At 43.2% G+C, this 115,343-nt stretch carries 102 protein-coding genes, 2 pseudogenes and 6 riboswitches (2 of these 110 cut by a window edge); of the genes and pseudogenes, 85 read left to right on the forward strand and 19 right to left on the reverse strand.

All coding sequences use genetic code 11. The features are described from left to right. On the forward strand, window positions 1-724 hold the 3' portion of the coding sequence (locus tag M8E35_RS04275; RefSeq protein WP_252467538.1) for an ABC transporter permease. Its footprint begins 422 nt before the window's first position; only the last 724 of its 1,146 coding nucleotides appear in the window; its start codon lies off the left edge, out of view; its stop codon occupies window positions 722-724. Window positions 725-867: 143 nt separating this feature from the next. Here M8E35_RS04275 and M8E35_RS04280 read toward each other — a convergent pair whose 3' ends face one another. Continuing rightward, window positions 868-2,106 carry an LL-diaminopimelate aminotransferase gene (locus tag M8E35_RS04280; RefSeq protein WP_252467539.1) on the reverse strand — a complete coding sequence of 413 codons (1,239 nt, stop codon included), beginning with the start codon at window positions 2,104-2,106 and terminating at the stop codon, window positions 868-870. Between the two features lie 299 nt (window positions 2,107-2,405). Between M8E35_RS04280 and M8E35_RS04285 the strand changes: the two genes are divergently transcribed. The 14 genes from M8E35_RS04285 (at window position 2,406) to fdhF (ending at window position 21,806) form a co-directional block, all read left to right on the forward strand. Beyond that, complete coding sequence (locus M8E35_RS04285; protein WP_252467540.1) at window positions 2,406-3,575, forward strand: aminotransferase class I/II-fold pyridoxal phosphate-dependent enzyme; 1,170 nt, start codon at window positions 2,406-2,408, stop codon at window positions 3,573-3,575. A 164-nt stretch (window positions 3,576-3,739) separates the two neighbouring features. Then, complete coding sequence (locus tag M8E35_RS04290; protein ID WP_252467541.1) at window positions 3,740-5,101, forward strand: MATE family efflux transporter; 1,362 nt, start codon at window positions 3,740-3,742, stop codon at window positions 5,099-5,101. 404 nt (window positions 5,102-5,505) lie between these two features. Further along, window positions 5,506-7,569, forward strand: coding sequence for a methyl-accepting chemotaxis protein (locus M8E35_RS04295; protein ID WP_252467542.1), 2,064 nt, complete (start codon window positions 5,506-5,508; stop codon window positions 7,567-7,569). Between the two features lie 347 nt (window positions 7,570-7,916). Further along, a riboswitch (cyclic di-GMP riboswitch) is annotated at window positions 7,917-8,008 on the forward strand. Between the two features lie 214 nt (window positions 8,009-8,222). Further along, window positions 8,223-8,924: a DUF2225 domain-containing protein gene (locus M8E35_RS04300; protein WP_252467543.1), complete on the forward strand. Its 702-nt coding sequence runs from the start codon at window positions 8,223-8,225 to the stop codon at window positions 8,922-8,924. 297 nt (window positions 8,925-9,221) lie between these two features. Continuing rightward, window positions 9,222-11,390, forward strand: a complete 2,169-nt coding sequence (locus M8E35_RS04305; RefSeq protein WP_252467544.1) for a Tex family protein — start codon at window positions 9,222-9,224, stop codon at window positions 11,388-11,390. 251 nt (window positions 11,391-11,641) lie between these two features. Continuing rightward, complete coding sequence (locus M8E35_RS04310; RefSeq protein ID WP_252467545.1) at window positions 11,642-12,811, forward strand: amidohydrolase; 1,170 nt, start codon at window positions 11,642-11,644, stop codon at window positions 12,809-12,811. Window positions 12,812-12,970: 159 nt separating this feature from the next. Further along, entirely contained in the window at window positions 12,971-13,444 is a 474-nt protein-coding gene (tsaE, locus tag M8E35_RS04315; RefSeq protein ID WP_252467546.1) for a tRNA (adenosine(37)-N6)-threonylcarbamoyltransferase complex ATPase subunit type 1 TsaE, read from the forward strand. 13 nt (window positions 13,445-13,457) lie between these two features. Further along, window positions 13,458-14,183: a tRNA (adenosine(37)-N6)-threonylcarbamoyltransferase complex dimerization subunit type 1 TsaB gene (gene tsaB, locus M8E35_RS04320; protein WP_252467547.1), complete on the forward strand. Its 726-nt coding sequence runs from the start codon at window positions 13,458-13,460 to the stop codon at window positions 14,181-14,183. Beyond that, on the forward strand, window positions 14,176-14,643 hold the full coding sequence (rimI, locus tag M8E35_RS04325; protein ID WP_252467548.1) for a ribosomal protein S18-alanine N-acetyltransferase: 468 nt from the start codon (window positions 14,176-14,178) through the stop codon (window positions 14,641-14,643). The genes tsaB and rimI overlap by 8 nt, the downstream gene beginning before the upstream one ends. Next, entirely contained in the window at window positions 14,640-15,668 is a 1,029-nt protein-coding gene (gene tsaD, locus M8E35_RS04330) for a tRNA (adenosine(37)-N6)-threonylcarbamoyltransferase complex transferase subunit TsaD (protein ID WP_252467549.1), read from the forward strand. The genes rimI and tsaD overlap by 4 nt, the downstream gene beginning before the upstream one ends. Window positions 15,669-16,170: 502 nt before the next feature. Then, on the forward strand, window positions 16,171-16,770 hold the full coding sequence (locus M8E35_RS04335; RefSeq protein WP_252467550.1) for a 5-formyltetrahydrofolate cyclo-ligase: 600 nt from the start codon (window positions 16,171-16,173) through the stop codon (window positions 16,768-16,770). Window positions 16,771-16,781: 11 nt separating this feature from the next. Beyond that, window positions 16,782-17,264 carry an NADH-quinone oxidoreductase subunit NuoE gene (gene nuoE / locus M8E35_RS04340; RefSeq protein ID WP_073029805.1) on the forward strand — a complete coding sequence of 161 codons (483 nt, stop codon included), beginning with the start codon at window positions 16,782-16,784 and terminating at the stop codon, window positions 17,262-17,264. Window positions 17,265-17,276: 12 nt separating this feature from the next. Beyond that, complete coding sequence (gene nuoF, locus M8E35_RS04345; RefSeq protein WP_252467551.1) at window positions 17,277-19,073, forward strand: NADH-quinone oxidoreductase subunit NuoF; 1,797 nt, start codon at window positions 17,277-17,279, stop codon at window positions 19,071-19,073. 54 nt (window positions 19,074-19,127) lie between these two features. Next, on the forward strand, window positions 19,128-21,806 hold the full coding sequence (gene fdhF / locus M8E35_RS04350) for a formate dehydrogenase subunit alpha (protein ID WP_252467552.1): 2,679 nt from the start codon (window positions 19,128-19,130) through the stop codon (window positions 21,804-21,806). A gap of 52 nt (window positions 21,807-21,858) precedes the next feature. On the opposite strand, the gene thiC (M8E35_RS04355) is transcribed toward fdhF, so the two are convergent. After that, window positions 21,859-23,136 (reverse strand): phosphomethylpyrimidine synthase ThiC, encoded by a 1,278-nt coding sequence (thiC, locus tag M8E35_RS04355; RefSeq protein WP_252467553.1) that lies wholly within the window; start codon window positions 23,134-23,136, stop codon window positions 21,859-21,861. A 254-nt stretch (window positions 23,137-23,390) separates the two neighbouring features. Further along, window positions 23,391-23,491, reverse strand: a riboswitch (TPP riboswitch). Window positions 23,492-23,701: 210 nt separating this feature from the next. Beyond that, window positions 23,702-24,010, reverse strand: coding sequence for a DUF6506 family protein (locus tag M8E35_RS04360; protein WP_252467555.1), 309 nt, complete (start codon window positions 24,008-24,010; stop codon window positions 23,702-23,704). 528 nt (window positions 24,011-24,538) lie between these two features. Here M8E35_RS04360 and M8E35_RS04365 point away from each other — a divergent pair. Both M8E35_RS04365 and M8E35_RS04370 read left to right on the forward strand, forming a co-directional pair. Next, the gene (locus tag M8E35_RS04365) at window positions 24,539-25,594 is read left to right on the forward strand and encodes a lipoyl protein ligase domain-containing protein (protein ID WP_252467556.1); all 1,056 of its coding nucleotides are present in this window, start codon (window positions 24,539-24,541) and stop codon (window positions 25,592-25,594) included. Then, entirely contained in the window at window positions 25,570-26,679 is a 1,110-nt protein-coding gene (locus tag M8E35_RS04370) for a geranylgeranyl reductase family protein (RefSeq protein WP_252467557.1), read from the forward strand. Before M8E35_RS04365 ends, M8E35_RS04370 begins: the two co-directional genes overlap by 25 nt. A gap of 36 nt (window positions 26,680-26,715) precedes the next feature. Here the strand turns inward: M8E35_RS04370 and M8E35_RS04375 are convergent, their stop codons facing one another. Then, on the reverse strand, window positions 26,716-27,762 hold the full coding sequence (locus M8E35_RS04375; RefSeq protein WP_252467558.1) for a lipoate--protein ligase family protein: 1,047 nt from the start codon (window positions 27,760-27,762) through the stop codon (window positions 26,716-26,718). A 121-nt stretch (window positions 27,763-27,883) separates the two neighbouring features. On the opposite strand from M8E35_RS04375, the gene M8E35_RS04380 reads away from it, so the two are divergent. The 19 genes and pseudogenes from M8E35_RS04380 to mobA all read left to right on the forward strand — a co-directional run bounded on the left by M8E35_RS04380 (window position 27,884) and on the right by mobA (window position 48,949). After that, window positions 27,884-29,857 carry a sigma-54-dependent Fis family transcriptional regulator gene (locus tag M8E35_RS04380; protein ID WP_252467559.1) on the forward strand — a complete coding sequence of 658 codons (1,974 nt, stop codon included), beginning with the start codon at window positions 27,884-27,886 and terminating at the stop codon, window positions 29,855-29,857. Window positions 29,858-30,072: 215 nt separating this feature from the next. Next, window positions 30,073-30,849, forward strand: coding sequence for an acetoin reductase (locus M8E35_RS04385; protein ID WP_252467560.1), 777 nt, complete (start codon window positions 30,073-30,075; stop codon window positions 30,847-30,849). 380 nt (window positions 30,850-31,229) lie between these two features. Next, entirely contained in the window at window positions 31,230-32,375 is a 1,146-nt protein-coding gene (locus M8E35_RS04390) for a hypothetical protein (protein WP_252467561.1), read from the forward strand. A gap of 48 nt (window positions 32,376-32,423) precedes the next feature. Next, window positions 32,424-33,482 (forward strand): 2,3-butanediol dehydrogenase, encoded by a 1,059-nt coding sequence (locus M8E35_RS04395; RefSeq protein WP_252467562.1) that lies wholly within the window; start codon window positions 32,424-32,426, stop codon window positions 33,480-33,482. Window positions 33,483-33,665: 183 nt separating this feature from the next. Then, window positions 33,666-34,247: a DUF116 domain-containing protein gene (locus M8E35_RS04400; RefSeq protein WP_252467563.1), complete on the forward strand. Its 582-nt coding sequence runs from the start codon at window positions 33,666-33,668 to the stop codon at window positions 34,245-34,247. 675 nt (window positions 34,248-34,922) lie between these two features. Next, window positions 34,923-35,885, forward strand: coding sequence for a thiamine pyrophosphate-dependent dehydrogenase E1 component subunit alpha (locus M8E35_RS04405; RefSeq protein WP_309446441.1), 963 nt, complete (start codon window positions 34,923-34,925; stop codon window positions 35,883-35,885). Window positions 35,886-35,909: 24 nt separating this feature from the next. Beyond that, entirely contained in the window at window positions 35,910-36,881 is a 972-nt protein-coding gene (locus M8E35_RS04410; protein ID WP_252467564.1) for an alpha-ketoacid dehydrogenase subunit beta, read from the forward strand. A gap of 80 nt (window positions 36,882-36,961) precedes the next feature. Beyond that, window positions 36,962-37,987, forward strand: a complete 1,026-nt coding sequence (locus tag M8E35_RS04415; protein WP_252467565.1) for an ATP-NAD kinase family protein — start codon at window positions 36,962-36,964, stop codon at window positions 37,985-37,987. A gap of 51 nt (window positions 37,988-38,038) precedes the next feature. Further along, window positions 38,039-39,631, forward strand: coding sequence for a 2-oxo acid dehydrogenase subunit E2 (locus M8E35_RS04420; protein WP_252467567.1), 1,593 nt, complete (start codon window positions 38,039-38,041; stop codon window positions 39,629-39,631). 18 nt (window positions 39,632-39,649) lie between these two features. Next, window positions 39,650-41,191, forward strand: coding sequence for a lipoyl synthase (gene lipA, locus M8E35_RS04425; RefSeq protein WP_252467569.1), 1,542 nt, complete (start codon window positions 39,650-39,652; stop codon window positions 41,189-41,191). Between the two features lie 14 nt (window positions 41,192-41,205). After that, window positions 41,206-41,640, forward strand: a complete 435-nt coding sequence (locus tag M8E35_RS04430) for a glycine cleavage system protein H (protein ID WP_252467570.1) — start codon at window positions 41,206-41,208, stop codon at window positions 41,638-41,640. 2 nt (window positions 41,641-41,642) lie between these two features. Beyond that, window positions 41,643-43,151, forward strand: coding sequence for an FAD-binding oxidoreductase (locus tag M8E35_RS04435; protein ID WP_252467571.1), 1,509 nt, complete (start codon window positions 41,643-41,645; stop codon window positions 43,149-43,151). Then, the gene (locus M8E35_RS04440; protein ID WP_252467572.1) at window positions 43,148-44,317 is read left to right on the forward strand and encodes a (Fe-S)-binding protein; all 1,170 of its coding nucleotides are present in this window, start codon (window positions 43,148-43,150) and stop codon (window positions 44,315-44,317) included. Before M8E35_RS04435 ends, M8E35_RS04440 begins: the two co-directional genes overlap by 4 nt. A 70-nt stretch (window positions 44,318-44,387) precedes the next feature. Beyond that, window positions 44,388-44,813, forward strand: coding sequence for a glycine cleavage system protein H (locus M8E35_RS04445; RefSeq protein WP_252467573.1), 426 nt, complete (start codon window positions 44,388-44,390; stop codon window positions 44,811-44,813). After that, entirely contained in the window at window positions 44,806-45,912 is a 1,107-nt protein-coding gene (locus M8E35_RS04450) for a radical SAM protein (RefSeq protein WP_252467574.1), read from the forward strand. Before M8E35_RS04445 ends, M8E35_RS04450 begins: the two co-directional genes overlap by 8 nt. A 96-nt stretch (window positions 45,913-46,008) precedes the next feature. After that, window positions 46,009-46,986, forward strand: a complete 978-nt coding sequence (locus M8E35_RS04455) for a radical SAM protein (protein ID WP_252467575.1) — start codon at window positions 46,009-46,011, stop codon at window positions 46,984-46,986. A gap of 39 nt (window positions 46,987-47,025) precedes the next feature. After that, window positions 47,026-47,700, forward strand: coding sequence for a class I SAM-dependent DNA methyltransferase (locus M8E35_RS04460; protein WP_252467576.1), 675 nt, complete (start codon window positions 47,026-47,028; stop codon window positions 47,698-47,700). A gap of 450 nt (window positions 47,701-48,150) precedes the next feature. Next, a pseudogene (locus M8E35_RS26845) lies at window positions 48,151-48,336 on the forward strand (glutaredoxin family protein); the annotation flags it as partial. After that, entirely contained in the window at window positions 48,311-48,949 is a 639-nt protein-coding gene (gene mobA / locus M8E35_RS04465) for a molybdenum cofactor guanylyltransferase (RefSeq protein WP_289710676.1), read from the forward strand. The pseudogene M8E35_RS26845 and the gene mobA, both read left to right, overlap by 26 nt. A gap of 19 nt (window positions 48,950-48,968) precedes the next feature. On the opposite strand, the gene fdhD is transcribed toward mobA, so the two are convergent. Then, entirely contained in the window at window positions 48,969-49,760 is a 792-nt protein-coding gene (gene fdhD, locus M8E35_RS04470) for a formate dehydrogenase accessory sulfurtransferase FdhD (RefSeq protein ID WP_252467578.1), read from the reverse strand. A 148-nt stretch (window positions 49,761-49,908) separates the two neighbouring features. Continuing rightward, window positions 49,909-50,039, forward strand: a riboswitch (molybdenum cofactor riboswitch). Window positions 50,040-50,113: 74 nt separating this feature from the next. Here fdhD and moaA point away from each other — a divergent pair. Genes moaA through mog form a run of 4 tightly spaced genes read left to right on the forward strand, consistent with a single transcriptional unit; the run spans window position 50,114 to window position 52,518 of the window. Further along, window positions 50,114-51,088 carry a GTP 3',8-cyclase MoaA gene (gene moaA, locus M8E35_RS04475; protein ID WP_252467579.1) on the forward strand — a complete coding sequence of 325 codons (975 nt, stop codon included), beginning with the start codon at window positions 50,114-50,116 and terminating at the stop codon, window positions 51,086-51,088. A 3-nt stretch (window positions 51,089-51,091) separates the two neighbouring features. Then, the gene (gene moaC, locus M8E35_RS04480) at window positions 51,092-51,559 is read left to right on the forward strand and encodes a cyclic pyranopterin monophosphate synthase MoaC (RefSeq protein WP_073029814.1); all 468 of its coding nucleotides are present in this window, start codon (window positions 51,092-51,094) and stop codon (window positions 51,557-51,559) included. A 30-nt stretch (window positions 51,560-51,589) separates the two neighbouring features. Beyond that, window positions 51,590-52,024, forward strand: coding sequence for an MOSC domain-containing protein (locus tag M8E35_RS04485; protein ID WP_252467580.1), 435 nt, complete (start codon window positions 51,590-51,592; stop codon window positions 52,022-52,024). Next, window positions 52,024-52,518: a molybdopterin adenylyltransferase gene (mog, locus tag M8E35_RS04490; protein WP_252467582.1), complete on the forward strand. Its 495-nt coding sequence runs from the start codon at window positions 52,024-52,026 to the stop codon at window positions 52,516-52,518. The genes M8E35_RS04485 and mog overlap by 1 nt, the downstream gene beginning before the upstream one ends. A 128-nt stretch (window positions 52,519-52,646) precedes the next feature. Here mog and M8E35_RS04495 read toward each other — a convergent pair whose 3' ends face one another. Continuing rightward, window positions 52,647-53,594 (reverse strand): DMT family transporter, encoded by a 948-nt coding sequence (locus M8E35_RS04495; RefSeq protein WP_252467584.1) that lies wholly within the window; start codon window positions 53,592-53,594, stop codon window positions 52,647-52,649. 169 nt (window positions 53,595-53,763) lie between these two features. Here M8E35_RS04495 and M8E35_RS04500 point away from each other — a divergent pair, with 169 nt between their 5' ends. The 3 genes from M8E35_RS04500 (at window position 53,764) to groL (ending at window position 56,836) form a co-directional block, all read left to right on the forward strand. After that, on the forward strand, window positions 53,764-54,588 hold the full coding sequence (locus tag M8E35_RS04500) for an NYN domain-containing protein (RefSeq protein WP_252467829.1): 825 nt from the start codon (window positions 53,764-53,766) through the stop codon (window positions 54,586-54,588). 281 nt (window positions 54,589-54,869) lie between these two features. Then, a complete protein-coding gene (gene groES, locus M8E35_RS04505; protein WP_252467585.1) occupies window positions 54,870-55,154 on the forward strand; it encodes a co-chaperone GroES in 285 nt (94 codons plus the stop codon). Window positions 55,155-55,189: 35 nt separating this feature from the next. Further along, the gene (groL, locus tag M8E35_RS04510; RefSeq protein WP_252467587.1) at window positions 55,190-56,836 is read left to right on the forward strand and encodes a chaperonin GroEL; all 1,647 of its coding nucleotides are present in this window, start codon (window positions 55,190-55,192) and stop codon (window positions 56,834-56,836) included. A 322-nt stretch (window positions 56,837-57,158) separates the two neighbouring features. Here groL and M8E35_RS04515 read toward each other — a convergent pair whose 3' ends face one another. Continuing rightward, a complete protein-coding gene (locus M8E35_RS04515; RefSeq protein ID WP_252467589.1) occupies window positions 57,159-57,506 on the reverse strand; it encodes a glutaredoxin family protein in 348 nt (115 codons plus the stop codon). Between the two features lie 706 nt (window positions 57,507-58,212). Then, a complete protein-coding gene (locus M8E35_RS04520; RefSeq protein WP_252467591.1) occupies window positions 58,213-58,800 on the reverse strand; it encodes a DUF4405 domain-containing protein in 588 nt (195 codons plus the stop codon). A 336-nt stretch (window positions 58,801-59,136) separates the two neighbouring features. On the opposite strand from M8E35_RS04520, the gene M8E35_RS04525 reads away from it, so the two are divergent. From M8E35_RS04525 to M8E35_RS04540, 4 genes are all read left to right on the forward strand, one after another. Beyond that, window positions 59,137-59,799 carry a hypothetical protein gene (locus M8E35_RS04525; protein WP_252467592.1) on the forward strand — a complete coding sequence of 221 codons (663 nt, stop codon included), beginning with the start codon at window positions 59,137-59,139 and terminating at the stop codon, window positions 59,797-59,799. A gap of 277 nt (window positions 59,800-60,076) precedes the next feature. Beyond that, the gene (hpt, locus tag M8E35_RS04530; protein WP_073029822.1) at window positions 60,077-60,619 is read left to right on the forward strand and encodes a hypoxanthine phosphoribosyltransferase; all 543 of its coding nucleotides are present in this window, start codon (window positions 60,077-60,079) and stop codon (window positions 60,617-60,619) included. Between the two features lie 25 nt (window positions 60,620-60,644). Beyond that, on the forward strand, window positions 60,645-62,177 hold the full coding sequence (gene guaA / locus M8E35_RS04535; protein ID WP_301998846.1) for a glutamine-hydrolyzing GMP synthase: 1,533 nt from the start codon (window positions 60,645-60,647) through the stop codon (window positions 62,175-62,177). Window positions 62,178-62,693: 516 nt separating this feature from the next. Further along, the gene (locus tag M8E35_RS04540) at window positions 62,694-62,864 is read left to right on the forward strand and encodes an aspartyl-phosphate phosphatase Spo0E family protein (RefSeq protein WP_252467594.1); all 171 of its coding nucleotides are present in this window, start codon (window positions 62,694-62,696) and stop codon (window positions 62,862-62,864) included. A gap of 60 nt (window positions 62,865-62,924) precedes the next feature. Here the strand turns inward: M8E35_RS04540 and M8E35_RS04545 are convergent, their stop codons facing one another. Beyond that, on the reverse strand, window positions 62,925-65,558 hold the full coding sequence (locus M8E35_RS04545) for a calcium-transporting P-type ATPase, PMR1-type (RefSeq protein ID WP_252467595.1): 2,634 nt from the start codon (window positions 65,556-65,558) through the stop codon (window positions 62,925-62,927). A 271-nt stretch (window positions 65,559-65,829) separates the two neighbouring features. On the opposite strand from M8E35_RS04545, the gene M8E35_RS04550 reads away from it, so the two are divergent. The 8 genes from M8E35_RS04550 (at window position 65,830) to M8E35_RS04585 (ending at window position 76,197) form a co-directional block, all read left to right on the forward strand. Then, entirely contained in the window at window positions 65,830-66,657 is an 828-nt protein-coding gene (locus M8E35_RS04550; RefSeq protein ID WP_252467596.1) for a 3'-5' exonuclease, read from the forward strand. 116 nt (window positions 66,658-66,773) lie between these two features. Next, window positions 66,774-66,954: riboswitch (cobalamin riboswitch) on the forward strand. A 145-nt stretch (window positions 66,955-67,099) separates the two neighbouring features. Continuing rightward, entirely contained in the window at window positions 67,100-68,386 is a 1,287-nt protein-coding gene (gene thiC, locus M8E35_RS04555) for a phosphomethylpyrimidine synthase ThiC (protein ID WP_373887420.1), read from the forward strand. 112 nt (window positions 68,387-68,498) lie between these two features. Further along, window positions 68,499-69,797, forward strand: a complete 1,299-nt coding sequence (bzaB, locus tag M8E35_RS04560; RefSeq protein WP_252467597.1) for a B12 lower ligand biosynthesis ThiC-like protein BzaB — start codon at window positions 68,499-68,501, stop codon at window positions 69,795-69,797. A gap of 31 nt (window positions 69,798-69,828) precedes the next feature. After that, a complete protein-coding gene (gene purE / locus M8E35_RS04565) occupies window positions 69,829-70,320 on the forward strand; it encodes a 5-(carboxyamino)imidazole ribonucleotide mutase (protein WP_252467598.1) in 492 nt (163 codons plus the stop codon). Window positions 70,321-70,358: 38 nt separating this feature from the next. Beyond that, complete coding sequence (gene purF / locus M8E35_RS04570) at window positions 70,359-71,753, forward strand: amidophosphoribosyltransferase (RefSeq protein WP_252467599.1); 1,395 nt, start codon at window positions 70,359-70,361, stop codon at window positions 71,751-71,753. 50 nt (window positions 71,754-71,803) lie between these two features. Further along, the gene (locus tag M8E35_RS04575) at window positions 71,804-73,366 is read left to right on the forward strand and encodes a DUF2284 domain-containing protein (RefSeq protein WP_252467600.1); all 1,563 of its coding nucleotides are present in this window, start codon (window positions 71,804-71,806) and stop codon (window positions 73,364-73,366) included. A 6-nt stretch (window positions 73,367-73,372) separates the two neighbouring features. Next, the gene (bzaD, locus tag M8E35_RS04580; protein ID WP_252467601.1) at window positions 73,373-74,707 is read left to right on the forward strand and encodes a B12 lower ligand biosynthesis radical SAM protein BzaD; all 1,335 of its coding nucleotides are present in this window, start codon (window positions 73,373-73,375) and stop codon (window positions 74,705-74,707) included. Then, a complete protein-coding gene (locus tag M8E35_RS04585; RefSeq protein ID WP_252467602.1) occupies window positions 74,704-76,197 on the forward strand; it encodes a B12-binding domain-containing radical SAM protein in 1,494 nt (497 codons plus the stop codon). Before bzaD ends, M8E35_RS04585 begins: the two co-directional genes overlap by 4 nt. Window positions 76,198-76,239: 42 nt before the next feature. On the opposite strand, the pseudogene M8E35_RS04590 reads toward M8E35_RS04585, so the two are convergent. Further along, a pseudogene (locus M8E35_RS04590) lies at window positions 76,240-76,683 on the reverse strand (acyltransferase family protein); the annotation flags it as partial. Between the two features lie 486 nt (window positions 76,684-77,169). Between M8E35_RS04590 and M8E35_RS04595 the strand changes: the two are divergent. After that, window positions 77,170-77,307 carry a hypothetical protein gene (locus M8E35_RS04595; protein ID WP_508012049.1) on the forward strand — a complete coding sequence of 46 codons (138 nt, stop codon included), beginning with the start codon at window positions 77,170-77,172 and terminating at the stop codon, window positions 77,305-77,307. 157 nt (window positions 77,308-77,464) lie between these two features. Here the strand turns inward: M8E35_RS04595 and M8E35_RS04600 are convergent, their stop codons facing one another. Beyond that, window positions 77,465-77,941 carry a hypothetical protein gene (locus M8E35_RS04600; protein WP_252467603.1) on the reverse strand — a complete coding sequence of 159 codons (477 nt, stop codon included), beginning with the start codon at window positions 77,939-77,941 and terminating at the stop codon, window positions 77,465-77,467. Between the two features lie 241 nt (window positions 77,942-78,182). After that, window positions 78,183-78,284, forward strand: a riboswitch (purine riboswitch). A gap of 185 nt (window positions 78,285-78,469) precedes the next feature. Here M8E35_RS04600 and purE (M8E35_RS04605) point away from each other — a divergent pair. The 9 genes from purE (M8E35_RS04605) to M8E35_RS04645 all read left to right on the forward strand — a co-directional run bounded on the left by purE (M8E35_RS04605) (window position 78,470) and on the right by M8E35_RS04645 (window position 88,458). Next, window positions 78,470-78,967 (forward strand): 5-(carboxyamino)imidazole ribonucleotide mutase, encoded by a 498-nt coding sequence (gene purE / locus M8E35_RS04605; RefSeq protein WP_252467604.1) that lies wholly within the window; start codon window positions 78,470-78,472, stop codon window positions 78,965-78,967. Between the two features lie 14 nt (window positions 78,968-78,981). Then, window positions 78,982-80,277 carry an adenylosuccinate lyase gene (gene purB, locus M8E35_RS04610; RefSeq protein WP_252467605.1) on the forward strand — a complete coding sequence of 432 codons (1,296 nt, stop codon included), beginning with the start codon at window positions 78,982-78,984 and terminating at the stop codon, window positions 80,275-80,277. Between the two features lie 112 nt (window positions 80,278-80,389). Beyond that, complete coding sequence (gene purC, locus M8E35_RS04615; protein WP_252467606.1) at window positions 80,390-81,103, forward strand: phosphoribosylaminoimidazolesuccinocarboxamide synthase; 714 nt, start codon at window positions 80,390-80,392, stop codon at window positions 81,101-81,103. 153 nt (window positions 81,104-81,256) lie between these two features. Further along, on the forward strand, window positions 81,257-82,675 hold the full coding sequence (gene purF / locus M8E35_RS04620) for an amidophosphoribosyltransferase (RefSeq protein ID WP_073029831.1): 1,419 nt from the start codon (window positions 81,257-81,259) through the stop codon (window positions 82,673-82,675). A gap of 28 nt (window positions 82,676-82,703) precedes the next feature. Continuing rightward, window positions 82,704-83,750: a phosphoribosylformylglycinamidine cyclo-ligase gene (gene purM, locus M8E35_RS04625; RefSeq protein WP_252467833.1), complete on the forward strand. Its 1,047-nt coding sequence runs from the start codon at window positions 82,704-82,706 to the stop codon at window positions 83,748-83,750. Continuing rightward, window positions 83,713-84,330 carry a phosphoribosylglycinamide formyltransferase gene (purN, locus tag M8E35_RS04630; RefSeq protein WP_252467607.1) on the forward strand — a complete coding sequence of 206 codons (618 nt, stop codon included), beginning with the start codon at window positions 83,713-83,715 and terminating at the stop codon, window positions 84,328-84,330. The genes purM and purN overlap by 38 nt, the downstream gene beginning before the upstream one ends. Then, window positions 84,327-85,871 (forward strand): bifunctional phosphoribosylaminoimidazolecarboxamide formyltransferase/IMP cyclohydrolase, encoded by a 1,545-nt coding sequence (gene purH, locus M8E35_RS04635; RefSeq protein WP_252467608.1) that lies wholly within the window; start codon window positions 84,327-84,329, stop codon window positions 85,869-85,871. The genes purN and purH overlap by 4 nt, the downstream gene beginning before the upstream one ends. A 12-nt stretch (window positions 85,872-85,883) precedes the next feature. After that, complete coding sequence (gene purD, locus M8E35_RS04640; RefSeq protein ID WP_252467609.1) at window positions 85,884-87,179, forward strand: phosphoribosylamine--glycine ligase; 1,296 nt, start codon at window positions 85,884-85,886, stop codon at window positions 87,177-87,179. A 724-nt stretch (window positions 87,180-87,903) separates the two neighbouring features. Then, on the forward strand, window positions 87,904-88,458 hold the full coding sequence (locus M8E35_RS04645) for a manganese catalase family protein (protein WP_252467610.1): 555 nt from the start codon (window positions 87,904-87,906) through the stop codon (window positions 88,456-88,458). A 59-nt stretch (window positions 88,459-88,517) separates the two neighbouring features. Here the strand turns inward: M8E35_RS04645 and M8E35_RS04650 are convergent, their stop codons facing one another. After that, complete coding sequence (locus M8E35_RS04650; protein ID WP_252467612.1) at window positions 88,518-88,838, reverse strand: CC/Se motif family (seleno)protein; 321 nt, start codon at window positions 88,836-88,838, stop codon at window positions 88,518-88,520. Window positions 88,839-88,919: 81 nt separating this feature from the next. On the opposite strand from M8E35_RS04650, the gene M8E35_RS04655 reads away from it, so the two are divergent. The 4 genes from M8E35_RS04655 (at window position 88,920) to nudC (ending at window position 93,113) form a co-directional block, all read left to right on the forward strand. After that, window positions 88,920-90,116, forward strand: coding sequence for a helix-turn-helix transcriptional regulator (locus M8E35_RS04655; RefSeq protein WP_252467613.1), 1,197 nt, complete (start codon window positions 88,920-88,922; stop codon window positions 90,114-90,116). Continuing rightward, window positions 90,103-91,065 carry a helix-turn-helix transcriptional regulator gene (locus M8E35_RS04660; RefSeq protein ID WP_252467614.1) on the forward strand — a complete coding sequence of 321 codons (963 nt, stop codon included), beginning with the start codon at window positions 90,103-90,105 and terminating at the stop codon, window positions 91,063-91,065. The genes M8E35_RS04655 and M8E35_RS04660 overlap by 14 nt, the downstream gene beginning before the upstream one ends. Before the next feature lie 233 nt (window positions 91,066-91,298). After that, a complete protein-coding gene (locus M8E35_RS04665; protein ID WP_252467615.1) occupies window positions 91,299-92,228 on the forward strand; it encodes a 3'-5' exoribonuclease YhaM family protein in 930 nt (309 codons plus the stop codon). A 66-nt stretch (window positions 92,229-92,294) separates the two neighbouring features. Next, window positions 92,295-93,113, forward strand: a complete 819-nt coding sequence (gene nudC / locus M8E35_RS04670) for an NAD(+) diphosphatase (protein WP_252467616.1) — start codon at window positions 92,295-92,297, stop codon at window positions 93,111-93,113. A 19-nt stretch (window positions 93,114-93,132) separates the two neighbouring features. Here nudC and M8E35_RS04675 read toward each other — a convergent pair whose 3' ends face one another. Then, window positions 93,133-93,825 (reverse strand): hypothetical protein, encoded by a 693-nt coding sequence (locus tag M8E35_RS04675; protein WP_252467618.1) that lies wholly within the window; start codon window positions 93,823-93,825, stop codon window positions 93,133-93,135. Window positions 93,826-94,094: 269 nt separating this feature from the next. Between M8E35_RS04675 and M8E35_RS04680 the strand changes: the two genes are divergently transcribed. Further along, complete coding sequence (locus M8E35_RS04680; protein WP_252467619.1) at window positions 94,095-94,526, forward strand: metal-dependent transcriptional regulator; 432 nt, start codon at window positions 94,095-94,097, stop codon at window positions 94,524-94,526. Window positions 94,527-94,537: 11 nt separating this feature from the next. Here M8E35_RS04680 and M8E35_RS04685 read toward each other — a convergent pair whose 3' ends face one another. Genes M8E35_RS04685 through M8E35_RS04695 form a run of 3 tightly spaced genes read right to left on the reverse strand, consistent with a single transcriptional unit; the run spans window position 94,538 to window position 96,941 of the window. After that, a complete protein-coding gene (locus M8E35_RS04685; RefSeq protein ID WP_252467620.1) occupies window positions 94,538-95,938 on the reverse strand; it encodes a nucleoside recognition domain-containing protein in 1,401 nt (466 codons plus the stop codon). Then, a complete protein-coding gene (locus M8E35_RS04690) occupies window positions 95,926-96,678 on the reverse strand; it encodes a FeoB small GTPase domain-containing protein (RefSeq protein WP_252467621.1) in 753 nt (250 codons plus the stop codon). Before M8E35_RS04690 ends, M8E35_RS04685 begins: the two co-directional genes overlap by 13 nt. Continuing rightward, complete coding sequence (locus M8E35_RS04695) at window positions 96,675-96,941, reverse strand: FeoA family protein (protein ID WP_252467622.1); 267 nt, start codon at window positions 96,939-96,941, stop codon at window positions 96,675-96,677. Before M8E35_RS04695 ends, M8E35_RS04690 begins: the two co-directional genes overlap by 4 nt. Window positions 96,942-97,256: 315 nt before the next feature. On the opposite strand from M8E35_RS04695, the gene M8E35_RS04700 reads away from it, so the two are divergent. From M8E35_RS04700 to M8E35_RS04715, 4 genes are all read left to right on the forward strand, one after another. Next, window positions 97,257-99,083 (forward strand): ABC transporter ATP-binding protein, encoded by a 1,827-nt coding sequence (locus M8E35_RS04700; protein ID WP_252467623.1) that lies wholly within the window; start codon window positions 97,257-97,259, stop codon window positions 99,081-99,083. Window positions 99,084-99,140: 57 nt separating this feature from the next. Beyond that, a complete protein-coding gene (locus M8E35_RS04705) occupies window positions 99,141-99,908 on the forward strand; it encodes an acyl-[acyl-carrier-protein] thioesterase (RefSeq protein WP_252467624.1) in 768 nt (255 codons plus the stop codon). A 104-nt stretch (window positions 99,909-100,012) separates the two neighbouring features. Further along, window positions 100,013-100,465: a pyridoxamine 5'-phosphate oxidase family protein gene (locus tag M8E35_RS04710; RefSeq protein ID WP_252467625.1), complete on the forward strand. Its 453-nt coding sequence runs from the start codon at window positions 100,013-100,015 to the stop codon at window positions 100,463-100,465. A 299-nt stretch (window positions 100,466-100,764) separates the two neighbouring features. After that, window positions 100,765-102,684, forward strand: a complete 1,920-nt coding sequence (locus M8E35_RS04715) for an ATP-binding protein (RefSeq protein WP_252467626.1) — start codon at window positions 100,765-100,767, stop codon at window positions 102,682-102,684. A gap of 83 nt (window positions 102,685-102,767) precedes the next feature. On the opposite strand, the gene M8E35_RS04720 is transcribed toward M8E35_RS04715, so the two are convergent. The 3 genes from M8E35_RS04720 to M8E35_RS04730 all read right to left on the reverse strand — a co-directional run bounded on the left by M8E35_RS04720 (window position 102,768) and on the right by M8E35_RS04730 (window position 105,424). After that, on the reverse strand, window positions 102,768-103,619 hold the full coding sequence (locus tag M8E35_RS04720) for a MetQ/NlpA family ABC transporter substrate-binding protein (protein WP_252467627.1): 852 nt from the start codon (window positions 103,617-103,619) through the stop codon (window positions 102,768-102,770). 103 nt (window positions 103,620-103,722) lie between these two features. Continuing rightward, complete coding sequence (locus M8E35_RS04725; RefSeq protein WP_252467628.1) at window positions 103,723-104,409, reverse strand: methionine ABC transporter permease; 687 nt, start codon at window positions 104,407-104,409, stop codon at window positions 103,723-103,725. Next, the gene (locus M8E35_RS04730; protein ID WP_252467630.1) at window positions 104,399-105,424 is read right to left on the reverse strand and encodes a methionine ABC transporter ATP-binding protein; all 1,026 of its coding nucleotides are present in this window, start codon (window positions 105,422-105,424) and stop codon (window positions 104,399-104,401) included. The genes M8E35_RS04725 and M8E35_RS04730 overlap by 11 nt, the downstream gene beginning before the upstream one ends. 186 nt (window positions 105,425-105,610) lie before the next feature. Then, window positions 105,611-105,709: riboswitch (SAM riboswitch) on the reverse strand. 178 nt (window positions 105,710-105,887) lie between these two features. Here M8E35_RS04730 and M8E35_RS04735 point away from each other — a divergent pair. The 11 genes from M8E35_RS04735 to hisF form a co-directional block, all read left to right on the forward strand. Further along, a complete protein-coding gene (locus M8E35_RS04735; RefSeq protein ID WP_252467631.1) occupies window positions 105,888-106,220 on the forward strand; it encodes a YerC/YecD family TrpR-related protein in 333 nt (110 codons plus the stop codon). Further along, window positions 106,220-107,371 (forward strand): ATP phosphoribosyltransferase regulatory subunit, encoded by a 1,152-nt coding sequence (gene hisZ, locus M8E35_RS04740; RefSeq protein ID WP_252467632.1) that lies wholly within the window; start codon window positions 106,220-106,222, stop codon window positions 107,369-107,371. The genes M8E35_RS04735 and hisZ overlap by 1 nt, the downstream gene beginning before the upstream one ends. A 172-nt stretch (window positions 107,372-107,543) precedes the next feature. Then, on the forward strand, window positions 107,544-108,623 hold the full coding sequence (locus tag M8E35_RS04745; RefSeq protein WP_252467633.1) for a 6-phosphofructokinase: 1,080 nt from the start codon (window positions 107,544-107,546) through the stop codon (window positions 108,621-108,623). Between the two features lie 25 nt (window positions 108,624-108,648). After that, the gene (locus M8E35_RS04750) at window positions 108,649-109,131 is read left to right on the forward strand and encodes a type I restriction-modification system subunit M N-terminal domain-containing protein (protein ID WP_252467634.1); all 483 of its coding nucleotides are present in this window, start codon (window positions 108,649-108,651) and stop codon (window positions 109,129-109,131) included. Between the two features lie 389 nt (window positions 109,132-109,520). Further along, window positions 109,521-110,195, forward strand: a complete 675-nt coding sequence (gene hisG / locus M8E35_RS04755; RefSeq protein ID WP_252467635.1) for an ATP phosphoribosyltransferase — start codon at window positions 109,521-109,523, stop codon at window positions 110,193-110,195. A gap of 7 nt (window positions 110,196-110,202) precedes the next feature. Beyond that, window positions 110,203-111,498, forward strand: coding sequence for a histidinol dehydrogenase (gene hisD, locus M8E35_RS04760; RefSeq protein ID WP_252467636.1), 1,296 nt, complete (start codon window positions 110,203-110,205; stop codon window positions 111,496-111,498). A 91-nt stretch (window positions 111,499-111,589) separates the two neighbouring features. Continuing rightward, window positions 111,590-112,666 (forward strand): histidinol-phosphate transaminase, encoded by a 1,077-nt coding sequence (gene hisC / locus M8E35_RS04765; RefSeq protein ID WP_252467637.1) that lies wholly within the window; start codon window positions 111,590-111,592, stop codon window positions 112,664-112,666. Between the two features lie 139 nt (window positions 112,667-112,805). Further along, entirely contained in the window at window positions 112,806-113,390 is a 585-nt protein-coding gene (hisB, locus tag M8E35_RS04770; protein WP_252467638.1) for an imidazoleglycerol-phosphate dehydratase HisB, read from the forward strand. Next, on the forward strand, window positions 113,391-114,026 hold the full coding sequence (hisH, locus tag M8E35_RS04775) for an imidazole glycerol phosphate synthase subunit HisH (RefSeq protein WP_252467639.1): 636 nt from the start codon (window positions 113,391-113,393) through the stop codon (window positions 114,024-114,026). Further along, a complete protein-coding gene (gene hisA / locus M8E35_RS04780) occupies window positions 113,998-114,786 on the forward strand; it encodes a 1-(5-phosphoribosyl)-5-[(5-phosphoribosylamino)methylideneamino]imidazole-4-carboxamide isomerase (RefSeq protein ID WP_252467641.1) in 789 nt (262 codons plus the stop codon). The genes hisH and hisA overlap by 29 nt, the downstream gene beginning before the upstream one ends. A gap of 14 nt (window positions 114,787-114,800) precedes the next feature. Continuing rightward, on the forward strand, window positions 114,801-115,343 hold the 5' portion of the coding sequence (hisF, locus tag M8E35_RS04785) for an imidazole glycerol phosphate synthase subunit HisF (RefSeq protein WP_252467642.1). The gene runs 219 nt beyond the window's last position; only the first 543 of its 762 coding nucleotides appear in the window; it begins with the start codon at window positions 114,801-114,803; the stop codon falls past the right edge of the window.

The raw sequence follows: 115,343 nt of genomic DNA on the forward strand, positions 1-115,343 counted from the left end.
TCAGATGCTTGGTCTCAATAAATCTCTGGAGATTCAAGGAGTACGTCTGGCCGCTAAGGGGGCAACTGCGGGTACGAACATGCCGCTTAATATCGAGACCAGAGTCTGGTATAATCCGGATATGAAATCGATGGTCTTTAACATTCCAGCCCTAATTGGTTTGATCTTGCAAAATGTAATTGCAATGTTAACTTCATTTTCGATTGTGAGAGAAAAGGAACGCGGTACCATGGAACAAGTGGTCGTGACTCCTATTCGTTCGCTTGAATTGCTGCTGGGCAAGTTGCTTCCGTTTGTGTTTATTGGGTTTGTCTCTCTGACCTTAATCCTTGCAACTGGGATCTTTTGGTTTGGAGTTATGCCGGCGGGAAGCATTCCTCTTTTAGTACTCTTATCCACCATCTTTTTGTTTACTATTCTAGCTATTGGGCTTTTGATTTCCAGTATTGCTAGAACTCAGCTTCAGGCTATGCAAATGACGTTCATCTTAATCTTGCCTTCTATCTTATTGTCTGGTTTCATCTTTCCACGGGAAACTATGCCGATTTTCTTAAAGATTTTGGGTGGATTATTTCCGTTAACTTATTTTCTGGAAATCGTGCGAGGAATCTTCCTGAAAGGGGTAGGGATGGAGTATCTTTGGCAGGACACACTCATCTTATGTGCGTTTGCGATTATCTTGGTGGGAATTGCAGCTAAGAAGTTTAAGAAGAATTTAGATTAATGGAGAAGGCGTGATGTTGCTCCGCTCACCCAAGGGAGACAGGTGGAGTACGCAGAACCTCGAGGTAAATTGAAAAATAATTATGATCATAAAAAACTGTCGTTAGGTATAACCTAACGACAGTTTTTTAACAGTTTTATGATTTAGCTGCCCATTTTTGTTTTGATTCGCTCGATGGCTTTTTCCGTATTCTCTCGGGTCCCAAAGGCCGTCAGGCGGAAGTATCCTTCGCCATTTGCTCCAAAGCCTGCTCCTGGCGTTCCTACTACATTTGCTTCTTTCATAAGCTTGTCGAAAAATTCCCAGGAGCCCATTTTATTGGGGGTTTTCATCCAGATGTAGGGGGCATTAATCCCGCCAAATACTTCATAGCCCGCCTTGGTTAGACCTTCTCGGATGATTCGAGCGTTTTCCATGTAGTAGTCGATGGTTTCCTTAACTTGCTTTTTCCCTTCTGGGCTGTATATGGCTGCTGCAGCGACTTGCACAGGATAAGAGACACCATTGAACTTTGTAGTCTGTCTTCTCAGCCATAACTTGTTTAGGCTATGAGGGTTACCCTCGGAATCATAGACCATAACTTCCTTTGGTACAACAGTATATGCGCAACGTGTCCCAGTAAAGCCTGCTGTCTTGGAGAAGCTTCTGAACTCTACTGCAACTTCACGAGCACCCTCGATCTCATAGATGGTGCGTGGAACTTCTTCTTCACGTATGTAAGCTTCATAAGCAGAGTCGTACAAAATTATCGATTTATTCTCCCGTGCGTAGTCAACCCATTGTTTTAGCTCTGCTCTGTTTAAGGTCATCCCTGTCGGATTGTTTGGGAAGCAAAGGTAAATCATATCTACATGAGTCGTAGGGAAGGCGGGTTTCATTTCATTTTCTTCGGTACACGGCAGATAGACAATACTTTCATACTGTCCTTTCTCAGAATTGAAATTTCCTGTACGTCCTGCCATCACGTTACTATCCACGTAAACAGGATAAACGGGGTCAGTGACTGCCATGATATTGCCTGTACCAAAAATCTCTTGGAAGTTTGCTGTATCGCTCTTCGCTCCGTCGCTGACATAGACTTCATCAAGAGAGAAATCTACTCCTCGGGTTTTATAATCGTTTTCTATGATTTTTTCGATTAAAAAGTCATACCCTTGCTCTGGTCCGTACCCTCTGAAGGTTTTAGCGTTCCCCATTTCGTCGACAGCTTTTTTCATTGCCTCTATGACTGCAGGAGGAAGTGGACGGGTTACATCCCCAATCCCTAATCTAATAATATCTGCATGCGGGTTTTCGTTTTTAAATTGTGTCACCCTGCGAGCAATTTCTGAAAACAAATAACTTCCAGGCAACCTTAGATAATTCTCATTCATTAGTGCCATAACTTGATTTGATCTCCCTTCTTAATACACATAGCTTTAAATCAAAGTATTCTCAAATAAAATAATTTCTAATATTATAGCATAATTTTATGGATCATTCAGATCTTCCGGCAAAAGGACGTAAGGAAATTTGTTGATTTTGCTTTATGAGCGTGCAGTTAACGTGATAAAATAAGTAGCATTCATTGATTAAATTAATGCTAAACTAGTAAGATGCTATTTTTGCTTCTGTTTAGCTATAAGAAAGTGATTTGAGTAGCTATAGTCATTAAGATAAGAATACAGAACGGAGTGTAAGAATGCAAATACCATCAATACGTCTGGAAAGTTTAGGTGCCTCTGTCTTTACAGAAATGGATAATTTGAAAAGAGAATTGGAAAAAGCGGGACATAATCTGATTAATCTTAGTATTGGAAGTCCAGACCGTGCCCCGGCCCTGGAAATTCGTAATGTTTTAAGTCAGGCAGTTCTTGATGATAACCAATATGGATATACCTTAACCCGCGGGACAGAAGAATTTCGAAAGGTCTGTGCCGAGTGGTATCAAGAACGGTTTGGAGTTATTTTGAATCCCGAAACAGAGGTTTTGCCGCTAATGGGTTCTCAGGATGGTCTGGCTCACATTTTTCTAGCTTATATCGATCCTGGTGATCTAGCCTTTATTCCTGATCCGGGATATCCAATTTATACGGCTGGTTTAATGCTCGCGGGAGGAGAGAAAGTTGCTATCCCGCTTCTGGAGGAGAATGGATACTTACCTGACTTAAAGCAGATTGATCCGGATCTGGCCCGCAAGGCGAAGCTTATGTTTTTGAATTATCCCAACAACCCAACGGCTGCTGTGGCAAGTCTATCCTTTTTTGAAAAGGTTGTAGATTTTGCAAAAGAGTATGATCTGCTGATCTGTCATGATGCAGCATATTCCGAACTGGCGTTTGAGGGTTTTAGGCCTGTAAGCTTTTTACAAGCGCGAGGGGCAAAAGAGGTCGGAATTGAGTTCCATTCTGTTTCAAAGACATATAATCTAGCGGGAGCGAGGTTGGGTTTTGCCGTAGGAAATGTGGATGTCATTGGAACCCTCTCACAACTCAAGTCAAATATTGATTATGGTGTCTTCGCTCCAGTATTGAGTGCGGGAGCTTATGCGCTCAATAATGGGCAAGAATCGATTGAAGAGAATCAGAGTGCATATCAGAGACGACGAGATCTTTTAATTGAAGGTTGTGCTTTAGCAGGGTGGAAAATGCCGATGCCACAAGGTTCAATGTTTGTCTGGGCGCCTGTTCCTACAGAACAAGACTCAGTATCCTTTGCCATGGATTTGGCTCGGGAAGCCGGGGTGATTGTAGTGCCGGGGGTGGCCTTTGGGGAACATGGCGAAGGATTTGTAAGGGTGGCTTTGGTTCAAGATGAAAAAGTACTGCAGGAAGCAGTAGAGCGAATTCAGCATTTTTTAAAGAAGGACTAGAAATTAAGCTGTAGGGATTGTTGCCTATAAAAAATAGGTGAGCTGCTTTGAGGTATGGCCACGGCTTAAAGTTGTGGTTATACCTCTTCTACTACTTGTGAAATGATGAAATACGGATATAATAACTAATCATTATACGTAGGAAGAGGATAAAGGAGATCAATATGAACCGCTCTCAACAACTTGGAGAAGAGCAGATAAGTAAACTGCTGCTTAAGTTTTCAGTCCCGGCAATTATCGGTATGTCAGTTAATGGTTTTTACAATATCGTGGACCGAATTTTTGTAGGTCAAGGCGTTGGCGCATTAGCGCTATCAGGTATTGCCATTAGTTTCCCTTTCACTCTCGCCATCATGGCTTTTGGCATGTTAATTGGAATAGGTGCAACCGCCGTAATCTCAATCCGATTAGGTCAACAGAAAAAAGAAGAAGCTGAACAGATTGTCGGTAACGCGTTTGTCTTGCTCCTTCTAATTTCATTGGGTATTAGCGTATTGAGTTATATTTTCATGGATTCACTTTTAATACTCTTTGGAGCGAGCAGTGAGGTTATCCCTTACGCCAAGCAATATCTTACTGTTCTCTTGTGGGGTGCCGTATTCCAAACAATCGGTTTTGGCATGAACAATTTTATTCGTGCAGAAGGAAATCCCAAGATAGCCATGTACACAATGGTTTTAGGGGCGGTCTTGAATACGATATTGAATCCAATATTCATTTTTTGGTTACATCTTGGTGTGGCGGGCTCCGCTCTTGCCACAGTTATTTCTCAATTTGTTACTGCGGTTTGGGTACTATACTACTTCCTCGGAAATCGGGCTTTGCTTAAACTTCACTTTCAAAACCTTAGACTCAAATGGATTTTTGTTAAAGATATTCTGGCGATTGGAGTTTCTCCCTTTTCCATGCAGTTAGTTGGCAGCATCGTGACTATCCTCTTAAATAAAACGCTAGTCAACTACGGCGGAGATTTGTCGATTGCAGCTATGGGTGTCATAAACAGTATTGCAATGCTCATATTTATGCCGATTTTTGGAATTGGGCAAGGGGCGCAACCGATTCTAGGATATAATTACGGAGCTAGAAGATATGATCGAGTTAAGCAGACGCTGAAATTATCTGTAATCGGTGCTACTGGTGTAATGACTTTAGGGTTTTTGGTTGTGGAGTTATTTCCGGTTGCTTTAATGACCCTTTTCAGCAAGGATCCGGAACTTATTGCTATAGGATCAAACGGATTGCGAATTTTTTTGGTGATGCTCCCGATTATTGGATTCCAAGTGACTGCGGTAAATTACTTTCAAGCTACGGGTAAGCCAAGAAAGTCGTTGTTTCTGAGTTTATCCCGCCAACTCATTTTCTTAGTGCCAATGCTTTTGATTTTACCTAAATTTTGGGGCCTGACGGGAGTTTGGTTAGCCGGTCCGGTGGCGGATTTTGCCTCTGCCGGTGTTACGGTTCTATGGTTAAGAAATGATCTTAAGCAGTTAGAACTGACAATTAAAGAAGGCTCGACAAAGGGTTGATTATAAGAATCCTTTTGGCGACATGACAATTTGTCAGTCGCTATTTTTTAATGCTTTAGTTATAGGGGGTATAAGAATTGAAAAACCATATATAAAAGGGAAATGAATTTTTTTGTGGAATTACCTAAAAATCCAAATAGTTCATAACGTTCACAACTTAAAATTCTTAGCCTATCGAAAAGTAGGGATGCTTGCAACGGATCTAAGGGTAGTTATTTCTATAAACGATAACTGGGTTGTAGAAGCGTACTTTCTAAATGTCTATCTGCTGAAAGTTCGGTAGGTAGGCATTTTTGTTTTAATATGATTGGAGGGATATTTATCATAAATTATTGTCGGTCTTTATGCTGTGAGTCGGTGTAAGACAATATTTAATCATTACATGTGAATGGGAGATGAAGGGTATGTTTAAGAGATTGTTTAATATTTCTAGCGTTAATGGGAAGACAATGATGACTATATTACCCTTGGTATTATTAACCCTAGTGGTCATGTCCGTGATTAGCTACAAATATTCAGAAACTCTACTCAAAGACGAGATTCAAAATAAAATGACTGCTCAGTTAAATGGAACGATCAACGATATTGAGAAACAATTAACCGCTCACGATACGTTACTTCAAGGCTTAGCACGCACTGTAGAATCCGTTGGAAATGGGATAACTGCAGACGAGTATGCTAGTTTGCTAAAGAAAATAATAACAGCTAATAATGTAACGTTTGGAGCGGGTGTGTGGTATGAACCTTATGCCTATAATAATGACACTCAATACTTCGGTCCCTATGTGTTTAAGGATAAAGATGGAAAAGTCGTGTTTACGAATGAATTTGCTGACCCTAAATATGACTTTCCAACTAAACCTTGGTACACGATTAGTAAAGGTATATCAGAGAAATCGATTTGGACTGATCCATATTATGATGAAGGTACCAATGCTACTATACTAACGGATAACGTCCCATTTTATGATGATAATGGGAACTTTAAGGGTACCATAACAGGTGGGATTGATTTCATCACTCTACAAAAATTAATTACGGATATTCACTTAGATATTGAATCAGATATTTATCTTATAAATAAAGAAGGTATGTATCTAGCGAATCCCAATCCGGAAAAGATCATGAATATTAAGATTACGGAAGAAGAGAACCTCAGCTTGCAGGAAGCAGCAAAGAACATGATGGTTGAGAAAACCGGGACGTTTAGTTATAATGGCAACGGGGCTAGGCAGGTTTACTATGAAGAAGTTCCGGAGTTTGGTTGGATTCTTGCAATTGATGTTTCGGAGACTGATTTATTGGCTCCGTTAAAGGCTTTATTAAATCGGATGTTGATTCTCATTGGACTGGCAATTATCGTAACTGGAACAGTACTTTTCCTATATAGTCGATATATCGTTAATAATATAAAAACGGTTAACCAGTTCGCAGCGGCTATTGTTCAAGGGGATCTCAGCCAAAATATAGTCGTTCGTTCGAACGATGAATTCGGACAAATGACAGAGAATCTCAACAAAATGATGGACAATTTCAAGGGAATTATTGAAGAAATTGTTAATAGCTCTCAACAATTAGCGGCCTCGGCGGAAGAGCTGACAGCAAGTGCGGATGAGGGCAGCAGAACAACTGAACAAATAGTATACTCCATTCAGGAGGTATCTGATGGTGTAAAGCAAAAACTGACAGGTGTTGATGCTACAGCAGATTCAGCTCAACAAGTTTCTGTGCATATGCAAATGATAACACAGGATATCCAAAAGGTTACGGAAGGGTCTCGGCAAACATCAGAAAAGGCTGCTATAGGTAATAGCGTAGTTAGAAAAGCGGTCAATGAGATGCAATCAATCGGAGATAAAGTCACTGAAGCCGCCGATGTTGTAAATATCCTTGGGGGGAAATCTGGAGAAATTGGTCAAATAGTAGCGCTAATTACCAATATTGCCGCCCAAACAAATCTACTGGCCTTGAATGCGGCAATTGAAGCAGCGCGGGCAGGGGAGCAGGGAAGAGGGTTTGCTGTTGTTGCAGAGGAGGTCCGAAAGCTTGCCGAACAATCAAGTGATGCGGCTGGAAAGATTAGTGCTTTGATTGATGAAATTCAAAAGGAAACAACGAAAGCAGTCATGACAATGAATGATGGAACTGTTGCAGTACATGAAGGGATTACAATGGTTAATTCGGCTGGCGAAGCATTCCGAGATATCTTGCAAGGAGTCAACGACTTTTCGAAACAGGCACAAGCTGTAGCCGATGTGGTTCAGAAAGTTGGGGCAAATACGGAGACTATTGTTGCATCTATCTTCGATGTTGCAAATATTCCTAAAGAAATATCAGGTAGCCTAGAAAATGTGGTCGCAGGTACTGAAGAACAGAGTGCTTCCATGGAGGAAATTCGTAGGTCAGCAACATCCCTTGCCCAAATGGCAACAGATTTTCAGGGCAGTGTAACGATGTTTAAATTATAAGTTTAGTGCCGCTTAGTAAATCATGTTATCCTAATGGGGAACTGTTTCCTAAAAAGTTTACTCAAAATATATCGTCCGAAAGTATGAGTCAAGACGCCGTCCTGACTCATACTTTTTTGTTAGAGCAGATATAAATAAATACAATTCATAATGTCAAGAATACTGAATTCAAAGTGGATAGGTGGAGGATAATGTTGAAAATTGTAGAATATTACTCTATAAGCAGGGAAGGTTTCTTGAGCGTTGAGGAACAAGATACATAAGGGAAATTTAGGAATCCTAAAGGAATACCGCTTTTACTGTCGAATGCTATAAAATATTGGATTTATATTAATAAAATCAATTACGAACATCATAGGCAAACCTATCGAAAGGTAGAGACGCAAAGCTACGGGTCTAAGGATGTACTTTGTACTTTCACGATAGCCGGGTTGCAGAAATGTGCATTTTAGATCTCTATCTGCCGGAGGTTTTGGTAGGTAGGCATGTTTTTGCTAAGAGGGGTTGAGGTTACAGACAGTGTAACAATGTTTAAACGATAAATCTTTTCTACGATGGAAGAATATAATCTGATTATTTTCTTATAAAGAGGACCGTCTCAAGTCATTCTCTAATTTTTCCAAAATATATCCTAGATACAAGGGGGCCTGTTAATGAATTCAGTCAAAGCGTTTTATGAGAAGAAACTAACTTGTATTTTCTGCGGTTCGCCGTTTATTTCCCAGAGAGTTCGTTCGCGTTTTGCAGTTCCATATCGAACCGACAGTGATTTTTGCCCTCATTTTCGAGAAGGAAATTACAATCCGCACTATTATTTCGTTAATGTTTGCCCTGAGTGTGGTTTCGCTTTTTCCGAAGAATTTTCAGAGCAATTTCCATTAGGTTCTAAAGAACTTATAAATTCTCGAATCACCAAGCATTGGAAAAAAAGGGACTTTGGTGAGGAAAGGGATCTTCAACAAGCCCTAGAATCCTATAAACTTGCTATTTTAGCGGGCACTCTCAAAAAAGAAAAAAATGCTGTGCTAGCAGGTCTTTGCTTGCGGTTAGCTTGGCTTTATCGGACTGAAGATAATACTGAGCAAGAAATGCGTTTCTTAGTCTTAGCACTTAAGGCTTATGAAGAATCCTTTGTTCACTCAGATTTTGCGGATACTTCAATGTCTGAAATAAGAGTTTTATTCATGATCGGTGAACTCAGCCGGCGTTTAGAACAGTACAAAAAGGCTGTTTCTTATTTTTCTAAAATCATTCAACATAAAAATGCTGATGGAGAACCGAAGATTGTTAATTTGGCGAGAGAACAGTGGAGAGAGGCCGCGGAAGAGCTTCGCAAGGAAAATCCAAAGTCATAGTGAACTCGTTCAGCAAAAGCTAAACATCGAGACTTCGGTGACGTAAGTCTCAAGACTATCGTCACCGAAGTAGAATAAGGAACACCCACTTACAAGCAGTGGGAGTATAGGAATTGATTAAACGAAATTGTTTAAAGCTGTGGCAGGGTATTAAGACTCTTCCACAGCTTTCTTTTTAGTAAACGCATCCCAAAAATTTGAATAGAAGTGTTTGAGATTTCTTCGGTTGGAGAACAATGGTATAATAGACAAGAATGTTTGTTAAGCTTGTAATTAGGTTTAGGGAGGAAGTTATCATTGGAGTTCAATCTTGTCATTGCTAAGGAACTAGGTCTGAAGATAAATCAAGTCAAAGAGGCTGTCAGCTTATTGGATGGGGGAAATACGATTCCTTTTATTGCCCGTTACCGTAAAGAGGCAACAGGTGAGCTTGATGAAAATGTGTTGCGTGATATCGTTGATCGTTTAGACTATTTACGACGCTTGGAACAGCGTAAAACGGAAGTGCTGCGCCTTATTGACGAGCAGGGGAAGCTTACAGAAGAACTGTCGACTCAAATTACTGGTGCGACGGTGCTTCAAGATGTCGAAGATCTCTATCGACCTTATAAGCAGAAGCGCCGCACACGGGCTACAATTGCCAAAGAGAAGGGCCTTGAACCTTTGGCGGAGTGGCTGTTAGTTCAATATACCAGAGGAGATCCTCAAGCAGAAGCGGAAAAGTACTTGAATGAGGAGTTAGAGGTTAATTCTACTGAGGAAGCTTTAGCTGGAGCGATGGATATTATAGCAGAAACCATTGCAGATGATGCTGCCTTGCGTAAAAGGATAAGGGAAGAAACCTTCAGAGTTGGGGATGTGGTAGCTGTTGCTGTAGCGAAGAAAGCCGAAGAGCGCTCTCCTTTTGAAATGTATTATGATTATCGGGAGCCTGTTCGAAAGATCCCTCCTCATCGGATTTTAGCTTTGAACCGTGGAGAGAAAGAAGAGTTTTTATCTGTCAAGATTGAAGTTCCGCTTGAAACTATACATAGAATTATTGAAATGCGATATGTCAAAACAGGACCATGTGCTTCTCTGGTCCAAAAAGCTGCCCTTGATTCATATAAGCGATTGATTGACTCTTCAATTGAGCGGGAAATGAGAGCTGAACTTTCTGCTCAAGCAGAAGAACAAGCCATAAAAGTCTTTGCTGCCAATCTGCGTCAGCTTTTACTTCAACCTCCCGTGCGCGGAAAAATGGTTTTAGGACTTGATCCTGGGTTTCGGACAGGGTGTAAGTGGGCGGTTGTGGATGAGACGGGAAAGTTACATCAAGTGGGTGTAATATATCCGCATACGGGAAAGGGCAAGCGTGAAGAGGCAAAAGCAATTTTGCGGAAGGCTATTCAAGAGCATGATGCCAATATAATTGCGATTGGGAATGGTACAGCTTCAAGGGAAACAGAAGAGGTTGTGGCAGAAATGATTCAGGAGGATGGGATTTCCGTTGAATTCACCTTGGTGAGTGAAGCAGGAGCATCTGTGTATTCTGCTTCGAAGTTGGCTGGAGAAGAGTTTCCAGACTTTGATCTTTCCTTACGGAGTGCAGTATCCATTGCCAGACGGCTGCAAGATCCCTTAGCAGAATTAGTAAAGATTGAACCGAAAGCGGTTGGAGTAGGGCAATATCAGCATGATGTCCAACCTAAACGTTTGGAGGAATCCCTGCACGGGGTCGTAGAATCCTGTGTTAATGTTGTAGGTGTTGATTTAAATACCGCCTCAGCGTCTCTGCTGCAATACGTGGCCGGGTTAAAGCCAGCGGTTGCTAAAAATATAGTTGCTTGGCGAGATGAAAATGGGAAATTCAGCCGGCGCGATCAACTCAAGAAAATTCCTCGACTCGGAGCTCAAACGTATATTCAGTGTGCTGGATTTATTCGTCTGCCGGATGGGGTTAATCCTTTGGAAAATACACCTGTTCATCCGGAATCTTATCAGTTGGCTGAAGACATCTTAAAAAGTATCGGGCATACCCCAGGGGATTTGAGAGATCGCCTCACTGAAGTCCGAAAGAAACTTTCTGTTTTAGATCCTCAAGAGCTTGCTGAAGAGTTCGGAGCGGGAGTTCCGACTGTTCGTGATATCTTAGATGCCTTACAAAGACCCGGCAGAGATCCCCGAGAGGATTTACCGCGACCGTTACTGCGGAGAGATGTCACTCATATGGAAGATCTTAATGAAGGGATGATTTTAGAGGGGACCGTTCGAAATGTCGTAGATTTTGGAGCGTTCGTAGATATCGGTGTTAAGCATGATGGTCTCGTTCATATTTCCCAGTTGAGTGATAAATTCATTAAACACCCCATGGAAGCTGTTGCGGTAGGTGATATTGTCAAGGTGCGTGTGATCGGACTTGATAAGGTGAGAGACCGAGTGAGTCTATCCATGCGGGATATTTTGGCGAACGTAACGTCCGTTTAATAGTTTGCAATAAGACGCTCGGTGAAAGCCAAGCGTCTTTATGATATCGCAAAAATGTTGCTCACAATCCCGTGTGTGATATGGACTTGAGTCTGTTATAATGATCAAATAAACGTTTTAGTTTTAGTATTATCTAGGCAAGTGTAGAATTTCACCCTGTAAGTCCAAAAGAGGGATGAAGGTCTACTAAGAGGTGAGATGGTTAAAAAGACGTTTTACTGAACACTTGCAAGTGGAAAGGTGACAATAAAATGAAGAGGCTTTTAATCAAAAACGGTCTGATTAAAACTATGGCCGGGCGGGAGTTTATGGGGTATATCCTAATCGAGGGAGCGAAAATAGCTGCACTCGGAGAAACTGCGGATATGGATGTTCCTGAAGATGCAACAGTGATCGATGCCAAAGGCTGCCTAGTGTTGCCAGGGATGATTGATGCACATTGTCATGTGGGAATTGGCGAAGAAATCTTCCGTTGGGAAGGGGAAGATTTTAATGAAATGACCGATCCGGTGACTCCGGACATGCGGGCGATTGATGGAATTAACCCAGAAGATGAAGGTTTTCGCGATGCACGTTTAGGTGGAGTGACGGCAGTATTTACTGTGCCTGGGAGTGCCAATGTGATCGGAGGAACAGGGGTAGTCATGAAGACAGCTGGGAAGATCGTGGATAAAATGATTATTCGTGATCCTGCCGGTATGAAAATAGCCTTTGGAGAAAATCCCAAAATGGTTTACGGTGAACAGAAGAAAATGCCCATGACTCGGATGGGAACTGCAGCATTACTTCGTCAGTCCTTAGTGGATGCTCAGACGTATAAGGATAAATTAGACCAAGGTAAATCAGATCCGGATAAACTTCCGGAGCGAGATTTGGGTTTAGAAGGACTTGTAAGGGTGATTAATCGTGAAATTCCTCTTCGGGCTCATGCTCATCGTGCAGATGATATTATGACTGCAATTCGTATTGCCCGTGAATTTGACGTGGACTTAGTTATTGAACATTGCACCGAAGGGCACAAAATTGCGGAGGAGCTTGCTGAACTGGGGTATCCGGCTGTGGTAGGGCCTTTGCTGACCAACCGTGCAAAAGTTGAGCTTAAGGATAAATCTTTCAAAACTCCTGGCATTTTAGCCGAAGCGGGAGTAAAGGTTGCGATTATGACCGATCATTCTGTCACACCAATTGAACAACTTCCCCTCTGTGCGGCCTTAGCGTGTAAGGCAGGGATGGATATAGAGGATGCATTACGAGCCATTACCATCAATTCGGCAGAAATCTTAGGTGTTTCCGACCGCATTGGGTCTCTTGAGGTTGGAAAAGATGCAGATATTGTTATTTGGTCAGAACATCCGTTTATAATCACGGCTAGCCCGCTCTACGTGATCGTAGACGGGAAGATTGTAAAACCTGAAGCTTAAACTGATAAGGTCGTGTAGTTTTTTTGGAACGGATTTATTCTGTGGAAAGCAGTTCGCTTGGTTTTAAGATGCGGCCATAGCTCCGTTTATTTTAGGAGTTTGGGGGACGAATGTCTTTGGATACAATAAATAGTGTTATTGTATCAGGAGGAATAGAAAATGGAATATAGAGTTACGAGTTTAACGGTTGAGCAAACCCACGAGTTGGGGAAACAACTAAGTGAGTGTTTGCTTGGTGGAGATGTGGTTGCGCTGACGGGGGATTTAGGTGCCGGGAAAACGGCCTTTGCCCAAGGAATTGGCAAGGGGTTAGGTGTCGTCGGCCCTATGACCAGCCCGACCTTCACTTTGATACATGAATATGAGTGTCTTATAAAAGGTACTAAGATCCGTTTAATTCACATGGATCTTTATCGATTGCGACACCCGGAAGAGGCAGAAGTCATTGGGATTGAAGATGCGTTCGTGGAAGATGCGATTTGTTTAATTGAATGGCCAGAAATTGCAGAGGATTATTTGCCGGATGACTGTTTAAATGTTGAGATTCATGGAAGTGGAGAAATGCCCCGTGAGATTATCTTTCATGCTAAAGACTCCAGTTGGGAGCAACGTTTAGAGTTTCTCTTCAAATAATAGGAGGATGCAGATGAAATACTTAACGATAGATACAACCACAAAAGTTACGGCTGTGGCTTTAGGTGAAGATAGAAGACTAGTTGGCGAGGGTTTTTTAAATACTACAAAGACGCATTCAGAGCGTATTATTCCTATGCTGGATCAACTGCTCACAGCTGCAGACTGGACACTTCAGGAATTAGATATGATCGGCGTAGTGCGTGGGCCCGGTTCGTTCACCGGTATTCGGATTGGAATCGCTACAGCACAGGGATTGGCACAGGTTCTGAAGCTCCCGCTGATTTCCGTAGTGTCTTTGGATGCCTTGGCTTGGGCTGGTAAGGGAAGAATGGAAGATGTTGTTCCCATTTTGGATGCACGCAAGAATGAATGGTATACTGCGCGTTATAACTGGACGCGAGGAGCAGAAAAGGCGGATTGTTTAACTCCGCCACAGGCCATGCCTATAGATAAATGGTTGGAATATCTAAAGGGATTAGACCGTTCCATTTGTTTCGTTGGAGATGCAGCGGAGAAAGCTAAGGGGCGTATAGAGGAAGTACTGGGCGAGCGAGCGGTGATTTTACCGGAGTACATAAGTTTACCTCGTGGTGCTTATGCTGTAAGTGCAGTATGGCAACGATGGCAAGAAACGGGCGAAGGAGAACAGGTTGAGCCTTATTACATCCGCTTTTCTGAGGCGGAGGTTAATTGGGCGAAGAAAGAGGAAGCGCGGAGGAGCGAGGGACATGAGTAACGGTATTATACGTCCCATGCTTATGGATGATCTCGAGGCAATTATGGAGATTGAGATTGCCTCTTTTTCTACGCCCTGGTCCTTGCAGGCCTTTAAAGCAGAACTAAAAGATAATGAGTATGCACGTTATGTTTGCTTGGAGTTGGATGATAAGGTAATTGGTTACATGGGATTATGGTTTATTTTGGATGAGGGTCATATTACAAACGTGGCTATTGCTCCAACCTATCGAGGAAAACATTGGGGAGAATTTCTAATGCGTTCCGTTATGGAGAAAATGATGCAGGAAGGTATGGAACGGATGACACTTGAAGTTCGGGAATCGAATAGCCCTGCACAGTCTTTATATAGTCGATTAGGTTTTGCCACAGCGGGAATTCGCAAAGGTTATTACGCCGATACTGGAGAAGATGCGCTGATAATGTGGGCTGATTTAGGAATGGAAGTGAATAAGATATGACGGAGAGTCAAAAGAGCAATGTTGTAATTTTGGGGATAGAAACGAGCTGTGATGAGACTTCAGCGGCCGTTTTGTTGAACGGAAGGGATTTGCGAAGTCATGTCATATCTTCGCAAATAACAACACATCAGAAGTATGGAGGGGTTGTGCCGGAAATTGCCTCGCGTGAACATAGCTTGCATTTTCAGCCAGTTGTGCAACAAGCTTTGGATGAAGCAAAGCTGACTTTTAGAGATTTATCGGCGATTGCGGTAACTTATGGCCCAGGGCTGGTCGGATCCCTATTGGTCGGGGTTTCAGGAGCTAAAGCAATGGCATATGCGGCTGGAGTTCCGCTGATTGGTATTAATCACCTGGAAGCGCACATCTATGCAAACTTTTTAGAGCATCAGGATTTAAAATTTCCGCTTCTAGCATTGTTAGTATCAGGAGGACATACTCATCTCATTTTATTTGAAGCCCACGGGCAATATAAGGTTTTAGGGCATACGCGGGATGATGCGGCTGGAGAAGCGCTGGATAAAGTGGCTAGAACCTTAGGATTGGGCTATCCTGGAGGTCCTCAGATTCAAAGAATCGCTCAAGAGGGGAATGCGGAAGCATTTAATTTCCCTCGCGCAATGTTAGAGCCAGGCAGTTTGGATTTCAGTTTCAGCGGTATGAAATCTGCTGTTTTAAATACCTTAAATTCTGCCCACATGCGGGGAGAGACGCTCAGTGTTCCGGATATTGCAGCTTCTTTCCAGCAAGCAGTGGTGGATGTTCTGGTTCGAAAGGCTTTGCTGGCTATCAAGGAAACTAGAGTCAAGACGTTGCTTTTAGCAGGGGGAGTTGCGGCCAATAGGTTGTTGCGTGAAACTCTGGACCAGAAGTTGGCTGAGAAAGGTGTTTGTTTGGTTTATCCTTCACCCATTTTCTGTACGGACAATGGGGCCATGATTGCAACAGCAGGGTATTATCATTATTTGAAAGGGGATTTTGCCCCTTGGACCCTTAACGCGGTTCCGGGGCTGGGACTTGTGTGAGACAATGCGCGATCTTCACGACGCAAACAAACTATCGTTCAAGCTCCTACATCAGGAGTTTGAACGATAGTTTGCTATTTTTCTTACGTAAAGACGTCGCGCTTATGTCACGTTGCGTCTTAGGCTGGGTCGAGGAGCAGGTAATGAATCATATGTTCTGTGGATAAGGTGGGCCTGTGGACAATGTGGATAAGTCTGTAGATAAGTCATAATAGCGGTTTTAGAGCTTTACCCAAAAAATGATAGTTTGGGATAGCATTATCCACAGGTCCTGTGGATAATGTGGATAACCTATGGACAAGCCGAAATAGTCAAATTCCATAAGTGGATAACTTTGTGGGTTGAAATGCTGTTTCATTTATGTAAATAATATGAATATGGGAGACGATATGTTTGCGTATTGAGAATATTATCAAAATTTTTCATTAAAGTGGGAGGATTTCGATAATATTAATCGAACTAATTTAAAGGCACGAGATTTTACCGAAAGGGAAGCTCTACGATGAATGAGGAAAAAATGAACTTGAAGGCCGAAGTACGCAAATCGTGTTTGACTCAGCGAGCTGTTTTGAGCGGGAAAGAGAGAAGGACCAAAAGTTTAATTATTCAGCAAAAACTTCGGGATTTACCGGACTTCCAAAAGGCTCATACAGTGATGTTATTTCTTAACTTTCGCGATGAAGTGGAAACGACGGACTTGGCGGAGGCGACAATAGCGTGTAACAAAAAGCTGATATTACCTCGTTGTGCACCTAAAGGCATACTTCTTCCACTTGAAGTCAGCAATCTGGCATTAGATCTTGAGCCAGGAGCTTGGGGAATCCGTGAACCCAAACTGACGAAAGATGAGGTAAATCCTTTAGAGATTGATTTAATTGTTGTGCCTGGGGCAGGTTTTGATCTGCAAGGAAATCGTTTAGGGTATGGGGGAGGCTTCTATGATCGCTTTTTTATGCGGCTAAAACCCTCAACGCCTAGAGTTGCGATTGCTTTCGAATGCCAAATTATTGGACAAGTACCAGTTGATGAACACGATGCCAAAATGACTAAATTAATCACGGAGAAAACGGTCTACGATTTTGAAACGATAGGAATTCAATAGGGGGGATTTTTTTGAGCACTGCGTGTGAGGAGTTAGTAGATCCTAAGCAAATAAAATTGGATGAAATTATTGACAAGCATAAACATAGCAATGGACCTCTTATCCCGATTTTACAAGGAGCCCAAGAAGTGTATGGGTATTTACCAGCCCATGTAATTAAACACATTAGTAAAGCAACTCGTATTCCAGTAGCAAGAATTTATGGCGTGGTTACGTTTTACGCTCAGTTCCGTCTAACACCAGTGGGACGGAATTTAATCAATATCTGTTTGGGAACAGCCTGCCATGTTCGCGGTGGCGCCAAAGTCGTTGAAGCGATCGAGAAGGAATTAAAGATTACAGATGGAGCTACGACCGAAGATGGTCGCTTTACCTTGGAAGTTGTAGCGTGTATTGGGGCGTGTGGTCTGGCACCGGTGATATCTATCAATAATGAGGTTCATGGACGATTATCACCGGACAAAATCGCCGGGATATTGGCCAAATACGAGTAGGAGGATAAAGGGATGGCTGAGAACCAACGGATTTTAGTTTGTGCAGGGACGGGATGTGCCTCTTCGGGAGCACTTCCGATCATTGATGTTTTAAATGATGAGATCAAACGGCAAGGACTTGAAAAGACTGTAAGCGTCGTTGGGACAGGATGTCAAGGGTTTTGTGAAAAAGGACCGACGCTGGTTATAGAACCGCAGCAGATCTTATATACACGGGTTACAGAGGAAGATGTTGCGGAAATTATTGAGAAAGAGCTTATCAAAGGAGAACGTGTTGAACGACTTCTTCTTGTCGATCAAGCAACCCAAAAACCAGTTAGTTCAATGGAAGATATAAGGTTTTTTGCAAAGCAACATCGAATTGTTCTTCATAATTGTGGGGTCATTGATCCTAAGAAGATTGAGGAATACACGGCACGAGATGGATATAAAGGAATTGTAAAGGCCCTTAAAGGGATGTCACCAGAAGAGGTCATGGAAGAAGTTAAGAAATCGGGACTTCGCGGGCGCGGCGGCGCTGGCTTCCCAACGGGGTTAAAGTGGGGTTTCTGCCGTCAAACACCTAGTGACAAAAAGTATATTATATGTAACGCTGACGAAGGAGATCCAGGGGCATTCATGGATCGCAGTGTGTTGGAGGGAGATCCGCATTCTGTCATTGAGGGAATGCTCATCGGAGCTTATGCCATTGGGGCAGACGAAGGATACGTCTACTGTCGTGCAGAATATCCTCTAGCTATTAAGCACTTGGGAATTGCGATCAAGCAAGCAGAGGAAGCAGGTTACCTAGGAAATAATATTCTAGGCTCAGGCTTTGATTTTCATCTGAAGATATTTGAAGGTGCTGGGGCCTTTGTGTGCGGCGAGGAAACCGCTTTAATGGCATCTATCGAAGGGAAACGTGGAATGCCAAGAGTACGCCCACCCTTTCCTGCCGTTAGTGGACTATGGGGAAAACCAACCAATATCAATAACGTAGAAACTTGGTCCAATATACCGCATATTTTGCGCAATGGAGCAGAATGGTATGGCCAATTTGGGACGGAAAAAAGTAAAGGCACGAAGATTTTTGCTTTAACCGGTAAAGTCAACAATACAGGTTTAGTAGAAGTCCCTATGGGCACAACACTTAGAGAGATCATCTTTGATATCGGAGATGGCATTCAGGGCGGCAAGAAATTTAAAGCTGTACAAATTGGAGGGCCCTCTGGTGGTTGTTTGCCTGAGGACATGCTCGATCTTGCTGTTGATTATGATACTTTAACACAAGCTGGGGCAATGGTTGGCTCTGGTGGACTTGTTATTATGGATGAGACCACTTGTATGGTGGATATTGCCCGTTATTTCTTAAACTTTTCCAAGAAAGAATCCTGTGGAAAATGTACCCCTTGTCGAGAAGGAACCACGCGGATGTACGAGATCCTAGATAGAATTACTAAGGGAGAAGGAAAAGAGGAAGATCTCGATACCTTAGAAAATCTGGCGATAACAATTAAAGAAACCTCCCTTTGTGGCCTAGGGCAATTTGCACCAAGTCCTATTCTTGCAACGCTTAAATACTTTAGGCATGAGTATGAGGCTCATATTCATGACCATAAGTGTCCTGCGCATAACTGTACAGCTTTGCTGAGTTATTCCATTGATGTGGAGAAATGCAAAATGTGCAGTCTCTGTGCTAAGAACTGTCCGACGAATTGTATTTCAGGGGATAAGAAGACCAATACTCCGTATGTTATAGATGAAGAAAAATGCATTAAATGCGGAACCTGTATAGAGAAATGTAAGTTTGGTGCGGTTACTCGTGCCTAGTTAGGTCAATGAAACTACCCATATGGATGGACAAACTGAGAGGAGTGAAACACTTTGGAGTGGCTTACATTAACAATTGATGGACGTGAAGTCAGCGTTCCTAAGGGAACGACCGTACTTGATGCCTGTCGCATGAATAATATTCCAATTCCTACCTTGTGTCATGCACCGGAGCTCACCTCTGCTGGTGCCTGCCGTTTGTGTGTCGTTCAAATCGAAGGAATGCGCAATCTGCCACCTTCTTGCGTAACACAAGCAACCCAGGGCATGAAAGTAGAGACTCAAAATCCTAAAGTCCGCAATGCACGCAAAGTAATCTTGGAACTGTTAGTAGCCAATCATCCCTTAGACTGCATGACTTGCCAGAAGATGGGGGATTGTTCTTTAGCAGAGTATGCTTATGACTATGGTGTAACCGGTGAAGTTTATCAAGGGGAGAAACGCAATCTTCCGATCGACAGTGGAAACCCTTTCATTTTAAGGGATCAGAATAAATGTATCCTGTGTGGAAAATGTATCAAAGCGTGTTCTGAAATTCAGGGAAAAAGCATTCTCGATTTCTCGCATCGTGGATTTGATACCCAAGTGGGTCCGGCCTTCAATTTACCCTATAATGAGTCCGACTGTGATTTCTGCGGTTCATGTGTCTCGGTCTGTCCGGTAGGGGCCTTGGTAGAGAAGCAAATGGTCGGTAAAGGACGTCCTTGGGAAGTATCGAAAGTCCAAACTACATGCCCATTCTGTGGCGTTGGATGTAACTTTGACCTGAATGTTAAAGATGGAAAAGTGATTGGGGTGACCTCCAATCCGGATGCCCCTGTTAATGGCAAAGCTCTTTGTGTCAAAGGTCGCTTTGGAATGGACATGATTTACAGTGATAATCGTGTCACAACTCCTCTGATCAGGAAAGATGGAGTACTAGTTCCAGCAGAATGGGATGAGGCCTTAGATTTAATCGCCACGAAGTTAGGCGAGATCAAGAAGACCTATGGTCCTAACTCTATTGCTGCTTTAAGTTCTGCCCATTGCACTAACGAGGAAAATTATCTTATGCAAAAATTCATGCGCGCGGTAATCGGTACGAACAATATCGATCACTGCGCCAGGACTTGACACGCTCCCACTGTGGCCGGTCTGGCCACCTCATTTGGATCCGGAGCGATGACCAACTCCATTAATGAAATTCCAAACACCAAAGTAATGTTTGTAATTGGTTCAAACGCAACTGAGGCTCATCCAGTCATTGGAACGAAAATGAAGCAAGCACTGGCTAAGGGTGCAAAATTAATTGTGGCAGATCCTCGGCGCATCGATCTTGCTGACCATTCAGATGTTTGGTTAAGACTTCGTCCGGGCACTGATATTGCTCTGATCAACGGGATTATGAACATTATTCTTGCTAACGGATGGGAAGATCGAGAGTTCATTGAAGAACGAACAGAAGGCTTTGAAAAAGTACGTGAAGCCGTGCAAAAATATACACCCGAAGTAGTAAGTAAAGTAACGGGAGTTCCAGAGGAGAATCTCGTAGAGGCCGCTAAAATCTATGCTACTGCAGAACGAGCTCAAATATTCTATACTTTAGGAATTACTGAGCACACCTGTGGTACGGATAACGTCATGAGCTTGGCGAACCTGGCGATGTTAACCGGTAATATCGGTAAAGAAAGTTCGGGAGTTAACCCAATGCGTGGACAAAACAATGTTCAGGGTGCCTGCGACATGGGTGCACTGCCTGACGTTTATCCCGGCTACCAAAAGGTCGCAAATCCAGAAGTACAGGCGAAATTCGAAGCCGCTTGGGGAGTTCCCTTAGACCCTAATCCGGGCTTTATGATTCCAGACATGTTTGAAGCAGCGGTTAGTAAAGATTTACGGGCGTTGTATGTCTTAGGAGAAGATCCAGTCATTACCGATGCTGATGCGAACCATGTGCGCAAAGGTCTGCAGGCCCTTGATTTCCTTGTAGTCCAAGAAATCTTCTTGTCCGAAACAGCTAAGTTGGCAGATGTTGTTTTACCTGGAGCTAGTTATGCTGAGAAGACAGGCACATTCTCGAACACTGAGCGGCGAGTGCAAATGGTTAATCAAGCAATTAAACCAATCGGCAATTCAAAGACAGATGGGGAGATCATTTGTGAATTAGCAACTCGTATGGGTTATCCCTTCGAATATCAATCCTCGGAAGAAGTTATGCAAGAGATTGCGAAGCTTACCCCTCAATTTGCTGGGATCACCCATGAGCGCTTGGGAACACAAGGTCTGCAATGGCCGGTGCCGCATGCTGAACATCCCGGGACGAAGTTCTTACATGAGGGGAAATTCACCCGAGGCAAAGGACAGTTCGTGGCGATTGAGAATCAGTTGCCTGCTGAATTACCGGATGAGGAGTATCCATTCTTACTCAGTACCGGACGAAAACTTTCCCATTACAATGTTTTCACACAACACTCTCCATCTCTGGAGATCCATTCTCCGGAAGAGTTGGCTGAGATTAACCCTTCTGATGCCAAACAACTTGGACTAGAAGACGGTGAACAAGTCAAAGTGGCTTCCCGTCGTGGCGAGCTCAATACTAAAATTATGATTACGGAACGGGTGCCCGTGGGTATGGTCTTTATGACCCTTCACTATTTTGATTCACCGACTAACGTCTTGACCAATGGAGCCTATGACAAAGTCACCAAAACGTACGAGTATAAAGTGTGTGGTGTAAAGATTTCTAAAGTTTAATTAGTAAAAAAGGCCTTCCAACCAGGAAGGCCTTTTTTTAACGCTAGTTTATCTATTTGTCCATAATTTGGTTCATGAGACGCATTGAACACATTTCCCCACACATAGTGCAGCTATCCTGATGCTCGGGGGAGGACTCTTTACGATAGCGTTCGGGTTTTTCGCGATCCAGGGCTAGACCAAACATTGCTTCCCAATTTAAATCTTGTCTGGCTTGACTCATCTTCCTGTCCCATTCAGCGGCTCCGGGTATCCCTTTGGCGATATCCCCTGCATGAGCTGCGAGCTTGACTGCAACGATCCCTTCGCGCACGTCGTCCAGAGTAGGTAAACGAAGGTGTTCAGCCGGCGTCACATAGCAGAGGAAATCTGCTCCTGCTGAGGCGGCTAAAGCTCCACCGATGGCACTGGTGATGTGATCGTAACCAGGAGCAATGTCGGTGACCAATGGCCCTAAAATATAGAAGGGTGCTCCGTGGCAAAGTTTTTTCGCCAACTGAACGTTAGTCACAACCTCGTGCAAGGGAACATGGCCAGGTCCTTCGATCATGACTTGAACATTGCGTTTCCAGGCCCTTTGAGTCAATTCACCCATTACAATTAATTCGGAAATTTGAGCTCCGTCTGTGGCGTCGGCGATGCTTCCGGGTCGGCAAGCATCTCCCAAACTTATTGTTACATCATATTTTGTACAGATATCCAGAAGATCATCAAAGTACTCATAAAAAGGGTTTTCCTGCCCGGTCAATTCCATCCAGGCATATAATAAAGACCCTCCCCGGGAAACAATGTTGGTAACTCGAGAGGTCTGACGAAAATGTTGGGCAGTCTCCTTATTGATGCCAGCGTGGATGGTAACAAAATCAACACCGTCTCGAGCGTGCTGTTCCACCACGGCTAGAAATTCCTGGGGTGTGATGTCTTCCAATTTCTTATCTAAATAACCCAATGCATCATACATAGGAACGGAGCCGATCATAGCTGAAGACATTTCGATGAGCCGGTGGCGAAATTCGATAGTTTTACCGTAGTTGCTGAGGTCCATTATCGCTTCCGCTTTCATATCCAAAGCCATGCGAACCTTTGTCAGCTCACTGTCAAGGTTGGCACACTCCGGAGAGATACCTAAATTAACATTAATTTTCGTCTTTAGCCCAAGACCAACGCCCTCCGGACTCAAAGATGTGTGATTATGGTTAGCGGGGATGACAATGCTGCCCGCCGCCATCCGGAGCCTAATTTCTTCAGCAGAAAGCCCCTCTTTATCTGCGACAGTGCGCATTTCCGTAGTGATTACTCCATTTTTAGCTTGTTCCATTTGTGTACTCATCTAATCACACTCTTTCTCAAACTTTTCTTATGTTTATGTTTTAAGGATATGTCTTCGAGGAACTGGAATACGGTACATGCGGGGGTAATCTCCTAAGCTTCACAGTTTTACAATAATCTGCAACGGACTGTCCTCCTGTCGTCTGTCTTAATATGTTTTGCCAAGGATTCCCGTCTTACTAACATGGCACTAGGGAGGGTATAGAACATAAAAAAATGAGAACTGCGGTAAGCAGTTCTCATTTATACTTCTATAAGCATAACGATTAGCTTCCCTCCGCTGGTATTAACCAGATCAGGTTCAAAGGGATCGAGTTTCCTCATCTCAGCCCCGAAGGGCACCCCTAGCAAAAAGACGTATTTAGTTGTGAGCGGGCATTACTTGCCTTGGTAGTATTACACCTGTACCCATTATATAACTAAAAGGGTATAGGTGTAAATATTAAAACACAGTATATTGAAATATTTGGGTTTTCTCTTGGGGAATCTGATTCGCTATGATGTAAGGATTTCTAACATGACAATAAACGTTTGATAATTTATTCTTACAGCCCTTGGTTGTGTGCTTAAGTTAAGAATAGATCATCCCCGCTTTTTCCGCTCAAACCAGGATGGCTATCAAATCGTACTGTACCAACTGGAATTTTCTGTTCTACAGCTTCAACAATTTGTGCCGTTCCGATGTTGCCAAATCCTCCGCATAATTCCAACGCCTGAACTCCTTCAGTAACCAGTTGTTGTGCAAGACTAACAGCTTCCTGATAATTTTGGACTCCCCGAATGAGTAGGGTAACCTGTGGGGTTTGAATATCCGCCTGATGTAGTAAAGGGTCGGATTGGGGTGCAAGGAAAATAAAGGCGGCTTTTAATGACACTAAATCACATCCTCTCCATACATTATTTTGTTGGGATTCACAGAGTAGAACAGTAGAACAAGCAGCATACCTGTGATGACAATAATCTATATGCAAGTCATATGCCAAGAAATTTCATCCAATCGTGAGGGGGCCGTAACGAAACTTGAGATTTTTTCAAGCTGGTGGTGCGTTATCCCAAAATAGAGGACTGTACACCTTTGAAGTGGTGAACAGTCCTCTAATATATAAGGGGATTACAAATAGAGCGGGGATGTAATAAACTGGAAAACAAGTTTCGTTACATCCCCCGGTACCCGTACTCTTCAACCTTAGTTGAACGAGTTCACTGGGCTTGGCATATGACTTGCATAATAGATATAAGGATGAAAAATAAAAAAAGACCGAAGGCTAAAATTGGCTTAATTTCTAACATGCGTTAATAAAAGGAGGCACTATCCACTGTTCGATTTTCGTCCACTGTTCGAAACCCGAACAGTGGATATGATCAACAAACATTTAAATTAATTAAAGGAGGCTTTAGTGGTGATGAATTGGCGACTACTTGACAATAATCCATTAAATTCGGCTGACCACATGGCTTTAGACGAGGTCCTGCTTGCTTCACGAAGCGCAGGAAAATGCCCGAATACATTGCGTTTTCTCCAATTTTCTCCCCGTTGTGCTCTATTGGGTTTACATCAAGCGGTAGAGTTAGAGATTAATGAAGATTATTGTCGGAGAGAAGGTATTGAAATCAACCGTCGTATCACAGGAGGGGGAGCAATTTTTTGGGGACCATCCGAACTAGGATGGGAAATTTATGCGGGTAAAGATTGGCTGGCGGGAAGAAATCTCGATGAGGTTTATAAGCTGCTGTGTGACGTTATGGTCAAGGCTTTGGCCGATCTTGGAGTAAAGGCAACCTTCCGGCCCCGTAACGATATTCAAGTGGGTAATCGTAAGATTTGCGGTACAGGGGGGGCCGAATTAGGTAATGCCTTTGTTTTCCAATGTTCTTTACTCGTTGATTTTGACGTTGAGAGCATGGTCAAGGCACTAAGAATTCCAATGGAAAAGATAAGTGATAAAAATATTATCTCGGTAGAGGACCGGGTAACGTGGCTTAAAAGAGAGCTTGGTCAGGTTCCGGATATGTCAAAGCTTAAAGCAGCAATTTGTGCGGCATTTGCATCTGTTATGGATATTCAATTAATTAAAGGCGAACTTAATGCGTGGGAAGAGACATTATTTCGAGATAAGAGAATGTATTTTCGTTCTCCTGAATGGATTTATAAAGTCCGTTTACCAACCGAGGCGGGAAAAATAAAGGAAGCTTGCCTTAAAACACCAGGCGGATTAATCCGGGTGGTTGCCAAGACGGAGTTAGAGGCACGAGTTTTGAAAAGCATATTAATAAGCGGGGATTTCTTTACACATAATCCGTCGGTTATCTTTGAGCTTGAGGCCCGTTTAAAAGATTGTCCCCTGGAAGGGGACAAAATTGAGGAGATAATCAGGTCATTTTTCAAGGCTTACCCAGATCAAATTCCTGGTGTGAGTGCTCAGGATGTGGAGTCATGTGTGCGCAGAGCCTTAAGATGAACGCTGAGTTTGGAATTGATGAGCTTCCTATTTTAGCGAAATCTGATGTTGTAGTAATCGGAGCTGGCCCAGCGGGTAGCTCCGCAGCCGTTGCAGCGGCTGCTGGTGGGGTTACGGTATTGATGTTGGACAAAAAAGAGCAAATAGGTTTACCAGTTCAATGTGCAGAGTATGTACCGTTAAGTTTAGCTGCAGAAGTACCTGTTCCAGCGGAGTGTATAGCTCAAAGAGTGGAAGGCTTTATTACCTATATTCATCGAGAACAAGTGGCTCAAACACGGGCACCTGGTTACATACTTAACCGGGATGTCTTTGATCTTTATTTAGCTGAGAGAGCGGTTAGAGCTGGGGTTAAGTTATTTACTAAAGCAAAGGCAGTAGCGGTTACGGATCAGGGTGTTTTAATCAATCAGCAGGGAAAATTATCCATGGTTAAGGCAGGGGTTGTTATAGGTTCGGAAGGACCTAAATCCGTGGTAGCCCAGGCAATACACTGCCCGCCTCAGGTTTTGGCCTATGCTAAGCAAATCACGGTCAAATTAAGGAAAAAGTCGCAATGGGCTCAAATTTACTTTAGTCCATCCATTCCCGGCGGATATGCTTGGCTCTTTCCTAAAAATGATCTGGCAAATGTCGGGGTTAGCATTGATTTGAGTTTAGGTGGAAAAGTAGCAACCGCTTTAGCGGAATTTCAACAATATTTAATTAAAGAAGGGGTGATTAGTGAAGAAGTGATACGAACGACTGGTGGAGCGATTCCTATCGGAGGACCCCGGATGATGCAACAGAAAAACCTAATGCTAGTTGGGGATGCGGCAGGACATACTCATGCTATTAGTGGAGAGGGGATTTTTCCGGCAATAGTGGCAGGTAAAATCGCGGGTTCTTTAGCTGTTGATAGTATTCGAACGGGTGACGTTAACGTGTTAAAACAGTATCCTCTGCAGTGTTTCACAAGATTTGGGGAATTTGTAAAAAGGGGTTTTGAAAGGAAAGTTGAATATAATAGCAATTGGGGAAAGATGGAGTTTTCCGTCTTAGTACGAAAAACTTGGTTTGCGTTCCCAGAGTACTTTGAATCTTAGCCAATTGGTAGTTTCACTGTCATACGGGAGGGATGATTACACAGTTGTAGCAACCTTTTTTCCGCTAAGGGCAAGGGCTAGATTTTTTGCATTAAAGGGGTTTAAGGCATGTGCTTCCATACAAGCCTCATTTAATGTATTAAAATCCATCTTTTTTTCGAGGAGGGAGTATTCCAACTGGCGCAAAAGTAGGGGAGGGATTAAGCGATTGGAATCGATCAAGGTTATTTTGGTAATTCGTTGGCCAGCGAGTACTAAACGGCAGGTCAGGTCAGTGCCATCAAGAGAGACTTGGTATTCTCTGATATAACAGTTTTCTGCTACTTTAATCTCCCGATAGAGGAGGCGACGCCCGGCTTCCATAAGCCATTTATTGGATTTAAACATAGGGGTGAGTTTGCGGATTTGTTCAAGAACCTGATTATCTAGTTGGGTTGAAGTAAGTGAGAAGGCGCCTGTGAAGTTAGTTTTGAGCCTTTCGATAACTTCCTCTTTACTTACGGCTCTCCCCATTTCCGACTGCAATGTCGTGAGGTTTTCTTGCATTTGATGTAAATACTCCTGGCGGAAACCCTCTGATGGGACACGGATAAGAGAAGACATAACCTCATAATTGAAATCCAGTAGAATGTTTCCGACTAAGACATAACACTCTCCGATTTGACCTGCACCGTTGCCAGAAATCTTTTTGGAGTTAATAATTAAGTCGCAAGGCGAACGTAACTCCGCCGCTAAGTTGAAATCTCTAAGCGTTTGTATTACCGGTTCGAGGAGCTTCCTGTAAAACCGCTCTCGGTTGATAGGGACATCTGGATTTTTTCGGTGAAGAACAATTTGGAAGAAAACCTGCCGGGCATCTAAAAATACTAATCCGCCTCCAACTTCGCGACGAAATAGGGGGATCCCTAATTCTTTACAAGCTTTTAAATCGACTTCACTGGGTATATCCTGATGGAAACCTGCACAGACATAAGGTGTTGCAGGGCTACAGAGTATTAACGCCTCCCGGTTTAGGTGGGCAAGTGCGTGATATATAACCTGTGATTCAAACCAAGGAACCAAGCCAAGATTGTAAAATTCCATAACCAGAAACTCCTAACTTTAAAGAACTAAACTTATATATAATTATTTCGATGCAAATCCTATGCCAAAAATGAGTGCAAAAATAATTTCGTGATTAAACGTTTAAGTTATGGAGGTGCTTATGATGTACACCCAATCCGTGAAATATGTAAAAGATCCGCTTTGGGCGTGGAAAAATTTTGTCGAGAGGGGTATCGCTGATGCAGTGCTTACACGTCCAGAGATCCTAGAATCTTGGCAGCGCTGTCGGAAACTTGGCGTAAATGCTTATGATGGCATAGGTAAAGATAGATTGGATCAAAAGGAATTACAACAACTTATCCTTTTTAACTCTCAATTAGTAGAGGTAGCCAAACCCTTCATGCATACCGTCTACCAAAGTGTTCAAGGTTCGGGATTCATGGTTGTGATTACAGACAAGGAAGGGAGGATTTTGCACACTTGCGGAGATTCAGGGATTCTGGATAAAGCTGCAAGTACAATTCGATTTATAAAGGGTACAAACTGGTCGGAACAGGCTGTGGGGACCAACGCGATCGGGACAGCATTGGCCATGAATAAAGCCATTCAAATTTCTGGGTCCGAACACTTTTGCCAATCACATCATTACTGGACGTGTTCTGGAGCCCCGATTCACAACTCTCTCGGGGAAATTATCGGATGTTTTGATATCTCCGGCCCTGCCGAATATGTGTATTTACATACATATGGGATGGTTGTGGCGGCGGTAGAAGCCATAGAAAATCAATTGCGGAAGGAAGAAATTCAGGAGGAAAAGAACAGAGCATATGAATTATTGAGTGCTGCAACGGAGAGTGTGACTGAAGGCTTGCTGGCCGTGGACAAGGAAGGTCGGATTATTCATATCAATCCTGTTGCTCAAAAAATACTCGGCTTGAGCAAAAAAATAGAGACAGGCCAACTTCTAAAATCGATCCTCGGCCCTAACGAGAAGTTCAGTGAAATGGCTAAGCAACTTCTCTGGAAAACGGATGTGGAAATTGTGCAAGATCAAGGACGGGACCGAATTCATTGTACTTGTTCAGCCCGTCCATTTTCTAAGAAGGATGGCTCAATTGCCGGTGTGGTGTTTACCTTACGGGAAATTAATAAGGTTCGCCGTTTGGTAAACATGATGGTAGGAGCTACTGCTCGTTTTTATTGCAAGGATATTATCGGGGAATCTGGAGTGATGAAAAACGCCTTGAAATTAATTTCAGTCGCTGCAAATTCCAAATCCAATGTTCTTTTGACTGGAGAAAGCGGTACGGGGAAGGAATTGTTTGCCCAAGCGATTCACAATCACAGCAGTCGCACGGAAGGTCCTTTTGTTGCAGTAAATTGTGCAGCCCTGCCACGAGAACTTATTCAGAGTGAACTCTTTGGATATAATGAAGGGGCCTTTACTGGAGCAAAGCGAGGGGGAAATCCAGGAAAGTTTGAACTGGCCAATGAGGGGACCATCTTTCTGGATGAAATCGGTGATATGCCCATGGAATTGCAGGTAAACCTTTTGCGGGTTTTGCAGGAGCGGAAAGTAACGAGGGTTGGTGGAGAAAAGGTAATTCCTGTTAACGTGCGAATTATTGCAGCGACCAATAAGGATCTAAAGAGGGCCGTCGAAGAAGGGCGTTTCCGAGAAGATTTGTATTACCGCTTAAATGTATTAAGCATACAAATCCCACCCTTAAGGGAGAGAGGGAAAGATATTGAACTCTTAACCATTCATTTAATAAACATTTTCTCGGAAAACTTGGGTAAAGAGATCGATGGAGCTGAGCAGGAGTTTTTCGAGGCCATTCGTAATTATTCCTGGCCTGGGAATGTAAGAGAATTACAAAATGCGGTGGAATATGCCATGAATGTGGCTGAGGGGGAATATCTCAGCGTTACGGATTTACCCCGCAGCATACATCGGCAGCCGAACTATTTGCAAGAAATGGGGGAGGTCATCTCATTAACAGAAATAGAGCGGATTACTGTTGAGTCAACATTAACCCGGTTTAATGGCAATATTACCAAAACGGCAAAAGCTTTAGGAATTGGACGCAATACGTTATATGATAAGTTGAGAAAGTTGGGGGTTAGAGCATAGACTGGAATTGACATTACGATTGACGTGAAAGAAGTGCCTGGAAAGCGAACACTGATCGCTTTTCGAGCACTTTTTAGCGTTCTAAAAAAATGAACTAAGTCGCTCAAGTGCGAGTTTTTCAGAGAGTCTATAAGCAAATATAGGGTAGAGAAGTAACTGGTATAATATTTGCAATATTTTGGATAGAGAGAATATCAAAAAAGGAGGAAATGAACATGAAGCTGAAGGGTAAAGTGGCCATTATTACCGGGGCCGGAAGGGGTATAGGGAGAGGAATTGCTTTACGATTAGCGCAAGACGGGGCTGACGTGGTGGTTAACGATATCAATAGTGAGACGGTGAACAAGGTAGTAAAAGAAATTGAAGCATTGGGGAGAAAAGCAATAGCCATCGTAGCCGATGTCAGCAACGGGACGGCGGTTTACGCAATGGTAGAACAGGCAGTAGCGGAATTCGGTAAACTGGACATAATGGTAGCTAACGCAGGCATTGCTCAAGTTAAACAGGCTATCGAGATCACAGAAGAGGACTGGGATCGGATTTTCTCCGTAAATGCTAAAGGAATATTTTTATGCGATCAGGCTGCTGCCAAACAGATGATTAAACAAAAGAGTGGAAAAATAATTAATTGTGCCAGCATAGCCGGGCATTCTGGGTTTAGCTTACTGTCTTCCTACAGCGCTACCAAATTTGCGGTAGTAGGATTTACACAGGCTTTAGCCAAAGAGCTAGGGCCTTTCGGAATTAATGTCAATGCCTATTGCCCGGGGATCGTCGGTACCGATATGTGGGATCTTATCGATGAGAAGATGGGTATTTATCTAGATTTGCCTAAAGGGGAAACGTTGAAAAAATACACAGAGCTCATAACTCTTGGCCGGGTAGAGACGCCGGAGGATGTCGCTTGCTTGGTTTCCTATTTGGCGTCGGATGATGCTAACTATATGACTGGTCAATCCATTAATATTTGTGGCGGCATTATAATGAGTTAACATATAGGTTTGGTTAGCTACTATGTTAATTTCTCAGGATAAGAGGTTAAGTTTTGGATAGTTCAGGTTTTTGAGCACACTTAAAATGGATAGATTTAAGATTAGGACAGAAGGAAACAGAAGTGCCTGGAAAGCGAACTGCGTTCGTCTTTTAGGTACTTTCTGTTTTCATGGCAATGATGAGAAACAAGCTAGTCTATGCTAGTGGCGTAAACAGTCAATTCTTGGCACAAAATTTGCAATATATTGAAAATTGGCTGGCCAAATTAATAATAAGGAGGTATTTCGAGAGAAGTAAACCATTGGAGATTTTGTTTTAGAACAATTGTAAATGGAGAATTTTTGGAAAGAAAGGCGATTTAATTGGGAGGTGTATGAGTTTGGATGTTCCAACCAATACGGCGGGGAAGGGCGGTAAGATTATTAGCGCTAAAAAACAATTCGGTTTATCCGTTAATCCGATCACGTATGCAATGGCACACTTAACAATAATTCTGGTAGTTAGTCTAGTGGTTTGGAATGTGTTTGCGGATCCAAAGCAAGGCATATGGAAACTCTACCCACAGCCCTTTGGTGCTGTCATGTTCTGGTTCATTTTAGAGGTCGTATTCCTGGCATTTAATGGTGAGCTATGGCTCTTTCATCGGCTAAAGCAACCCTTAGCAGGATTAGTTACATTTTTTACCGGCGCAGTTTTAGCTTTTCTAACAGTGGGAATACTCGTTTTCGGCATCGGAAGTTTTGAACCGGCTTTTAATCCAAGCGGAGCAGGTTGGACCGCAACCGGCATGATTGTCCTAGTGGGTTTTTACTTTTTCGGTATCTTACCAACAAATATGGGGCATTGGCCATGGGTGGATTTAGGGCTAAAGCAACCCTGGGTAGGGATTATAGAGTTCTTTGTAGGGTTTTTCTTGGCGTTTTTGGGTTATCTGGTATTAATTTATCCGAGCGTAGCTAGTTGGTCCCAGAGTGGAAAAGTAATTCTTCCCTTGGTCACAGCGGTCGGTTGGTTCTATTCAGTTATTGTCTCTTGGCTTACGACAGCTAATGCCTTAGATAACTGGCCGTGGAGCCGATTGGGTTCCAGAGCCAAAACGGCTCTGGGATCACTCTTTGGCAACTTTGTCATCGGGACAGGAATATATTTCTTGTTTTTGGCTTTGCTTAGAAATTTTCTGATCCCCGTTGAGGCACAGAAATCTCTGGGAGTTGCGATTACAATGTGGCCAGCTCAATTAGGGGTGTGTATCTTGTTTTGGGTCTTAACCTGGGCGACAGTCTTTGACAATCAACCTTTAAATACAGTCTCAAAAAAGGTTGTAAGAGTAGTAATTACTTACGGTCTCGGGCTGATAACGTTTTGGGTTTATACCCGGTGGTTTGCGATTTCGGTACTGCATGAAGCTGAGATCAGCAAAGGATTCGGTGGAGATCCTTTAACGTGGATCGATTTAATGATTTTAGTCATGTTGACTTATGCCGTATATTTTGGTTCTTATGGCTTAATCAAAAAGAACAAATAAGGTTTGGAATTCCCAAAGTAACTATATATTTTTAAGGAGAGATGATCTATGAAAGCAGCAGTCTGGTATGGAAGAAAAGATGTTCGCGTTGTGGATGTACCGGAGCCACCTACACCGGGTGAAGGGTGGGTAAAAGTAAAGGTTAAATGGTGTGGAATTTGTGGTTCCGATCTCCATGAATACTTAGCTGGGCCAATTTTTATTCCCGTTTCAGTGCCCGATGCGCTCACAGGCAGTAAAGCACCCATTATTCTTGGACATGAATTCTCCGGAGAAGTGGTAGAAATCGGACCAGGAGTAAAAAACGTTCAGGTTGGAGATCGGGTTGCCCCTGATGCTTGCCAAGTGTGTTGGGAATGTTATCATTGTAAACGCATGAATTACAGTATGTGCGAAAAATTAGCGTTTACTGGGTTGATGACAGATGGCGCCTTTGCAGAATATGTCAATGTACCAGCCTATACGTTGTATAAAATTCCGGATGATATGTCCTACGAAGTAGCGGCTGTCATCGAGCCAATAGCAGTTGGGATTCATGCCGTCCGAAAGGCACCTGTCATCGAAGGAGATATAGTCGTTGTCCTAGGCGGGGGGACAATCGGGCTCGCGACATTACAAGCTGCTAAGGCTGCTGGAGCCAGTAAAGTTTATGTGATTGAAATGGCTAAGGCTAGAAAAGAATATGCTTTAAATATGGGGGCAACGGCAGTCTTCGACCCGAGAGAAGTAGACGTTGTTGCCAAAATCAAGGAGCTTACCGACGGATTAGGAGCGGATATTTCTTTCGAATGTATTGGGAATGAGAAGACGGCACCACTGGCCATACAATTGGTGCGAAAAATGGGTAAAGTTGTCATGGTAGGTATCTTTGAACGTGAGAGTACGTTTAACTTTTTCGAGATTACGGCTAATGAAAAAGAGATTATAGGATCTTTGGCCTATAATGGAGAGTTCAGTACGGCGATTGCATTAATGAATGATGGCCGGATCCAGGGAGAACCCATGATTACAGGAAAAATTAAACTCGAGGATATTATTGAAAAGGGATTTGATGAGCTGGTAAACCATAAAGAAGAAAATATTAAAATTTTGGTTTCGCCGTTCTAAAGTTTTTAACTCGTTAAAAAAACGCCTAGGAGTATTTTACTTTCGACCTAGGCGTTTTAAAATCCGATTTAAACAAGGCTATATGAATATGCTGTTGAATCCGTCAAGGAAGATGACCTTATTTTCGTCCAACGTTGTTCATTCAAGGTTCCGGAAAACTGCAAGGAATTGGGTAGGTAATATATGATGAAACTGAAGGGTAAATTAGACATTGAAACATTAGGAAAGAACTGGCTAATTGAAGTAGAAGCCCATCCAGAAGAAATGAATTCGATATTCTTTGTAGGGAAGAGTGTAAATCCCAGAGACATTAGGGTAACTAAAAATTTTAACGCATTGCCTTTGTTGCTTCCTTACTGCGCAAAAAGTCCAACTTGTAAGTTTCGATATACGGAAGGGTGTGAACGTTGTGGACGTTGCGATATGGGGGAAGCTTATCAATTAGCAGAGGAGTTTGGGATGGAGCCGGTTACGATACAGAACTATGAAATGCTTGAGCAGGTTTTACAGAGTTTGAAGGAACAAGGGTGCAGTGCTTTTATTGGAACGTGTTGTCAGACCTTTTTAACTAAACACCGGCACGATTTTGAACGTATTGGCTTACAAGGTGTACTCATTGACATTGATAATTCGACCTGTTATCATCTGGGCAAAAATAGGGAAGCCCATCAGGGGACTTTTCAAAACCAGACTCGATTAAAACTTGATCTCCTTCGCAAAGTGTTAGATAAAGTAATAGTTTCAGATGAAGTTGGTAGAAAATAATTGGGATAAACGATAAAAAATTTATAGTTTTAAGTAAGGGGCATAAATGAAAAGTTGCTTAGGAAACGAATTGACTTTGTTTCCTAAGCAACTTTTTTTATACTAGTCAGAAAGTAAAAATTTTTGTTCAGCTTGAATTTTAAAACACCTTCAATGAAGTAAATACAACTCGTGTTGCAGGGTATTTCGGCAATATTATAGCTAAGTTTTTTCGTGTTAAGCTAACTTAAATTTCGCAATAAACTGACAAATTGTTCGAAAACCGAACAGTGTTCGTTATTAGAACCGGTCGTTCGTAGCAACTTCTGTTGCATAGAGAGAATTAATAGTTCTAAACAATATTAGCTAACCCTTGCTAGCAAGGAGCTGTCAGTTATTAATGCTAATTTCTGAAAATTTTTAAGTTTGGCATACATTTTGCATATTTAATGATATTGTGGAGATTTTGCAATATCTGAATGAAATAGGCGTATAAGTTAATTTTTCGTCTTTTATCCTTAATTGGTTATTTATGTAGGAAATGTAAAATCGAATCACATTTAGCAGCAAAGACATGGTGGTTAGCAAAGGGGGGATAGAAGTAGAGGGGACAATCTATAGCGACTTGGACTTCTATGTTAATTGAACTAGGTTAGATATAAGCAAAAAACTTATTCGGATGAGGAGTGATTTTTAGTGGCGCTTAGTAAAGAACAAATGCTTGATTTATATCGTCAAATGCGTATGATCCGTGAATTTGAAGAGACCGTGGCCAAATTTTTTTCACAAGGTCAAATTCCTGGTTTTGTTCACCTGTACATTGGTGAAGAGGCTGTGGCTACCGGAGTCTGTGCGAACTTAGAAAAACAGGACTATATCGCCAGTACTCATCGGGGGCATGGGCATGGGATTGCCCGTGGAGCATCGCTTAACAAAATGATGGCTGAGATTTTCGGTAGGGCCGACGGAGAATGTAAAGGAAAAGGCGGTTCCATGCATATTGCCGATGTAGAACTAGGTTTTCTTGGCGCGAATGGAATTGTGGGTGCAGGTTTACCTTTAGCAACCGGGGCAGGTTTTGCCGCTAAATATATGAAGACTAATGGAGTTGCGATCTGCTTTTTTGGGGACGCATCATCGAACCGCGGTACATTCCATGAGTCATTGAACATGGCGAGTATTCAAAAATTGCCGGTAGTTTTCGTCAACGAGAATAATATGTACGGAATTTCGATGAGTCAGGAAAGGCATCAAAACATTACGGACATTGCAGACCGTGCAGGGTCCTACGGAATGCCTGGTATGGTCGTTGACGGCAATGACGTTATGGCTGTCTACGAGGCAGCAGAAGAAGCTGTGAAACGTGCTCGTGCTGGCGGAGGACCCGTCTTAATTGAATGTAAAACTTATCGGCATCACGGCCATTTTGAAGGGGATCCCTGCGTATATCGGTGTGATGAAGAAGTGAACACCTGGAAAGCGAAAGATCCTTTGCCGCGGTTCGTGAACCGTTTGCAAGAAATGAAAATGGCTACAGAGGCAGAAATTAATCAAATCGATATTGAAGTTAAAAAGATAATTGCTGATGCGGTTGAGTTTGCTCAGAATAGTCCTGTACCATCTCTTGATGAACTCACGAGCGATGTTTACTGCGACTAAGGAATTTGAAGGGGTGAGATTATTATGGCAGAAAAGACGTATTCCCAAGCGATTAATGAGGCCCTCGAAGAAGAAATGCGTAGGGATGAGAAAGTTTATATATTAGGAGAAGATGTTGGAGCCTTCGGTGGGTGTTTTGGAGTAACAACAGGGCTTCTTGAAAAATTCGGTGCTGAAAGAGTGTTGGATGCTCCGATCTCTGAGACTGCGATCATGGGTTCAGCTGTAGGGGCTGCAGTCGCTGGTTTACGCCCAGTTCCAGAAATTATGTTTGTAGACTTCGTAGGTGTCTGTCTAGATGAGTTGCTTAACCAAGCGGCAAAGATGCACTATATGTTTGGTGGAAAGGCAAAGGTACCGCTGACGTTAAGGATGGCCGGCGGGGCCGGAGTGGGTGCAGCGGCCCAACACTCACAAAGCCTGGAAGCATTTATGTGCCATATTCCAGGGATTAAAGTAGTTATGCCTGCGACTGCAGCAGATGCCAAAGGTTTGTTGAAATCGGCCATCCGTGATGATAATCCGGTCGTATTCTTAGAGCATAAAGCCCTTTATGGGGCAAGTGGGGAAGTCCCGGAAGGGGAGTATACTATTCCACTTGGCAAGGCGGATATCAAACGGGAAGGAAAAGATGTCACGATCTTAGCCTATTCTATGATGCTTCATAAAGCGTTAGCGGCTGCGGAAACCTTAGCTCTAGAGGGAATCGAAGCAGAAGTGATAGATCCTCGTACGCTTGTGCCGTTTGATAAGGAAACGTTGTATAAATCAATAGAAAAAACCGGACGACTGGTTATCGTGCATGAAGCTGTCAAACAGGGAGGATTTGGAGGGGAAATCGCAGCAATGGTTGCTGAAGAATGTTTTGATTCTCTCGATGCATCAATTAAAAGGGTAGCGGCACCCTTTACCCCTATTCCTTTTGCATCGAACCTGGAAGCGGCCTATATACCGGATGAGGCTAAAATTATAGAAGCGGTGAAATCCTTTTTCTAGCACCAGTGTACTAAAATCATTCTCCGAGAAGGGCGGCCGATCTTCGGTTGCCCTTAGCTCTTGGGTAGGAGGAGAAGACTATGATTGCAGGAATTATTGCCAATCCCGCTTCAGGAAAAGATATCCGCCGTTTGGTGGCTCACGCCACGGTCTTTGATAATCAGGAGAAAGTGAATTTGATCCGGAGAATCTTGCTCGGGCTTCAAGCGGCAGGGGTTCAAAGGGTCTGGTTTATGCCAGATTATTTTGGCTTCTACGAGCGGGCTTTAGATGTTTTCAGCGGTGAGAATCAATTAACCATGGAGACAAAGCTCTTACCCATGCAGTGGAAGGCGAATCAAGAGGATTCGCAGTTGGCAGCAGCCAAAATGGTAGAAATGGGTGTTAGTTGCTTGGTAACCCTAGGTGGTGACGGAACGAACCGAGTTGTATCTAAAGGAGCCGGGGAGGTTCCTATTATGCCTGTTTCTACAGGAACTAATAATGTTTTCTCAGTTATGGTGGAAGGAACCATAGCGGGATTGGCAGCTGGTTTAGTTGCGACAGGTGCGGTAGAACAAGAGTATTCTCTTATTCAGACCAAAAAGCTGATTATCTATATGAACGGTAAAGCGGTGGATATAGCCTTAATAGATGCTGTTGTGCTAGCTGAGCAGTTCGTCGGTTCCCGGGCCATTTGGGACATTGGTAAGATCCGGCAGATTGTGGCTACGTGCGGCGAGTCCTTTCATATTGGTATCGCGGCAATTGTCGGTGCCCTGCATCCCATCAATAAGAGAGAAGCCAAGGGGATCAACTTAATAGTCTCAGAAAGTGGCGAGCAAACGCGGGATTCTACTCAAGGCTCCTCAATCCAGGTAAAAGCAGCAGTAGGACCTGGTCTGATTCGATCGGTTCCTGTCCGCTCATACGAGTTAATAAGCCCCGGTCAGAAAGTAGTTGTACGTCATGTCCCTTGTGTTATAGCGGTTGATGGAGAAAGGGAGATTTTTGTCGGTCCAGAAGACTGTGCCGAAGTAGAACTAGTGCAGACAGGGCCGTTTGTGGTCGATGTCAAAAGCACCTTAAACCGTGCTGCGAAAAAAGGTTTATTCATAAATCGTTAAATCTGCTAAAAAGCAGAGCAAACAAGTTTGAAATTAGGAGGTAAAAGAAAAATGGCACAAATTATGCTTATGCCCAAATTAGGTTTAACAATGAAAAAAGGAAAAATAGTAAGCTGGCTAAAAAACGAAGGGGAGGCGGTTGCCCTAGGAGAAGCTCTCTTAGAGGTGATGACGGAAAAAGTAAATATTAAAGTTGAATCACCTTATAATGGAGTACTTTATAAGATTATCGGTGCTCCAGGCTCGAACTATCCGATCTCAGTTCCGCTTGCTGTTTTGGCGGAAGAAGGGGATGGTGCCGCTGCATTAGAAGCCGCTCTCGATGAGGCGAAAAGTGTTTTACAGGCGGCACTAGCAGGTGGGAGTGACGACGCAGAGAAGAAGAAAGAAGCAAAACCTGTTAAGCCGTTTGGGGTTTTTGCTGGTACTGGTAAGGTATCCCCTCGTGCGGCTAAACTCGCCGATAAAGAAGGCGTTGCGCTTGGATTAATTAATGGCAGTGGTCCAAATGGCAAGGTTGTTGAAGAAGATGTTTTAAATTACATCGCTCAGGTCAAGGGAGAGACAACTTCCGAACTGCGTCCCATTGATCCTCAGAGCATGCGGGGCGTCATAGCGGATCGAATGATTAAGAGTCGGAGAGAGGCTGCCCATGTCACCCTCATGAAAGAAGTGGATATGACCTCATTGAAAGATGTTCGGGAGCAATTAAATGCGTTGGGTGCTGACAAACGAGTAAAATTCTCCTTTACAGATTTCCTTGTTAAGTTTACGGGACAGGCTTTAGCGGAATTCCCGCTTGTGAACTCGCGGAGCACTGATAAGGAAATTGAATTAGCCAAATCGATCAATGTTGGGGTAGCTGTCGCCTTGGAAGAGGGGCTCGTCGTTCCCAATGTGAAAAATGTTCCGATTCTTACGCTTGAACAAATTTCGGCTAAAATTAAAGACTTGGCAGCGCGAGCTCGCAATTCTGAACTTGACCCGTCAGAGATAGAACAAGGGACGTTTACGATTACTAATTTGGGGGCTTACGGAGTGGAGGGCTTTACACCCATTATTAATCGGCCGGAAACCGCCATTCTCGGTGTTGGAACGATAAGACAGAAACCAATCATGGTTGATAGTCGCTTAGAAAATCGTTCTTTTATGACGCTCAGCCTTTCTCTGGATCATCGGATCATCGACGGTTCACTCGCTGCAGACTTTTTAGGCCGTCTTATAGAGATGTTGGAAAATCCCTATCCTTGGTTCCAGTTACAGCCACAAGGCAATGACGATCTTCTCATCAAGACCGGAGGCATAGAAACACCTCACGATCTATTGGAGGCGTTTTCCGGTGGGTTGGCAGAGCTGAAAGAAGATGCCCCAGAATTGGCAATTGGTTTTGAAAGCCTCATGGCACCGGTTTTTTGCGAAGGTGAATTGGGGATCATGGAAAAAGAATTAATGGCGGTGGCCGTCGCCATTTATGGCAAATGTGAGTACTGTATTGCTGCTCATGTTTATAATGCCATGAATGCTGGAGCATCTGGTGATCAAGTAATGGAGGCTGCTGGAGTCGCTGTTGCTTTTGGAGGCGGTCCAGCAATGGCTTATACCGTAACAAAAGTTCGTGAATGCGTCAAAGCTTTTGGCGGTTAAAGAAAGCGGGGATAACCGATGGTTGGATCTTTTCACCCCACGTATCTTCTTGACCTCGGGAAAGCGGACTATAAACCGGTTTGGGAACTTCAGAAGAATTTACAAAATCTCAGGATTAGAGGTCAGGTCGCGGATAGCTTTATCTTGGTCGAACACCCTCCCACAATCACGTTGGGAAAACTCAGCAGCAGTGAGCATATCTTGGTTGGTGAAGAATGGCTCGCTGCTCATGAATTCCAGGTTTTTCAGATTGAAAGGGGAGGAGATGTTACTTACCACGGTCCGGGCCAACTTGTAGGCTATCCCATCCTAGATCTCCGCGAATACAATAAGGACGTCCATTTGTTGGTTTATAAATTAGAAGAAATGCTAATACGAACGCTTTCTGCCTTTGGAATTAAAGCGGAGCGACGTGTTGGATTTCCCGGAGTCTGGGTTGGTGAGAAGAAAATTGCCAGCATTGGTTTAGGGGTAAATCATTGGGTGACAATTCACGGTTTTGCTCTTAACGTTAACCCGGATTTGTCTCAGTTTAATACCATTGTCCCTTGCGGCTTGTCTAGTGTGCAAATGACTTCGCTTGCAGAAGAACTGAAACGCTCGATTAGTATTTCCGAGGTCAAAAATAGGGTCATTGAAGAAATGTGTGCACTTTTTCAATGGGAAATTCGCTCTCTATCCCAGGATGTGGAGAGCTTGTTGCTTGCTGACGGTCTGAAAGCACAAGTTTTTCGACCAAGTTGGTTAACGGTTCAGGCTCCTACAGCGGGTGTGATGGAAGTAATGGAAGGAGTTTTGGCGAAGGGTCGCTTGCATACGGTCTGTGAGGGAGCATGTTGTCCCAACGCGGGTGAATGCTTTGCTTTAGGCACCGCCTCGTTTATGATTCTTGGCGACGTCTGCACCAGGAGATGCCGTTTCTGCGCAGTAAGCAAAGGGATCCCCTGTCCTCCCGATCCGGCAGAAGCGGAAGCGGTGGCGGAAACCGTCAAAACCCTTAACCTTAAACATGCTGTCATCACATCAGTGACACGGGATGATTTACCAGACGGCGGAGCAGGGGAATTTGCGCGAGTTGTGAGAGCCTTGCGACAAAAGACTCCCCTAACAAGTATTGAATTATTGATTCCGGATTTAGCTGGATCAGAACAAGCGCTGGAAACTGTTCTTGCCGTTAAGCCAGAGGTCCTCGGTCACAATATCGAGACGGTACCCGAGCTTTATCCTCGCGTGCAGCCGGGGGCAAATTATGAGCGTTCGTTGAAGGTTCTGGCCGATGTTAAGAGACTTGATCCTACGATCAAAACTAAAAGTGGTTTGATGGTTGGTCTTGGAGAGAAAACACAGGAAGTTTGTCGTGTTATGGAGGACTTGCGCGCGGTAGGGTGTGATTACCTTACTATCGGTCAATACCTGCAACCCACGCCTAAACATTTACCGGTAGAAGGGTTCATACCTCCAAGTATGTTTGCCTGGTATCGGGAGCAGGCCCTCAAACGTGGCTTTGAAAAAGTGGAATGTGGCCCCTTAGTCCGCAGTTCCTATCATGCGCAACCATAACGGAGGTGGAAAGTATGGCAATTATTGAAGGATACAATTTACCCGATGACCTCTACTATACTGAAGACCATGCCTGGGTGAAAGTAGAAGGAAATTTAGTCAGAGTAGGAATGAATGATTTTGCCCAGAAATTGGCGGGAGATATCTCGTTTGTTAAACTACCCAAAGTCGGTAAAGATGTACCAATAGGTAAACTTCTCAGCTCTATGCAATCAGGAAAGTGGGCGGGACGTATCGAGGTACCAGTAACAGGTAAGATCGTGGAGGTCAATAAAGAGTTATTGCATGAACCACAAAAGATGAATCAGGACTGTTACGGAAATGGTTGGATCGCGCTGATTGAGCCTAGCAATTTCCAGGAGGATTTAGTTAAACTCATGGATGGGGCGAAGGCCGCAGAGTGGCTTAAGGGAGAAATTGCCCGGAATGTTCCGGGTAAGGAGGGGTAGTTATGGAGCAAGCTTTGCGCGAAATATGTGGGTCAAGGGTCACAACCGACCCGTTTGAACTTGCCCCATATGCTAAAGATGTCGCCTATGTCCCCGCTATTCTGGTCCATTTACTCACAAATCCCCTCCCTAAAGCCGTGGTTCAGCCCATCTCGGCAGAAGAAATCTCTAGTTTGATTAAGTGGGCCAAGCAAGGCAAAATACCAGTCACAGTCCGGGGCGGAGGCTCTACCGCCTATTTCAATTGCATTCCGATGAAGAGTGGTTTAGTGATTGATACGAATCGCCTCCAAGGATTTTCGGAAATCGAGCTAGACCAGGGGAACCAGAAAAAAATGGTCTGGGTCAAAGCAGGGATGACTTGGAAAGACCTCGATGACGGATTGCGACAGCAGGGCTGTGCTGTGTGCTCTAGCCCAAGCAGTGCACCCTCCGCTACGATCGGAGGATGGGTTTCCATGGGAGGCTTAGGTATCGGCTCTGTTCCCTATGGCTCAGTTCACGATCAAATTATGGCCATACGGGGTGTGACGGCCACAGGAGAAATCGTGGAATTATCACGACCTGACAAAAGCCCTGCAAGGAACCAGGGATCTGAGCAATCAGACTTACAATTTAATGACTTGATGGGTACTGAAGGAACCCGGGGAATTATTACGGAGATTAAGTTGTTGGTTCGTGACGTTCCAGAAAAAGAGGAACATCTACTAGCCATCTTTAATAATGCAACGGATACTGGTGTGATGATGTCTTGGCTGGGTGGAGAACATTTTATGTCTCTGTACAATGTTCATTTTAGTAGTCCAGAATTCATGATGTCGCTCCAGAAAGCTGGCTACGCTCATGAAATCCCTCCAGGAAAGTATAGCCTGGAAATTGATCTAGAGGGCAAGCGTGACGAAGTGGATCAAGCGGTTGCTCACATCAGAAAACAAGTGAAAGTTCTAGGCGGGACTTTATTGCCTGATGGAGTAGGAGCTGAGGAATGGGCCGATCGGTTTAAATCTCTCCGGCTTGAACAAACACTTCCTTCCCTCCTAGCGGCAGAAATGACACTCCCGGTCCGTAATTTTGCGGCCTTTTATGAGAGGTTAAGTAAATTGGGCCAAAAGACCAATACCCTGTGCGTTACGTATGCCCATCTCGTGTCTCCTGACATGGCCTTGGTGATGGTTCTTTATCCTTCAGATGAACTGAACCTGATCCGTTACATCGTCGATCTGAGTTTTACCAGCAACCTTTACAAGTTGGGACACCGCTTAGGTGGTAAACCTTATGTCATTGGCTTTTGGAATACTCCCTATTTAGGAAAAATATATGACAAGGGAGAAAGAGAACGCCGCCGCCAGCGCAAACAAGCGGCAGATCCATACGCTATGCTCAATCCCGGAAAGGGCTACAATCCCCCGAATATTATTTTGAACAGCTATGTCTTTGGTTTTGCGATGATTATGATTGGTCTCTTTCGACCTATGGTCCTTAAAATCCTCAAAGGAGGCAAAGGACAATGAAAACGATTGAAGAACTTCGGGAGCAAATAGCCAAAACCAGTTATATTTGTGGCAGCTGCGGCAGTTGTCGTAGCGTCTGTCCCGTTTACCGAGAAATTGGTTGGGAATCCTCGGCACCTCGCAGGAAAATTGCTTTGGCCAAAGAGGTATTCCTGAAGAAAAAGGAGAAACAAGCCACGGGTCAATACGCTCAGCGTTTGCAGGAGTGTACGTTGTGTGGTAAATGTGCGGAAATATGTGCAGCTGGGATTAAAACACGTGAGCTTTGGTTGAATCTGCGAGAAGATTTAAGGGCTCGGGGGATGGAACATCAGAACTTAACACAAATGGCTCTGCAAGTTAAAACGACCCACAATATCAGTACGTTCCCAAATGAAAATCGCCTTGACTGGGTGGACGATTTAGATGAGGTTGAAGTAGAGGTATCCAAAGCCGGAAGTGAGGTCGCCTACTTTGTAGGATGTGTGTCTTCCTTCTATCCGATGTCGGCCGGAATCTCTCAAAGTATTGTCAGCTTATTGGACCGAGCAAATGTTAATTATACCGTTCTAGGAAGTGAGGAATGGTGTTGTGGCTTCCCCCTCCTCGCTTCGGGAAACTCCCAACAAGTCCTTGAATTAGCCAAACACAATGTGGAAAAGGTACGCGCTCTGGGTGTCAAAACCTTAATAACGGGCTGTGCCTCCTGTTATCATACCTGGACACATGAATATCCGACGATTCTCGGGGAAGATCTTGGCTTTGAGGTGCTCCATGCTACACAGTATCTGGCTGGATTAATCCGTACAAAACAATTAGAGGCTGGCAATATAGATGAGACCGTCACTTATCATGACCCCTGCGATTTGGGTCGTAACAGTGGAATCTATGACGAGCCCCGAGAACTTTTACAGGCCATGGAGGGGGTAAACTTTGTAGAAATGCCTCATCGCCGAGAGATGGCCGACTGTTGCGGTGGGGGAGGGAATCTAGCCGCCGTAGATAAGGAGTTAAGCCAAGCGATTGCTGTGAAACGGGTACGTGAGGCTGTGGCAACTGGGGCAACTATTTTAACCTCTGCGTGCCAGCAATGTGTACAGACTTTGCAAATGGCGGCAAGACAGGAAAAATTACCACTTGAGGTCTTAGATGTTACAGAGTTATTATGGCGATCCTTGGAAGAATAGTGTATTCACCTTCCTGAAATAGAATAGGATCTTAAGTTTTTTGCACGATTATGATAAAGAGGGTGAGAATGTGAAGGTCGGAGAGTGGCATTTCCCAGAGGAATTACTCTATGATGAACACCATCAGTGGCTCAAAAGGGAAGGGAAAACTATCATCATTGGCTTAACCGATTACGGGCAATACACCAGGGGGGATATATTATACTTGAGTTTGCCAGAAGCCGGTACTCGGGTGAAGGCAGGAGAGGCCGTAGGTTCTCTGGAAACGGGAAAATGGGTCGGGCGTTTTTATGCTCCCCAGACAGGGGAAATCTGTGCCGTGAACACGGAGGTTTTGAAAAACACACGCTTGATTAATCAAGATCCCTATGTCCACGGATGGCTCTTTAAAATAAAAATTCATTCCGCTGAAGGGCAAATGCTTATGACTGTAGAGGAACTCAAGGTGTGGTTAGAGCTGGAGTTAGAAAGGGAGAAGGCCTGTTGTGATGTCTAACACTCACGTTGATTGTTCCCAAGGTGAACTTAACCACGAGATCGAGGATATGGGCTTAGAAAGTCCGGAGGTTATCCAAACCAGTCTTGCGGCCGCGATGACACTCGGTTTAAAGGGCGGTATTTTCTATCGCAATGCCAAGCTCACCTGCTTAAACTTGCTCTTGACTTATCAAGAGGGCTGCCAGGGGCGCTGCGGTTATTGTGGTTTGGAACAAAAACGTTCAGAAAAAACCAAAGGGACAACGTTCATCCGAGTTGCTTGGCCTACCTACTCTTTTGATCTCATTCTCGAACGGACGAAACAATATCAAAACTCTTTAAAACGAATTTGCCTATCTATGATTACCCATAAGAGAGCCTTTGAGGATTCGTTAAATCTTGTATCCCGTTTACACAGTGAAGTCAATTTGCCGATTAGTATTCTCTGTGCCCCGACGCTGATTCACAAGATGGAAGACTTGCAAAAATTAAAAGAGGCTGGTGCCGATCAACTTGGGGTATCGATTGATACAGCTACCTCAGAAATCTTTCAAAAATACCGAGGAAAAGGTGTACGGGGACCTCATCAATGGGATCATTACTGGGAGATTTTAAGAAAGGGTATTGATGTTTTTGGAAAAGGTAAGGTCAGTGTTCATCTTATTGTCGGCCTTGGAGAAAGCGAACAAGAGATGGCCATGGCTTTTCAGCAAGTCCACGATTTAGGCGCGGTGGTTCATCTGTTTTCGTTCTATCCCGAACCGGGGAGTGCTCTGGCTGAGAAAAAGGCACCTTCCATTGGTCAATACCGCCGTATGCAAATAGCTCGTTATGTAATTATGAATGATTTAGCGAATGCTAAAACAATGCGTTTTAATAGTTCTGAACAAGTTTGTGATTTTGGGCTGGACGTAGAACCTTTTGTCGCTTCCGGCCAACCTTTTCGTACGTCCGGCTGTCCAGGGCATGATGGAGAAACTGCCTGTAATCGGCCCTATGGCAATGAACGTCCAGGTACTACCCTGGCCAATTATCCTTTTATTCCTAATATACGAGATGTGGAGCAAATAAGGGATGAACTCTACGCTGGGCTCATGGAGGGTGTTGAACAATCGTGAATTCTAGGGATGACCTGTCGAAACTGGCAATCTCTACTAGGGATCTAATAAAGTTAAAATGCTCCGAACTTCGCGAAAAGAAAGAATGAAGAAAAGATGATAGAGAAGACTATTAACGAAGGTTGGACGGAATTTGATCAGAGCTCAAACTTACCTAATCTACTAAAAGAAGCTTGGAATCTGCGCCGAAAAGCCTTCCCTGATTTTATCCGCTTTGCAGTTCCCGGCGGGAGGCACTATGATGGTAAGAATTTTTGCAATTCAGGTCAATTCCTCAATGTGAGTATCACGGGAATGTCTTGTGCTCTTCTATGTGACCATTGTCAGGGGAAAATGCTGAAGGGAATGATTCCAGCCCCAACACCAGAAATACTACAGGAATTGGGAACTAAACTGCGGGAAAAAGGTGTTACAGGGCTTCTTATAACCGGAGGATGTAATCATGAGGGGCAGGTCCCCCTTAAGCCCTTTTTATCGGTTATTACTTATCTAAAATCCCTGAACTTTACAATTCATGTTCATACGGGCTTAGCAGATAAGGAAACAGCAGTGGGGTTGAAACGGGCGGGAGTTGACAAGGTTTTTTTGGATATGATGGGTGATGCAGCTACAATTCGCAGGGTTTATCATCTTGACCGCAACCCTAGTGCCTATATAAATGCTTTAGAAATTCTGCTGGCCGAGAATTTAGATGTCGTCCCGCATGTGGTTCTCGGCTTAAACTACGGGAAAATCATGGGAGAAGAAAATCTCATTCAAACGTTAAGTGACTATCCTTTGGAAACGTTGGTGTTAGTTGCTTTACGAGCCGTGCCGGGTACTCCGATGGGCGGAGCCAGTGGACCAGATCCGGCTGAGATCGTCAGGATCACCGCTCAAACTCGTCTCTTGAATCCTTCGCTAAAACTAAGTTTTGGTTGTGCTCGACCCTATACTCAAAAGGCTTGGTTGGAGAGGGGGCTCATAGCGGCGGGTATCAATACCTTGGCTTTTCCACTGGATGAGACTATAGACTTCGCTTTAGCGTGTGGGCTGGAACCGATTATGAATGAGATGTGCTGTGGTGGACTATAGATAAACGTAGTAAAGAACTAAAGTTAGGAGCTAATTATAATGCCAATTGAACTTTTTGATCCGATAGCTGATGATTATGACAACTGGTACGAAACAGACATAGGACGAGTAATCGATCAAGTAGAGCGGGACTTAGCTGGTCAGCTCTTTCAGCCATCCGGTTCTAAGATGTTAGAAATTGGGTGTGGGACCGGACAATATACCACTAAGCTGGCGGAACAGGGGTATCATATCACGGCTGTCGATATCTCTGAAAAAATGATGGCCCAAGCTCGAGAAAAGATTGCGAACTCAGGATATCAGGTTAAGTGGCTCAATGCGGATATTACTCAAATTATGGATCAACTTGAACAATATCATGGTATTCTTTCGATGAGTGCTTTTGAGTTTATTCCAAATCCGGAGGAAATTTTAGCTAGGTTATTTGAGCATCTAGAGCCCAAAGGATGTCTGGTGATTGGAGTTATTGCGGGAGAATCTCCTTGGAGCGAGTTCTATAGTAGGAAAGCTAATACAAAACCTAAATCCGTTTTTGCCCACGCACGGTTTTACACGGAATTCGAAATTTGTCAATGGAAGATAGGTGGAAGGCTTGAACTTGGTAAAGCACTTTATTTTCCGCATGAGGTGTCTTCGGTAGAACAAGCTTTAAGAATGGAAAAACAAAAAAATACGAATCCTAGTTTTATGGTTGCTAAGTGGGTAAAAGAATGATCATTGGATCAAATCCATCCTATGAAAATAGTCACCGGAAAGTTCGAACTTCTATCGACATAGAGTCAAAAAAAGGAGCAAGTAGCTGAGGTCCTCATCCGATCAGCTATTTGCTCCTTTTCTGTGGTGTAAGCACAGGGGTTGTTCTTGTGGATGCCAGGAACGGTTCTCCTGCTTCCATCGAATCCACTTAGCGAAAGGTTCCACTAATGCGGATTATGAAAAATGTTATTTGATGTCAAAGGTAATAAGCAATTAAGCATATGTAATATACGTTGGCCTTTTTAAATTGCCATCAAGGAAAAGGAAGCATGAGAACCGTCCCTTTTGCTCCTGCGTGACAGGAAAAGTTAGTTGTGGTACATTGAAGGAGAACCGATGATTTGAGGAGTGATATTAATGAATCAAGAAGTGATTATGTATACTGTACCCCTTTGACCTTATTGTTTTCGCGCTAAGCGATTCCTTTCGGGTAAAGGGATTTTGTTTACAGAGAAAAATATTGTATTTCCTAAGCATTTAAAAGAAATGAGAAAGATGACCGATGCGATCGGAGTTCCCGTGACTATTGTGGGAAAACGGATTCTGACTCGTTTCTCGTCCTCTGAATATGAGGAGGTCTTTAGAAATTACTAAGCCGCTGCAGGACTTGAGAAAACAACTTCCAAAATTGAACGCCACCGGAATTTTATTAGCAGGCGGAAAAAGCTCGCGAATGAAAAAGGATAAGGCCTTTCTTGAGATGGATGGACAGCCTCTGGTGGAACGGAGTTTAGAGGTTTTGCAAACCATATTTTCTCAGGTGATCATTAGTAGCAACAAGCCTGAACTTTTTGCGCGCTATGATGTACCAATAATTAAGGATGAGCTGCTTGATCGAGGTCCGATAGAAGGACTTTATCAAGGATTAAAAGCAGCGGCCAATGATAATGTTTTCTTTGTTGCCTGTGATATGCCGTTTTTAAAGACAGACCTTATTCGTTATTTGGCAAGGTGGATTCCGGAGTATGATATCGTCGTTCCAAAAACTCAGGCCGGCCTACATCCTTTACATGCCTTTTATCATCGTCGCTGCCTTCCCACAATTAAAAAAAGTCTTGAGGCAGGTCGCCTCAAGATTATTGATCTCTTTTTGCTTTGTTCAGTAAAGTATGTGGAGGAAACGGAACTGGAGAGTTTTTCGGATCTAACGAATGTCTTCTATAACGTGAACACACCAGAAGATTGGGCTGCTATACATAAACGATAATCAGGAACTTCAAACTGCCTCAATTGTTAGCGATAATTCGTTCGGGACAGGTATAAATATTTAAGCGTTGTTCTCTTGCAAATCCAACTACAGTAATGTTTAAAGCAGTCGCTTGAGAAAGGGCCATATCTGTTGGTGCCCCACGGGCGATGAGTATGGGTACTTTCATTTTGGCAACCTTAAGCAGGATTTCTGAGGAAACTCGACCACTAAAAAAAATCACATGGTTTTCAAGATTTAACTTAGTGCGAAAGGCTTCACCGCCGAGCTTATCAAAAACATTGTGCCTGCCAATATCATAACTTGTCAGGATTACATTCCCTTTATAACCAACTCCCCCACTGTGTACCCCACCGGTCTCCTGAAAGAGTGGGAGATAAGATTGCAAAAACTTAGCATAATCATAGGCTTCTTGAAGTAAAATGCTATAGGTTGATGTAAGGGGTTTGACCATTAGAGCGTCATTGGCAAAACAAAAAGAAGCTCGGCTTTTACCGCAACAAGCGGAAACAAATCGTTTGCTCATGAGTTCTTTTTGTAAGACGCAGGGTTTACCTTCGACCCAAATCATATGGTCCGAGGGATCTTGGCGAATTTCGTATACGTCCTCTGGAACTCGAATGAACCCTTCATTGAATAAAAATCCAAGTGTAAGTTCCTCAGTTTGAGAAGGCGAGCACAATAGCGTAGCAATCTCCTCGCGGTTGTAGTGTACTGTTAGAGGAACCTCTCGGACTACTGTGTCTTCCACCCATTCTAGTGATGTCCCCTTAGCTTTAAGAATGGAATGGGCAATAGTTTGGTTTGGCATTGTTACCTCCTTGGACCTTACCTTTCTTATAGTGTACAATATTTTTGGAAAAACCTGAATCTTTTTTTTATAAAAAGGTAAATGTATATGTATTAATAAAAGGAATTCTCAAACTTATCGCGAATTATCTTCTAATAAGGTTAAAATTGAATAGTACGTGCTCCGAAGCTGGATTACCTAAAGCAGAGGCTATGGTGACCAGACTAGTGTCTTAAGACACTCGGGTATTACGGGAAACTGTGATATCTCCTGCTGGAAAGGAGTCTGTCGACAGGTGGAATATATTCCCCGGTTGTTTACAGACCGCGGGTTTTTTTGTGTTTCCAAATTTAATCTAAGAAAGAGGAGTCGCAATGCAAGATCAATTTCTTAGGCGAATTGACTATCTCAGAATTTCAGTCACTGATCGTTGTAATCTACGCTGTAAATATTGTATGCCGGTTGACGGAATAGAGTGGATGCCCCATGACTTCATTCTTTCTTTCGAAGAAATACTAAGGTTGATGAAGATAAGTACTCAATTAGGTTTTAGGCGCTTTCGCATCACGGGGGGAGAACCCTTAGTTCGCAAAGATATCTTAGATTTTCTTCGTGAGGCAGCTCAACTTCCGGGGGTCGAGGATCTTATGCTTACAACTAATGGAATGTTACTTCCGGAAATGGCCTTTGATTTAAAAGCTGCGGGAGTACAGCGGGTTAATATCAGCTTGGATACTATGGATCGAACTCGTTTCTTCGAGAATACTCGGGGGGGTGATGTCTCGAAAGTGATTCAAGGGATCTTTCGTTCTCTTGAGGCCGGATTAAATCCGGTTAAAATTAATGTCGTAGTTGTACGCGGGTTTAATACGGAAGAGTTGCCCAGCTTTCTAAAGCTGGCTAAGCAATATCCGCTCCATGTCCGATTTATTGAGCTCATGCCAATTGGCGTTAGCTCAGAGCATCGTAATGAATTTGTCTCTATTAAGGACATGAAAGAACTTTTAGGACTGAATGAAGATGACCTTCCAACCAAGGACATTCCCGGTGGAGGCCCGGCAGAGTATTTTCGGCCAAGCGGTTATAAGGGAAGTATCGGCTTTATTAGTGCCCTGAGTCGCCATTTTTGCGATACTTGTAATCGTGTGCGCTTAACAGCGGACGGTAAGCTAAGACCGTGTTTGCATAGCAAACATGAAGTTGATTTGCGTGAGGTCCTGCGGTCGGGCAGTTCAGACCAGGATATTCTGAATGTATTTGCTCAGGCAGTTTGGCATAAACCCGCAGAGCATCATATGAATAACGAAGCGTGGCAAGATACACGTGTAATGTCTCAGATCGGAGGGTAAGCAGTGGATTTAACACATTTTGATGAAGAAGGACGCGCTCGAATGGTAGATGTCAGTGACAAGGCTGAAACGGCGCGAGTTGCCGTTGCCCAGGGGAAAATACTGATGATGCCAGAAACCTTGGAAAGAATTCGCTCAGGTCTTATTGCCAAAGGAGATGTTTTGGCAGTGGCCCAAGTCGCAGGAATCATGGCGGCAAAGCAGACTTCACAGTTGATCCCTATGTGCCATCCCTTGGCAATAACCGGTGCCAAACTAAGCTTCAAATTGGTAGAACCCGGTGAGATAGACATCGAAGCTATCGTGAAAGTCCAGGGCAAAACTGGTGTGGAAATGGAAGCACTGACAGCGGTTAGTGTCGCTGCCTTGACCATCTACGATATGTGCAAAGCAATTGATAAGACTATGACGATTCGGGATATTTATCTAGTTGAAAAGTTGGGCGGGAAAAGTGGACATTTCGTACGTTAAATAATTTGGTATGAAAGAGAGGGCTTTATAATGGGGAAAATTATAGCGGTTTGTACAAGTGAGCGGAAAGGAATGCGCAAAAAGAATGTGGGTGAAGGAGTCTTAAAAGTCAACTTTGGCCTTGAAGGAGATGCCCATGGTGGAGATTGGCATCGTATGGTTAGCTTGCTTGCGATGGAAAGTATTAAGACGATGCAGGATAAAGGGTTGAAGGTAGGCCCAGGAGATTTTGCAGAGAATTTAACAACAGAAGGAATAGAATTGTTTACTTTGCCGATCGGAACAAAGCTAAAAATTGGTGCAACTAGTTTAGGGGAAGTTACCCAAATTGGCAAGGAGTGCCATACGAAATGCGCGATTTTCTATCAGGCTGGGGATTGTGTCATGCCGAAAGAAGGGATCTTTATTCGATTACTGGAAGGCGGAGCAGTTCGAGTTGGGGATAGTATTGAGGTGATTAGTTAATGCTTCGTGTGGGAGTAATTACTGCAAGTGATAAAGGGTCGCGTGGAGAAAGAGAAGATCTGTCAGGGCCTGCCTTGGCCAAACTTGTTCAAGAGATTGGCGGGGAGGTAGTGGAGTACGTAGTGCTCCCAGACGACCAAGCGAAACTAGAAAAAACGATGTGTCTTTGGGCAGATGAGCTTAGCTTGGATTTGATCTTGACTACGGGGGGGACCGGATTTTCAATGCGGGATGTGACCCCAGAAGCAACGTTAGCTGTAGCAGATCGTATGGTCCCGGGTATAGCTGAGGTGATGCGGATGGAGAGCCTTAAAGTAACGCCAAAGGCTATGTTAAGCAGAGCAATTGCAGTCCTTAGAAAGCGGACATTGATTATTAATATGCCGGGCAGTCCTAAAGCGGTACGCGAGTGTTTCGCTGCAATTGCCCCTGCAATTCCTCATGGAATTCAAATTCTCAAAGGGGAAGCCAATGAATGTGCATCAACAGTTTAGCAACTTTAATCAGTCGTTATTCGGAGTAATTTATAACATTAAACTACAATAATTGAAAAGTGATTTAGTTGTAGCTCAAAAAGGGATTGGCGATGTGCCAATCCCTTTTGAGCTATGGATACTAATTGCTATACTTTTGCAACTTCTGTCGTTGATTCTATCCCCTTTTGGTTTTCAGCAATCTGAATATAAATCACAACTCCAAGGATAATACACATCCCTGCCATATTGTTGAAATTCAGGGTTTGATTAAATACGAAATACCCTAAAATGCTTGCCATAACTGGGTCAAGTGAATAGAAGATTTGCATATAGCTGGGCTCAATATATTTTAAGCCTTTTATATAGAAAGAATAACAGCCGATTTGAGGAATTAAACCAAAACCTAAGACGACTAATAAGGCGTATCCATGGGTTTCACTGCTTATTTGAACGATAGAACTTACCACAGTCACAGGGGAAGTAGAAAATGATAAAATTATTACAGCGAATAAAGCAATATACATCAGAACGGCATTTTCATCCACTCCCTCTTCTAATAAGTATTTCTCTAGAGTCATCATTATTGACCAACTCAAGATAGTCAATAAAATCCAGAATAATCCGTAGTAGTTGAGGTGAAATCCTTGACTAAAAACATCCAGAACTAAACAAACTCCAAAGACAGTGATGATTGCAGCTCCAATTTTCCTTGTAGTAATCCTATGTTTAAAGACAATTCTTGAAATAATCATAATAACAAATACGTTACAGAAAATTAGAGTAGAGACAATTCCTACCGGGAAATAGCTTACAGATTTAACGAACGAAGTATTTGAGATCGCGGAGGTCATTCCTCCCAATAATATAAATACGAACAGCTTCGGTCTAATTATGAAACCCGGTTTATTAGTAATAAGCAGCATGGTTGAAAAAAATATTAAGTTATAGGCCGGAGCTAAAATCGCAATGCTTTGTGCCCCCAGACCAAGGTCACTTAACCAAGTGCAGAAGGTACCATTAGTACCCCAGAAAATGCCCGAAAACATCGCATAGAAAAGTCCTAATCTTTTATTGCTTAAATAATTGGTTCTCAAACCGTTTCCTCCTGAACTTCTTTGTAGTTCGTTACAGTCAGTAAATAATCCTGTATCCCGAAATAATTATCTGCAATACCTGCATATAGAGCCTGTAACGGCGGCTTGTCACGTCTGTCCATCTTATCACGTAGAATATATAAGATTAGGGGGCTGTGAGGTGATCAATTTGAAAGCCATAGCATTTGTCGATTATGAGAATATTTGGACCAGTTTATTAGACCGAGGGTATGAATTATCGCCAGAACAGTTAGTTCGGTTTCTACAACTATATGCAGAGCGTAATAATATCTATTTATTGGCTGTCTATCTCTATGCTAACTTTGACCGCGAGGAATTTTGGAGAACCCAAACAACCTTTGAGAAAACAAATGTTTTTACCCGTCATGTCTATGGAAAGAATAACTATTCGAGCACAGAACTTCGGCGAAATGCGGCAGACCTAGAACTAATGCTCGAAGCTCAAGAAATATTGCTGACAAGAGCATCTACTTTTGATATGTATTTATTGCTAACAGGTGATGGAGACTTTCTTTCATTATTAAGAAAAGTACGAGCCTGGGGGAAAGACGTTAAGGTGATTGGGATAGCTGGAAGTGTTCATCATGCTTTGCAACCTTTTTGTGAGGAAGATGATCTTTTGCAGTGGATTCTCCTGGAAAAACGTGATGCGGAGTATCATCCAGAGCAGGATTTGGAACAAGGAATTCAGGTCCTTGGAACACTCCAGGTACGCCTGCCCTATGTCGCATCCACTAAGGCTAGAGCGGCATTGACAGAACTTCTGGGACGTTCGATCTCACAAGTAAAAGAGTTTATTCGATATACTTTGAAAGAAGATTTTTTGACAGAGAAAGAGCATCCCGATCTAAACTTGAAGATTGGTAAGACAAAAATATACCTTCTTAATCTAAAAAATCCTAAGGTTCAGAAGGCATTGGGGAGCCTCTATGAGGAAGTATCCCAGCGGCAATTAAAATTAACTTTAGAGTAAAATTATGCATAGAAGGGTCTAAATCTGGCAATTATAGTGGTTAGACGATATGGAGATGCGCAGGGGGAGAGGGGTTAAGCAAATTTAAAATATCTAGAGCGTGAAACAAGAAGCAATCGGATGATTTTCATAGTAAATAACGTTTAAACCCAAATTTTTGGGGATTTAGGGGGGTTGCTTTCCCGCAGCCCCTTGCATATTATTATAGATATATTGTTAGCACTCAATAGAGTCGAGTGCTAACAAATATTAAATAAAAAACATAGGAGGGACTTTTCTTCATGAACATTAAACCTCTCGCAGATCGGGTAATCATTAAAGCACTCCCGATGGAAGAAAAAACAAAGAGCGGTATTATTATGCCAGATACTGCTAAGGAAAAACCACAAGAAGGCGAAGTGGTCGCTGTAGGACCTGGTAAAATGGAAAAAGGTCAACGCATTGTTTTAGATGTTAAAGCCGGTGATCGCGTAATTTATTCAAAATATGCAGGAACCGAAGTTAAGTATGATGGTGAGGAATACTTAATTCTGAAAGAAACCGATATTTTAGCCATTATTGGCTAGTTCAATAAGAATTATTTTTAAGGAGTGAATATACGTTGGCTAAACAAATCATTTTCAACCAAGACGCACGTCACGCTTTAGAACGCGGTGTCAATGCTCTCGCTGAAGCTGTTCGCGTTACCCTGGGACCTAAGGGTCGTAATGTAGTTCTTGATAAGAAATTTGGATCTCCTCTAATCACGAACGACGGAGTTACGATCGCTCGTGATATCGAATTAGAAGATCCATTTGAAAATATGGGAGCTCAACTGGTTAAAGAAGTTGCTACCAAAACTAACGATGTAGCTGGAGACGGTACGACAACTGCTACTGTTTTAGCACAAGCAATTATTCGCGAAGGGCTCAAGAATGTCGCAGCAGGTGCCAATCCTATGGGCATCAAACGTGGAATTGAGCAAGCTGTGGAAGTTGTAGTTGCAGATATAAAAGCAAACGCCAAACTTGTTGAAACTAGTGAAGCTATTGCTCAAGTCGCATCAATTTCTGCTAGCGATAAGAACATCGGTGATCTGATTGCACAAGCTATGGAAAAAGTCGGCAAAGACGGCGTCATCACGGTTGAGGAAGCCAAAGGTATGACCACCGAACTTGAAGTGGTTGAAGGAATGCAATTTGACCGCGGCTATATTTCCGCTTATATGATCACGGATACAGAAAAGATGGAAGCCGTACTTAATGATCCTTATATCCTAATTACCGACAAGAAGATTAGTGCGATTCAGGACGTTTTACCGGTATTAGAGAAAGTTGTACAAGCTGGTCGTCAACTGATGATTATTGCTGAAGACATCGACGGAGAAGCTCTTGCTACTCTCGTAGTCAATAAACTTCGCGGAACCTTTGTCTGCGTCGGAGTTAAAGCTCCTGGCTTTGGTGATCGTCGCAAAGCTATGCTCGAAGATATTGCCGTACTTACAGGTGGAACAGTAATTACCGAAGATCTAGGACTTAAGCTGGAAAACACCACAGTTGAAATGCTCGGACGTGCTCGCCAAGTTCGTGTAACAAAAGAGGAAACCACTCTGGTTGAAGGATCTGGTAACTCTGAAGACATTAAAAAGCGGGTTGAAGCCCTCAAACGTCAGATTGATGAAACCACTTCTGACTTTGATCGTGAAAAACTCCAAGAGCGTTTAGCAAAATTAGCAGGCGGGGTTGCAGTTATCCAAGTAGGTGCAGCAACCGAAACTGAAATGAAGGAGAAGAAACTCCGCATTGAAGATGCTTTAGCTGCTACTCGTGCTGCTGTTGAAGAGGGAATCGTCTCTGGTGGAGGCACAACTCTGATTGATGCTATCCAAGCTTTAGATTCACTTAAATTAACGGGTGACGAGGCTACAGGTGTAAATATTATTCGCCGTGCTCTCGAAGAGCCACTTCGTCAAATCGCTAACAATGCTGGGCATGAAGGCTCCGTTGTCGTTGGCAAAGTTCGTGAATCCGGCAAACGAGGAATTGGCTTCAATGCGGTAACTGAAGTCTATGAAGATATGATTGCTGCTGGTATTGTTGATCCAGCTAAAGTTACGCGTTCGGCTCTGCAAAATGCAGGCTCAATCGCTGCTATGCTTCTGACCACCGAATGCTTAGTTTCTGACCAGCCTTCAAAAGATGGCGGAGCAGGCGCTATGGCTGGCATGGGCGGAATGGGTGGCATGGGTGGAATGGGCGGAATGATGTAAAAAGAGCCTGAAAGGCTTGTGTACAAGGGTTGCAGGTCTTAAAGGTTGGTAGTTATACCGTTTTTTGCCATAACTTATAAAATACTTTTACGGAGTCCTCTCATGAGTTAACTGAACTTGCGAGAGGACTCTTTCTTCATGGACTTGGTAACCTTTTCATTTTTGGCGAGACAGGGTTCCCCTTATTTCGAAGCGGTCCGAATTAGCGTGGTGGGAGTTCAGCGAAGCACAGTTGTTGCGGAAATGGTACAAAGGAATATAATAGCGATTACCATGTTATGTAAAAACCCGCTGCATTTGAGCGGGTTTTTACATAACATGGTTAAATTCTCTCCGGCGTAGTATTAAAGCAATACGAACATTTCGGACAAGTTACTTGGAGTGCTCCTTTATTAATAGGAACCCGCATCTTGGCTTGGCATTTCTCGCATTCTATGACCCGATGATCGACTAACTGTAGAATCCGCGCCTGATCAAAGCCGACAACCAATTGATCACCAATCAGAAAAGAAGGAACTCCGCTGACGTTTCTACGGATTAACTCTGAGCGGGCTTGTTCATCACGGTTGATATCCTTTTCTACAAAATGAATCTTATGCTGCGAAAGAAACTTCTTCGCTGTAAAACAATGCGGTCAGGTTTGTGTGGTGAATATGATGACGTTCTTCATAGCAACTTACTCCTTCCCCATATGCGTATGCTAAACTGAAATTCTTATTTGCTTACACGGTTTTCCCAGGCAAACCGCTTAACTAAAACCCGAAGGCCGTGTAGATCCATAGTGCTGTAGTGCATGCAGTAAACCGTTGGCTCATCTTAGACTTTGGTAGCGTGAACGCGTCTGCTTTTCCTTTTGGATGATAATGCATAAAGAGAGAATTTCTCTCCACATTCCTGACAAAGCAGATCAAAACTTGGCATGATGGTTCCCACTACTAAAAAATGTCTATACCCCTTATGGGTATATTAAAATTATAAATTGAGTTATCTTGTTTGTCAATCGGCAGTTGGCGCTAACTTGCATCATCAATCCTAATGAGACGATTGATACTTCCAATTAAAAAGTACCTATTTAAGGAGAGGTACTATTTTTATAGGAGAACAAATCATGACTACGTCAGTGAAGATAAGATTATTATGATGATGTGTTGCTATATAGTTCTTGATATGTAATTTTAGCAGCCTTAATCCGTCGGTCAGCTTTACCACATTGAGGACTCAACAAAGAACAATTTTTGTGACAGGCTGTACAATGCATATCTCCAAGATAGTCTGAAAGACTCATGGTGTCTCCAACATCAGTAGTAGTTTCTGCATAGACCTGAATATTTGTACTATTTTCTCTTCCTGTTAAAGTTGGGGTCGTTTGAGATGAACTAGCTATCTGTGTAGCATATTGGGTAGACTGGCTGTTCACATTGGTTCGTCGCGATGGAAATAACTCTGGAATATAAAACAATGACAATCGCGGCAATTGTCCCAAGACGGACGAATGTTTCTCTGGCATTGCTCTTTCTAAGATTCGCGAATATTCTACGCACTGATTCCATAAGATAGTGCCCGTGCAAGACAATGTGAAGTCCGAAGAGTCCTAAACCGAGATAGGTCGTCCATGTATGGACCAACACCAATAGTTTACTGCCCAGTGAGGATCCCAGTGATGGAAAAACTACTTGTGAAACGAGTATACCAGTAATGGTTATTGTAGCTATGGTCAGGAACATCGTCACATTTAAAGCATATCTCAGCTTGGCCGATGTCTTTAATTTTCCATTGAATAGGTTCTTTGTGACGTTTTTAACCCATGACCAGTTCAATCGAACATGGCTTGCAAAGAGGGCGAAGATGGATAACCCTACAATTTCATGGAACACAAGTCCAGTTTCATGTGCAAAAATCAAGGTAACAAACAGGATCGCCATGACAATATCTAACATTATTTTGGTAAGTGTTTTGTCGTTCATATGTTCTAGCGCCTTCTTTCCGCAAATCATTAGTTATTTTGAAATGGTTATCATAATGCACGTATATCTTTACTAATGTTTTCTCCTTCAATCCTCAGTTTCTTTATGTGGTTTTGTACGACAACATCATTATGCAATACAAGTCTGAAGTGAAGCTGATGTCCCGCTGAAAGTTTGCTTAATGACAGAACAAGCATGGAATGTATTGTAATTCTTTCCTCTCTGGAATAGTATTTGGGAAATGTGATTATTAGTTTTTTCACGGGCGTTTCGATGGAATAGGTCAAGCTAAGTACACATATAAGTAGGGTAAGAACTCCGCCAGGGGGGCATGAAATGAAGAAAAGAGGATTATGGTTACTCATCGGAATCAGCATCGTGCTGATGGGGGTATTTCTAGGTCGCTATTTTTGGCAGCCAGAGCCCATTAATTTAGTCACGCACGGCTTAGAACGACTGAACGCAGCGACCTCTTTTCGCTACAGTTTAACCCAGCATCAATGGGTTGAGGGAAAAGATCGCGTACTCACTCAGATTCTAGGAGAAAAGGACGGTGGAAACACTCGAATCTTGGGTCAGCTGGTTGGGAGCGAAGTAGAGATGATCAAAATCGGAGATTCTACGTACAGCAAAGACCCTTTTAGTAAGAAGTGGATTCGGTTTGCGAACGCTCCAGCAGCCCAGGAAGTCTTTCTGGCGGAGCTCAATCCTTTATCTTCGCTTCAAATGAAAGAGCTAGGAGAGGTGATGCTTAGCGGTCAAGAGAAAGTTAATGGTGAAAAAGCATGGGTATGTCAATTAAAACCTAGTGTACAGAATCAAATGATGGAGGTATTTTGGACAGATTTCCAGTATACGCTTTATATTCGAAAGTCAGATAAGACCCTTGTTAAAGCGTCTATTGAAGCGAAAAATAAAGCTAAGTCCGACCCTATGACGATGACACTCGAGTTTAAAGATATTGGTAAGAAAATAGATATTCAGGCACCTGACATCTAAATGGAAAGTTCGATGGTCGAAGAGCAAGCGGTTTACCCAGTTTGGGCACACTGCTTGCATATTTTTTGTACTATTCCAGAAAATAGAATAAGGGGGCTTATCGCCGTCCTTGGGTGAGGGGACACTTGGACATCGCCTGCAAGCGTTGCATTGGCCACTTTTCTAAAATAAATTGCTATTAAGTCATAAAGTGTTTGCACAATGGACAAGCCTCTGGTATAGTTTTGGCATGAGTTTTGTAGAAATGCAGTTTTATAGTATAGTGGAGGTGCCCTAAATGGAAGAATATATTGCAAAGGTCTTAATATCACGAGAAGAATTGAGTAAACGCGTAGCTGAACTGGGCGCAGAAATTACTAGAGATTATGAAGGAAAGAATCTTTTGGTCCTCGGGATTTTAAAGGGTGCTGTACCTTTTATGTCAGACTTAATTCGAGAGATCAAATTGCCGCTAGCTTATGATTTTATGGCATTATCGAGCTATGGTGCATCTACTCAATCGTCTGGGGTAGTGAGGATTCTCAAGGATTTAGAGCGCAGTGTCGATGATGTCCATATTTTGATTACTGAAGATATTGTTGATACGGGATTGACATTGAAGTATTTAAAAGCAAATCTGAAAGCGCGGAATCCTCTAAGTGTAAAAGTAGTAACGCTTCTCGATAAAGCCGCACGTCGACAGGCAGATGTCTTTCCGGATTATAATGGATTTTCGATTCCAGATGAATTTGTTGTAGGGTATGGTTTGGATTTTAATGAGGAATATCGCAATTTGCCTTATATTGGTGTTTTGAAACAGGAAGCCTATAAATTTATTTAATTAATATGGAATGGTGATGAATGAAGTGACACAGGAAGTCGTTTTGGTTTTAGATTTTGGAGGACAGTACAATCAACTTATTGCTCGCCGTGTACGTGAGGCGCATGTGTATTCTGAAATGATTTCCTATAAAACATCGATTGAGGAAATTAAAGCTCGTCAGCCAAAGGGGATTATCCTCTCTGGCGGTCCTGCAAGTGTCAATCAACCGAACGCTCCTAAAGTAGATCCCGAAATCTATGCTTTGGGGATTCCCATACTTGGGATTTGCTATGGAATGCAGTTGATGACCGTACAATTAGGTGGAAGCGTCGTCCATCCTGTAGCCAGCGAGTATGGAAAAGCGATGCTTACTATTGATAAGGCAACTGATTTATGGCAAGGATTAGGTGGAGAACGTCCGTGTTGGATGAGCCATGGTGATTCTGTTCAAACATTGCCTGAGGGCTTTATAGTTGCTGCCCATACCAGTCATACTCCAGTTGCAGCCATGATGAACGAAAAACGTCACTTCTATGGCGTTCAGTTTCATCCTGAAGTTAGGCACACTCCAGATGGGCAAGCTATGCTAGAGAAGTTTCTCTTCGACATTTGTAAATGTGTTGGAGACTGGACGATGGAGTCCTTCATTGAGTTACAAGTTGCTGAGATACGGGCCAAGGTTGGAAGTGGGCGTGTTCTCTGTGCTCTGAGCGGTGGAGTAGACTCCTCAGTTGCTGCGGCCTTAGTACATCGTGCAGTCGGGGATCAATTGACCTGTGTTTTTGTCGATCATGGCTTTATGCGTAAAAATGAGGCAGAACAGGTTAAAAAGGTTTTTACAGAGCAGTTTCAACTTAACTTGGTTTTTGTAGATGCCAGAGAGCGTTTTATGGAAAAGCTTGAAGGGGTTTCCGATCCTGAAACTAAGCGCAAAGCTATTGGCAATGAGTTTATTCGTGTTTTTGAAGTAGAGGCGTCGAAGTTAGGCCAAGTAGATTTCTTGGTTCAGGGAACGCTTTATCCGGATATTGTGGAAAGCGGGACAGAAACCGCAGAAACTATTAAGAGTCATCATAATGTCGGTGGTTTGCCGGAGGACATGCAATTTGAACTTATTGAGCCTTTGCGTATGCTCTTTAAAGACGAAGTACGCGAATTAGGAACTGAACTGGGCATGAGTGAGGAGATTGTCTGGCGTCAACCTTTCCCTGGACCAGGTCTGGCAATCCGCATTCTTGGAGAACTGACCCGTGAGAAGTTAGATATTTTACGGGAAGCGGATGCAATCATTTTAGAAGAGATTCGCCGTTCTGGAATGTATCGTGAATTGTGGCAAAGTTTTGCCGTACTCCCTTCTATCAAAAGCGTTGGTGTTATGGGAGATGGTCGAACCTATGAATATCCCATTATCCTGAGAGCTGTCACCAGCGAGGATGCTATGACAGCAGATTGGGCTAGACTCCCCTATGATCTTCTGCATAATATATCCTCTAGGATTGTGAACGAAGTGCAGGGCGTCAATCGTGTCGTTTATGACATTACCTCCAAGCCTCCTGGAACGATTGAGTGGGAGTAGGGTAAAAGGGGCATAAATCAGGGTTTGTAAGGTCTTAAGAGGTGTTTGAGTATTTGGCGGGCGTTTATGAAATCAACTTCTTTTTGGGGTAATCATAGACGCCTGTTTTGTTGTTCTTTTTTCGCTCATTATGATTTCTCTAAAAAGAGGAATTCGATTGTAGCGGCAAGTTAAAGTATCAGTTTCAAACCAAGGGAGCAAAATTAAGTTAGACAAGAGAATAGATGTGACATAAATATTAACCTTCAATAAGGAGAGTGGGAGTTTGAAAGAGGGGGGGAACGCTATAGTGGATACGGGTCTGTTAGACAGCTTTCAACATGAAATTCCTCTACTTTGCATTTCGACAGCCAATAAAGTTTGAATAATATCATAGCACATATAGACCTGGAATTTTTGAGGTAAAAATACCATATTACGACAAATGACTACCTATTAATGGGAAATTTATTCTTGCCATTTCATCAGAAAAGCAATAAAATCTTCTTGAGAGATCACATTTCAGGAGGAATCCATGTGGAAAAGAAACTTTTGAAAAGAATTGAGGTATTACGGAAGAGGCTCAATAAATTCGCACTTACTCGAAACCTTGTTGATAGCGAAGTGGTTGAAGTTAGTCAGCAATTAGACAATTTACTTAATCAATACCAAAAGGTTAGCGCTTACAAACAGTTAAGCTTTTGGTAAAAGAGGAATATATTATAGAGACACCACAAGAAGGGCTTCTTGCAGGTGTCTCTATCTTTTTTAAACTGTTTTACCACTAATATTGTTACGGCGTATTGCTTTTATAATTTCATTGATCACTAAAGGCATAACAGACAGTAGTAGAACAAAGGCCCAGTCCCTTATAGTCAAAGGATAGACTTTAAATACTGAAGCTAATGCAGGTACTGTAATTACAATCACTTGGAGCAAAATCCCGAGTAATATTGAATAAACTAAGTTTTTATTGGTAAAGACACCAAGCTGGAAAATCGATTTATCAGGATGCCGCATATTCAAAGAATGAAATAGTTGAGAGATGCTCAAGACTACAAAGGCCATTGTCTGAGCATGCATTAAGGAATCAGGATATAGATTGTTTCCTATTACAAAAGCGGTTAAAGTTAAAATCCCGATTAAAGCACCATTTAAAATCAGCCTTAGACCAGCGCCTTCGGCAAAAAGTGTGGCTTTTGGATCACGGGGTTTTTTATCCATGACTGTGGGATCTCCAGAATCGACACCTAAGGAAAGAGCAGGGAGAGTGTCAGTGACTAGATTGACCCATAAAATATGAATGGGTCTAAGAGGGGAAGCCCAGCCTAACAGAATCGCCAGGAAGAGGGCTACTACTTCTCCTAAATTACAAGATAGTAAAAAGATAATTGATTTCTTTATATTGTTAAAGATATTCCTGCCTTCCTTAATCGCCGAGACGATAGTTGAGAAGTTGTCATCAGTTAGAACAATATCTGCAGCGCCTTTGGCAACATCGGTTCCGGTGATTCCCATGGCCACTCCAATATCCGCAGCTTTCAACGAGGGTGCATCGTTTACTCCGTCCCCAGTCATAGAAACGATGTTTCCCCTGGACCTAATCGCTTTTACAATTGTAACTTTATGCTCTGGAGATACTCGAGCAAAAACAGATAAACCCTCAATTTTATCATTTAACTGATCTTGGGTCAATTTATCTAGTTCCGAACCTGACATAACTTCCTCGATATTATTAGAAATACCTAGTTCATTGGCTATGGCGAAGGCCGTATTTTTATGATCTCCTGTAATCATGACAGTTTTTATGCCAGCTTTTTTACAAAGCGCTATAGAGTCTTTGACTTCTAGTCTGGGAGGATCAATCATTCCGACAAGGCCAATAAATGTTAGGTTCTCTTCTATTTTGTCACCTTCCTTCGAGGGATCAGCGGCAAGTGACTTATAAGCAGCGCCTAAGACTCTTAAAGCATCATCAGACATTTGGTTTGAGGCTTCAATTATTTTATTCTTAAGTTCTTCGGTTAAAGTTACTGTTTCTCCATTTATGTAAGCGTCAGTTGAGATTTTCAGTAAACTGTCTAAGGCACCTTTGGTGAAGACTATGAATTGATTATTAGAGTTATGAACTGTCGTCATTAATTTACGATCTGAATCAAACGGAATTTCATGAACTCTGGGATAGGTTTTCTGCAACAAGTCTTTAGAGAGGTCAAATCTGTTGCCGGCTTCTAAGAGGGCAATCTCCGTAGGATCTCCTGTTTTGGCGGTTTCTGAGTAAGTAGAATCATTGCACAAGACTAGATTTTCCAGAAGGAGTCTATGAGCCTCTTTATTTAAATCAATTGAAGTTATTTCTCCTTGTTCATCGTTAGCAAAGAAGTGGGTAACCGTCATTTTATTTTGCGTAAGAGTTCCGGTTTTGTCAGAGCAAATAACTGAAACTGATCCTAATGTTTCTACTGCAGGGAGTTTTCTAACAATCGCGTGTTCTTTGATCAGACGTTGTACACCCATGGCCAAGACTATAGTGACGATAGCAGGTAACCCTTCAGGAATTGCTGCGACAGCTAAACTAAGAGCAATTAAAAACATTTCATAAAGATCTCGGTCTTGAAGTACCCCTACTAAAAACATGAGGGCACAAATTCCTATGGCTGCAAAGCCCAAGATTTTTCCTAACTCTTCAATCTTTTTTTGAAGAGGAGTTTGCTCATCTGTCGATTCTTCGAGCATGGTGGCAATTTTCCCAATTTGAGTATCCATACCAGTGGCAACAGCGATACCTGCTCCACGTCCATAGGTTGCTAAGGTAGACATAAATGCCATGTTTTTCTGATCCCCAAGAGGGGTATCCTCAGCTTCAATAATTAAATTTGCCTGTTTATCAGATGGAACCGATTCTCCGGTAAGGGCCGATTCTTCAATCTGCAGATTGGCTGTTTCTATAAGACGAAGGTCACAGGGAATGTATCTTCCTGCATCGATTATCACTAAGTCTCCAGAGACTACTTCTTGAGAAGGGATTTCTCTTGATTCTCCGTCTCTTTTAACTAATGCCTTTGGCGTTGAAAGTTTTTTCAAGGCATCAAGGGCCTTTTCTGCCTTAGATTCTTGAATGACACCTACGATGGCATTTATAAGAATCACAATTCCGATAATAACAGCATCGCTGATTTCTCCGATAAACCCCGAAATGAGAGCAGCACCAATTAAAATGTAGATCATGATATTGTTCAATTGAGACAGGAAAATTCTAAGTAAGGTTTTTGGTTTTTTAGATGTTAACTCGTTTAAACCGTGCTTTTCACGTCGCTGGATCACTTCATTTTCTGATAAACCGGTGGTTAGATTTACTTTGAATTCCTCTACCACGGCTTCGGTACTTTTATTGAACCACATATTATCACCTCATGATTAAGTATTCACAGAATGTAAAAAAAAAGACCTAGATTTTATATTATTCATTAACTTTCACTAATATTCGAAAAGAAGCTCGTCTCTTTTTAAAAGTTGGATGTATCGAGCCAAGCTTTGGCAGGTTTCTTGTTTAAAGCGACCATAATTCGCGCAATATACTTTGAAATGCAGTTAGAAAAAAATGAGTTGAAACTTGTATGTGCGTTTATCTCTTGGAGGTATTATAATAAACAAGTGGTAGAGGAGGTGTAAGATGAACTATATAGTATTTGATCTGGAATTTAATATGTTCTTTAAATTCAAAGAAGGGGATTATGCGAATCCCGCTTTAAAAAGTGAAATCATCCAGATTGGAGCGGTCAAACTAAACGAAAATTTAGAGACTATTAGTGAGTTTAATTCAATCATTAGGCCTGTTATTTATAAGAGAATCAATCCCTATGTTAAGAAAAAAACAAATATCAGTTCGGGTATGGTTGTTAGAGGGAAATCTTTTGGTGAAGCAATTAAAAGCTTTAGTTCTTGGCTTGGAAAGGATTCAGTTTTATGCTCTTGGGGGCAGGATGATATTTTGGGGCTGAGGGATAATTGTTTGTTTTTTGGTTTTGATTCACTGTCATTTGACAAATACATAAATATTCAACAAATCTATATGAAACATGGGGGTCTTTCAAAGCAACCAAGTCTGGAAAGTGCTGTAGAAGGCCTAGAAATTGAAAAAACATCTCCTTTTCATGATGCATTAAGTGATGCATTTTATACCGCGGAGATTTTCAAAGGAGTATTTAATTTATCTCGCAATCTAATCATTAATTGGGAAAAAGTACAGAGAGAAAACGAGGAAAAGATTAGGGAACTGAAATCCTTATTAGATAAAGTGAGTATATTTTGTCCACAATGTGACGAAGCTCTGAAAAAGACTAGAGAAGTGACTAAAGCAAAAAAATATTTTGCTCATGGTTACTGTGATAAGTGTAACCTCCCTATAAGACACATTTCAAGAATCACTCATAACGGTGATGGGGAGTATAGTATTCTTTCTAAGAATTCAATTTATAAGACGGAAGAAGCATCAGAGTAGGGCTATCTTTATAGTGATAAATTTTTTCTGGAATACTTTCAAGGTTACAATAAGAGAGAACAACAGGGAACTAAAAAGCCTTGCAAAATATCCATTTATTGTTTATAATGTGTTTAGAAAATTCAATAACTACAGGTGCCTCATTGTGAGGAGAATAGGGAAGTCGGTGTAAGTCCGGCGCGGTCCCGCCACTGTAAACGGGAAGCAAGAAGCATATTACCACGGGTTAGTTCCCGGAAGGTGCTTCGAAGTGTTGATCCGTAAGCCAGGAGACCTGCCTTGTAGTTAAGCTAAGCCTACCTTGTCGAAGAACCAAGAGTAGTGTGGATGAGATTATGGAAAAGTCTCTAGTCACGTTGTGATTAGAGACTTTTTTTATTTTCACTACAGCTTGTTCTTTTCAAGGAATGAGTCAAACATAGAAAGGAGAGATTGTGAAGTTTTGACGTTAATGGAAATGGCCCAAAGGGGTCAAGAAACCCCGTTGTTTACCTTAGTAGCCCGCAACGAACAAATCAATGTCCAACTCCTTATGGAACGGGTTGCTGCCGGACGAATTGTTATTCCCTATAACGGTCATCACAAGCCCCAAAAGCCTCAAGGGTTTGGGCTGGGCCTAAGTACCAAGGTTAGTGCCAGTATTGGCCTGGCCGCAGACGAGGATAGTCTAACGGATGAACTATTTAAAGTGGATGAGGCCATCAGGGCAGGAACCAATGCCATCATGGATTTGAGTACAGCGGGAAATATGGATGAAGCAAGGCGGACAATTATAAAAAGAGTACCGTTACCTTTAGGTACACTACCTGTGTATCAGGCTTTTGCTGAGGCTGTATGTACTAAGGGTTCAGCTTTAGCACTTGAGCCAGAAGACTTTTTTAAGATTATGGAACGCCAAGCTGCCGATGGAGTTGATTTTATGGCCTTACACAGCGCCCTGCACTCTGGTTTATTTAAAACGGCCAAGGCAGATCAGCGAGTTCTGAATCTGGTTAGTCGAGGTGGGTCCTTGTTGATGGGCTGGATGCTCTATCATGGTAAGGACAACTTTTTGTATACCATGTTCGACCGCATCCTTGAAATTGCCCAAAAATACGAAGTTACTTTAAGCTTAGCTGATGCAATGAGACCGGGTGCAGGAGCTGATTCATTATGTCGTTCTCAAGCTGAAGAGCTCGTCGTTCTAGGCGAGCTGGTAAAGCGCAGCAGACAAGCGGGGGTTCAAATCATGATTAAGGGACCTGGTCACACTCCACCTAATCAAATTGCGACAACTGTTAAATTGGAAAAACAAGTATGTCAAGGTGCTCCGTATTTTGTCTTCGGACCGGTATCGACGGATGTAGCCCCAGGATATGACGAAATTACGGCTGCTATCGGAGGAGCGATGGCTGGTGCTGCTGGAGCGGATATTCTCTGCTATGTTACACCCGCCGAACATATAGGTTATCCCGATGCGCAGGATGTCTATCGGGGAGTGGTGGCTGCACGTATTGCTGCTCATGTGGCTGATCTGGCAAAAGGGTACCCCGGAGCAGTAAATTGGGACCTTAAAATGAGTCAAGCACGTCGGGAGCAGAATATAGAAGCCCAGAAAACGTTAGCCTTAGATCGAGAAAGGCTTACGGGGTTCCAATCGGGCGAAAAACCTTTCTGCAAAAAATGTAAAAACGCTTGTGCCATGGCTGTAGCAGGTGAGTTCTTTCAAGAACTGCCGTGGGAGTGCTGACAGAAGTCAGTTGTCAGAGGCCGGAGGTCAGATTATAAATTTATTTCAATAGAAAATAATGTTACTGTCATAGCTAAAATTAAAAGTTTAATTAAGAAATGGAGAGATTAGAATGACACAATTAATTAAAGCGAGACAAGGAATTATTACGCCTGAGGTAGAGAGATTAGCAAAGGTAGAAGGGCTTAGGGCAGAAGAGTTATGTGAGAAGGTTGCTCAAGGTCGGGCAGTGATCTTAAAGAACAAACAACGTAAGAACTCGGTCTCAATCGCCATAGGGGAAGGACTCCGTACTAAAGTAAATGCTAATATCGGGACGTCACCGGACTGTGTGGATTTTTCCGATGAGCTGCATAAAATAAAGGTTGCCGTCGCGGCTGGAGCGGATTCCATTATGGAACTAAGTATTGGCGGAGATGTGGATGCTTTCCACCGTCAGGTGCTGGATACTTTTACATTACCTGTCGGCTCTGTCCCCACCTACCAAACAGGCATGGAAAGTATTTCCAAGCATGGAAGCGTTGTCGGTATGACGGCTGAGGATATGTTCGAAATGATTGAACGTCAGGCAGAACGTGGGATTGATTTTATGGCAATTCATGCTGCATTAAACATGTCTATCGTTGAAAGGTTAAAAAATCAAGGGCGAATTACAGATATTGTTAGTCGCGGCGGAGCCTTTTTAACGGGTTGGATGTTCCACCATGAGCAAGAGAATCCACTCTACACACAATTTGATCGCGTGCTAGAGATTTGTAAAAAATATGATGTAACTCTAAGTGTTGGAGATGCAATCCGACCTGGTTGTATCGAAGATTCTCTGGACCGGGCCCAGGTCCAAGGGTTGATTGTGGCTGGGGAATTGGTACAACGGGCTCTGGCGGCTGGAGTCCAAGTGATGGTAGAAGGTCCAGGCCATGTACCTGTTGATCAGATCCCCGCAACGATCTTGCTCCAAAAACAACTTTGCCATCATGTTCCTTACTATATTCTGGGCAATTTGGTCACGGATATTGCACCGGGCTATGACCATATCACAGGAGCAATAGGCGCTACAGCGGCTGCTATGGCAGGTGCCAACTTCATTTGCTATGTTACACCAGCAGAACATCTGCGTTTACCAACTGTTGAAGATGTACATGCAGGGGTAATTGCTACACGTATAGGAACTCATGCTGCAGATATCGTTAATGGTGTTAAGGGTGCGCGAGAATGGGACTTAGCCATGGCTCATGCTCGCAAAGCTCTAGATTGGAACAAACAAATTGAATTATCAATTGATCCCCCAACGGCTCAGCGAATCCGTGGAGAGCGTAACGAGGAGGGCGCTGAAGCCTGCTCAATGTGTGGTGGTTTCTGTGCTATGAAATTAGTGGGAGAACACTTAGGAAAAACGGGAGGAACTTGTTAACAAAGAAGATATGGATACGGAGGGAAAGCAAATGAGCCAAATTGGGGTCATTATGGGAAGTGATTCAGATTATCAAGTCATGGAAGAAGCTTTAGAAGTCCTCCAGCAATTTGAAGTTCAATTTGAAGTTATCATTTCTTCTGCCCAAAGGACCTTGAAACGAACGGTCGATTGGGTGAAAGGTTTTGAAACGCAAGGTGGAATGCTGATTATCGCTGCTGCTGGTTTAGCTGCTCATTTGCCTGGGATTGTGGCGGGGACAACGAAGCTTCCGGTCATCGGTGTTCCGATGAGCAGTGGAGCCATGGAAGGAATCGATGCTCTTTACTCCATTGTACAAATGCCTTCGGGAATTCCAGTTGCGACCGTAGGAATTGGTGCTGCCCGAAATGCTGCACTGCTGGCAGTGCAGATTCTAGCAATTCAAGATCAAGCATTGAGTATCAAGGTTAATGACTATCGAGCTCAGATGTTAAAAGAAATTGAGGAGAAGGACGAAGCATTGCAGAAGCAGTTAAGTTAAAAAACTTGAAGGCGGAGCACAACTCGGAGGGGGCAAACATGTTCGAATTAGGAGAAGACAAACCAAAAGAGGAATGCGGGGTTTTGGGGATTTATGCCCCCACTCAGGAAGTTGCCCGTTTAACTTACTACGGACTCTATACTCTGCAACACCGAGGGCAAGAAAGTGCAGGAATCGCAGTTTCCGAAGGATTAAGTATTAATGTGCATAAAGGAATGGGCTTGGTGTCGGAAGTATTTTCAGATAGTGTTGTGGATTGTTTGAAGGGGAAAATGGCAATTGGACATGTATGTTACTCTCCAACAGGCTCAGGCTTGCCCGCCAATGCTCAGCCCATAGTAGTACACTACCAAAAAGGCATGATGGCCTTAGCTCATAATGGAAGTATAACCAATGCCCTGGAACTACGTGAGGAACTTGGAAAAAAAGGGGCGGTTTTCCAAACGACGATTGACAGCGAAGTAATTATTAACCTGATTACACGCTATCGCCAGAAGTCCTTGGAAGATTCCCTGGTTAAGACTATGCGGGATCTACGTGGGGCGTATGCCTTGGTTATCTTGGCGGAAGATAAAGTTATAGGACTCAGAGATCCTCACGGAGTCCGTCCCTTATGTATTGGACGGATGAGGGAGGGGTATTGCTTAGCCTCAGAAAGTTGTGTTCTTGATATTACGGGGGCAGAGTTTGTGCGGGATGTAGAACCCGGTGAAATTGTGGTGATCGATGAAGAGGGACTGCACTCATACCGAGGATACTCCAAACTTGAGCGTAGGTCTTGCGCCTTTGAATATATCCATATTGCCCGTCCGGATAGTACAATTGATCAGCTGAGTGTATCGGAAAGCCGACGTCGCATGGGGGTTGAATTGGCTCGCGAATATCCACTGGATGTAGATCTTGTGATAGCGGTCCCAGACTCCGGGACCGCTTCTGCCCTAGGGTATGCTACAACACTGGGGATTCCCTTCGGAGATGGAATTATAAAAAACCGTTATATTCATCGAACCTTCATCCGACCAACTCAAGAAATGAGAGAAGTGGACGTTCAGCTGAAGCTCAATGCTAATGCAAGTGTCCTTAAAAATAAGCGCATTGTTATGGTTGATGACTCGATTATTCAAGGTACCACCAGTTCTAAACTGGTGGCGATGGTTAGAAATGCAGGAGCCAAAGAAGTCCATTTCTTGATTAGTTCTCCTCCGGTAGTCTATCCATGTTTCTATGGAATTGACACGGTAAAACCAGAAAAACTCATTGCCAATCAATTTGATTTAGAAGGAATTCGAGAGTTTGTCGGAGCAGGTTCACTACACTACATTTCTAAGGAAGGTTTGCTGCGAGCACTTGGGACGGACTGCGTTTGCTTAGCTTGTTTTGACGGAGTGTATCCAATTCCGATTTGGGCTTTATCGAAGCCAAACGAATTTTAATACTTTGTTATTTATGAACTCAATTGAAATCCCGAGGGGAGGTAATAAAGATGGGACTAGCACCTTTTCTTCGGTATAATCCCCATGAAGAAGGGTCTCAGTATTTGGAAGACTTGGCAACTGGGTACTGGTTTTCCGAGGTGCTATTTACAGCCGTTGAACTGGACGTCTTTACGTTTCTGGAGCGTAGAGGTATGACGACTCATGAAATTGCTGGAGCACTGGATATGCCTCCTATTGGTTGGGGGCGATTTCTTCAAGCCCTTTGTGCTATAGGGCTCGTAGTTTATGATGCAGGTCGTTATTATAATACCAAACTTGCAAGCGACTATCTTGTCATAGGTAAATCTAAATATCAAGGAGATTCGATCCTTTGGCGAAAAGGCCTTAGGCTTGGGTGGCAGGACCTTACCGAGTGCCTTAAGGCCGGCGGCAGAGTGAATTTTCCAGTCGAAGAAGAGGGGCCAGAGGAGTTTGCTCAGCGGATTCACAAGTATATCAATGCTATGGACAATATAGCTAGAACAAAGGTAGCAGAGATTCTGCCCTTCTTCCAGGGGATTGAACTCAAGGGGGAAATACTCGATATTGGGACAGGCTCTGGGGCGATTGCTGTCGGTTTTCTAGAAAGCTTTACTTCTCTATCGGCAACATTAGTGGATATTCAGGAAGTCCTTAACTATACTCAGGAGTTGATGGATAAGAAAGGGTTGAAAAAACGGGTTTCCTATATTCCTACTAATATTTTAGAACCTTGGTTAATAGCTAAGGAAGGGTTTGACCTGGTCGTTCTTTCAAATATCATCCACGCTTATTCAGAAGAAGAGATCCCTCGGATCTTGGATCGAGCTGCAAATTGTCTTAAGTCGGACGGGTTCCTGGTTATTCATGATTTCTTTCCTGAGCACTGCTCTGCCAAGTCGGCTTTGCTCGATCTAAATATGTTTATCAATACCTACAATGGCAGGATCTTTTCTGGAAAATGGGTAAAAGAACAATTAGCCATGTCAAAACTGTACACAACTGAGCTCATCCCTCTAGCGACGGACACTGCTCTGATCTTCGCGGCTAAGGATAAAAAGAAACTATCGAGTCTCTGCTTGGATGAGAAAACCCGTTTGATTGCTAGGATCAAAGCGATGGGATTTGGGGAGGTCCTGCCTATCGATAAAGCAAATATCCAGGTTGTTGACTGGACAGATTTACGTTGCCAGTACGGCTGTGATCGGTACGGAGATGGTCATTGCCCGCCCAATAGTCCCTCTCCTCAAAAAACGAGAGAGGTACTCAAAGACTTTTCCTATGCTCTGCTTCTGGAAGGGGAACCTCCAGGAAAAGTGTTTCAGAGAAAGGTTTTAGACGCCGAGAGAGAGGGGTTTTTAGCTGGATTTCATAAAGCGTTTGCCTATTGGGCCGGCCCATGTGTTCTTTGTACTACCTGCAGTGTGGCAGATAACAATGGGTTGTGTCGAAATACAAGGGATGCTAGGCCATCTATGGAGGGCTCAGGTATTGATGTTTACGAGACCGTCAGACGGGCGGGTCTTAATCTTCAGATTTTGCGCGACAAGGGTGAGTATGTTAGATATTTTGCCCTGTTGCTATTGGAGTGAATTAATGTGCGTGTTCTGATGATTCAAACCCCTTCAGTAGAAGAAATTTCTCAGGAAAGAGTCTATCCCATTGGGATTGTCCTGCTGGCCAGTCGCCTCCAAGAGGGTGGTCATGAGGTGAGTATCTTGGACATGAACCGAGAAAGAGACCCTTATGGAGCTCTGAAGGAGAAGCTTCTGACGTTTCAACCTGAAGTGGTAGGTTTATCCCTTCGTAATATTGATCCGCTGGGCAATAAGACGAGCTCTCTAATTTCGCCCTTTATTGTCACAGTTCGCTTGATTGATGCTGTTCTGCCCCAAGCTTGGTTAATTGTGGGCGGTACCGGCTTTTCCCTCTTTCCAAAACGACTGATGCTTGAAGTACCAGAATTGGATTATGGAATTGTAGGAGAAGCAGAAGTAACTTTTCCTGCTCTTCTCCACACTATAGAGAATCCGCCGCCAATGCCTGGGCTCTGTCTGCGAGAGGGCTTGAAGGTACACGTTTCTCCGCCTGCGACTAATTTTGACATGGCAAATTATGTTCCTGCGAATCGACTGTTGCTGGACCCGGAGCTTTATATAGGGATCAACAACTACGTTCCCACCATTGGAATTGAGGCTAAACGGGGGTGTGGGCTTAACTGTGCTTATTGTGTCTATCCTCAGCTTCAAGGGAGGAGATTGCGGTGCCGACCGACTGTTGCTGTTGTGGATGAAATGGAAATCTTGCATAAAGAGTATGGTATTGAGAGTTTTCATTTTACCGATCCTGTACTTAACGTTCCCAGCGGTCACCTTGAGGGAATCTGTGAGGAGATACTAAGCAGAAAGCTCAAGATTCGCTGGGACGGTTTCATGAGGGAAGATCAGCTTAATGAAAAGAATGTCGCTTTGTTTGAACGGGCTGGGTGTGAATGTTTTTCCTTCTCCCCTGATGGTTTGTGTCAAGAATCATTGGATGTCTTAGGCAAAAACCTTAGTGAGGCACAAATTTTAAAAGCAGCCAATCTCGTTGCGCAAACGGAGGTGGTCAGTGTCTATCATTTTATGGTCAATGTGCCTGGAGAGACGGAAAAGACTTGCGAGAAAAGTATTCAGTTTGTGGAACGACTTTATGAATTACACAGCAAGAAAAAGAATCTGGGAACCATCATATTGAATAATATTCGCATTCTACCAGGCACAGCGATCGAAAGGATAGCTAGAGCGCAAGGGGTTATTAACTCAGAAACAGATTTGCTCTATCCGACTTATTACAACCCAAAACCGTTTGATACGTTCAGATATAAGCTGGAAACGCTTCAGCAGTGCAGAAATGTCTTTATGTGGCAGGAAGTGAGGAGAAAGCTGAAATGAAGATACTCTTATTAGAGCACCCGCGAATTGTCTGCCCGGAACGATGTAATGACATCGCCAATACGCCTCTTTCCTCTTGTCTGCATTCTGGTTATATTGCCGGTATGCTCACAAGTGAAGGGCATGAGGTCGTAATTGTTGAAGGTTTCCTAGATGGACTGGACTACCAAGAAATAGAGCGCAGGGTAAAAGACATACAACCGGACATACTGGGAGTTCATATGGTCTACCATTGGCAGACGGACACGGCCTTGTACGCTTTTCTCAGCAAAGTAAAAGCTGAACGACTCTCCTATATTACAGCATACGGGTATTATCCGACCACTGACTTCGAAGACATCTTAAAGCAGTGCCCGGATCTTGATTCAGTCATTCTAGGTGAACCGGAACTGACCTTTGCTAGGTTGGCCAAAGCTTTAACTGATAAAGATAGTCTGAACAAATTTCCAGGTCTTGCTCAGAGGGATGATTCAGCTACAGTCGTTTCACAACGTCGCGAACTGGTGAGTGATCTGAACGCCCTCCCATTTCCTGTACGAACGGAAGCCCTTTTTCGTCTGCCGGAAGTAAACCTGCAGGGGAGTAGGGGATGCTATGGGGGATGTACTTTTTGCTATATCAACCCTTTTTATGGACAAGGGTCTCAGTGGCGGGGACGAACTCCGGAAAACATTATCGCGGAAATCGATGAGTTAATTGCTGAGCATAAAATTGAGGACTTCTATTTTACTGATCCCAATTTCTTTGGTCCGGGTGAAAGGGGCCAGCAACGGGCCATGCGCTTGGCCGCTCTTCTTAAATCCAGAAATATTCGCTTCGGCATCGAGGCTCGGGTTAATGATATTCATGAAGAAACTATAAGTTCCTTGGTAGAAGCAGGCTTGCGCCATATTCTCATAGGACTGGAGAGTGGTAGTGACAGTTCGCTAAAACGGATCAATAAGATGACCACGGTCGCTCAGAACGAGAGGGCGATCAAAATCCTCCGTAAATATGGAATTGAGCCTAATATTGGGTTTATCATGTTTGAGCCGGATTCATCCTTGGTAGATATCCGAGTCAACTTTGAATTTCTAAAGCGCAATGACCTATTGAATAATCTGGCGATTACGGCGAACATGCTCTATCATCACCTGATTGTTTTAAAAGGAACGAAGGCGCACCGAGATCTACAAAAGGCTGGGCGTCTGGAGGTCCAAGCATCATCGTATGAAAGCGTAGTGACTCTTACGGATCCTAAAGTAGCAGTCTTAGCCATGATCATGAGGAGAATTACCAACTTTCTTTTCGACTGTATGGCTGGGATATGGGGTGGCCAGGTTGCGGAACATGAGAATGCTCAAGAACAATATTCAACTATAAATGGTTTGTTGGCCAATTTATTTGAGTATACTTTGGAGACTTTAGAGGCTGGGGGACAGTTTACGGAGGAAAAGGTAGAGAGTTTGGTTAAGAGGACTGAGAAAGAAATAGCTGGGATTTTGGCATGAATGTTATCGCTAGGAGCGGGGGGCTGCCCTGAACATTTAACGTAGCAATGGCCAGAACAGGTAAAATTGTTCTTCTACAGCCAAAGACCACAGATGGCCCAATGGGGAAGGTGGGCCGAAGCTGGCAAAGTAGGAGACATGGTGAAATATGAACCACCAGTTGCTCACATAGAACACCGCTGCCAGTGCATCCTCCCAAAGGGATGTCAACTGGGCAGGGCTAAATAGCGCAGTCCAAGCCATTACTCCTGCCATCATGAAAAATAAGGCGGGCAACAGCCGTCGAGCTCGCCGCAGCCAGAAGTCTTTTAGATCCATGCGTCTGGAAAGACTCCATTGCACAACCAGAAGATCTGTAATGAGGTAACCGGACAACACAAAGAACAAACATACACCTAAGAGTCCTCCAGGAGCCCAGCTAGAGTTGAGGTGGTAAGCAATCACCGCGAATACGGCCATGGCTCGCAGCCCATCTAATTCTGGCATGTAGCGACGAGGTTTTGGCCGATTATGCTCGTATTGCCCATGAGCCTGGGCCACTTCAGGAACAGACATTTGTCGATTTTTAATTCGTTGGTTTCTTTGGTATGCTCTATCAGTACGGCTCACATCATTCCACTCTCCAACCCTACATAAACTTCTAATCCTCCATTCTCCATGCACTTAGCCGCAGAAGAATAATGGAGGTTCTTTTCTTACGATACCAAGTTTCTTGGTTTAGTGCTTTACAAAATACTTAAGAATGCTTACGAAAAAGTTACACGTAAAAAGAAACTCAAATATAAGGACATAAGGAAACCCTCATGTCGAAATACGAGGGTAGAATAGATATTCTAACAAATTATAAATAGCTCTTGTAGCGCAAGATTTATGCTCAAATAGCTATCTTTACCATTTTGTCGTTTGGGGCGAAATGGATTTTAAATTGTTTAGGTTGTCTCAAATTTCAAAGCGATTCCTAATAAAGATGCTTTGATTCTCGTTCACTGTGCAGTTGGAGCACGTGCTAAAGTTGCTCAGGCACATCTTAAGTCAGAAGGGTACACTAATGTCCTAGCGCTTGACAATAAGGTTATGATTGACAAAGACGGCAACGTTAAATACGAGTAAACTAGAAGTAAAGGGCCACCGTAAAATTTGCGGTGACCCTTTACTTTATTCATCAATTCCGAGATTCCCACTTCTTCAAGTGGCTGTTCCTTATTCTACTTCGGTCGGGGTAGACTCCCCCACAGAAGTCTCGATGTTCAGCTTTAGCTGAACGAGTTCACTTGATGGTATTCTTATCGTTACCTTCTATATAATTATTTAATTTGTAAAAACCCAATGTGGCAATTGTAAACCAACCAATAAAAGAAATTAGAGGTAATAGAATTCTGCTATAGGATTTAAATATGCCCAAATCAATAACCAAATTGGCATATAATATAGCAAACATGATTCCGACACTTGCGTATAAATAAGCTAATGGCTTTTTAGAGGGTAAAAAATAGAAATATAATATGAAGAATATCGCCCATGAAACATTAGAAAATAAAGGTATACCCATAAAACCTAAAGGTCCGTAATTAATCCATCCGTATAAACCTGTGACTTTTCCAAGAATAAGCATAAGAACATCCATTATTCCACCGAAAATAATTCCATAAATAGCCAAACGCTGGATTTCTTTTTTCGGTACAGTTGCTATTAGAATCAAGGCAAAGATTGTTGTATAGATTAGATATATAAAGTACTTTGGCATTTTTAGCTATCCCCTTATATCTTCAGTTAACTATTTAATAGAGTTTCCACTATTATAGCTTAGTATGCCAGCGGTGGTATTTTGGCTGGGCTCATTTTTTACTGATAAAACTTTTCTGAAAAGATAGTAGGAATAAAACATGAGCCTGGTCCATTTGACACTAATCGAACGTTTTTATAAGAATTTAAATTAATGTTCGATTTTCTATTGACCTTAGTGATACCTTCTTGTAAAATGAACTTATTAAAATTTCATACGTGTTCATATAACCGCGGAGATATGGTCCGCAAGTTTCTACCAGGCCGCCGTAAATGGTCTGACTATGAGCGAAAGTGTACCTAGGGCAAATGTATTTGTATTATTTTCTTAGTCCGAGTGGTACAGGTTTGATTGCGAAATCAAATCACACCGAAGGGATAAAAGCCCAGGCGGGTAGGTTTCACTCTGTTTTAATGGGGGTGTAATCTGCCTTGCCTGGTTTTTTAATATTGTTTTTAAGGAAAATGTAAGGGGAGAGGGGCAACTTAAATGAGCCAGATTGGGGTTATTATGGGAAGTGATTCGGATTACAAGGTCATGGAGGAATCCATCAAAGTTCTTCGTGAGTTTGAACTTGATTTTGAAGTCAAAATTTCTTCTGCGCATAGGACTTTAGAGAGAACCGTCGACTGGGTAGAAGCTTTTGAAGCCCAAGGAGGTAAACTAATCATCGCGGCGGCAGGGTTAGCGGCCCATTTGCCGGGGGTTGTAGCAGGGGCAACAACTTTACCTGTGATCGGTGTTCCTCTAAGCAGTGGCGCCATGGAGGGTATTGATGCCCTTTACTCCATCGTGCAAATGCCCCCGGGAATTCCGGTGGCAACTGTAGGCATTGGTGCGGCACGCAATGCAGCCTTGCTTGCGGTACAGGTTCTAGCCGTTGAGGATAAACCCCTGAGTATAAAGGTTAAAAACTATCGAGCTCAGATGATGAAAGATATTGAAGCGAAGGACGAAGCACTGCAAAAAAGATTAAGTGAAGGTTAAAGGAGAATGTAAATATGATTGAACGCTATACCCTTCCTCAAATGGGTGGGATTTGGACAGACGAGCATCGCCTCGAACTATGGCTGAAAATTGAAATTGCCGCTTGCGAAGGATGGTCCAAGCTAGGAAAAATTCCGAATGAAGCTGTCGAAGTTATTCGGAAGAAGGCTTCCTTCTCTTGGGAAAGGGTACAAGCGATTGAAGAAGTGACTCAACATGATGTGTTGGCGTTTTTGACCAATGTAGCAGAAAATGTGGGAGATGAAGCAAAACACATTCATCTCGGCCTTACTTCTTCTGATGTCCTTGATACGGCACTCTCCCTGCAATTAGTGGAAGCGTCTGATATTTTGTTGACTAAGCTAGAGGGACTGGAAGCGGTTCTGAACCGCAGAGCGATTGAACATCGGGACACCTTGATGATGGGACGCACTCATGGAATTCACGCAGAACCAATTACCTTAGGATTGAAGTTTGCATTGTGGTACGATGAAATTAGACGTCAAAAAAAGCGCCTAGTTTTCGCTCGAGAGGAAATAAGGGTAGGAAAAATTTCCGGTGCGGTAGGGACGTTTGCCAATGTAGATCCTCGGGTTGAAGCGCATGTATGCCAAGTGCTTGGTTTAGAGCCGGCTTTGATTTCCACCCAAATCCTTCAACGTGACCGACATGCCTTTTTCATGACAACCCTTGCTGGTATTGCAAGTTCACTTGATAAAATGGCAACTGAACTTCGCAACTTACAACGAACCGATGTTCATGAGGTGGAAGAAGCCTTTGGAAAAGGGCAGAAAGGTTCCTCTGCGATGCCTCACAAGAAAAACCCGATTACTCCTGAACGTATCTGCGGCATGGCCAGGGTTATTCGTGCCAATGCTCAAGTAGCACTAGAAAACGTTGCCTTATGGCATGAGAGAGATATATCACATTCTTCTGCGGAACGGATGATCTTACCGGATAGCACAATTGCTTTAGACTATATGCTTCATAAGATGACACAGCTTATAGATCGGCTCGAAGTATTCCCAGAACAAATGAAGTTGAATATCGACAAAGGATTTGGCTTGATTTTTTCTCAACGAGTTATGTTAGCCTTGGTTGATAAGGGTGTCAGTCGGGAGATGGCATACTCCTTGGTTCAACGCAATGCTATGGAAGCTTGGAATACTAAAGAGCAATTTCAGCACTTAATTAGCAGAGACCTAGGTATTCGAAATTATTTAGATGAAAAAGAAATAAGCGACCTGTTTGATTATGCTTATCATACAAAGCATGTAGCAGACATTTTTCAACGTTTAGAACTTGTCTAGGTGAATAAAAGCAGTTGAACGGAAGTGAACTCGTTCAACTAAAGATGAAATGTTTAAATACTTGCAACAGATACTTGGCATACTTCACCAAATATGAAAGGGGTTATACTTAATGGAAAAGTTAGAATTACGATACGAGGGAAAAGCTAAGAGAGTGTATGACACTGATCAAAATGAATATTTCTGGGTAGCCTATAAAGATGATGCCACTGCCTTCAACGGGGAGAAAAAAGGACAAATCGTGGATAAGGGATTGGTCAATAACCAGTTATCAGCACTGTTCTTTGAGGAAATTGAAAAAGCGGGTATTCCAACCCATTATGTTAAATTGTTAAGCGATCGGGATATGCTTGTACATCGTTTAGAAATGATTCCACTTGAAGTTGTTGTGCGCAACATCGTGGCCGGAAGTCTGTCAAAGCGTCTCGGAGTAGAGGAAGGTTTTGTACTTTCACGCCCGGTTGTAGAATTATATTATAAAGATGATGCGTTGGGAGACCCGATGGTTAATGAATCTCACGTCGAGGCGATGGGCTGGGCGAGTATGGATGTTGCGCGAGAAATTCAAGCCATGGGCTTAAAAGTCAACTCGATTTTACAGTCTATCTTAGTAAAAGCGGGTATCGAATTGATCGACTTTAAACTGGAATTCGGAGTGCGTGATGGAAAAGTTTATCTTGGTGATGAGATTTCTCCAGACACTTGCCGTTATTGGGATATTGAAACACGCGAAAAGCTGGACAAGGATCGCTTCCGACGTGATTTGGGAAAAGTCGAAGAAGCGTATCAAGAAGTCTATCGCAGGGTCAAGGCGGTCCTTGCATAGACCCTTAAGCAAGCATGCTATGGCAAGTAAGCTTAGGAGTGAGAATAGTATTCAATCATCTCTTAAAATGACGCGGTGAAGTACTGATATCTTTATATGATCTAGACGTACTTCGCCGCAAGCGCGGAACTAAGGGGGAGAGAGGGGCGGAAAATGTTCGAATTTGGAGAGGACAAACCGAAAGAGGAATGTGGAGTCTTTGGTATTTATGCTCCCGATCAAGAGGTTGCCCGTCTTACTTACTACGGGCTTTATGCTTTACAGCACCGTGGTCAAGAAAGCGCTGGAATCGCAGTTTCGAATGGCTTGAGCATCAATGTGCATAAAGGAATGGGTTTAGTGTCGGAAGTTTTTTCTGACAGCATAGTGGAAGGCTTGAAAGGGAAAATGGCCATCGGTCATGTGCGATATTCCACGACGGGATCAAGTCTGCTGGCAAATGCTCAGCCTTTAGTGGTACACTATCAAAAAGGTATGATGGCTTTAGCACATAATGGGAATTTGACAAACGCATCAGATCTTCGAGAAGAACTAGGAAAAAACGGTGCGGTTTTCCAAACGACGGTTGACAGTGAAGTGATTATTAACCTTATAACTCGGTATCGCCGAGAATCATTAGAAGACGCGCTAGTTAAGACCATGATGGATCTGCGCGGGGCATATGCCTTGGTTATCTTAGCGGAGGATAAGCTTTTTGGAATCAGGGATCCCCTTGGCGTTCGCCCTTTATGTATTGGGAAGCTAGGGAGTTGGTATTGTCTAGCTTCGGAAAGTTGTGCCCTTGATACTATTGGCGCAGAGTTTGTAAGAGATGTAGAACCTGGTGAAATTGTTGTAATTGACAAAGAAGGATTACACTCACGTCGGGGGTTGAACAAAACTAAGCGGGCGTGCTGTGCTTTTGAATATATCTATTTCGCTCGACCAGACAGTACGATGGATCAGTTAAATATAGCTGAGAGCCGACGGCAGATGGGTATAGAACTGGCCCATGAATGTCCGATTGAAGCAGATCTTGTAATTGCAGTTCCAGATTCCGGAACTGCTTCGGCCTTAGGGTATGCGACGGCATTGGGAATACCGTTTGGAGAAGGACTTATTAAAAATCGTTATGTGGGCAGAACCTTTATTCAACCGACTCAGGCAATGAGAGAAGTTGCAGTTCGTCTTAAACTTAATGCTAATGCGAGCGTTCTGAAAGATAAACGTGTCGTGATGATCGATGATTCTATCGTCCGAGGAACGACTAGTTCTAAGCTTGTGGAAATGGTCAAGAAGGCGGGAGCTAAAGAAGTACATTTTTTAATCAGTTCTCCTCCAGTGGCCTACCCGTGTTTCTATGGAATTGACACTGCAGAACGGGAAAAGCTCATTGCCAATCAATTGGATGTCGATGGAATTCGACAGTATGTTGGGGCAGATTCATTGCACTATATTTCTGAGGAGGGCTTGCTTCGCGCACTGGGGACAGAGGCTGTTTGCCTGGCTTGCTTTAATGGAGCGTATCCTATTCCAGTTTCGAGTTTAAACCGAGGTAAGAGCAATTTTGAATCTCATAATTCTTGTGGATGAGCTTAATATACGGAAGGAGGAAGTATTGTTGGGATATTCATATCGAGACGCAGGGGTTGATATCCAAGCGGGAAATGAAGTTGTAGAACGTATCAAACCAGCGGTTGCTCGGACTCTTCGACCAGAAGTCCTCGGTGGGCTAGGCGGATTTGGCGGGCTCTTTAAATTAGATTTGGCTAAATATCCAAATCCAGTTCTTGTTTCTGGAACAGATGGAGTAGGAACTAAGCTGCGCCTTGCTTTTCAAATGAATAAGCACGATAGCATCGGACAAGATGCGGTAGCTATGTGTGTTAATGATATCTTGGTACAAGGGGCAGAACCTTTGTACTTTCTCGATTACCTGGCTGTTGGAAAAGTGGAACCGAAACGACTGGCCGAGGTCATTGGCGGGATTGCCAGTGGGTGTGAAATGGCCGGCTGTGCCTTAATTGGGGGAGAAACGGCAGAAATGCCTGGTTTCTATGCAGAAGACGAATATGATATTGCAGGATTTTCAGTGGGAGTGGTGAATGAAGATAAGTTAATCGACGGCTCAAAGATTCAAGCAGGAGATACACTTATCGGTTTACCTTCGTCTGGTCTTCACAGCAATGGGTACTCCTTAGCCCGAAAAATCTTCGAATCCTATTCCTTAGATGAAGAATTCCCGGAGTTAGGGGAATCTCTTGGGGAGGCACTGCTTCGCCCAACCCGCATTTACGTCAAGTCAATTTTGTCGCTTCTTTCTGGTGCAGAGATACTTGGCATGGCCCATATTACGGGTGGAGGTTTAACGGATAACGTTCCCAGAATATTGCCCGCAGGTTTGGGGGTTCAAATTAATACATCTGCTTGGAAACGACCGCCAATTTTTCCGTTGTTGCAACGCCTGGGAGATGTGGCCTGGTCAGAAATGTATCGGACTTTTAATATGGGAATTGGTTATGTCCTGATTGTCCGTTCAGAGGCTGAGGGATTGGTTAGACATAAACTTGATGAGTTAGGTGAGAAAAGCTTTGTTATTGGAAGCGTCGTTACTGGAGAAGGGGTGGCTTATGAGGACGGCAATACTGGCATCAGGTCGTGGGAGTAATCTCCAAGCTTTGATTGCAACCTGCCAAAGAGGCAACCTACCTATCGAGATAGTGGCTGTTGGATCAGACCTTCCAGGGGCTGGTGCATTAATGCTGGCTGAGGAGGCTGGAATTCCTGCCCGTGTTTTTCCGATCAGTAATTACCAGCATCGTCAAGCGCAAGAGGAAGATATCTTGATCTGGATGCAAAATAATGAGGTGGAGCTGTTACTTTTGGCAGGGTATATGAGGGTTTTGAGTCCTTATTGTATGAGTCAAATAAATTTTCCGGTCCTGAATATCCATCCTTCATTACTGCCCGCTTTTCCAGGGCTCCACGCCCAACGTCAAGCACTGGAATATGGAGTCAAAGTTAGTGGGTGTACTGTACACTTTGTTGATGAAGGCTTGGATAGCGGTCCAATTATTTTACAAGAGGCAGTGCCTGTGTTGTCAGAGGATACAGAAGAAAGCTTGTCTCAGAGAATTTTAGCAGTGGAACATCGTCTCTATTCCGATGCTGTTCGCTTGTTAGCTTTAGGGAAAGTAGAGCGGACTGGGCGTAGAGTACATATTTTGCAACAGGAGGAATTGGGATGAAGCGAAGAGCTCTCATAAGCGTTTCCGACAAGAAGGGAATTGTAATTTTTGCGCGTGAACTTGCAGATTTAGGTTTCGAGTTGATTTCAACCGGGGGGACCTACAAAGCACTTGATGAAGCTAATATCCCGGTGAAATATGTGAGTGAGGTCACGGGATTTCCTGAAGTTTTAGATGGTCGAGTCAAGACACTTCACCCTTTAATTCACGGTGGGATTTTGGCGAGGGACAGTGTCAAACATATGGAACAAATGGAACAGAACGGAATTTTTTATATTGACTTAGTAGTGGTTAATCTTTATCCATTTCGAGAGACTATTGCTAAGCCTGGAGTGACCTTTGAAGAGGCCATAGAAAATATAGACGTTGGCGGGCCAACTATGGTTCGAGCTGCAGCTAAGAATCATGGGCGGGTTACTGTGTTGGTCAATCCAGAATCTTACGAAGAAGTTTTAAGTGTATTGCGTGAAACAGGGAATGTTCCTGCGGGCATGCGCAAGCGACTAGCTGCTGAAGCTTTTGCTCATACCGCTGAATATGACCGACTGATTGCCGGGTATCTAGAGCGGCAGATTGAACCGCCGGATACTTTCCCGGAGACGCTTCGCATAACTGCTCAAAAGGTTCAAGAACTGCGTTATGGCGAAAACCCACAGCAGAAGGCAGCCTTCTATATTAGTTCAGAGGCCGGAGTGGGGACCCTCGCAAATGGCAAACAGCTTCAAGGGAAAGAACTCTCGTACAATAATTGGATAGATATGAATGCCGCTTGGAAACTTGTGCGTGAATTTGAATTGTGCGCGACGACGATCATTAAACACACTAACCCCTGTGGAGTGGCAATGGGCAAGACACCGCTTGAGGCTTATGAAAATGCATTTGCTGCAGATCCGGTTTCCGCTTTTGGCGGCATTATCGCCTTTAATCGTGTCGTTGATACAGCATGTGCTGAAGCCCTTAAAGAACGTTTCTATGAAGTCATTATAGCGCCAGATTTTAGTCCGGAAGCTCGCGAGATTCTAAGTGCTAAAACAAATCTTCGACTCTTTGTGGTTGGCAGAGGGGAAGTGGGCAAGGTTATGCCCGGTTGGGTTTCCAGAAGTATTGAAGGTGGATATCTTGTTCAAGAGGTCGATCAGGGGACCGCTTCAGTTAGCGAATGGGATGTTGCGTCAGAACAAAAACCTACGGAAGAAGATCTGGTAGCGCTTGATTTTGCGTGGCGTATTGTGAAACATGTCAAGTCAAATGCTATCGTAGTCACAGATCATAAACAGACGCTGGGCGTTGGAGCGGGGCAAATGAATAGAGTTGGGTCAGTCAAGATTGCGCTTGAACAGGCCGGAGATAAAGCTAAAGGGGCTTATCTGGCATCGGATGCCTTCTTTCCTTTCCCTGATTCGATCGAAGAGGCTGCAAAAGCGGGTATTCGTGCGATCGTTCAGCCAGGGGGGTCTCGCAATGATCCTTCGGTTATCGAAGCCGCTAATCGCTTAAATATAATTATGGTCTTTACACATCGCCGGCATTTTCAGCATTAATGATAAATTCAAATGGTTATAAATGGGAAGCGGGGTCAGACAGTGAAGAAGCATCGTGTGTTAATTATAGGCAACGGCGGACGAGAACATGCTTTAGCTTGGAAGTTGGCGCAAAGCCCTGAACTTGAACGCTTATATGTAGCACCGGGAAATGCCGGGACAGTTATCTGGAATGTCCCAATTTCTGTTCAGGATATTGCCGGGCTAGTGGAATTTGCCGTTAAGGAGAAGATTGATCTAACGGTTGTCGGTCCAGAAGACCCCTTGAGTTTAGGCATTGCAGATGCTTTTCAGGAGGCGGGTCTGAGAATCTTTGGGCCGACTCAGGCTGCAGCTCAGTTGGAGGGAAGCAAGTCGTTTGCCAAAATGATTATGGAAGGCGCTAAGATTCCTACAGCAGAGTGGCAAGTATTTGAAGATCCGGTCCGAGCCAAAAAGTACATTGAAACTATAGGCGCTCCTTGTGTTTTGAAAGCGGATGGCTTAGCGGCGGGTAAAGGTGTTATAGTAGCGATGGATTTGGAGACTGCCCTCCAAGCGGTGGATGAAATAATGGACGGCAACTTTGGTTCAGCAGGTAAAAAATTGCTTATCGAGGAGTTCTTAGAGGGGCAAGAAGTTAGCTTACTGTGTTTTTCGGATGGGGTTACAGCTTTACCTATGGTTCCTGTTCAGGATCACAAGCGGGCCTTAGAGGGTGACCTGGGGCTTAACACTGGAGGTATGGGTACGTATAGCCCTCCTCCAATTTGGACGACTGAACTTGAAGCAATCGTCATGCGCGACCTTGTTTCGCCGACTCTTAAGATAATGCAAGAACGAGGGACTCCCTTTGTAGGTGTACTTTTCTTGGGGTTGATGATAACTAAGCAGGGCCCTAAACTTTTGGAATATAATGTTCGGTTTGGCGATCCCGAAACCCAAGTGGTGATGAAACGACTTAAGTCAGATCTTCTGCCAGTTCTTTGGGCGTGTACAGAAAAAAATCTTTCCGAAGTTCAGTTGGAGTGGAAAAATGAAGTTGCAGTTTGTGTTGTTATGGCTGCTGAAGGCTATCCTTTAGCTTACACAAAGGGGGTTCCGATCCGATTGCCGTTGGAGAGTGGTCAAGATGCAGTTATCTTTCACGCCGGAACAGGAATTCATGAAGGACAGCTTCTGAGTACCGGCGGACGGGTCTTGGGAATAACTGCTGAAGGACAAACCCTTCAAAAGGCTCGAGAGAAGGCGTATGCTCTGGTAGATGAAATTGATTTCCCAAAATCACATTTTCGACGGGATATTGGAGTGAAAGGGTTAGGAATTTAAAATTTCCATAATAAGGTTTAACATATTCTTCACACAAAGTTCATGGCAATGTAACACTGATGCTCTATACTAAGAGTCAGTTAGTAATGATTACCCGTTATTATAACGGTTAACATATATTCTTCTCATTTTTCTCCCCTTCTTTTCTTTCTTTTTCCCCCTCCTTTGACGGGAGGGGATTTCTTTTTCTTTGATAGACTAATCCCCACTAAACTCTCGCACTCGTTTCATGGCGACTACCATCCATGGCGGTGCTCTAGACTCGAACATCCTTGTTCGAGTCATGGCTGCAGCGACACTAGGTCATCCCTGACCGTCGGTCGATAAAGTTAGTTTTTTATAAGAGCAAGAATCCTGCCTCACAAATAATTGAGGCAGGATTCTTGCTCTTTGGACACGATGGACGTTAATTTAAGTAGCCTTCTAATGGTTAATTCTGGGCAAGACTCTGCTGGGAGAGGTATTAAAACATTTTGGACAGACATAAACCGGATTTTTAGCTGCTGGGATTATGTTCATTTTTAGGGTTTGAGCCGTATATTGAATCCATTTGCTCAAATGATCCAGGCTCTGACAATTAGGACAACATAATAACACTTTCATTCACTTCCTCTGAGCAGTTTATGAATGACAGAGGAGAAGTGTTATTCATTCGCTTGTGACCACATGGATTCTATCGCCATATAATAAAGGCAGGATTCTTTTAATAGAGGGTGGGATGGAAGTGTTTAATTATCACAAGCGTTTGTTTTATCCGATCCACGTTGAACGTGAAGATCCAGCGTTTGCAAAAGTGCTGACAGAACATTATTCAGGAATTGACAGTGAGTTGTCATCAGCCTTACAATACTTTAACCAACGCTCGAATATATTAAATCGACATATTCGGGAACTGCTGGGGATAATCTCTGCAGAAGAATTTGGACATATGGAATTGATTTCAGTAGCGATTAATAAACTGGGAGGACCGCCCTTAACTCTGGTTAATACCCAGGGTGCTTTATGGGGAATCACGCAGATTAACCAAAGCCTCGACGTTATTAAAATGCTTCAGATGGATATCCAGACGGAAACTAGAGTGATTCGTCTATATCAGCAACAGCTGAAATTGACAGATGATCTAAATATGAAGAAAATGATTAGGTTTTTAATTACTAGGGGTGAAGTACATAAATACTTATTTAAAAAAGCACAGAAGTTACTTCGTGAAAACGGTTCGCCAGAGGAATTTAATGAGTTGATTTACGACTATAAGATGAGTTTGCAAGTTTTGAAATAATAGTGAATGGATTGGATTAACTTCTGACTAGTATGAAAAAGTCGGCCAAAGGCCGACTTTTAATATTTAATAACCCAATCAGAAACCATTAATCGTTCGGACAAGCCCAGCCCTTCAGTATCGATGGTTAATTCCGACTTCGGGATTAAATCGCGATCATAATACACCGTGATTCCGTCAAAAATAAACTCATGAAAATCCTCAGGCTTCCGTGGGCTTCCTTTTCGTACGGCAGGGGGAGTAGAGAGCGGGATGCAACACTGAGTGACTACAATGCGCTTTATGTAAAGCTTATTTTTTTTAGCCTTCTGAAGGAATTTCATTGCTTTCTGTGTAATGTTAATATTCATGTTCGTACTCATTTTAAGGTTAGGATCCAACCGTGGATTCACCTCCTTAATGTTGCCATATCTATTCTATCATTTCTTTTTTCGGTTGCAAGGGATTGGAGGATTACAAGTTTGGATAAGTTAACACGCCAACGCGAAATCGTCAAAAATGTTGCCACAGAACCATGGGTGCATTCCCTTCAAGGTTTAGCTAAAAAATTCGGAGTAAATCAAATCACTCTGCAAAGAGATTTGGAAGAAATGAAAGATAATGGCTTTCAATTTAAGAAGGATGGAACAGAAAGACTTTATCTGCATTTGAGTGGTTGGAATGGGGTAGTGCCTGTCAAGGCAGCAACCCTTCGGCAAATGGAGATCTTGCGCATGCTCACTGCCACTCCTCAAGGATTAACCGTAACCGAAATCTACAAACGCTTTAATCGACGGGATGAAGAAGAAGTCAGCAGTAAAACGCTCGAACGGGCTATAAAGGACTTGGCCAAAAAAAATATCCTCAAACATAGAGGGGAAGAGTATGTAATTTGCTCTGAACAAATGCTCCCTCCTCTCCAGTTAGCCGAACAGGAGAAGACGCTTCTTCTGGAAGCGCTAAACGTTGCCCGTGCTCTGGCACCTTTTCCAGATGAAATGAAAACACTTGAAGCCAAACTCAAACTGTGGATAGGGCAGAACACCCATTCGAGGGAGACAATATTTGTCCATGGAAGAACTCCTACTCAGGATGTTCATCGCAGTCAGTGCTGTTTTCAACTCGAAGAAGCGGCTCAGAATAAAAAACAAGTTTCCATCCTGTATCGAAAAGAAGAGGAGCCTGCAAGGCAACTTAGACTAAACCCTCTGGGGATAGTCTATTACTGGGTGCTTGATAATTGGTATCTTATTGCTCAGGATGAGAGGGATAAGAGGATTAAGACATATTTGGTAAACCGTATTTTAGATGTTACAAGGTTACCCGAATCATTTGCTCCAATAGAAGGATTTGATTTAAAGACTTGGTATCAATATGCCTGGGGGGTCTACCGAGATCAGAATCCAATCCCCGTAAGAATTAAGTTTCATAATTATTACTCAACCTTAAATCGCGTGCGAGCGGAGTTAGCTAAACGTAAAACTTGCACTCTGGTGGAGGATGGAGAAGGCCTGCTCATGGAAGATCAGGTTGAAGGACTGGACGAATTAGCGGTTTGGTTACGAGGGTTTGGGGCGGGGGCAGAGGTTCTCGAGCCTCCGTCTCTTAGAGAAAAAGTTACTGAAGAATTTTCCCGACTCCAGCAAATGTATGGAGGTGACTCGCATGGACTCGATTAATCGTATGGGGAAAATCATGGCCTTAATTGAAATCCATCCAGAGGGGTTATCCGGAAGTGGCTTAGCCGATGCCTGCGGTGTTCCTTGGGGGACTATGAAACAGGATCTGAAAGTGTTGGTTTCTTCTATTGAAAACTCGTTTCCGTTGTACACGGATCATGATGAAGGAAATGATGCCGAAGAGGATTTGTTTCAGCCGGAGGTTAAATGGTTTATGGCTGCGGCAGAAAAACGATATACTCCAGTCCATTTGAACGTCCGCGAGGCGATAGGGGTTTTAGGTACCTTAGATTATTTGCAGGAGGAAAATGCGCTGAAAGAAGGGCTAAGACAAAAGATCTTGTCTGGCTTTAACTTAGGAGAGGAGGGAAATTACCGTTACATTAAAGGAGAACTAACACCATTAGAGCCTATCCAAGTAAAAACATTTCCCTTGATTGAAAACGCAATTAGGGAAACTCGACGAATTAGGATTTTATTTAATGGCAGAGAAGTAACGGCAGACCCCTTGGGAATTGTTTACTACTCACGTCTAAGGTATTGGTATTTGGTTGCTCGACAGGGAGAGGTGATAAAGACTTATCATTTAAACAATGTCCAGGAAGTCAACGAAACCGCTGAGTCCTTTGTTTACCCGGACGGGTTTTCTCTAAAGGATTGGTTTGGTCCGCGTTGGGGGATGGAATATGGAGATTTATTGAGGGTTAAAGTACGCTTTCTTAATCGTTCTCAAACTTTTGCTAAGGTACGAAAAGATGTAGCCCATCGCAACAGTAAATTGACGATATTAGAGGATGGATCAATGCTCTTTCAAGATGAGATCATAGGGGTCAATGAATTTATTACCTGGGTATTAGGGTTTGGTTCAGCTGGTGAAATCTTAGAACCAATGGAACTTCGTCAACTTATTCTCAAAAGAATTCGCGAGACGTTGAGTAACTATGCCTGATCATACTCAGTTTGTAATAGGAATAATATTTCTTTTATCAATTCCATTTTCGCTGTCCACTCTTAATTGTATTTTTTAATTATTTTATTGTTCCCAAGAACCATCCAAATATGGGATATAAAAACAAAGCTCGACTCGAGATCTTTAGTAAAACACCTTTTCATCCGAATGTCTCCCCAGTTTGTTATGATATGATAAAAGATGCTGTGATAAAGAAAGGAAGTATTTAATATATGCTAAGTGACTGTAAAGCTGGGGAACGATTTGAAGGGATATTGCTGGTTAATGAATGGAAAGAGGTGCCCTTTCGCCAAAAACCAGGGGCATACCTTTCCATGACGTGCCAAGATCGTTCAGGAATGATTCAAGGGAAGATGTGGAATTATGATCCACAAGTTCTTGTATGGCTGAAAGATCAGGACATCTTTCGGGTCAAAGGAGTTGCTTCTGAGTACCGTGGTACTATTGATCTAACAATTGAAGCTATCCAGATAGTTTCAAAAGAGAAAGTAGACTTATCAGATCTCTTACCAAGTTCCCCGTTTACTGCAGACGAGTTGGAAAAACGTTTAGCTGTTCTTATAGAGAAGATAATCCAACCGGAGTTCAAAATGCTGATGGAGATGATTTTAGGGCATCCGGAATGGGGAAAGGCTTACCGCAAAGCTCCGGCTGCCATGAAAATTCATCAAGCGTATCTCCGTGGACTTTGGGAGCACAGTGTTAGAGTGGCTGAGCTTGCAGAAGGAATTGCCAAGCATTACCCCGGAATAAATCGTGATTTAGTTGTGACGGGAGCGCTTTTGCATGATATCGGCAAGATTGGTGAGTATTCCTACGATCGGGGAGTTAAATTTACAACAGAAGGACGGTTGCTGGGGCATATTATCATAGGGATCGAACTCTTAACTGAGGAAATTGCTAAAATCCCAAGTTTTTCGCGGGAACAGCGTTCTAAGTTGTTGCATATTATTACAAGCCACCACGGGAAATATGAATGGCAATCACCAAAGCGTCCAAAATTGATGGAAGCGTTAGTGATTCACTATGCAGATGCCATGGATGCAGAACTCTATCAGTTTGAGCAAGCGAAAGAGAACCACCCACAAGATGAATGGTCCCCATATATTCCAAGTATGGAACGGTTCATTTATCTAAAGTAGGGGAGGATAAATAATTAAATGGACTAAACTGACTCATACTTCAAGCGATGAAAAGAGGATGCCCGAATGTTTTTTGAACCAGGATTCGGCTGCCAAGAGGAAGAAAATGAAACGGTATATTGGTTGTTGTTCAAAGGGAATAAGTTTCTTGTCATAGAGAATAACGGACAATTTACTTTACCTGACATTAATCTAGATCAGTTAAATATAAGACCAATTAGGAAACAATATGTTGGTCAATTAGACGGACGTCCATGTTATGTTGCTGAACTTTCTCCAAATACTGTTGCACCGGATGGCATGTCATTTTGTAATTTAAGGCGCTTATTTGATCACATCCCAGAAGATTTGTTTGTTTTGGCGGGAAAAGCTTATCAAATTATGCATTGGGATCGTTCCCATCAGTATTGCAGTCAGTGCGGAACACAGACAGAAAACAAAATGGATGAAAGGGCCAAACGTTGTCCCTCCTGTGGATTTGTCAATTATCCACGGATTTCCCCGGCGATCATTGTGGCCATTACTCGGGGAAATGAAATATTGTTGGCTAAGGGGAGTCGTTTTCAAACTGGCTTTTACAGTGTTTTAGCTGGTTTTGTTGAGCCGGGAGAAACATTTGAGGAGTGCGTGCAAAGGGAAGTAGCAGAGGAGGTGGGCATAAAAGTTAAAAATATTAAATATTTCGGCAGCCAGCCATGGCCCTTCCCAGATTCCTTAATGGCAGGTTTTACAGCTGATTACGACAGTGGAGATTTAAATATTGACAAAAAAGAAATCTTAGATGCACGATGGTTTACTGCCGATCAACTTCCACTGATTCCGAGCAGTGGAAGTATAGCCCGGCAATTAATAGATTGGTTTAGCCAAGCTAACGATAGCAAGTAAAAAGAGCGCGGTTATGCTTCTATAGTTTTCTTTTTTTATTATCCCAAAAACGATTGGCGATTAGGCGAACACAAAAAGGATGATTTCCCCAGATGTCAGGGTTATCGAGTGACAGCATAAGGGCATAGGCCTGACGACAAGTAGATATCAGGGGGTAATTCTTAGTAATATATGCCAAGACAGATAGAATAGCTTCACGCCTTTCAGGGTGGAATAGATTCTGAATATAACGGCGGCTGTGTGGAGTTAGCCGAAAACGAGTTAAATCAGAAGAGAGGGGCTTAATCTCGTTCGCAGAAAATGATACGACCTCTAGTTCTGGAAGATCAGCTAAAATATCAGAAGACTTTAAAAAATTAATGAGGTTTTCTTGAATTTCTGTGGCGGGAAAGGAAATAATTCCGGGCGTTGAGGCTAAAATTCGTATGCGTAAGAGGTTAGCTAGGATAATTTTCTGGTTTTTTATAAAACTTAGGGATTGCTGAGACATGTACTGGATAAGTCCGGCTAGTACCTCATTACCTTCTAAGGCTTGCTGTTCCCAAGAAGGTAACAGGCGAAGGATGTCGTCTGCAAGGGTTGGACTGGCCTGTTCAAAGAGTTGGTATTCAATAATCGTACTTAAGGATTCTTGAGTTGGGTTTTTGAGTAAAATACGTCGTAGTCCTGGGTGGACAGCTACTGATATGGGTTTTTTATCCTGTTTATACATCGAAGGGCCTCCTCCGCAGCTTATTATCGTTAATTCTATCTGTGTTGTAGTGTATGTTTTTTGTAGGGTTCTATCCAAATAATTTAGGTTGTACCTAAAAATAAACAGAAAACTCAGATAATTATACTTTAGGAAGAAAGCTTTTTAGGGGCACACCCTCTGGCAGTATAGTAAAGTCCGATTTGTAAACTGGGTACTCTTTGGGAGTTGGAAAGTTCTGAGACAATATCGCATAAGTATTAAAAAAAGACCTTTAAAAAGGAGTAGTGATGGGTATTCTCACCCCCAGTTTAGAGGACTATCTTGAAGAGCTATACCGTTTTTCTCTATCTGCAGATACTGTTCGGGTCACTGACCTCAGTATTAAACTGGGGGTTTCTTTGCCATCGGTAACGAAAGCGTTGCGCAAATTGAAAAATGGTCAATATATTTATTATCAACGTTATGGGGAGATTACCCTTACAGAAAAAGGAAAAAAACTCGGCGATTTCTTAGTGAAACGCAATCGATTGTTACAGGAATTTCTGGTGCTCATTAATACTGACTGCGATATTGCAGCAGAAGCCGAGGCGATGGAACACTATCTTTCGGAAGCTACCATCCGCTCTATCCAAGCAATCGTCACATTTCTAAATCAAAACCCAGAATGGCATAAGGTTTTACTGGAATACATAATGTCTTCCAGTAAAACCAATGTGTAGAATCTATTATGTTAAACTAAGCCTAAGAATCGAACCACTTGAGTAAGAATGAAGCAAGCAGTAAATCCGATAAGTGTCGGAATCAGAAAAGATAGAAAGGCCCATTTTTTACTGCCTGTTTCCTTGTAGGTTGTCAGGAGGGTGGTAGCACAAGGCCAATGCAACAACGAGAAGAGCATGACATTTATCGCTGTTAGCCAGGTCCATCCGTTGCTTACTAAAACGTTTCGCAACTCCTCTAAACTGGAGTAATCCTGTAGAGAGCCAGTGGAGAGATAACTCATTATGAGAATTGGTAAAACGATTTCGTTTGCTGGCAAACCCAGAATAAAAGCCATTAAAATAAATCCATCCAGTCCAATTAACTGTCCAAAGGGATTAAGTACATGCGCAACAGACGATAGAATGTTTTGGTCCCCAATATAGACGTTGGCTAGGATCCAGATCACTGCTCCGGCAGGAGCGGCTATCATGATCGAACGTCTTAATACAAACAGGGTACGATCAAGCATGGACCGATAGATCACTGCGCCAAACTTAGGTCGGCGGTATGACGGCAATTCCAAGACCAGTGAAGAGGGTTCTCCCTTTAAAATTGTCACGGACAATAACCAGGAGACGGACAATGTAACAGCGACTCCCAGCAGGATTATTGCGGAAATAACCAACGCATTGATTAACCCTGAATAGGATGCAATTGCACCGCCAATAAAAATGGAGGTAATCGCTATCAATGTTGGAAATCTGCCATTGCAAGGGACAAAATTGTTGGTTAGAATCGCGATTAAGCGTTCACGAGGAGAGTCGATGATTCTACATGAGGTAACCCCGGCTGCATTGCACCCGAACCCCATACACATTGTCAGACTCTGTTTACCACAGGCCTTTGCCCTTTTGAAAATATGATCGAGATTAAAAGCAATGCGGGGCAGATAACCGGAGTCTTCTAAGAGAGTAAATAAGGGAAAAAAGATAGCCATAGGAGGCAGCATTACCGCGACAACCCAAGCCAGAGTACGGTAAACTCCCAGAACGAGAACTCCATGTACCCAATTCGGTGCCCCTGCCCATTGAAACCAAAGAGTAAGCTGATCCTGAAATGCAAAGAGGACGGTGGCAAGGAGTTCAGAAGGGAAATTCGCCCCTTCTATTGTTAGCCAAAAGACGCCAACCAATAAGAGAATCATGAGCGGATAGCCAAACCACTTTGAAGTTACAAGGTTATCGATAGTTAGATCAAAGCTAATTCGTTGGCTTTCTTTTTTTGAGAGAACGTGCTTCGTAATTTGCTCAGCATTTCCATAAATATCTGCAACGATCTGATCGCTGAATGACTTTAGATTGGAATTACGAACACATTCAGCTTGACCATAAACTTCACTTAGAATTCTAGAAGGGCTCATTGCGCACATTTAGATTCCTCCCAATCTTGAAATTGAAATGAAGCTTGGTCTATATCTAAATAATTGCTTAGACTTCTTAGAAAACTTTGGTCTCCGTCCAAAAGCCTTAAAGCTATCCAACGGGGGGACAACGTATTGTTTGCTATGTTTTCTACTAAGGGCAGCAATTCTTTGAGAGCATTTTCAACATCTGAAGAATATTTAATTTGACGAGGACTTGGCTGCAAAGATCCTGAAGCAACCTGGAATATTTTCTTGCGAAGTTCTAAAAGTCCCATTCCTTGACGGGCGGCGGTTGCCACTACTGGAACACCCAACTCACGTTCTAATGAGGGCACATCAATTACGAGATCTTTTTTAGTAGCCTCATCCATCAGATTCAGACAGACAATGACTTTGGATGTTATCTCAAAGACTTGAAGAGCTAAATTTAGATTTCTTTCCAGGCAAGTTGCGTCTAAGACTACCACTGTAACGTCTGGGTTTGCAAAACACAGATAATCTCGGGCTATTTGTTCCTCAACTGTATGAGCTAATAATGAATAAGTACCAGGCAAATCAACTATTAAAAACGATTTTTTCTGATGTTCATAGATTCCCTGGGCATTATCTACCGTCTTACCGGGCCAATTACCAGTATGCTGATGGAGCCCGGTCAGCGCGTTGAAAATTGTACTCTTTCCAACGTTTGGATTACCTGCTAAGGCAACGGTGAATTGGTTGTTCTTTTTTTCTGCAGACAGAATCATACACATTCCTCTCCATTCGATAACTTTCTCACAAAAATTTGGGCAGCATCTTCGCTGCGCAAAGCAATGAGTGTTCCCCTCACCATATAAGCGGTTGGATCACCAGAAGGTCCACGTCGAATACAGCGTATTAACGTTCCAGGAACGATTCCTAAGTCAAGAATACGGCGCCGTAAGAGTCCGCTCAACTCTAAGGAAACTATCTGACAGTCCGAACCCAGAGACAAGTCTGATAATGAATTGATTCGTTCTGCACCCTTCACACTATGTACCCCCTTTTCGTTGCCAAGCTAATCTACTTTCTGATCCATAGGTTAGCCGAGGCTAACTTTTAGTTAAAGTTCATTTTGAATAGATTATGTTGAGGAGTTTCTTTTGTTCCCACGGATGCTTATACTTATTTGGTTCTTTTAAAATTAGGGGCATGATCCTAAGCTGTTATTCCTCTTAGTTGGGCTAGGAAGATGTAGCAGGCGTGGGACAGTGTGTTTGTGACTCGTGTTCCTTTCTAATGGGAACAACTATGCTATAATTGTAAAGGGAGTTAGCTCGTCAAAGCTTAGGAGTTGGTGGATACTATGAAACAGGGAATCGGCAGATTGAGATTTGCAGAAGAAGAAATGCCTCAGGTTACCAGAAAGATGCTTGCAAGAATAATGAGCTATTTCTTGCCTTATTGGAAGAAAATGCTTCTCGTGATTGGCATAATAATAATTATCTCAATACTGGGGCTTGTACCACCGATGCTAATTAGGAATATCATTGACAATGCTTTACCACAAAAAGATTTGATGCTCTTAAGTGTGTTGATTTTTGTTTCTATAGGGGTTACAGTGATCTTAGGATTGTTGCAAGTAGCCCAGTCTTATCTCAGCATTTGGATTTCTAAACATATAATTCTAAATATGAAAAATCAAATGTACGCGCATTTACAGAACATGTCCCTAAATTTCTATACCGATGCCAAGCCAGGCGAGATTATTACTAGAATAACGAGTGACATTGATGGAATTCAGGATATATTTAACACAACCATAGTCAATGCCTTAACCAGCTTTGTTGTGCTTATTTCAACTGCGGCAGTTTTAATAATAATGAACTGGAAATTAGCAATTGTTGGCATGATCATACTGCCTGCCTTTATCATCCCTACGAGAAAAGTAGGGAAGCTTAGATGGAAAATAGCCACAAAGAGTCAAGAGAAAATTAGTGACCTTAACCAGATTATTCAGGAAGCCTTTAGTGTTAGCGGAGCGCTGCTCACTAAGATTTTTACTAAGGAAAAAGATGAATTAGCGAGATTTGAAAAAACTAATAAAGAAGTTATAACCTTGCAACTTAGGGAATCGGTTGTAGGGCGCTGGTTCAGAATGACAATAACCACTTTTATAGCAATTGGGCCGATGCTTATTTATTTTTATGGCGGCTATTTATTTATCAAAGGTGAAATCTCCATTGGAAGCATAATTGCTTTCGTAGCTCTTTTGGGGAGGTTGTATTTACCAGTTTCGCAACTCTCTAATATTCACATAGATGTCACCAGATCCTTAGCCTTGTTTCAGAGAATCTTTGAGTATTTAGATCAGAAACAAGAGATAAAAGATAAACCTGGTGCTGCGAAATTTGAAGTAATTAAAGGGAAGGTAGACTTTGAAAAGGTATATTTTTCATATAACAGCAAGGTCAAAGTGTTAGAAAATATTAGTTTTTCCATAAATCCAGGCACGATGGTTGCCTTAGTTGGCTCCAGTGGTGTGGGGAAAACCACCATTACAAACTTGATTCCAAGATTATATGAGGTGAACAGAGGGAGCATTAAGATCGACGACCGGGATATTAGAGATGTTACCCTGGAATCGCTTAGGAACCAGATTGGGATCGTTATACAAGAACCGTATCTTTTTAATGATACTATTGAAGAGAATCTAAGATATGGGAAAAAAGATGCTACAGAGCAAGAGATGATCGAGGCTTGCCAAGCCGCCTATATTCATGATTTTATTATGACTTTACCAGATCACTACAAAACAATTGTTGGAAATAGAGGTATCAAGTTATCCGGTGGAGAAAAGCAAAGAGTGTCTATTGCCAGAGTTATTTTGAGAGACCCAAGAATTATTATTCTAGATGAAGCTACATCTTCTTTAGATTCTGTGTCGGAAATGTATATTCAAAAGGCGATGGTACCCTTGTTGCGAGATAGGACAAGTTTTGTTATTGCCCATCGACTGTCAACAGTCTTAGCGGCTGATCAAATTTTTGTTATCGAGAATGGAACTATTGCTGAAAGTGGAAATCATGAGGAATTACTTAGGAAGAAAGGTCTTTATCGACAAATCTTCGACACACAATTCAAAGGAGGAAATTTATTGGGAGGGAGTTCCACTCCATCCGAAGTTAGTTGAACCTAACCGAGGGCTTAGCGCCTTAAGCTTTTATGATTAACGAAGGTGGATCAGAGAATGGAAAATAGAAAGTATAGAATGGAATTCGAAGTTCATTATCATGAAGTGAACCCGTATGAGAAGGCAACTCCCCTGACCATACTTCATTACTTAGAAGATGCTGCAATTTCCCATTCTGAAGCAGTGGGACAAGGAGTTAAGAGGTTAAGATTCAAAAAACAAGCTTGGATCTTAAATAAGTGGCAGCTTGAGATGGAACGCTATCCTGTACTGGGTGAAAAGGTAACGATAGAAACTTGGTCTGCTGGGTTTGAACGTTTTTATGGAACGAGAGATTTCTTGATTATTGACAAGGACCAGAAGATTATCGGCAGAGCCACGTCTTTGTGGATCTTTTATAATACAGAAAGCAAGCGTCCCTCCAGAATTCCCCCGGATTTTGAAGATGCTTATGGAGTTGACTCGCTGCGAGCGATTAAAGAGTCTTTAGAGGACCCTACGATAGGGGAAGGTGAACAGGAAGAAGGGAATGAACAGATATTTGCGGTTAGACGCAGTGATATTGATACTAACGGACATGTCAATAATGCTAACTATCTTCAATGGATGCTAGAAGTGGTTCCTGAGGATATTTACCAGAATAATCATCTAACTGCCCTGGTAATCACCTATAAGAAGGCAACGACGTATGGAACCAGTATTTGCTCAAAATGCTATGTTACTAATCCAAGGGACAACAACTCAGCGTATAGGCATGTTGTACTCGGGAACGATGACCGTCAAGAACTTGCAATAGCTAAAACTGTTTGGGGGCCTCTAAAATAAAAACGGAGGGTGGCTGTCTCTAACCGTCGAAGCAAGTAAAAATTTCTAGAATCCTGTAGGAAATGATCATTACGTTAATAAAAGAATATGAAAAGAGGCAAAACATGCGTAGAAGTGATAAGGAAATAACTGATCAGAATTTAATGGATGAGATCCTAAAGAAGGCTCAGGTGTGCCGATTAGCGGTATCCTTTAAGGATATGCCTTATATTGTTCCGATGAACTTTGGTTATGCAGATAGGGTTTTGTATTTTCATTCTGCGCATGAGGGGCTAAAAGTTATGATTCTGCGCGAAAATCCTCAGGCATGCTTTGAAGTTGAGATCAATACAGAACTAGTGCCGAGCGAGCAGGGGTGTGAATGGACGATGCGGTATCAGAGTGTTGTCGGTTTTGGAGAAGTTGAATTCATCGATGACATTGCGGCGAAGCGAGAAGGAATGAAAATAATCATGCAACAATATTCAAATGAGCAACCTTTCCCTGCTGATGCTGTGTTAGCAGGAGTTACTCTTTTTAAGTTGAAGGTAAATACTATGACTGGTAAACAATCGTAGTATGTAATTTATCTAATGATAAGACTCCCGCTTTGAGCAAGTGGGAGTTCGTTTTTTCTGCTTTGAGGGGGGTCAAGTCCTTCCGCGCGAGTGTAGGTTTTAGTGTGAACAAAGTTTCGATTTTTGGCTTTCGCTTTATTTAAAGGGAGAAACAGTTATTATTTTTAAAGTGCTTGCATAAGAAGGAATAGAGGAGATATTTGTCGAAGAGAAACTTATTGACATCACTATAATGATAGGGATATCTTAGTCAGTTCCATGGACATGACCGCAATCTAATAAGAAAAGTGGTATGAATAATGTCAACTGAAGAGATCATGGAATTAAAACAAAAAGTTGCTTTACTGGAAGCAACTTTAGCGGATGTTCGAGAAGAAAACGGAATTTGGGAACGGATTTTCCTTGAAATTCGTTGGGGAATGGTCGTAGCTGATGCCAGTAATGGAAAAATACTAAAGGTCAATCCTCACTATGCTGAAATGCACGGGTACAGCATCTCAGAATTAATAGGTAAATGCATGTATGATCTACTTTGTGCACCAGGACATCAAAAAGACCTTTTGGATGAAGTTGGTCCAAGGGTACAGGATGATCGTTATGAATATCACTCCGTGCATATGAAGAAAGATGGAAGCTCTTTTCCTGTTCGAATTCATAATCATGAAATTACAGTAAATTCGCGGTGCTTTCGGATTGTCTCTACCTGGGACATTACGGATAGTCAGCTTAAACAAAAGGAATTAAATCAATACCATGAATGCTTAGAGGAATTAGTCAAATTTCGTACGGATGAACTAGAGAAAACAAATGAACAACTTCGAAGCGAAATCATCCAAAAAGAAACTGCCGAAAATGAATTAGCAAAAGCCCATCAAGAGATGATCAGTATTATAGAAAGTATTGGGGACTGCTTTAAGGCGGTAAATCGTGAATGGATCATAACGTACGCTAATCAGGCTATGGTTAAAGCGCGCGAGGCTAATGGATTATATGGAGATATTGTAGGAACTGATTATTGGGAGACTCACAGGGTATCGAATAAAACGATTAATGACGCTTGTCTAAAGGTTATGAATGACGGGATTCCAACCCGATTTGAGACCTATGCTCTAACGATGGGGCAGTGGGTTGAAGTCAGTATTTACCCAACTGTAAGCGGAATCTCGATTTTTCTTCGCAATATAGAGGAGAGAAGGAAGATTGAAAAGGCCGTAGAGGAAGAGCATCACCGTTTGTATTCGTTATTTAACAGCTTTCCTGGATTAATATATCTTCAAGAAGAAAATCACAATATACGCTTTGCGAACAATAGCTTTCAAGCAAAATTTGGTTCAGGCTTGGACCAACCTTGCTTTGAAGTTATAGCAGGCTTGCCGTTTCCATGTCCTGATTGTATGTCCTCGATGGTTCTTAGAAACGACACTGCTGTATGGAAAGAGATGGTTTTTGATAATCGCATATACGAGATATATTCTCAACCCTTCATTGATGCAGATGGTTCTAGGCTGGTTTTCAAGGTTCTTATTGATATAACCGACAGAAGAAGTGCTGATCGTGAATTGGCGCGTTTAGAGCGACTTAATATGGTGGGGGAAATGGCGGCGGGTATAGCTCACGAGGTTAGGAATCCGCTGACGACGGTTCGCGGTTTCCTTCAGTTGCTCCAATCTAAGAAAGAGACGTTGGAATATCATGACTATTTCCAATTAATGACAGACGAGCTGGACCGAGCGAATTTGATCCTTACCGATTTTTTGAGCTTAGCCAAAGATAAGTCAATCGGCTTTGAGTTAATCAATATATCCAAGATTGTAACAACTCTGGCCCCACTCTTAACAGCTGATGCAACCAATCAAGACAAAACAATTATTCTTCAGCTTGAAGAGGTTCCCGACTCTCTTGGAAATGGAAACGAGCTTCGACAGTTGATTCTGAACTTAGCACGAAATGGATTGGAGGCAATGCGAGCGGGCACGACTCTAACCATTCGAACTTATAAATTTGAAGATTATATCCTTCTTAAGGTTTGCGACCAAGGCGGAGGAGTCGATCCTAAAATACTCGATAGATTAGGCACCCCGTTCTTAACAACAAAAGAACGAGGGACTGGATTAGGGCTTGCAATATGTCAAAGTATAGCTGTTCGACATAATGCGAAAATTAGTTTTGAGTCGGGGAATACTGGAACAACGGTTTCAGTTAAGTTCCCAGTCAAGTAAATAATGGGCTAGATCAGGAATGGATATGTGAAAGCCACCCCATCTTAAAAAGTGGGGTGGCTTTACTCATGAAATAAGGTTTTTTAGAATGCAGGAACAATGGACCCTTTATATTTGTCTTCGATGAACTTCTTGACGTCAGGGGAGGTTAAAGCTTTGGCGAGCTTTTGAAGAGCGGGATCGTCCTTTTTACTTTCTTTGACAACAAGAATATTTGCGTAGGGCGACTCTTTGTCTTCCATAATGATAGAATCATTGAGCGGGTTGAGTCCACCTTCTAAAGCGTAATTCGTATTGATCACTGCAGCAACAACTTTAGGATCTTGGAGTACTCTGGGAAGCTGAGGAGCATCGAGCGGGGTAATTTTGAGTTGCTTGGGGTTATCCTGGATGTCATTAACCGTTCCCTTAATTCCAATTCCATCTTTTAGTTGGATGAGACCGGCTTTGGCTAGCAGAGCCAGGGCTCGACCGGCATTAGATGGATCATTAGGAATGGCTATAGTATCCCCGTTTTTGAGGTCATCGAGTTTGGTGATTTTCTTAGAGTAGATTCCCATTGGCTCAATGTGCACGTTAGCAATTGAAACATTCTTTAAGGAATGGTCTTGGTTAAAGGAATCCAGGTAAGGGGTGTGTTGGAAGAAGTTGGCATCGATATCTCCAGTATCCAAGTCTAAGTTGGGGCGGACATAATCAGTGTAGTTAACGATTTGGAGGTCAACACCTTCTTTGAGGAGAGCTGGTTTAATGTACTCTAGGATTTCGGCGTGGGGAATTGGAGTTGCGCCAACTTTCAGTACGGTGTTTGAGGGTGTGTCGGATCCGGCTTTCGGTGCATCGGTCTTACTGCCACAGCCTGAGAGTACGAGGGAAAGAGTGACTAAAACAGCGAGTGATAAAGCAAGGTAACGGTGATTCTTAAGTTTAAACATGATTTCTTCCTCCTATTTGTTGAGTTTGGTTGGAACATTGACTAATACGGTTTTCTTTGTGCTTCGTAGCAGATGAAGCGCTGGTGAGGGTAACAGCCTTGGTTTAATGAGTAAGTTTGCGTGCCAGTGCAGTTCCTAGAGATTGTATGATCTGAACGATCACGACTAGAATGACGACGGTGACGATCATAATATCGGTTCGGAAACGATTGTAGCCATATTGAATGGCTAAGTCTCCTAACCCACCCCCGCCAACGGTACCGGCCATTGCAGTGTAGCCGATGACACTAATCGTCGTGATGGCGACGCCTAGAATAAGTGAAGCTTTCGCTTCAGGTAGAAGAACTTTTTGAATAATTTGTTTGGGGGATGCCCCCATGGATAAAGCTGCTTCGATCACGCCGTAGGGCACTTCTTTAAGGGAACTTTCCACGACTCGGGCCACAAAAGGAGCAGCGGAGATAACAAGTGGGACAATTGCAGCTGTAGTGCCAATGGACGTGCCAACAACTGATTTAGTGAATGGGATTAAGGCTACTAAAAGGATGATGAACGGAGCGGAACGTAAGATGTTGACAAGGGTTCCTAAAGTTCGTTCTACCCACGGGTTGGGCATAATGTGTCCGGGAGAGGTGACAACCAAAATAATGCCTAAAGGGAGTCCTAACAGGTAAGCAAATATCGTAGAGGCGGCAACCATATAGAGGGTTTCGCCGGTTGCCGGGATAATAAGTCGGAGTAAATCAGTCCAAAAAGTGACTTGAAAAAGCAGGGATGAATCAAAGGGCATGTTGAATCACCTCCACTTTTAATTCCCGAGATGCTAAATAGCGGTGAGCCTCTTTAAGCTGTGCGGGGTTTCCCAGTAGTTCCAGGGTTAGAGTGCCAAAGAGCGTAGATCTCAAATGGTCGATACTCCCATAGAGGATGTTTGCGCGAACGTCGCAAGAACGTAATAAATCGGTAATAATTGGGTCTGAGGCTCGTGAGCCAAGAAATTGAATGCGAACAATTTCTGAGTCTCGATGTGTTGAAAGCTCCTTTAACAGGTCGGCAGGAAGTTCGTTCGGAAAAACCGTAGAGATAAACTGGCGAGCGATATCTGATTGCGGTTTTATGAAGACAGACTCGACAGGGCCATTTTCCACAATGCGGGCTTCGTGAATAACTGCAACATCCGTGCAGATTTCTTTGACCACTTTCATTTCATGGGTAATCATTACTATCGTTAAACCGAGTTTTTGGTTAATATCGCGAAGCAGGTTCAAGATTGAAAGAGTGGTTTGTGGATCTAACGCTGAAGTGGCTTCGTCACACAGAAGGACTTGAGGCTTCGTGGCGAGCGCTCGCGCGATGCCGACTCGCTGTTTTTGGCCCCCACTTAATTGAGCGGGGTAAGCAGATGATTTGTCATCCAGACCGACGAGATGGAGTAACTCTTTTACCCGTATGGAGATTTCTTTCTTTGGTACTCCGGCAATTTCTAAAGGAAAGGCAATGTTTTCTGCAACGGTCCGCGATTGAAGGAGATAAAAGTGTTGAAAGATCATTCCGATATTCTGACGCGCTTGACGAAGTTCTTGGTTAGAAAGCTTGGTTAAGTCTTGTCCGGCAACGACGATTTGACCGCTTGTAGGTTTCTCAAGAAGGTTTAAGCAACGCACCAGCGTGCTTTTCCCTGCACCGCTTAATCCAATAATACCGTAGATGGCTCCCTGCAATATGTTCAAGGATACATTATCAATGGCTATGATGGTTCCTTGGCGGGAGGAGTACTTTTTGACTAATTGATTAATCTGAATCAAAGGCTTACCTCCTTTATCTGAATTTCTGGAAGGTCCCTTCTCGCCATCACGGCGCCTTGCCATCCATGGCGGCGCTCTAATCTCGAACGTCCTGTTCGAGTCTTGGCTACAGGGACACTTGGCCGTCCATGGCCAGCGCACAACAAAACTCCGCGAAGAAAACCCGCGGAGTACCATTTGGTTTTCCTCTTATCTCCCAGATTTCTCTGCAGGAGTTAGCACCGTGCATAAATGCCGGTTGCCGGGCTTCATCGGGCCAGTCCCTCCACCTACTCTGAATAAGAGTCTTCTATGAAGTTTTCTTGTGTCAGTTGTACTTATGAATGTTTATATTTTAGCATAGGGGGAGAGACATTTGCAAGAGGTAATCTTGATCCGAAAATATAAAAAAGCTTGACAATAGCACATCGCTTTAATAAATTAAAGGGAGACAGTGATTTTGTTCTATTAAGGAGGAAAATGCATGTCAAGTGATGAGCGTTTACAGAATCCCTTAACGGATGCCCTAGTTGAAGCTGTTTTGTTGCTTAAAAACAAAGAAGAGTGTTATCGGTTCTTTGAAGATATTGCGACAGTTGCAGAAATTAAGGCTTTGGCTCAACGTCTGGAAGTTGCTAAAATGTTACAAAGGAATGAAACCTATACGGCGATTGCTGAAGTGACGGGAGTTAGTACCGCGACGATCAGCCGGGTAAAACGCTGTTTGAATTTCGGAGCAGATGGATACCAACTCATCTTGCGGCGTCTGAAAGAACAGCGCATACAGAAAATAGACACCAATGAAGGAGAATCATGATGCTAAGAACAAATTTAGGACTTCGTATACCAAAGGGCATGCGCGATCTGTTACCTGAGGAGATCGCCGTGCAAGAGGGTTTAGAGGTAAAAATTCTTAAACTTTTTCGACAGTGGTCTTATCAAAAGGTACTGACTCCCACACTGGAATATTCTGCTTGCGTTCAACCAGATGTTGAACAAGAGGATTCGTTATACAAATTCTTTGACCGCGAAGGGCGTATATTAACGTTACGACCAGAACTGACGATACCAATTGCGCGTCTTGTCAGCACACGTATGCGCGGTGGAGAATTTCCACTGCGCTTATGTTATAGTGCAGATGTCTATCGAAACACTACCGTTAGACACAGGGAGTTCCGTCAAGTCGGTGTAGAGCTTGTAGGTTCTGATCAGGAACTTGCCGATGCAGAAGTAATTGCCCTCGCAGTAGAAGCTATTGCTGGATTAGGCCTGGATAATTATCAGTTTAACCTGGGGCATATGGGGATCTTTTCAGGGCTCATGCTGGAAGCAGGGGTCGATGAAGGGATACAGACTCAGCTGGAGGAAGCGTTAGCCCGCAAAGATATGGTGGGTGTAGAAAGCTGTGTCAGACAAAGCGGCCTGCCAGCGCGAGTCCAGGAGCTGTTACTTCGGTTACCCCATTTTCACGGAGGAGAGGAAATTCTCGACGAAGTCCTCGCTTGGAGTGAGCGTCCAGCGATTCGGGAAGCCGTCGAAAGTCTCAGAAGAATTTATCAGTATTTAAAATATTTCGGAGTTCAAGCAAATGTATCCTTAGATTTAGGTATACTTCGTGGTTTTTCATATTATACTGGAGCGGTGTTTGAAGGGTATGTTCCAGGAATGGGTTTTCCAGTCGTTGAAGGCGGACGTTATGATGCTTTATATGGTGACTTTGGGATTCCCCAACCAGCAACTGGGTTCGCTATCCACCTGGGTAATTTATTGGAGCAATTCCCACTTCCAGCAGTCAAGGGAGCAGATGTGTTGGTATATGGTTCTGATGCGAAGCAGATCATTAGTCAGTGCCAAGCTTTAAGATCCCAGGGGAAAAGAGTCGAGATGGCGCTGGGAGCATTAGGAAAAGACGAAGCTCAGAAAATGATGCTTCAAAAGAATATTACGCAACTTTTATATGTCGAATAAGGAAAGTTAGACCGGGATGTTTCCCTTATCCAAATCTTTGTACAGGCGTTGCTTGCGTTGTTGAAATAAATACGTGAGTATTTGGAATGCGGAAAACGTTTAGCATACTTTTGGGTTGGAATATTATATAATAACGTAATAAATACATCTAAATAAAAGGGGGGTGTAATGATTGCGTAAACTTGCGGTACTTACTGGCGGAGGAGATTGCCCGGGGCTTAATGCAGTGATTAGGGCAATTGCTAAGAGCGCTCATGGATATGGAATTGAAGTGCTTGGGATTAGGGATGGCTTCCGTGGAGCTGTAGAAGGAGATTTTATGTCTCTTTCGCTGAAGGATGTCTCGGGTATTTTACCACGGGGGGGTACTATTCTCGGAACTACGAATCGCGACAACCCTTTTGCTTATGAAATGAAACTAAATGGGATGACTCAACCTGTAGATCGCTCAGATGACGTTATCCGAAATCTGCAGGAGCACGGAGTAGATGCCCTGTTAGCCATCGGTGGGGACGGGAGTTTGAACATCGCTCTTAAGTTTGCGAATAAAGGACTTAAAGTTATTGGAATTCCTAAAACTATCGATAATGATTTAATGGCCACAGATCAAACATTTGGTTTTCAAACGGCGGTGGATACAGCCCAAGAAGCGTTGGACCGTTTGCATACCACAGCAGAATCTCATCATAGGGTCATGGTTCTTGAAGTCATGGGTCGTTATGCTGGCTGGATAGCTTTGTACGCTGGTGTCGCAGGAGGAGCAGATGTCATCCTAATTCCGGAGATTCCGTATAATCTTAATCGGGTTGCCTTAAGTATTCAGAAACGAGCCAAGCAAGGAAAGAAATTCAGTATTATCGTCGTGGCAGAAGGTGCTAAGCCCTTAGGTGGCGAAATGGTAGTTGAACGAATGATGACAGGGCGAGTTGACCCGATTAAATTAGGAGGGATTGGCGCTAAAATAGGCCATGATCTTGAAGATCATTACGGGATGGAAACCCGAGTGACAGTGCTCGGACATCTGCAACGCGGAGGGTCCCCTAATGCATATGATCGAGTACTGTCTACTCGCTATGGGGCAGCGGCGGTAGATGCTGCGTTGGAAGAAGAATTTGGGATTATGGTTGCACTGCAAGGCAGGGAGATTGTTAGAGTTCCCCTCCGTGAAGCAGTGGATCAAATTAAACTTGTGCCCTTAAATGATCCCTTATTGTTAGCGGCGCGCACTCTGGGGATGGAGATGGGAGATTGAACCTTGAAAGATAGGAGGCTGAAAAATGAGTGGCAAATTATCTCTAGATCAGCTCGAAAGTTTTTTGGATGAGACTTGCGATTCTTTACGAGGGGATCGGGAAGCTACGGAATTTAAAGAATATGTCATTGCAATTCTTTTTTTAAAGCGTTTAAACGACCGATTTAAACTCGAACGCGAGGTTAGGCGTAAAAAACTTACGATGAAAGGGTTGTCTCAAGGTCAAATAGAAGAAGAGTTAGAAAAAAGGGAATCCTATCGTTTGTTTGTACCGAAGATGGCGCGTTGGGACATGGTAAAACTAGAAAAACAAGACTTAGGTTCCTATCTGGCTAAGGCCTTTGCAGAGATTGATGATAAAAACAGGGGTTGCTTGGGCGTTTTAAACACTGTTGACTTTAGTAAGACTACTGAAACGGGCGAGAGGTATATTACTAATGACGAGTTAGCTCAGCTATTTAAAGATTTTGAGGAATTGAAGTTATCGGATGATCACTTAGCCTTTTAATCCTGAAAGAGATAAAAAGTTTAAACCTAAAGAACTAATGATTCAGATAAGAATAATGAGTAAATTTGTTTTTTATCTATAAAATGAGCTTTAAAATATATGAGCAGAGAGAATGTCAGCTTGACTACTCTCTGCTTTTTAGTTCGGTTTTCACCATGCCCCACGTGAATATCACCAATTTAAAGGGTTTTAAATTTCTATTCTGATAAATTCTTAGGAAAAATTCGGAGGATTAGGACTTATTTAAATTTATGATAAGGGGTTGCCAGAGTTAAGGTGCATTGATATAATTAATATGTTAGTACTTTAATTAACTAAAGCACTAAAACGAATTTGACTGAAAAGCTAAAAGTATAGTGTTTTTGTGACATTTGAGAGGGGATGCCAAGTTGGATAAAGAATTCTTGACGATTGCCTTACCTAAAGGAAAGTTGCTTATTGATTCGATTCAATTGTTGAGTCGGGTTGGGATAGAATGCAGCCATGTTAATGAAGATTCACGGAAGCTATTCTTTGATCTTCCGAACAGCAAAGTAAAGATCATAATTTGCCGACCTACTGATATTCCGACGTATGTAGAATATGGGGCAGCGGATCTGGGTTTCGTGGGGAAGGATACCCTGCTGGAAGAGAACAAGGATGTGGCTGAATTACTGGACCTGAAATTTGGCTATTGTCGTTTTGTGGTGGCAATGTTGGAGGCGAGTGTTCCGCCTAAACTTCCGAGCGGAGAGTACGATTTAAGTGGACTGAACCATCAACGTGTTGCCACGAAGTTCCCTCGGGTAACAGAGACCTATTTTAGCGGAATTGGCATGCAGGTGACTCCCATTAAACTGCACGGAAATATGGAGTTAGCTCCGTGTGTTGATCTGGCAGAAATGATAGTCGATATTGTTTCCACGGGAAAAACGCTCAAGGAAAACCATTTAGTCGAGGTGGCTCCGATTCTTGAAGCGACTACACGCCTAATTGCTAATCGAGTAGCCTACCGCATGAAATACGAGCGGATTCGGGATTTGGTCGAGTGTTTACGCAAAGATTTACTAACATATGGGGGATGAGCGATTTATGAAAGTTGAGAAGCTAACTGATCTTAATTTACAACGTCTTACTCGAAAGTCGTATGGGGAGGATGAAGTTCTAGAGCAACGTGTTACAGCAATACTCAAACGTGTTCGGGAAGAGGGAGAAGACGCAATTTATCAACTAACTGAAGAATTTGATCATGTTAACCTGCGGCAAAACGGTTTGCGTGTCTCGGATGAGGAGATTCAAGAGGGCTATCAAGAGGTGAGTGAAGATTTCTTACAGGCCTTGCGTACCGCTAAAGCAAATATTTTAAGGTACCATGAAAAACAAAAACGAATCTCTTGGCTAGAACCGGATTCAGATGGGAGCATTCTTGGACAATTGTTGCTTCCGCTTAAGCGAGTGGGTATTTATGTGCCCGGGGGAACAGCGTCTTATCCGTCGTCGGTTTTGATGAATGCTTTACCGGCAATTGTAGCTGGAGTGCGGGAAATCGTGATGGTTAGTCCCCCTAGAGTTGATGGAACTCTTCTTCCAGAGGTTTTGGTTGCGGCGGCTGAAGCAGGAGTGACCGAAGTGTACAAAGTGGGCGGAGCTCAAGGAATTGCCGCCTTAGCCTATGGAACGGAGAACATCTTTCCGGTTGATAAGATAACCGGACCTGGGAACATTTACGTGACTTTAGCTAAAAAGCAAGTCTTCGGAACAGTGGATATTGACATGCTGGCCGGACCAAGTGAAATCTTAATCCTAGCGGATGAGAGCGGATGCCCGGAAGAATTAGCCGCGGATTTACTCTCTCAGGCCGAGCATGATCGTTTAGCCTCGGCAATCTTGGTCTCGCCATCTCGAGAACTCCTTGAACAGACAATCGTTGCTGTGGAAAGACAACTGGAAAGTTTACCCCGTGTTGAGATTGCTCGAGCGTCTTGGGAAACGTATGGAGCGGCGATTCTTGTCTCAGATCTCCAAGAAGGAATGGATTTGGCTAATAAAATAGCTCCAGAGCATTTTGAACTAGTCGTCAAAGATCCGTATTCCTGGTTGGGTCAAGTCCGCAATGTTGGGGCGGTCTTTCTAGGACGATATTCTCCTGAACCTGTCGGAGATTACTTTGCAGGGCCAAACCATGTATTGCCCACCGGAGGCTCGGCACGTTTTTATTCTCCACTTAATGTGGATATGTTTATGAAAAAGGTTAGTGTGATCGGATATTCGGAAGCAGCCCTTAAGAGAGGCGCCAAGCAGATTGCTTTACTCGCCCGCAGTGAGGGGTTAGAAGCACATGCCCGCGCTGTAGAAGTGCGGTTTAGAGAAAAAGAAGGCGAAAATTAGAGGGGAAAAGATTAAGTTAGGGGCAGAGAAAGTTAGAGAAGCAACAATAAAAGCAGTTGCCAAGAAATTCTATACAAGGGAGATGTAATCGATGGAAACTGAGTTAAGTAATCCTGAACAGTTTGTTCGCCCTGCTGTTCGTGAGCTGGTTCCCTACGAAACGAACTATATGCCGGAGTGCATTAAACTAGATGCCAACGAAAATCCCTTTCCTTGGCCTGAGGAAATGCGGGAAGCGTTGCTCGCCGAGAAATTAGCGTTTAACCGCTATCCGGATGGAATGGGTCAGGATCTCAAGAATCGTATTTCTAGGTATACTTCAACCTCTCCGGAAAGTATTCTAATTGGAAACGGCTCGGATGAGTTGATCCAAATGATTCTGCTCACTTTTGGTGGTGCGGGGAAATCTTTGATCATCCATCCACCGACATTCGGCATGTATCAGATCTATGCTCGCTTGACGGAAACTGCAGTTGTGCAAGTGCCCTTGTTAAACGGCCTGGACTTGGATACGGAGCAAATGTTAACAGCAGCCCAAGCCCCAGAGGCTCAGGTAATCATTGTTTGTAATCCCAACAATCCTACGGGATCGCTCTTTCCAAGGAATGAAATTCTTAGACTTGTAAGGGAAAGCGGCAAAATAGTCGTAGTAGATGAGGCCTACGCTGAGTTTTCAGAGGAAACTCTGATTCCTGAGCTAGAAAATTACCCTAACTTAGTGATCATGCGAACATTTTCTAAGGCTTTTGGAATGGCAGGACTTCGCTTAGGGTATCTATTGGGACAACCGAAAACCATTGCCTTAATCAACAGAGTACGGCCACCCTTCAACGTCAACTCTTTTAGTCAGAGAGCCGGAATCCTGGCCTTGGATTATTTAAATGAGTACCAAGGGCAAATCCAGGAAATTAAAGCAGAAACACAAAAATTACAAGCCGCCTTAAATCTGGTTCCGAATCTAACGGTTTACCCGACGCGGGCAAATTTCATTCTCTTTAAACCGGAAGATCCTGATCAGTGGGCGTCAGAATTGCTAAAACGAGGTTTTCTAGTCCGGAACATGGGCATGCTTCCTTCTCTCGGCAAATGCCTGCGTATCAGCGCGGGACTGCCAGAGGAAAATGAAAAATTTATTCGTGCAGTTCGAGAGATTAGCGTCGGATCATAACCAACTTTCGGCAGATAAAATTAATGTGGGAAGACTCAAAAAGAAAGTCCGAATCCCTGTAACCGTAAATGATTTTTAGGTATTGCGGCTATAATTGATTAGATATGAATTAAACCGGAGTGTAGAAAGGATAGAATAAATGCGAGAAGCTTGTATTGAACGGAAAACTAAGGAAACAGAAATCCGTGTGCGCTTGAATCTTGATGGTACCGGAGAGGCTCAAGTAAAGACGGGAATTGGTTTCTTTGATCATATGCTGACAGCGTTTGCCCGATTTGCCTATCTGGATCTCATTCTTGAGGCCAGCGGGGATTTGGAGGTGGATGTCCACCATACGATTGAGGATTGTGGGATCGTGCTGGGGCAAGCATTGCGGGAGGCTTGCGGCGATAAAGCAGGGATTGAACGACTTGGTGAGGCCCTGCTTCCTATGGACGAAGCCCTTGTTCAAGTGGCATTGGACCTCTCGAATCGGCCCTATCTAGTTTGGGATGTGGGTTGTTCAGATGGTATGGTCGGTGAGTTTCCAGTCGAGATGGCAGAAGAGTTTTTCAGAGCGTTAGCGGTACAGAGCGGGCTCACTTTGCATGTGAGGAAGCTTTCTGGGAAGAACCGACATCATATTTTAGAAGCTGCCTTTAAAGGGGCAGGGAGAGCTCTGGGGCTGGCTCTACGCCAGAACACTCGGTATCGTGGTATCCTTTCAACCAAAGGAGTTTTATAAATGATTGGAATTGTAGATTATGGACGAGGAAACTTAAGAAGTGTGGAGAAGGCTTTAGAAAAGGTTGGTTTTGAGGCAACTATTATGGCTTCCCCAACGGAACTAAGCACTGTGAATGGTCTTATACTTCCAGGTGTTGGGGCGTTTGCTGATGCAATGCAGGCGTTGGGGCAAGGGGGATGGATTGAACCACTTACCCAGTTCGCTCGCTCCGGGCGCCCTTTCTTGGGAATCTGTCTGGGAATGCAGATTCTCTTTGAGATTGGGGAAGAGCACGGTGAACACGCCGGGTTAGGGCTCTTAACTGGCCGAGTGGTCAAATTTCCGCGGGGTAGGAAGGTTCCCCATATGGGGTGGAATAGTTTGCGGTTAGAGCAACCTTCTCATCTACTGGAAGGGATTCCGAATGAATCCTACTTTTATTTTGTTCATTCCTATTATGCGGAACCTGGTGAGAAGAAGGATATTGTAGCGACCAGTGACTATGGAGTCGTTGTCCCTGCCGTTGTAGGCAAGGACAATGTTTGGGGAGCACAATTTCACCCAGAGAAATCAAGTCCTTGGGGACTTCAGATACTAACGAATTTTGGAAAGTGGGTGAATGAGGATGATACTCTTTCCAGCCATCGATCTTAAAGAGGGAAAAGCGGTACGCCTTTTACAGGGACGGATGGAAGATTCTACGATTTACGCAGATAACCCTGTTGATGTTGCTAAAGAATTTGAAAATCAAGGTGCCGAGTATTTACATATAGTTGATCTGAATGGTGCATTTTCTGGAAAACCGATGAATGATGAAACCATACGGCGGATTGTGAGAAGTGTATCGATGAAAATTCAGGTAGGTGGTGGAATCCGCACGATGGAGCGGATTACAGAGCTTTTAGAGTTAGGGGTTGAACGGGTTATTCTAGGAACAATTGCCGTCAAAAACCCGGAATTGGTCGCCGAAGCAGCACGCCGGTATGGGAAACGAGTTATTGTGGGGATTGATGCCAAGGATGGCTGGGTTGCGGTTCAAGGTTGGGCGGAAGCCACAGAAATGCAAGCAGTAGACTTAGGGAAGGCTATGAAAGCAGTGGGAATCGAAAGCGTGGTTTTCACAGATATTTCGCGTGACGGAATGCTCCAAGGACCTAATATCGAGAGCACTGTACAGATGGCCCAGGAAACTGGCCTATCCGTGATCGCCTCTGGTGGAATTTCTACGTTAGATGATCTGCGAAAGTTGGAGGCCGAGGCGCTTAGAGGAGTTTCTATCGAGGGTGCTATTACAGGAAAAGCTCTCTATAGCGGAGCTTTCACTTTGAGGGAAGCTATAGAGTCCGCTGGTGGAAGATCGAGTGATACGAAACAGAAATATGTAGCACCAAGCGAATCAGTAAAACAGGATTGAGGAGGGGATGAGACATGTTAAGCAAGCGGATCATTCCCTGTTTAGACGTCCATGAGGGGCGTGTGGTTAAGGGAACTAATTTTGTGCAGTTACGTGATGCGGGGGACCCAGTGGAACTCGCAGCTCTCTATGACCAAGAAGGCGCTGATGAGTTGATTTTCTTAGATATAACCGCTTCGTCTGATAACCGAGAAACAATGGTTGATGTAGTACGCCGAACAGCCGAGCAAGTTTTCATTCCCTTCACAATTGGGGGCGGACTGCGGACTATCGAGGATATTCGCCGCATGCTTAGGGCAGGGGCGGATAAGATTGCTTTAAATACTTCTGCGGTTCAGAACCCCAGGCTTATTCAAGAAGGGGCCCATGCTTTCGGGAGTCAGTGTATTGTCGTGGCTATTGATGCTCGAACCAGCGCACCAGGTCAATGGGAAGTGTATATTCATGGTGGAAGAACAGCGACCGGCAAGGATGTCTTGGAATGGGCCGCAGAGGCGGAAGCTCTTGGTGCGGGAGAAATCCTCTTAACTTCCATGGATCGCGACGGTACTAAGATT

The organism is Desulfosporosinus nitroreducens (assembly GCF_023897015.1).
GTDB classification, from domain to species: domain Bacteria; phylum Bacillota; class Desulfitobacteriia; order Desulfitobacteriales; family Desulfitobacteriaceae; genus Desulfosporosinus; species Desulfosporosinus nitroreducens.

What these genes read in the sequence shown, in the direction of transcription:
- M8E35_RS04725 (WP_252467628.1), bottom strand. Translation starts at nt 104,409, where the DNA reads ATGCCCTTTGATTCATCCCTGCTTTTTCAAGTCACTTTTTGGACTGAT.
- M8E35_RS04375 (WP_252467558.1), bottom strand. Translation starts at nt 27,762, where the DNA reads ATGGAATTTTACAATCTTGGCTTGGTTCCTTGGTTTGAATCACAGGTT.
- nudC (WP_252467616.1), top strand. Translation starts at nt 92,295, where the DNA reads ATGTTTTTTGAACCAGGATTCGGCTGCCAAGAGGAAGAAAATGAAACG.
- purD (WP_252467609.1), top strand. Translation starts at nt 85,884, where the DNA reads ATGGTTATAAATGGGAAGCGGGGTCAGACAGTGAAGAAGCATCGTGTG.
- purF (WP_073029831.1), top strand. Translation starts at nt 81,257, where the DNA reads ATGTTCGAATTTGGAGAGGACAAACCGAAAGAGGAATGTGGAGTCTTT.
- M8E35_RS04370 (WP_252467557.1), top strand. Translation starts at nt 25,570, where the DNA reads ATGTGTGCGCAGAGCCTTAAGATGAACGCTGAGTTTGGAATTGATGAG.
- M8E35_RS04385 (WP_252467560.1), top strand. Translation starts at nt 30,073, where the DNA reads ATGAAGCTGAAGGGTAAAGTGGCCATTATTACCGGGGCCGGAAGGGGT.
- purB (WP_252467605.1), top strand. Translation starts at nt 78,982, where the DNA reads ATGATTGAACGCTATACCCTTCCTCAAATGGGTGGGATTTGGACAGAC.
- hpt (WP_073029822.1), top strand. Translation starts at nt 60,077, where the DNA reads ATGGAAGAATATATTGCAAAGGTCTTAATATCACGAGAAGAATTGAGT.
- purE (WP_252467598.1), top strand. Translation starts at nt 69,829, where the DNA reads ATGAGCCAAATTGGGGTCATTATGGGAAGTGATTCAGATTATCAAGTC.
- M8E35_RS04690 (WP_252467621.1), bottom strand. Translation starts at nt 96,678, where the DNA reads ATGATTCTGTCTGCAGAAAAAAAGAACAACCAATTCACCGTTGCCTTA.
- M8E35_RS04600 (WP_252467603.1), bottom strand. Translation starts at nt 77,941, where the DNA reads ATGCCAAAGTACTTTATATATCTAATCTATACAACAATCTTTGCCTTG.
- M8E35_RS04705 (WP_252467624.1), top strand. Translation starts at nt 99,141, where the DNA reads ATGGAAAATAGAAAGTATAGAATGGAATTCGAAGTTCATTATCATGAA.
- purH (WP_252467608.1), top strand. Translation starts at nt 84,327, where the DNA reads ATGAAGCGAAGAGCTCTCATAAGCGTTTCCGACAAGAAGGGAATTGTA.
- M8E35_RS04440 (WP_252467572.1), top strand. Translation starts at nt 43,148, where the DNA reads ATGAAAACGATTGAAGAACTTCGGGAGCAAATAGCCAAAACCAGTTAT.
- tsaB (WP_252467547.1), top strand. Translation starts at nt 13,458, where the DNA reads ATGAAATACTTAACGATAGATACAACCACAAAAGTTACGGCTGTGGCT.
- nuoF (WP_252467551.1), top strand. Translation starts at nt 17,277, where the DNA reads ATGGCTGAGAACCAACGGATTTTAGTTTGTGCAGGGACGGGATGTGCC.
- hisH (WP_252467639.1), top strand. Translation starts at nt 113,391, where the DNA reads ATGATTGGAATTGTAGATTATGGACGAGGAAACTTAAGAAGTGTGGAG.
- mobA (WP_289710676.1), top strand. Translation starts at nt 48,311, where the DNA reads ATGAGGAGGTCTTTAGAAATTACTAAGCCGCTGCAGGACTTGAGAAAA.
- fdhD (WP_252467578.1), bottom strand. Translation starts at nt 49,760, where the DNA reads ATGCCAAACCAAACTATTGCCCATTCCATTCTTAAAGCTAAGGGGACA.
- M8E35_RS04720 (WP_252467627.1), bottom strand. Translation starts at nt 103,619, where the DNA reads ATGTTTAAACTTAAGAATCACCGTTACCTTGCTTTATCACTCGCTGTT.
- M8E35_RS04680 (WP_252467619.1), top strand. Translation starts at nt 94,095, where the DNA reads ATGGGTATTCTCACCCCCAGTTTAGAGGACTATCTTGAAGAGCTATAC.
- purC (WP_252467606.1), top strand. Translation starts at nt 80,390, where the DNA reads ATGGAAAAGTTAGAATTACGATACGAGGGAAAAGCTAAGAGAGTGTAT.
- M8E35_RS04290 (WP_252467541.1), top strand. Translation starts at nt 3,740, where the DNA reads ATGAACCGCTCTCAACAACTTGGAGAAGAGCAGATAAGTAAACTGCTG.
- M8E35_RS04715 (WP_252467626.1), top strand. Translation starts at nt 100,765, where the DNA reads ATGTCAACTGAAGAGATCATGGAATTAAAACAAAAAGTTGCTTTACTG.
- hisC (WP_252467637.1), top strand. Translation starts at nt 111,590, where the DNA reads ATGGAAACTGAGTTAAGTAATCCTGAACAGTTTGTTCGCCCTGCTGTT.
- M8E35_RS04520 (WP_252467591.1), bottom strand. Translation starts at nt 58,800, where the DNA reads ATGAACGACAAAACACTTACCAAAATAATGTTAGATATTGTCATGGCG.
- M8E35_RS04395 (WP_252467562.1), top strand. Translation starts at nt 32,424, where the DNA reads ATGAAAGCAGCAGTCTGGTATGGAAGAAAAGATGTTCGCGTTGTGGAT.
- hisD (WP_252467636.1), top strand. Translation starts at nt 110,203, where the DNA reads ATGAAAGTTGAGAAGCTAACTGATCTTAATTTACAACGTCTTACTCGA.
- M8E35_RS04295 (WP_252467542.1), top strand. Translation starts at nt 5,506, where the DNA reads ATGTTTAAGAGATTGTTTAATATTTCTAGCGTTAATGGGAAGACAATG.
- M8E35_RS04545 (WP_252467595.1), bottom strand. Translation starts at nt 65,558, where the DNA reads ATGTGGTTCAATAAAAGTACCGAAGCCGTGGTAGAGGAATTCAAAGTA.
- tsaE (WP_252467546.1), top strand. Translation starts at nt 12,971, where the DNA reads ATGGAATATAGAGTTACGAGTTTAACGGTTGAGCAAACCCACGAGTTG.
- M8E35_RS04280 (WP_252467539.1), bottom strand. Translation starts at nt 2,106, where the DNA reads ATGGCACTAATGAATGAGAATTATCTAAGGTTGCCTGGAAGTTATTTG.
- purF (WP_252467599.1), top strand. Translation starts at nt 70,359, where the DNA reads ATGTTCGAATTAGGAGAAGACAAACCAAAAGAGGAATGCGGGGTTTTG.
- M8E35_RS04700 (WP_252467623.1), top strand. Translation starts at nt 97,257, where the DNA reads ATGAAACAGGGAATCGGCAGATTGAGATTTGCAGAAGAAGAAATGCCT.
- thiC (WP_252467553.1), bottom strand. Translation starts at nt 23,136, where the DNA reads ATGAGTACACAAATGGAACAAGCTAAAAATGGAGTAATCACTACGGAA.
- M8E35_RS04550 (WP_252467596.1), top strand. Translation starts at nt 65,830, where the DNA reads ATGAACTATATAGTATTTGATCTGGAATTTAATATGTTCTTTAAATTC.
- lipA (WP_252467569.1), top strand. Translation starts at nt 39,650, where the DNA reads ATGGTTGGATCTTTTCACCCCACGTATCTTCTTGACCTCGGGAAAGCG.
- M8E35_RS04585 (WP_252467602.1), top strand. Translation starts at nt 74,704, where the DNA reads ATGAAGATACTCTTATTAGAGCACCCGCGAATTGTCTGCCCGGAACGA.
- hisB (WP_252467638.1), top strand. Translation starts at nt 112,806, where the DNA reads ATGCGAGAAGCTTGTATTGAACGGAAAACTAAGGAAACAGAAATCCGT.
- hisA (WP_252467641.1), top strand. Translation starts at nt 113,998, where the DNA reads ATGATACTCTTTCCAGCCATCGATCTTAAAGAGGGAAAAGCGGTACGC.
- mog (WP_252467582.1), top strand. Translation starts at nt 52,024, where the DNA reads ATGCTTCGTGTGGGAGTAATTACTGCAAGTGATAAAGGGTCGCGTGGA.
- M8E35_RS04415 (WP_252467565.1), top strand. Translation starts at nt 36,962, where the DNA reads ATGATTGCAGGAATTATTGCCAATCCCGCTTCAGGAAAAGATATCCGC.
- M8E35_RS04575 (WP_252467600.1), top strand. Translation starts at nt 71,804, where the DNA reads ATGGGACTAGCACCTTTTCTTCGGTATAATCCCCATGAAGAAGGGTCT.
- M8E35_RS04285 (WP_252467540.1), top strand. Translation starts at nt 2,406, where the DNA reads ATGCAAATACCATCAATACGTCTGGAAAGTTTAGGTGCCTCTGTCTTT.
- bzaB (WP_252467597.1), top strand. Translation starts at nt 68,499, where the DNA reads ATGACACAATTAATTAAAGCGAGACAAGGAATTATTACGCCTGAGGTA.
- M8E35_RS04310 (WP_252467545.1), top strand. Translation starts at nt 11,642, where the DNA reads ATGAAGAGGCTTTTAATCAAAAACGGTCTGATTAAAACTATGGCCGGG.
- M8E35_RS04665 (WP_252467615.1), top strand. Translation starts at nt 91,299, where the DNA reads ATGCTAAGTGACTGTAAAGCTGGGGAACGATTTGAAGGGATATTGCTG.
- purN (WP_252467607.1), top strand. Translation starts at nt 83,713, where the DNA reads ATGAGGACGGCAATACTGGCATCAGGTCGTGGGAGTAATCTCCAAGCT.
- M8E35_RS04525 (WP_252467592.1), top strand. Translation starts at nt 59,137, where the DNA reads ATGAAGAAAAGAGGATTATGGTTACTCATCGGAATCAGCATCGTGCTG.
- M8E35_RS04450 (WP_252467574.1), top strand. Translation starts at nt 44,806, where the DNA reads ATGTCTAACACTCACGTTGATTGTTCCCAAGGTGAACTTAACCACGAG.
- M8E35_RS04455 (WP_252467575.1), top strand. Translation starts at nt 46,009, where the DNA reads ATGATAGAGAAGACTATTAACGAAGGTTGGACGGAATTTGATCAGAGC.
- M8E35_RS04460 (WP_252467576.1), top strand. Translation starts at nt 47,026, where the DNA reads ATGCCAATTGAACTTTTTGATCCGATAGCTGATGATTATGACAACTGG.
- rimI (WP_252467548.1), top strand. Translation starts at nt 14,176, where the DNA reads ATGAGTAACGGTATTATACGTCCCATGCTTATGGATGATCTCGAGGCA.
- M8E35_RS04410 (WP_252467564.1), top strand. Translation starts at nt 35,910, where the DNA reads ATGGCAGAAAAGACGTATTCCCAAGCGATTAATGAGGCCCTCGAAGAA.
- M8E35_RS04400 (WP_252467563.1), top strand. Translation starts at nt 33,666, where the DNA reads ATGATGAAACTGAAGGGTAAATTAGACATTGAAACATTAGGAAAGAAC.
- M8E35_RS04420 (WP_252467567.1), top strand. Translation starts at nt 38,039, where the DNA reads ATGGCACAAATTATGCTTATGCCCAAATTAGGTTTAACAATGAAAAAA.
- M8E35_RS04685 (WP_252467620.1), bottom strand. Translation starts at nt 95,938, where the DNA reads ATGTGCGCAATGAGCCCTTCTAGAATTCTAAGTGAAGTTTATGGTCAA.
- M8E35_RS04750 (WP_252467634.1), top strand. Translation starts at nt 108,649, where the DNA reads ATGAGTGGCAAATTATCTCTAGATCAGCTCGAAAGTTTTTTGGATGAG.
- M8E35_RS04675 (WP_252467618.1), bottom strand. Translation starts at nt 93,825, where the DNA reads ATGTATAAACAGGATAAAAAACCCATATCAGTAGCTGTCCACCCAGGA.
- M8E35_RS04485 (WP_252467580.1), top strand. Translation starts at nt 51,590, where the DNA reads ATGGGGAAAATTATAGCGGTTTGTACAAGTGAGCGGAAAGGAATGCGC.
- M8E35_RS04660 (WP_252467614.1), top strand. Translation starts at nt 90,103, where the DNA reads ATGGACTCGATTAATCGTATGGGGAAAATCATGGCCTTAATTGAAATC.
- M8E35_RS04435 (WP_252467571.1), top strand. Translation starts at nt 41,643, where the DNA reads ATGGAGCAAGCTTTGCGCGAAATATGTGGGTCAAGGGTCACAACCGAC.
- hisZ (WP_252467632.1), top strand. Translation starts at nt 106,220, where the DNA reads ATGCTAAGAACAAATTTAGGACTTCGTATACCAAAGGGCATGCGCGAT.
- M8E35_RS04380 (WP_252467559.1), top strand. Translation starts at nt 27,884, where the DNA reads ATGATGTACACCCAATCCGTGAAATATGTAAAAGATCCGCTTTGGGCG.
- M8E35_RS04300 (WP_252467543.1), top strand. Translation starts at nt 8,223, where the DNA reads ATGAATTCAGTCAAAGCGTTTTATGAGAAGAAACTAACTTGTATTTTC.
- M8E35_RS04365 (WP_252467556.1), top strand. Translation starts at nt 24,539, where the DNA reads ATGAATTGGCGACTACTTGACAATAATCCATTAAATTCGGCTGACCAC.
- purE (WP_252467604.1), top strand. Translation starts at nt 78,470, where the DNA reads ATGAGCCAGATTGGGGTTATTATGGGAAGTGATTCGGATTACAAGGTC.
- M8E35_RS04710 (WP_252467625.1), top strand. Translation starts at nt 100,013, where the DNA reads ATGCGTAGAAGTGATAAGGAAATAACTGATCAGAATTTAATGGATGAG.
- groES (WP_252467585.1), top strand. Translation starts at nt 54,870, where the DNA reads ATGAACATTAAACCTCTCGCAGATCGGGTAATCATTAAAGCACTCCCG.
- M8E35_RS04735 (WP_252467631.1), top strand. Translation starts at nt 105,888, where the DNA reads ATGTCAAGTGATGAGCGTTTACAGAATCCCTTAACGGATGCCCTAGTT.
- tsaD (WP_252467549.1), top strand. Translation starts at nt 14,640, where the DNA reads ATGACGGAGAGTCAAAAGAGCAATGTTGTAATTTTGGGGATAGAAACG.
- moaA (WP_252467579.1), top strand. Translation starts at nt 50,114, where the DNA reads ATGCAAGATCAATTTCTTAGGCGAATTGACTATCTCAGAATTTCAGTC.
- M8E35_RS04430 (WP_252467570.1), top strand. Translation starts at nt 41,206, where the DNA reads ATGGCAATTATTGAAGGATACAATTTACCCGATGACCTCTACTATACT.
- M8E35_RS04335 (WP_252467550.1), top strand. Translation starts at nt 16,171, where the DNA reads ATGAATGAGGAAAAAATGAACTTGAAGGCCGAAGTACGCAAATCGTGT.